Source organism: Mesorhizobium metallidurans STM 2683, from assembly GCF_000350085.1.
Lineage (GTDB): Bacteria > Pseudomonadota > Alphaproteobacteria > Rhizobiales > Rhizobiaceae > Mesorhizobium > Mesorhizobium metallidurans.
The window spans coordinates 56,691-172,033 of record NZ_CAUM01000134.1 but is presented as its reverse complement, the minus strand read 5'-3'; the positions used below and the strand labels follow the sequence as shown (position 1 = coordinate 172,033).

General features: G+C 63.3%; 98 protein-coding genes and 3 pseudogenes (2 of these 101 cut by a window edge). 65 read left to right on the top strand and 36 right to left on the bottom strand.

Going from position 1 to position 115,343, the window contains the following annotated elements:
* The 5 genes in view from MESS2_RS22705 to MESS2_RS22685 are tightly spaced (at most 53 nt apart) and all read left to right on the top strand, a layout consistent with a single transcriptional unit that may run on beyond the window.
* A protein-coding gene (locus MESS2_RS22705) for an FAD-dependent oxidoreductase (protein ID WP_008876814.1) crosses the window boundary here: on the top strand, positions 1-233 show its 3' portion. 1,402 nt of this gene lie to the left of the window's left edge; only the last 233 of its 1,635 coding nucleotides appear in the window; the start codon falls outside the window, past its left edge; the stop codon is at positions 231-233.
* Positions 230-556, top strand: a complete 327-nt coding sequence (locus MESS2_RS22700) for a 4Fe-4S dicluster domain-containing protein (protein ID WP_008876813.1) — start codon at positions 230-232, stop codon at positions 554-556. Before MESS2_RS22705 ends, MESS2_RS22700 begins: the two co-directional genes overlap by 4 nt.
* A gap of 17 nt (positions 557-573) precedes the next feature.
* Positions 574-1,410 carry an ABC transporter ATP-binding protein gene (locus MESS2_RS22695; RefSeq protein ID WP_008876812.1) on the top strand — a complete coding sequence of 279 codons (837 nt, stop codon included), beginning with the start codon at positions 574-576 and terminating at the stop codon, positions 1,408-1,410.
* 11 nt (positions 1,411-1,421) lie between these two features.
* On the top strand, positions 1,422-2,333 hold the full coding sequence (locus MESS2_RS22690; protein ID WP_008876811.1) for an ABC transporter permease: 912 nt from the start codon (positions 1,422-1,424) through the stop codon (positions 2,331-2,333).
* A gap of 53 nt (positions 2,334-2,386) precedes the next feature.
* Positions 2,387-3,406 (top strand): aliphatic sulfonate ABC transporter substrate-binding protein, encoded by a 1,020-nt coding sequence (locus tag MESS2_RS22685; protein WP_008876810.1) that lies wholly within the window; start codon positions 2,387-2,389, stop codon positions 3,404-3,406.
* A gap of 62 nt (positions 3,407-3,468) precedes the next feature.
* Here the strand turns inward: MESS2_RS22685 and MESS2_RS22680 are convergent, their stop codons facing one another.
* Positions 3,469-4,500, bottom strand: coding sequence for a LacI family DNA-binding transcriptional regulator (locus MESS2_RS22680; RefSeq protein ID WP_008876809.1), 1,032 nt, complete (start codon positions 4,498-4,500; stop codon positions 3,469-3,471).
* A 355-nt stretch (positions 4,501-4,855) separates the two neighbouring features.
* Here MESS2_RS22680 and MESS2_RS22675 point away from each other — a divergent pair, with 355 nt between their 5' ends.
* The 14 genes from MESS2_RS22675 (at position 4,856) to MESS2_RS22610 (ending at position 19,040) form a co-directional block, all read left to right on the top strand.
* Complete coding sequence (locus MESS2_RS22675) at positions 4,856-6,469, top strand: extracellular solute-binding protein (RefSeq protein WP_008876808.1); 1,614 nt, start codon at positions 4,856-4,858, stop codon at positions 6,467-6,469.
* A 79-nt stretch (positions 6,470-6,548) separates the two neighbouring features.
* A complete protein-coding gene (locus MESS2_RS22670) occupies positions 6,549-7,409 on the top strand; it encodes a carbohydrate ABC transporter permease (protein WP_008876807.1) in 861 nt (286 codons plus the stop codon).
* Positions 7,406-8,365, top strand: coding sequence for a carbohydrate ABC transporter permease (locus tag MESS2_RS22665; RefSeq protein WP_008876806.1), 960 nt, complete (start codon positions 7,406-7,408; stop codon positions 8,363-8,365). The genes MESS2_RS22670 and MESS2_RS22665 overlap by 4 nt, the downstream gene beginning before the upstream one ends.
* Entirely contained in the window at positions 8,362-9,453 is a 1,092-nt protein-coding gene (locus tag MESS2_RS22660; RefSeq protein ID WP_008876805.1) for an ABC transporter ATP-binding protein, read from the top strand. Before MESS2_RS22665 ends, MESS2_RS22660 begins: the two co-directional genes overlap by 4 nt.
* Positions 9,454-9,456: 3 nt before the next feature.
* Positions 9,457-10,533, top strand: a complete 1,077-nt coding sequence (locus MESS2_RS22655; RefSeq protein WP_008876804.1) for an ABC transporter ATP-binding protein — start codon at positions 9,457-9,459, stop codon at positions 10,531-10,533.
* A gap of 35 nt (positions 10,534-10,568) precedes the next feature.
* Positions 10,569-11,657 (top strand): Gfo/Idh/MocA family protein, encoded by a 1,089-nt coding sequence (locus tag MESS2_RS22650; protein ID WP_008876803.1) that lies wholly within the window; start codon positions 10,569-10,571, stop codon positions 11,655-11,657.
* A gap of 42 nt (positions 11,658-11,699) precedes the next feature.
* On the top strand, positions 11,700-12,614 hold the full coding sequence (locus tag MESS2_RS22645; protein WP_008876802.1) for a sugar phosphate isomerase/epimerase family protein: 915 nt from the start codon (positions 11,700-11,702) through the stop codon (positions 12,612-12,614).
* 69 nt (positions 12,615-12,683) lie between these two features.
* Complete coding sequence (locus tag MESS2_RS22640) at positions 12,684-13,625, top strand: sugar ABC transporter substrate-binding protein (RefSeq protein ID WP_008876801.1); 942 nt, start codon at positions 12,684-12,686, stop codon at positions 13,623-13,625.
* Between the two features lie 61 nt (positions 13,626-13,686).
* Positions 13,687-14,691: an ABC transporter permease gene (locus MESS2_RS22635; RefSeq protein WP_244440049.1), complete on the top strand. Its 1,005-nt coding sequence runs from the start codon at positions 13,687-13,689 to the stop codon at positions 14,689-14,691.
* A gap of 2 nt (positions 14,692-14,693) precedes the next feature.
* Positions 14,694-15,476: an ATP-binding cassette domain-containing protein gene (locus MESS2_RS22630; RefSeq protein ID WP_008876799.1), complete on the top strand. Its 783-nt coding sequence runs from the start codon at positions 14,694-14,696 to the stop codon at positions 15,474-15,476.
* 27 nt (positions 15,477-15,503) lie between these two features.
* Entirely contained in the window at positions 15,504-16,685 is a 1,182-nt protein-coding gene (locus MESS2_RS22625; RefSeq protein WP_008876798.1) for an aldose 1-epimerase family protein, read from the top strand.
* Between the two features lie 84 nt (positions 16,686-16,769).
* Positions 16,770-17,858 (top strand): fatty acid desaturase family protein, encoded by a 1,089-nt coding sequence (locus MESS2_RS22620; protein ID WP_008876797.1) that lies wholly within the window; start codon positions 16,770-16,772, stop codon positions 17,856-17,858.
* Between the two features lie 32 nt (positions 17,859-17,890).
* Complete coding sequence (locus tag MESS2_RS22615) at positions 17,891-18,205, top strand: MocE family 2Fe-2S type ferredoxin (RefSeq protein WP_008876796.1); 315 nt, start codon at positions 17,891-17,893, stop codon at positions 18,203-18,205.
* Positions 18,206-18,239: 34 nt separating this feature from the next.
* Positions 18,240-19,040 carry a 3-methyl-2-oxobutanoate hydroxymethyltransferase gene (locus tag MESS2_RS22610; RefSeq protein ID WP_008876795.1) on the top strand — a complete coding sequence of 267 codons (801 nt, stop codon included), beginning with the start codon at positions 18,240-18,242 and terminating at the stop codon, positions 19,038-19,040.
* Between the two features lie 37 nt (positions 19,041-19,077).
* On the opposite strand, the pseudogene MESS2_RS22605 reads toward MESS2_RS22610, so the two are convergent.
* Both MESS2_RS22605 and MESS2_RS22600 read right to left on the bottom strand, forming a co-directional pair.
* Positions 19,078-20,558 (bottom strand): annotated as a pseudogene (locus MESS2_RS22605) (HAL/PAL/TAL family ammonia-lyase).
* Positions 20,555-21,556, bottom strand: a complete 1,002-nt coding sequence (locus MESS2_RS22600) for an ornithine cyclodeaminase family protein (RefSeq protein WP_008876792.1) — start codon at positions 21,554-21,556, stop codon at positions 20,555-20,557. The pseudogene MESS2_RS22605 and the gene MESS2_RS22600 overlap by 4 nt, the downstream one beginning before the upstream one ends.
* Before the next feature lie 180 nt (positions 21,557-21,736).
* Between MESS2_RS22600 and MESS2_RS22595 the strand changes: the two genes are divergently transcribed.
* The 7 genes from MESS2_RS22595 (at position 21,737) to MESS2_RS22565 (ending at position 31,065) form a co-directional block, all read left to right on the top strand.
* A complete protein-coding gene (locus MESS2_RS22595; RefSeq protein WP_008876791.1) occupies positions 21,737-23,170 on the top strand; it encodes a DHA2 family efflux MFS transporter permease subunit in 1,434 nt (477 codons plus the stop codon).
* A gap of 290 nt (positions 23,171-23,460) precedes the next feature.
* Complete coding sequence (locus MESS2_RS22590) at positions 23,461-24,447, top strand: ABC transporter permease (protein ID WP_008876790.1); 987 nt, start codon at positions 23,461-23,463, stop codon at positions 24,445-24,447.
* A 58-nt stretch (positions 24,448-24,505) separates the two neighbouring features.
* Complete coding sequence (locus tag MESS2_RS22585; protein ID WP_008876789.1) at positions 24,506-25,528, top strand: sugar ABC transporter substrate-binding protein; 1,023 nt, start codon at positions 24,506-24,508, stop codon at positions 25,526-25,528.
* An 84-nt stretch (positions 25,529-25,612) separates the two neighbouring features.
* Positions 25,613-27,736 (top strand): ABC transporter permease, encoded by a 2,124-nt coding sequence (locus MESS2_RS22580; RefSeq protein ID WP_008876788.1) that lies wholly within the window; start codon positions 25,613-25,615, stop codon positions 27,734-27,736.
* Entirely contained in the window at positions 27,733-28,788 is a 1,056-nt protein-coding gene (locus tag MESS2_RS22575; RefSeq protein ID WP_008876787.1) for a WD40 repeat domain-containing protein, read from the top strand. The genes MESS2_RS22580 and MESS2_RS22575 overlap by 4 nt, the downstream gene beginning before the upstream one ends.
* A complete protein-coding gene (locus MESS2_RS22570; RefSeq protein ID WP_008876786.1) occupies positions 28,788-30,284 on the top strand; it encodes a sugar ABC transporter ATP-binding protein in 1,497 nt (498 codons plus the stop codon). The genes MESS2_RS22575 and MESS2_RS22570 overlap by 1 nt, the downstream gene beginning before the upstream one ends.
* 373 nt (positions 30,285-30,657) lie before the next feature.
* Entirely contained in the window at positions 30,658-31,065 is a 408-nt protein-coding gene (locus tag MESS2_RS22565) for a carboxymuconolactone decarboxylase family protein (RefSeq protein ID WP_008876785.1), read from the top strand.
* A 10-nt stretch (positions 31,066-31,075) separates the two neighbouring features.
* Here MESS2_RS22565 and MESS2_RS22560 read toward each other — a convergent pair whose 3' ends face one another.
* The 11 genes from MESS2_RS22560 to MESS2_RS22510 form a co-directional block, all read right to left on the bottom strand.
* Positions 31,076-31,963: an amidohydrolase family protein gene (locus tag MESS2_RS22560; RefSeq protein ID WP_040593785.1), complete on the bottom strand. Its 888-nt coding sequence runs from the start codon at positions 31,961-31,963 to the stop codon at positions 31,076-31,078.
* Positions 31,963-33,099 (bottom strand): vWA domain-containing protein, encoded by a 1,137-nt coding sequence (locus MESS2_RS22555; protein WP_008876783.1) that lies wholly within the window; start codon positions 33,097-33,099, stop codon positions 31,963-31,965. The genes MESS2_RS22560 and MESS2_RS22555 overlap by 1 nt, the downstream gene beginning before the upstream one ends.
* A 226-nt stretch (positions 33,100-33,325) precedes the next feature.
* Positions 33,326-34,207, bottom strand: a complete 882-nt coding sequence (locus tag MESS2_RS22550; RefSeq protein ID WP_008876782.1) for an AAA family ATPase — start codon at positions 34,205-34,207, stop codon at positions 33,326-33,328.
* Positions 34,208-34,216: 9 nt separating this feature from the next.
* A complete protein-coding gene (locus MESS2_RS33875) occupies positions 34,217-35,221 on the bottom strand; it encodes a xanthine dehydrogenase family protein molybdopterin-binding subunit (protein WP_008876781.1) in 1,005 nt (334 codons plus the stop codon).
* Position 35,222: 1 nt separating this feature from the next.
* Positions 35,223-36,590, bottom strand: a complete 1,368-nt coding sequence (locus MESS2_RS33870; protein ID WP_040593755.1) for a xanthine dehydrogenase family protein molybdopterin-binding subunit — start codon at positions 36,588-36,590, stop codon at positions 35,223-35,225.
* Between the two features lie 11 nt (positions 36,591-36,601).
* Positions 36,602-37,084, bottom strand: a complete 483-nt coding sequence (locus MESS2_RS22535) for a (2Fe-2S)-binding protein (RefSeq protein WP_008876779.1) — start codon at positions 37,082-37,084, stop codon at positions 36,602-36,604.
* 52 nt (positions 37,085-37,136) lie between these two features.
* Positions 37,137-37,958, bottom strand: a complete 822-nt coding sequence (locus MESS2_RS22530; protein ID WP_008876778.1) for an FAD binding domain-containing protein — start codon at positions 37,956-37,958, stop codon at positions 37,137-37,139.
* Positions 37,959-37,988: 30 nt separating this feature from the next.
* The gene (locus MESS2_RS22525; RefSeq protein WP_008876777.1) at positions 37,989-38,432 is read right to left on the bottom strand and encodes an SRPBCC family protein; all 444 of its coding nucleotides are present in this window, start codon (positions 38,430-38,432) and stop codon (positions 37,989-37,991) included.
* Positions 38,433-38,544: 112 nt separating this feature from the next.
* The gene (locus MESS2_RS22520; protein WP_008876776.1) at positions 38,545-39,372 is read right to left on the bottom strand and encodes an AraC family transcriptional regulator; all 828 of its coding nucleotides are present in this window, start codon (positions 39,370-39,372) and stop codon (positions 38,545-38,547) included.
* Positions 39,373-39,542: 170 nt separating this feature from the next.
* Positions 39,543-40,541 (bottom strand): ABC transporter permease, encoded by a 999-nt coding sequence (locus MESS2_RS22515; RefSeq protein ID WP_008876775.1) that lies wholly within the window; start codon positions 40,539-40,541, stop codon positions 39,543-39,545.
* Between the two features lie 72 nt (positions 40,542-40,613).
* Complete coding sequence (locus MESS2_RS22510) at positions 40,614-41,357, bottom strand: ATP-binding cassette domain-containing protein (protein WP_006336418.1); 744 nt, start codon at positions 41,355-41,357, stop codon at positions 40,614-40,616.
* 476 nt (positions 41,358-41,833) lie between these two features.
* Between MESS2_RS22510 and MESS2_RS22505 the strand changes: the two genes are divergently transcribed.
* Positions 41,834-42,823 carry a sugar-binding protein gene (locus MESS2_RS22505; protein WP_008876773.1) on the top strand — a complete coding sequence of 330 codons (990 nt, stop codon included), beginning with the start codon at positions 41,834-41,836 and terminating at the stop codon, positions 42,821-42,823.
* A gap of 219 nt (positions 42,824-43,042) precedes the next feature.
* Positions 43,043-43,825 carry a FadR/GntR family transcriptional regulator gene (locus tag MESS2_RS22500; RefSeq protein ID WP_008876772.1) on the top strand — a complete coding sequence of 261 codons (783 nt, stop codon included), beginning with the start codon at positions 43,043-43,045 and terminating at the stop codon, positions 43,823-43,825.
* Positions 43,826-43,923: 98 nt separating this feature from the next.
* On the opposite strand, the gene MESS2_RS22495 is transcribed toward MESS2_RS22500, so the two are convergent.
* The gene (locus MESS2_RS22495; protein WP_280113329.1) at positions 43,924-44,997 is read right to left on the bottom strand and encodes an NAD(P)-dependent oxidoreductase; all 1,074 of its coding nucleotides are present in this window, start codon (positions 44,995-44,997) and stop codon (positions 43,924-43,926) included.
* On the opposite strand from MESS2_RS22495, the gene MESS2_RS22490 reads away from it, so the two are divergent.
* On the top strand, positions 44,981-45,877 hold the full coding sequence (locus MESS2_RS22490; RefSeq protein ID WP_008876770.1) for an NAD-dependent epimerase/dehydratase family protein: 897 nt from the start codon (positions 44,981-44,983) through the stop codon (positions 45,875-45,877). The genes MESS2_RS22495 and MESS2_RS22490 overlap by 17 nt on opposite strands.
* A 91-nt stretch (positions 45,878-45,968) precedes the next feature.
* Entirely contained in the window at positions 45,969-46,745 is a 777-nt protein-coding gene (locus MESS2_RS22485; RefSeq protein ID WP_040593752.1) for a FadR/GntR family transcriptional regulator, read from the top strand.
* A 9-nt stretch (positions 46,746-46,754) separates the two neighbouring features.
* Here MESS2_RS22485 and MESS2_RS22480 read toward each other — a convergent pair whose 3' ends face one another.
* Positions 46,755-47,042, bottom strand: a complete 288-nt coding sequence (locus MESS2_RS22480) for a DUF3175 domain-containing protein (protein ID WP_008876768.1) — start codon at positions 47,040-47,042, stop codon at positions 46,755-46,757.
* 178 nt (positions 47,043-47,220) lie between these two features.
* Between MESS2_RS22480 and MESS2_RS32790 the strand changes: the two genes are divergently transcribed.
* Together MESS2_RS32790 and MESS2_RS31365 are read left to right on the top strand one after the other, a co-directional pair.
* Positions 47,221-47,421: a hypothetical protein gene (locus MESS2_RS32790; protein WP_040593750.1), complete on the top strand. Its 201-nt coding sequence runs from the start codon at positions 47,221-47,223 to the stop codon at positions 47,419-47,421.
* A pseudogene (locus MESS2_RS31365) lies at positions 47,388-47,591 on the top strand (MFS transporter); the annotation flags it as partial. The gene MESS2_RS32790 and the pseudogene MESS2_RS31365, both read left to right, overlap by 34 nt.
* A gap of 55 nt (positions 47,592-47,646) precedes the next feature.
* Here MESS2_RS31365 and MESS2_RS22470 read toward each other — a convergent pair.
* Entirely contained in the window at positions 47,647-48,213 is a 567-nt protein-coding gene (locus tag MESS2_RS22470; RefSeq protein ID WP_051069142.1) for a class I SAM-dependent methyltransferase, read from the bottom strand.
* 111 nt (positions 48,214-48,324) lie between these two features.
* Positions 48,325-48,825 (bottom strand): hypothetical protein, encoded by a 501-nt coding sequence (locus MESS2_RS22465; protein ID WP_008876765.1) that lies wholly within the window; start codon positions 48,823-48,825, stop codon positions 48,325-48,327.
* On the opposite strand from MESS2_RS22465, the gene MESS2_RS22460 reads away from it, so the two are divergent.
* The 7 genes and pseudogenes from MESS2_RS22460 to MESS2_RS22430 all read left to right on the top strand — a co-directional run bounded on the left by MESS2_RS22460 (position 48,824) and on the right by MESS2_RS22430 (position 55,584).
* Entirely contained in the window at positions 48,824-49,588 is a 765-nt protein-coding gene (locus MESS2_RS22460; RefSeq protein ID WP_083918663.1) for a TetR/AcrR family transcriptional regulator, read from the top strand. The two genes, MESS2_RS22465 and MESS2_RS22460, sit on opposite strands and share 2 nt — an antisense overlap.
* Before the next feature lie 148 nt (positions 49,589-49,736).
* Positions 49,737-50,090 (top strand): annotated as a pseudogene (locus tag MESS2_RS22455) (LacI family DNA-binding transcriptional regulator); the annotation flags it as partial.
* Positions 50,091-50,323: 233 nt separating this feature from the next.
* Positions 50,324-51,448 (top strand): sugar ABC transporter substrate-binding protein, encoded by a 1,125-nt coding sequence (locus MESS2_RS22450; RefSeq protein WP_008876762.1) that lies wholly within the window; start codon positions 50,324-50,326, stop codon positions 51,446-51,448.
* 71 nt (positions 51,449-51,519) lie between these two features.
* Positions 51,520-53,067 carry a sugar ABC transporter ATP-binding protein gene (locus tag MESS2_RS22445; protein WP_008876761.1) on the top strand — a complete coding sequence of 516 codons (1,548 nt, stop codon included), beginning with the start codon at positions 51,520-51,522 and terminating at the stop codon, positions 53,065-53,067.
* Positions 53,064-54,044 carry an ABC transporter permease gene (locus MESS2_RS22440; RefSeq protein WP_008876760.1) on the top strand — a complete coding sequence of 327 codons (981 nt, stop codon included), beginning with the start codon at positions 53,064-53,066 and terminating at the stop codon, positions 54,042-54,044. Before MESS2_RS22445 ends, MESS2_RS22440 begins: the two co-directional genes overlap by 4 nt.
* Positions 54,041-55,027, top strand: a complete 987-nt coding sequence (locus tag MESS2_RS22435) for an ABC transporter permease (RefSeq protein WP_008876759.1) — start codon at positions 54,041-54,043, stop codon at positions 55,025-55,027. The genes MESS2_RS22440 and MESS2_RS22435 overlap by 4 nt, the downstream gene beginning before the upstream one ends.
* A 44-nt stretch (positions 55,028-55,071) precedes the next feature.
* Positions 55,072-55,584, top strand: coding sequence for a gluconokinase (locus MESS2_RS22430; RefSeq protein ID WP_008876758.1), 513 nt, complete (start codon positions 55,072-55,074; stop codon positions 55,582-55,584).
* On the opposite strand, the gene MESS2_RS22425 is transcribed toward MESS2_RS22430, so the two are convergent.
* From MESS2_RS22425 to MESS2_RS22380, 9 genes are all read right to left on the bottom strand, one after another.
* Positions 55,579-56,739, bottom strand: coding sequence for a hypothetical protein (locus MESS2_RS22425; protein WP_008876757.1), 1,161 nt, complete (start codon positions 56,737-56,739; stop codon positions 55,579-55,581). The two genes, MESS2_RS22430 and MESS2_RS22425, sit on opposite strands and share 6 nt — an antisense overlap.
* A 5-nt stretch (positions 56,740-56,744) precedes the next feature.
* The gene (locus MESS2_RS22420; protein ID WP_006202816.1) at positions 56,745-57,194 is read right to left on the bottom strand and encodes an RrF2 family transcriptional regulator; all 450 of its coding nucleotides are present in this window, start codon (positions 57,192-57,194) and stop codon (positions 56,745-56,747) included.
* A 250-nt stretch (positions 57,195-57,444) separates the two neighbouring features.
* The gene (locus tag MESS2_RS22415; protein WP_008876755.1) at positions 57,445-58,431 is read right to left on the bottom strand and encodes a sulfate ABC transporter substrate-binding protein; all 987 of its coding nucleotides are present in this window, start codon (positions 58,429-58,431) and stop codon (positions 57,445-57,447) included.
* A 202-nt stretch (positions 58,432-58,633) separates the two neighbouring features.
* Complete coding sequence (locus tag MESS2_RS22410; RefSeq protein WP_008876754.1) at positions 58,634-59,674, bottom strand: sulfate/molybdate ABC transporter ATP-binding protein; 1,041 nt, start codon at positions 59,672-59,674, stop codon at positions 58,634-58,636.
* 68 nt (positions 59,675-59,742) lie between these two features.
* On the bottom strand, positions 59,743-60,627 hold the full coding sequence (gene cysW / locus MESS2_RS22405; RefSeq protein ID WP_008876753.1) for a sulfate ABC transporter permease subunit CysW: 885 nt from the start codon (positions 60,625-60,627) through the stop codon (positions 59,743-59,745).
* A complete protein-coding gene (cysT, locus tag MESS2_RS22400; RefSeq protein ID WP_008876752.1) occupies positions 60,620-61,471 on the bottom strand; it encodes a sulfate ABC transporter permease subunit CysT in 852 nt (283 codons plus the stop codon). The genes cysW and cysT overlap by 8 nt, the downstream gene beginning before the upstream one ends.
* A 23-nt stretch (positions 61,472-61,494) precedes the next feature.
* Complete coding sequence (locus MESS2_RS22395) at positions 61,495-62,523, bottom strand: sulfate ABC transporter substrate-binding protein (protein ID WP_008876751.1); 1,029 nt, start codon at positions 62,521-62,523, stop codon at positions 61,495-61,497.
* A 283-nt stretch (positions 62,524-62,806) separates the two neighbouring features.
* The gene (pbpC, locus tag MESS2_RS22390) at positions 62,807-64,897 is read right to left on the bottom strand and encodes a penicillin-binding protein 1C (RefSeq protein WP_209436126.1); all 2,091 of its coding nucleotides are present in this window, start codon (positions 64,895-64,897) and stop codon (positions 62,807-62,809) included.
* Between the two features lie 252 nt (positions 64,898-65,149).
* Positions 65,150-70,630, bottom strand: coding sequence for an alpha-2-macroglobulin family protein (locus tag MESS2_RS22380; protein ID WP_008876749.1), 5,481 nt, complete (start codon positions 70,628-70,630; stop codon positions 65,150-65,152).
* 376 nt (positions 70,631-71,006) lie between these two features.
* Between MESS2_RS22380 and MESS2_RS22375 the strand changes: the two genes are divergently transcribed.
* The 8 genes from MESS2_RS22375 to MESS2_RS22340 all read left to right on the top strand — a co-directional run bounded on the left by MESS2_RS22375 (position 71,007) and on the right by MESS2_RS22340 (position 86,415).
* A complete protein-coding gene (locus tag MESS2_RS22375) occupies positions 71,007-72,935 on the top strand; it encodes an autotransporter assembly complex protein TamA (protein WP_008876748.1) in 1,929 nt (642 codons plus the stop codon).
* A gap of 2 nt (positions 72,936-72,937) precedes the next feature.
* Positions 72,938-78,985 (top strand): translocation/assembly module TamB domain-containing protein, encoded by a 6,048-nt coding sequence (locus MESS2_RS22370; protein ID WP_008876747.1) that lies wholly within the window; start codon positions 72,938-72,940, stop codon positions 78,983-78,985.
* 302 nt (positions 78,986-79,287) lie between these two features.
* Positions 79,288-80,940, top strand: coding sequence for an ABC transporter substrate-binding protein (locus tag MESS2_RS22365; protein WP_008876746.1), 1,653 nt, complete (start codon positions 79,288-79,290; stop codon positions 80,938-80,940).
* A 167-nt stretch (positions 80,941-81,107) separates the two neighbouring features.
* Positions 81,108-82,142 (top strand): ABC transporter permease, encoded by a 1,035-nt coding sequence (locus MESS2_RS22360; RefSeq protein WP_083918662.1) that lies wholly within the window; start codon positions 81,108-81,110, stop codon positions 82,140-82,142.
* Positions 82,143-82,154: 12 nt separating this feature from the next.
* Positions 82,155-83,312, top strand: a complete 1,158-nt coding sequence (locus MESS2_RS22355; protein WP_008876744.1) for an ABC transporter permease — start codon at positions 82,155-82,157, stop codon at positions 83,310-83,312.
* Between the two features lie 82 nt (positions 83,313-83,394).
* Positions 83,395-85,587, top strand: coding sequence for a dipeptide ABC transporter ATP-binding protein (locus tag MESS2_RS22350; protein ID WP_008876743.1), 2,193 nt, complete (start codon positions 83,395-83,397; stop codon positions 85,585-85,587).
* Between the two features lie 166 nt (positions 85,588-85,753).
* Positions 85,754-85,981 (top strand): ribbon-helix-helix domain-containing protein, encoded by a 228-nt coding sequence (locus MESS2_RS33050; RefSeq protein ID WP_008876742.1) that lies wholly within the window; start codon positions 85,754-85,756, stop codon positions 85,979-85,981.
* The gene (locus MESS2_RS22340) at positions 85,978-86,415 is read left to right on the top strand and encodes a TA system VapC family ribonuclease toxin (RefSeq protein WP_008876741.1); all 438 of its coding nucleotides are present in this window, start codon (positions 85,978-85,980) and stop codon (positions 86,413-86,415) included. Before MESS2_RS33050 ends, MESS2_RS22340 begins: the two co-directional genes overlap by 4 nt.
* Positions 86,416-86,518: 103 nt before the next feature.
* On the opposite strand, the gene MESS2_RS22335 is transcribed toward MESS2_RS22340, so the two are convergent.
* The gene (locus MESS2_RS22335) at positions 86,519-87,109 is read right to left on the bottom strand and encodes a transglycosylase SLT domain-containing protein (protein WP_040593745.1); all 591 of its coding nucleotides are present in this window, start codon (positions 87,107-87,109) and stop codon (positions 86,519-86,521) included.
* Between the two features lie 217 nt (positions 87,110-87,326).
* Here MESS2_RS22335 and MESS2_RS22330 point away from each other — a divergent pair, with 217 nt between their 5' ends.
* On the top strand, positions 87,327-88,865 hold the full coding sequence (locus MESS2_RS22330) for a trimethylamine methyltransferase family protein (protein WP_040593778.1): 1,539 nt from the start codon (positions 87,327-87,329) through the stop codon (positions 88,863-88,865).
* 73 nt (positions 88,866-88,938) lie between these two features.
* The gene (locus MESS2_RS22325) at positions 88,939-91,365 is read left to right on the top strand and encodes a GcvT family protein (RefSeq protein ID WP_008876738.1); all 2,427 of its coding nucleotides are present in this window, start codon (positions 88,939-88,941) and stop codon (positions 91,363-91,365) included.
* Positions 91,366-91,380: 15 nt separating this feature from the next.
* On the opposite strand, the gene MESS2_RS22320 is transcribed toward MESS2_RS22325, so the two are convergent.
* A complete protein-coding gene (locus tag MESS2_RS22320) occupies positions 91,381-91,773 on the bottom strand; it encodes a DoxX family protein (protein WP_008876737.1) in 393 nt (130 codons plus the stop codon).
* 208 nt (positions 91,774-91,981) lie between these two features.
* Between MESS2_RS22320 and MESS2_RS22315 the strand changes: the two genes are divergently transcribed.
* Positions 91,982-92,485, top strand: coding sequence for a hypothetical protein (locus MESS2_RS22315; RefSeq protein WP_008876736.1), 504 nt, complete (start codon positions 91,982-91,984; stop codon positions 92,483-92,485).
* A 57-nt stretch (positions 92,486-92,542) separates the two neighbouring features.
* Here the strand turns inward: MESS2_RS22315 and MESS2_RS22310 are convergent, their stop codons facing one another.
* Positions 92,543-93,319 (bottom strand): VOC family protein, encoded by a 777-nt coding sequence (locus MESS2_RS22310; protein ID WP_008876735.1) that lies wholly within the window; start codon positions 93,317-93,319, stop codon positions 92,543-92,545.
* 191 nt (positions 93,320-93,510) lie between these two features.
* Here MESS2_RS22310 and MESS2_RS22305 point away from each other — a divergent pair, with 191 nt between their 5' ends.
* The 3 genes from MESS2_RS22305 (at position 93,511) to preA (ending at position 97,024) form a co-directional block, all read left to right on the top strand.
* The gene (locus tag MESS2_RS22305) at positions 93,511-94,230 is read left to right on the top strand and encodes a gamma-glutamylcyclotransferase (RefSeq protein WP_008876734.1); all 720 of its coding nucleotides are present in this window, start codon (positions 93,511-93,513) and stop codon (positions 94,228-94,230) included.
* Positions 94,231-94,343: 113 nt separating this feature from the next.
* Entirely contained in the window at positions 94,344-95,708 is a 1,365-nt protein-coding gene (locus tag MESS2_RS22300) for an NAD(P)-dependent oxidoreductase (protein ID WP_008876733.1), read from the top strand.
* A 2-nt stretch (positions 95,709-95,710) separates the two neighbouring features.
* Complete coding sequence (gene preA / locus MESS2_RS22295) at positions 95,711-97,024, top strand: NAD-dependent dihydropyrimidine dehydrogenase subunit PreA (RefSeq protein ID WP_040593776.1); 1,314 nt, start codon at positions 95,711-95,713, stop codon at positions 97,022-97,024.
* A gap of 113 nt (positions 97,025-97,137) precedes the next feature.
* Here preA and MESS2_RS22290 read toward each other — a convergent pair whose 3' ends face one another.
* The gene (locus tag MESS2_RS22290) at positions 97,138-97,767 is read right to left on the bottom strand and encodes a TetR family transcriptional regulator C-terminal domain-containing protein (RefSeq protein ID WP_008876730.1); all 630 of its coding nucleotides are present in this window, start codon (positions 97,765-97,767) and stop codon (positions 97,138-97,140) included.
* Between the two features lie 254 nt (positions 97,768-98,021).
* Here MESS2_RS22290 and aptA point away from each other — a divergent pair, with 254 nt between their 5' ends.
* The 5 genes from aptA (at position 98,022) to hydA (ending at position 103,314) form a co-directional block, all read left to right on the top strand.
* Positions 98,022-99,350, top strand: a complete 1,329-nt coding sequence (gene aptA, locus MESS2_RS22285; protein ID WP_040593744.1) for an omega-aminotransferase AptA — start codon at positions 98,022-98,024, stop codon at positions 99,348-99,350.
* A gap of 112 nt (positions 99,351-99,462) precedes the next feature.
* Positions 99,463-99,903 (top strand): endonuclease domain-containing protein, encoded by a 441-nt coding sequence (locus MESS2_RS22280; RefSeq protein ID WP_008876727.1) that lies wholly within the window; start codon positions 99,463-99,465, stop codon positions 99,901-99,903.
* Positions 99,904-101,154: a Zn-dependent hydrolase gene (locus MESS2_RS22275; protein WP_040593743.1), complete on the top strand. Its 1,251-nt coding sequence runs from the start codon at positions 99,904-99,906 to the stop codon at positions 101,152-101,154.
* A 259-nt stretch (positions 101,155-101,413) separates the two neighbouring features.
* Positions 101,414-101,779 (top strand): endonuclease domain-containing protein, encoded by a 366-nt coding sequence (locus tag MESS2_RS22270; RefSeq protein WP_008876724.1) that lies wholly within the window; start codon positions 101,414-101,416, stop codon positions 101,777-101,779.
* 83 nt (positions 101,780-101,862) lie between these two features.
* Positions 101,863-103,314, top strand: coding sequence for a dihydropyrimidinase (gene hydA, locus MESS2_RS22265; RefSeq protein WP_008876723.1), 1,452 nt, complete (start codon positions 101,863-101,865; stop codon positions 103,312-103,314).
* Between the two features lie 17 nt (positions 103,315-103,331).
* Here the strand turns inward: hydA and MESS2_RS22260 are convergent, their stop codons facing one another.
* Positions 103,332-103,736 carry a cupin domain-containing protein gene (locus tag MESS2_RS22260; protein ID WP_008876722.1) on the bottom strand — a complete coding sequence of 135 codons (405 nt, stop codon included), beginning with the start codon at positions 103,734-103,736 and terminating at the stop codon, positions 103,332-103,334.
* Between the two features lie 112 nt (positions 103,737-103,848).
* Here MESS2_RS22260 and MESS2_RS22255 point away from each other — a divergent pair, with 112 nt between their 5' ends.
* The 5 genes from MESS2_RS22255 to MESS2_RS22230 all read left to right on the top strand — a co-directional run bounded on the left by MESS2_RS22255 (position 103,849) and on the right by MESS2_RS22230 (position 108,689).
* Entirely contained in the window at positions 103,849-104,640 is a 792-nt protein-coding gene (locus MESS2_RS22255; protein ID WP_008876721.1) for an ABC transporter ATP-binding protein, read from the top strand.
* Positions 104,641-105,013: 373 nt separating this feature from the next.
* On the top strand, positions 105,014-105,892 hold the full coding sequence (locus tag MESS2_RS22245; RefSeq protein ID WP_008876719.1) for an ABC transporter permease: 879 nt from the start codon (positions 105,014-105,016) through the stop codon (positions 105,890-105,892).
* Positions 105,889-107,025 carry an ABC transporter permease gene (locus MESS2_RS22240; RefSeq protein WP_008876718.1) on the top strand — a complete coding sequence of 379 codons (1,137 nt, stop codon included), beginning with the start codon at positions 105,889-105,891 and terminating at the stop codon, positions 107,023-107,025. Before MESS2_RS22245 ends, MESS2_RS22240 begins: the two co-directional genes overlap by 4 nt.
* A gap of 39 nt (positions 107,026-107,064) precedes the next feature.
* Positions 107,065-108,036, top strand: coding sequence for an ABC transporter substrate-binding protein (locus tag MESS2_RS22235; RefSeq protein ID WP_008876717.1), 972 nt, complete (start codon positions 107,065-107,067; stop codon positions 108,034-108,036).
* Between the two features lie 209 nt (positions 108,037-108,245).
* On the top strand, positions 108,246-108,689 hold the full coding sequence (locus MESS2_RS22230; protein WP_008876716.1) for a CHRD domain-containing protein: 444 nt from the start codon (positions 108,246-108,248) through the stop codon (positions 108,687-108,689).
* Between the two features lie 27 nt (positions 108,690-108,716).
* Here MESS2_RS22230 and MESS2_RS22225 read toward each other — a convergent pair whose 3' ends face one another.
* The 3 genes from MESS2_RS22225 to MESS2_RS22215 all read right to left on the bottom strand — a co-directional run bounded on the left by MESS2_RS22225 (position 108,717) and on the right by MESS2_RS22215 (position 112,552).
* Positions 108,717-110,366: a thiamine pyrophosphate-binding protein gene (locus MESS2_RS22225; protein ID WP_008876715.1), complete on the bottom strand. Its 1,650-nt coding sequence runs from the start codon at positions 110,364-110,366 to the stop codon at positions 108,717-108,719.
* Positions 110,363-111,538 (bottom strand): CaiB/BaiF CoA transferase family protein, encoded by a 1,176-nt coding sequence (locus MESS2_RS22220; RefSeq protein WP_008876714.1) that lies wholly within the window; start codon positions 111,536-111,538, stop codon positions 110,363-110,365. The genes MESS2_RS22225 and MESS2_RS22220 overlap by 4 nt, the downstream gene beginning before the upstream one ends.
* Positions 111,539-111,619: 81 nt before the next feature.
* On the bottom strand, positions 111,620-112,552 hold the full coding sequence (locus MESS2_RS22215; protein WP_008876713.1) for an alpha/beta fold hydrolase: 933 nt from the start codon (positions 112,550-112,552) through the stop codon (positions 111,620-111,622).
* Between the two features lie 194 nt (positions 112,553-112,746).
* Between MESS2_RS22215 and MESS2_RS22210 the strand changes: the two genes are divergently transcribed.
* On the top strand, positions 112,747-113,766 hold the full coding sequence (locus tag MESS2_RS22210) for a ribonuclease T2 family protein (RefSeq protein WP_008876712.1): 1,020 nt from the start codon (positions 112,747-112,749) through the stop codon (positions 113,764-113,766).
* Positions 113,767-113,781: 15 nt separating this feature from the next.
* Here the strand turns inward: MESS2_RS22210 and MESS2_RS22205 are convergent, their stop codons facing one another.
* Positions 113,782-115,077, bottom strand: coding sequence for a GGDEF domain-containing protein (locus MESS2_RS22205; protein ID WP_008876711.1), 1,296 nt, complete (start codon positions 115,075-115,077; stop codon positions 113,782-113,784).
* Between the two features lie 255 nt (positions 115,078-115,332).
* On the opposite strand from MESS2_RS22205, the gene ettA reads away from it, so the two are divergent.
* Positions 115,333-115,343, top strand: partial view of an energy-dependent translational throttle protein EttA gene (gene ettA / locus MESS2_RS22200; protein WP_008876710.1) — the 5' portion only. The gene runs 1,639 nt beyond the window's last position; only the first 11 of its 1,650 coding nucleotides appear in the window; the start codon lies at positions 115,333-115,335; the stop codon falls past the right edge of the window.

The following is a 115,343-nucleotide window of genomic DNA, read 5'->3' as shown; positions in this document are numbered from 1 at the left end:
ATCTGCAGGGCGAGGGGTTGGAGCGGATCCGTACGCGCGAGGCCGCGTCGATTGCCGCCGCCGGGCGCTGGTCGGTGGCGGCAGCACTTCATCGCAGCGAGAGCCGCGGCATGCATCGCCGCACCGATCTGCCGGGCAAGAAACTGTCCCTGGCGCACCGGCTGGTGATCAACGGCGTCGACGACTTTCGCATTGCCGGAGCGTCCGAGCGGCTGGCGGAGTTGGCGTCATGATCGAGATCGTCTCGGCCACGCGCTGCATCGAATGCGACATCTGCGTCAAGGTATGCCCGGCCAACGTCTTCGACGCGACCAAGGACGGCGCGCCGGTAATCGCGCGCCAGGAAGACTGCCAGACCTGCTTCCTCTGCGAGATCTATTGCCCGACCGACGCGCTCTACGTGGCCGAAGTTGCCGAAGGGCCGACCGGCATCAGCGAGGCTGAAGTCGAAGCGCGTCATCTGTTCGGCGGCTATGCCCGTGCGCTCGGCTGGAAGCGCGGCAAGGCCGGGGGCTCTGAGTTCGACCCGACGCACCGCATCCGCGTGGCGCAATAAAGCGATCGGAGACTGGCATGGACCGCATTGTCGTCAACGACATCAAGAAGACCTTCCAGCTCAAGCCGGGACAGTTCGTCACCGTCGATGGCGAGGCGACCGACCGCGTCACCGTGCTTGACGGCGTCTACCTCGCCATCCGCAAGGGCGAGTTCATCACGCTGGTCGGGCCGAGCGGATCGGGCAAGTCGGTGCTGCTCGACATCATTGGCGGGCTGACGCAGGCGACCAGCGGCGGCGTCCAGCTTGACGGCAGGCGGATCAGCAAGCCCGATCCCAAGACCGGCTATGTCTTCCAGCAATATGCGCTGTTTCCCTGGCGCACGGCGCTGGCCAATATCGAATATGCGCAGGAAGTGCGCGGCGTCGCCAAATCGGAGCGCACCGCCACGGCTCGCCATCTTCTGTCGCTGTTCGGCCTTGCCGGTTTCGAGGACCGCTTTCCCAACCAGCTCTCCGGCGGCATGCAGCAGCGCGTGGCGATCGCCCGGGCGCTGGCCAGCAATCCGGAAGTGCTGTTGATGGACGAGCCGTTCGCCGCGCTCGACCAGCAGACGCGCGAGCTCCTTCAGGGCGAACTGCTCAGGATCTGGGGCGAAATCAAGACGACGGTGATCTTCGTCACCCATTCGATCGACGAGGCGATCTTCCTGGCCGACCGGGTGGTGGTGATGACCGCGCGTCCGGGCACGGTGAAGGAGATCATCGATATCGACCTGCCGCGGCCGCGCGAAGGCGACATCCGCGCCAGCGATGCCTTCAACAATCACCGCGCCCGCGTCTGGGACGTGCTGCGCGACGAAGTCAACAAGGCACAGAAAGACTGGACGCTGTCGCCGGCGTTCAGCCACTGAGGAGTTTTGGCATGGCCTATCTGACCGAAAAGTTTGGCCCGGCCGGCGGCTTTCATCCGTTTGCCGGAGCCGGTGAAGCGGTGGCTGCCGCCAGGGTCCCGGCAATCAAGGCCCGAGCCGCCGCCCCGCGCGCAAAGCCCAGCAGGCGAGGAGCCAGCTTCGGCACCTTCGTCTACGGCCTGCCTTTGCTCGGCCTGTTCTTCCTCACCTGGGAGATCGCGCCGCGGCTCGGTTGGCTGAACCGCATCTTCTTTCCGCCACTGAGCGAAGTGCTCGTCGCCTGGTGGGAGCTGCTCGCCTCGGGCGTGCTGGTCGAGCATGTCGGCATCAGCCTGCAACGCGCGGCGATCGGTTTCGCGCTCGGCGTGGTGGTGGCCATCCCGCTCGGCCTGTTGATGGGGCGCTATTCGCTGTTCGAAAAGGTCTCCGACCTCCTGGTGCAGACGCTACGCAACACCTCGCAATTCGCGCTGCTCCCGGTGTTCATCCTGCTGCTCGGCATCGGCGAGGAATCGAAGGTGGCGATCACCTTCTATTCCTCGGTGTTCTTCCTATTGGTCAACACGATCAGCGGCGTCAAGTCGGTCGATCCGCTGCTGATCAAGGCGGCACGTTCGATGGGCACGTCCGACTTCGACCTGTTCCGCAAAATCATCCTGCCGGCCAGCATTCCCTCGATCGTCGCAGGTGCGCGGCTCGGGGTGAAATCCTCGCTGTTCGCGGTGATCGGCGCCGAGATGCTGGCCGCCAAGTCCGGGCTCGGCTTCCTCATCCAGAACTCACAACTGATGATGGAAACGGCTGACATGTATGCCGGCATCCTGACGCTCACCGTCATCGGCCTCGTCGTCAACTATCTGCTCGTCTGGTTCGAGCGCTGGGCAACCGCCTGGAAGGGCCAGTCCGAGAGCTCACTCATTTAAGCCGGCCATTCATCCCAATCAGGCCAATCGTGCTATCAGGAAGGAAATTTCAGATGCCAAAGATACGGTTCGATGCAATTCGCAGGTTGCTCTTGCAAGGCGCCATCGCCGTGGTCGTCGGGCTCGGCGGCGTGCCGGCCTTTGCTCAGGACAAGCCCGACGTCATCCGCATCGGCAGCACAGCACCTGGCCATCTCAAATTCATCCTCGCCCAGCAGGATGGCTGGTGGGAGAAGGAATTCGCCAAGGACGGCATCAAGGTCGACCTGGTGACCTTCAACGGCGGCTCCGAGGCGACCACCGCGCTGGCGACCGGGGCGATCGAGTTCACCTACACCGGCAACAATCCGGCCCTGCGCGTCGCTGCTTCCGGCGCCGACGTCAAGCTGATCGGCCTGTCGAGCTATGTGAAGTCTGGCGGCTCCTACATCGTCGTCAAGGCCGACTCGCCGCTGAAGACGCTGCAGGATCTGAGGGGCAAAAAGGTCGCCTATCTCACCGGCACGGTGCGGCATTCGAATTTCAGCAAGGCGCTGAACAGCGTCGGCCTGACGACGGCCGATGTCGAAGGGCTGAATCTGCCCTTCGAGGCGTCGGGCCCGGCGCTGCTGCGCGGCGATATCGCCGCCATCGTCGAGACCGACTCGACGGCGGCCAAGCTTGTCGATACCGGCGAGGCCCGTGTGCTCTATGACACCGGCTCGCATCCGGAATGGAACGTGCCGAATGTCATCTCGGTCAATGGCGCCTTCGCGACGAAATATCCTGACCTAGTCAGGCGGCTGCTGAAGGTCGATATCGAGATTGCGCGCTGGGCCGACGCCCATCCCGACGAGACGATTAAGACCTTTGTCGAGGCGACCAAGTCTTCGGAGAAATCCGTCCGCAAGACCTACAGCCAAGGCCTGTTCTACCAGGATCCCAAACTCACCGACGACGCGATCGCCGCGCTCAAGGACGAAGAAAAGTTCATGGCCGGCGCGGGGCTTTTGAAGGGCTCAATCGACTATGGCAAATGGGTCGATAAGAGCTTTGTCGATGCCGCCTATACGGAAGTCGCTGCCGTTCAATAGCGTTTCGCGCAATCGAGGGCCGTGCCCATTGGCATGGCTCTTTTTCGTTCCGGAGAGTTGGGTCAGATCTCCGGAATGCTTTCCCTGAAGATCACCTGCAGCCGCGGCTGGTGCAATTCGTAGGGCAAGCCCCTGACCGCATGGCTCAGGATGTTGAGCGCCTCGCGCGCCTCGACGCGCGGGTTCTGGTCGATGACCGCATCGAGCGTGCCGTCGAGCAGAAGGTCCTTGGTACCTTCCGTCACCTCATGGCCGAGGAAGACCGTCGACAGCGCGCGGCCGCGCTCCTTGAGCGCCCTGGCGATGCCGGTGTTGCCGGCGCCCACATTGTAGATCGCGGCCAGATCCGGATGCCGGTCCAGCAAGGCGGAGGCCTCGGAATAGGCCTTCTCCCGGTCGTCGAGCATTTCGCGCATCTCGACGATCTCCAGATTGGGTGATTCCTCCGTCAGGATATGGCGGAAGCCCATCTCGCGCTCCTCATGGCCGCGATAGGACAGCGAGCCGGCGAACAGCGCGACCTTGCCCGGCCGTCCGGCGCCCATGAAGCGGTTGAGCAGGTAGCCGGCGAGCCGGCCGGCGGCGCGATTGTCGATGCCGATATAGGCGACCCTCGGCACATGCAGGATGTCGGAGGCGATGGTGACGACCTTGACCCCGCTGGCCGATAGCGAGCGGATTGCCTCGCGGACTGTCGGATGGTCGAGCGCGATGACGCCGACACCTTGCGTCTGGCCATGCAGATCGTGCAGCAGCCGGGCTAGCCGGTCCGGATTGAAGCCTTCGATCGTGGCGACGCGAACATCGAGATCGGGTCGCGCCTGCGCCTGCGCCTCGATATGCCGGTGCAGCATCTTGATGAAGGAGTTGGTGCCGGCGGGCAGGGCGAAGTCGAGCCGGATAACAGCGCCGGGCAAGGTGGGGCGCTGGGTCGGGCTGTTCGAATTCTCGGCGATGTAGCCAAGCCGCTGCGCCATTTCGAGCACGATTTCGCGTGTGCGCGCCCGGACGCCGGGGCGGTTGTTCAGCACACGGTCGACCGTGGCGGCGGAAACGCCAGCTTCGCGGGCTATGTCTGTCAGGGTGGACCGCACAGTCGACTACCTCATTGCCAGCATCAAAATCGCGCAAATTTCGATCGAACCCGGAGAACGGCTCGTCGCCGGCAGCGATTCTGATGGGAAATGATGTAACCGGCCTTGGCCGATGCGCAAGCCGCCGGGCTAAACCAAATAGCCGGGCAGCGCGGGAAAGGGCGAGATCGGTGCTGAATTCCCTCAAATTCAAGCAATGGGCGCGATGCGACAACCTTGGTGGACTGCATCTTCTCCCTCATTTGCGATGTTGTGACGTGTTTTGATTATTTATGATGTTGACAGGCTTCCTATCCTGCCGTCAATATCCATCATAAGGGCCGTGGAGGAACAGGGCCCTGAGGGAGGACTTCCAATGTCAAATTTGATCCGCATGTCGCGGCGCCGTTTGCTGGCGTCCGGTGGAAAGGCGGCCGTGTTCGTGGTCGCGGCAGGTATTGCCCCGCAATTCATCCGTCCAGGCCGCGCCTATGCCGCCGATGCGCTGGCGCCCGGCATGATCGGTGGCCCGACGGGCTTCGACGGCTCGGAGCGTTATCAGTATGGCCCGGACACGCCGGAAGGCCGCGCTATCGAGGCGGTCAAGGCGATGAAGGGAGCCGGCAAGGCGCCGGCCAAGATCGTGCTCGGCCTGTCCGACGGCTCGATCGGCCAGCTGACGCAGCCGTTCCCAGCCGGCGCGCCATCGATCAAGGATCTGTGGGAAAAGGAAACCGGCATTCCGCTAGAGATCGTCGGCGTGCCGAACGGCCAGGAATTCACCAAGACGATGCAGGACATCTCCACCAAGGGTGGGGCCTATGACATCTACGCCGTCGAGTGGAACCGCCTCGGCGATCTTGCCGAAACCGGCGGCATCCTCAAGCTCGACGACTTCGTCGCCCAGCACAAGCCGGAATGGGACGATCCCGAGCGCGGCTATGTCAACGGCGCCAAGGGCGTCTCGCTGCTCAACCAGTATCGCGGCTCGACCTATGGCGTGTCGCTGGACGGCGATTTCCAGACCTGGGTCTACCGCACCGATTTGTTCGGCGACGAGGCCGAGAAGAAGGCCTTCAAGGACAAATATGGCTACGAGCTTGCGCCGCCGAAGACCTGGAAGCAGCATGGCGACATCGCGGCCTTCTTCCAGCGTCCGGACAAGGGCCTGTTCGGCTCGACCGATCTGCGCAACCAGGGCTGGGGCTATACCAACTGGTATCAGCGCTACGTCTCGATGGCCTCGCCCAACCAGTTCCTGTTCGATGATAGCGGCAAGCCGCTGATCAATTCGGAACAGGGCATCGCGGCCACGACGGAATATGTCGAGTCGCTGGTCCATCATTCGCCGGATGCGATCTCGTGGGGCTGGCCGGAGCAGTATGGCAATTTCGCCAAGGGCGGTGCGGCCATGACCTGCGCCTTCTCCAACCTGCCGAAATTCCTCGACAATGCCGGCAATAAGGATTCCCAAGTCACCGGCAAGATCGGCTCGATGCTGCCGCCCGGCCGCGAGATCGACGGCAAGCTGATCAGCCGCTCGGTGCTGTGGCTCAATCTGTCGGCTTCGGTGTCCTCGCAGGCCAAGCATCCTGAGGCCTGCTACCTCTTCCTGCAGTGGCTGGGATCGAGCCGCATCTATGCCTGGATGACGGCCAATCCGGGCGGCTATTTCGATCCGTTCCGGCTGTCGGACTTTTCCGACCCGCTGGTCCGCCAGACCTACCACGCCTACCACATGGACGTGGTGCGCGAGACGGTCGCCCGCACCGTGCCGACCATCAACTATCCCGGCGCCACCGCCTTCCACAATGCGCTCGACGAAAACCTCGTCGCGGCACTGACCAAGGCCAAGACCGCCGAGCAGGCGATGGCCGACACCGAAGCGGAATGGAAGAAGATCGCCCGGCGCACCGGCGAGGACAAGCTCCTCGAAGCCATCAAGACCAACAAGGAGGCATGGCCGACCGTACTCGACCCGATCAGCTGATCCTCCTCCCGGGATCGCAATGGAGGGGAGGAGTGATTGCTCTTCCCCTCCGCAACGATGGTACCAGCAAAGCTGCAAGATGAAGCGTTCAATTCCCTTCGAGATATTCCGTTATGCCGCGATCTTCGCGGCCATGGCGGTGACGCTGGTGCCGATCCTGTGGATGGTGTCGATGGCGTTCAAGCCGATCGCGGAATGGTCGGCGACCGGCGCCGAGCTGACCTGGTGGCCGAAGAACCCGACGCTCAGCAATTTCCGCTTCGTCTTCGGTGAATCGACCAACAACCTCATTGTCGCGCTCGACCGCACCGCGATGAAGCCGATCGTCTCGTCGCTGTTGTCGGCGGTGTTCGGAACGGCGATCGCCATGTCGGCCGGCACGGCAGCCGCCTATGGGCTGTCGCGCTTCGGCTCGGGCCAGAACCTGCCGCTGGCGCTGATCCAGCTTCGCCTGTTTCCGCCGATGGCGGTGATGATCCCGGTCATGATCATGTGGGCCTTCCTCAATTTCACCGACAGCTGGTGGGGGCTGTCGCTGATCTACGGCATCGTCACGCTGCCCTTCGCCTTCTGGCTGATGAAGACCTTCTTCGACGACATGCCGCGCGAGATCGAGGAGGCGGCACTGGTCGAAGGCTGTTCGCGATGGCGCGTCTTCACCCGCATCACGCTGCCGATGATGCGTGCACCGCTGGCAAGTGCGGCACTTTTCGTCTTCATCCTCAACTGGTCGGACTATCTGATCGCGCTGCTGCTGACGACGCGCGAATGGGTGACGATCCCGGTCTACATGGCCTCGCTGTCCTCCTCCATGACCGGGCAGCTCTATGGCGCCAAGGCAGCACTGGGCCTCATCGCCGCGGTGCCGCCGGTCATCATGGGCATCGCCATCCAGCGCCATCTGGTGCGCGGTCTGACTTTCGGGGCGCTCAAGCAATGAGCGCGGTGACCGCGACGATTTCGGAGGACGTGATGAAGACCGTCCAGGCAAAGCCGGCCTTGCGGGACGAAGGCGCAAAGCTCGGCTTCCGGCTGACGCTGCCGGCGCAGATACTGGTGCTGTTCATCGCCGTCTTCCCGCTGCTAATGCAGCTCTACATCAGCCTGACCGACTGGTCGCCGCTTTCGGGCACCGGCTGGTGGAATGCCTGGTCGATGTGGAACAATTTCGCCAATTACACCGACCTTGCCGTCGATGCGCGCTTCTGGAGCGCGCTGAAGCGCACGGCCATCGTCATGATTGTCTGCGTGCCCGTCGAGTTCCTGCTCGGGCTGGCGCTGGCGACGCTGTTTGCCGACGAGTTTCCGGGAAAGCGCATCTTCTACTCGATCCTGCTTATGCCGATGATGGTCGTGCCGGCTGTGGCCGGCTACATGTTCTTCATGCTGTTCCAGTCGGGCGGTCCGGTGAACGACCTTTTGTCGGCGATATCGGGCATGCCGGTCACCATCGCCTGGCTGTCCGACCCGACGCTGGCGCTGATCGCGGTGATGGTCGCCGACATCTGGCAATGGACGCCATTGATGTTCCTCATCCTGCTTGCCGGCCTGGTCGGCGTGCCCGAGGACCAGATCAAGGCAGCGACGCTGCTCGGCGCCAATCCCTGGCAGCGCTTCGTCACCATCGTGCTGCCGAAGATGAAGACGATCATCATCATCGCGCTGGCGATAAGGGTGATCGAGAATTTCAAGATCTTCGACACGCTCTACATCATGACCGGCGGTGGCCCCGGCGTCGCCACCGAGACGATCTCCGTCTACATCTATAAGCTTACCACGCAGGACCTGATCTGGGGCTATGTCGCGGCGATCGCGCTGGCCATATTGATCGTGCTGTCCATTGCCGCTGTCTTTGCGATGAAGCGCATGGCCCGGGCACGGGAGGTGCTGGCATGAGCGCCATCCATCTGCAGAACCTGGTCAAGAAATTCGGCGACTTCACCGCGCTGAAGACGATGGATCTGGCCATCGCCGATGGCGAGTTCATGGCGCTGCTGGGGCCGTCTGGCTGCGGCAAGTCGACGACGATGAACATGATCGCCGGCATGGAAGAGCCGACCAGTGGCAAGATCCTGTTTGGCCAGCGCGACATGGAAGGCGTGCCGATGGGGCGGCGCGGCGTCGGCTTCGTCTTCCAGAACTATGCGATCTTCACCCATATGACGGTGCGCCAGAACCTCGCCTATGGCCCGAGGATGCGAGGCGCCGCGAAAGCCGAGATCGACCGCCGCGTCGGCGCCATTGCCGAAATGCTGCAACTGACGCCATTGCTCGACCGCAAGGCCGACCGGCTGTCGGTCAACATCTTGCAGCGCGTGGCGATCGGCCGTTCGGCGATCATGGAGCCGGCGATCTTCCTGCTGGACGAGCCGCTATCGAATGTCGACGCGGCCTTCCGGGCCGTCATGCGGACCGAATTGAAGCAGTTGCAGCGCCAGTTCAAGCAGACCATGGTCTATGTCACCCACGACCAGCTTGAAGCCATGACCATGGCCGACCGCATCGCGGTGATGGACCATGGTGTGCTGCAGCAGGTCGGCACGCCGCTCGAGGTCTACAACAATCCGGCCAATGTCTTCGTCGCGCGCTTCATCGGGTCGCCGGGCATGAACCTGCTCAAGGGCAAGCCAGCGGAAAGCGATCGTGGCCTGGTTGTCGACCTTGGCCCGCTTGGCGCCACACCGCCGCTGCCGGTCGAAATCGCTGCTGCCGTGCGGGGCGCGCAGGGCGATGTGCTTTACGGCTTCCGTCCGGAACAGGCGGCGCTGGTCAAACGCGGCCAGGGTCTTTCCTTGCCAGTGACTTTCGTCGAGCGCATCGGCGCGCGCACCATCGTCCATCTCGGCCAGGGCGAGACCGCGGTGAAGGCGGTGTTCGACAATGATGTCGGGCTGGCGATCGGACAGACAGCAATCGTCGCGCCGGCCGAGGCGTCCGTGCGGGTGTTCGACGCTGCCACCGGCCTTGCCTTGAGAACGGGTTGAGACATGGCCAACATCGTCTTCAGCAATGTGACGAAACGCTATGGCAGCACGCTCGCCGTCGACGATGCCTCGTTCACCGTCAACGACAATGAGTTCTTCTGCTTCTTCGGACCGCCGCTGTCCGGCAAGTCGACGCTGCTGCGCCTGATACTCGGGCTGGAGGTTCCTGATACGGGCGAGATCCTGATCGGCGGCAGACCGGTCAATGCGGTGTCGCCGGCCGAGCGCAACGTCGCCATGGTGTTCCAGAACCTGGCGCTGTTCCCGCATATGAGCGCGCTGGAGAATGTGCGCTTTCCCTTGGTCGAACGCAGGATCGCCGAGGCCGAGATCGAAAAGCGCGTCGCCGATGTCGCGGCAAAGCTGCATATCGGCCATATATTGCATAAGCCGCCGGCGCAGCTTTCGGGCGGCGAGCGACAGCGCGTGGCAATCGCGCGTGCGCTGGTGCGCGACCCGGCTGCCTATCTGATGGATGATCCGATTTCGGCGCTCGACGCCAGGCTGCGCGAGGAGACGCGCGTCGAGCTGAAGCGCATCCAGCGCGAGCTCGGCAAGACGCTGGTCTACGTCACGCATGACCAGGAGGAAGCGATGTCGGTCGCCGATCGCATCGCCATACTGGAGAACGGCAGGATCAGGCAGATCGGCGCGCCGGCCGAGATCTATGACCGGCCTGCCAGTACCTACGTGGCGCGCATGCTCGGTTCGCCGATGATGAATATCTTGGCTTCGGTGCGAGGTGAGGGTGGCGTCGAGGCGGCGGACGGCACGATCCGAATCGCCGACAAGGCCGCTCCGGCCGATGCCGTGGAGATCGGGCTGAGGCCCGAGGACATCAAGGTCCGACCCTGGTCGGACGATGGACGCGCGGTTGCGGGTGCGGGCCGCCCGGCGCGGGTGTTCGAGGTCGAGCCGCTTGGCGGCTACACCGTGGTGACGCTCGCCGCCGGGCAGGCACGCCTGAGGGCGCTGCTGCGTGGCCAGCCTGACATCAGACCGGACGCGATGGTGGCGATATCCTGCGAGCCGGCCAGAGTGCATTATTTCGGCCAAGGCGGGGGAGCGCTGGCACGATGACGGCGGCCGCAAGGAACGAGCTTCGGGAGGAACACATGGTGAGCAAAGGTTTCGAGCCGGACGTGAAGGTCCGCACGAAGGAGTACAGGATCGGCTGCGTCGGCGCCGGCATGATCATGGCTGAGTGTCATCTGGCTGCCTACAAGGAGGCTGGCTTTCCGGTGGTGGCAATCGCCTCGCGCACCAAGGCCAGCGCCGAAAAGGTGGCGAAGCGCTGGGGCATCCCGACCGTCCATGACACGCCCGAGCAATTGATCGAGGACAAAAATGTCGAGATCATCGACCTGGCCTTCCCGCCGGACCAGCAACCGGCGCTGATCCGCCATGCGCTGAAGCAGAAGCACATCAAGGCGATCCTGGCGCAGAAGCCGCTGGCGCTGTCGCTCAAGGACGCGATCGAGCTGCGCGACGAGGCGGCCAAGGCCGGCAAGATCCTCTCGGTCAACCAGAACATGCGCTACGACCAGTCGATGCGCGTGCTGAAACAGATCATGGACAGCGGTGCGCTGGGTGACATCGTCTTCGCGCAGATCGACATGCATGCGATCCCGCATTGGCAGACCTTCCTCGAGGACTACGACCGGCTGACGCTGGCCAATATGAGCGTGCACCATCTTGACGTGCTGCGCTTCCTGTTTGGCGATCCGGACGAAATCACCACGCTGACCCGCAAGGATCCGCGTACGAAGTTCGACCACTCCGACGGCATCACCGTGTCGACGATGCGGTTCCCGTCAGGCGTGCTTGCCGTGTCGCTGGAGGATGTCTGGTCGGGTCCGCGCCGGGACGGCTACAAGGACGACCAGCACATCAACTGGCGTGTTGATGGCACGAAGGGAGTCGCCAAGGGCACGATCGGCTGGCCGACAGGCTCCGCTTCGACGCTGACCTATGCCTCGACCGAGACAACGGACGGGAAATGGGTGACGCCGAGCTGGGACACGATGTGGTTCCCGCATGCCTTTATCGGCGTCATGGAACAACTCCAGCACGCGGTGAAGACGGGTGAGCCGCCGGCGCTCTCCGTCGCCGACAATGTCAAGACCATGGCGCTGATCGAAGCGGGCTACCGTTCGATAGAGAAGGGCCGCACGGTCAGGCTTTCCGAAATCTCGATCACCTGAATCACCAGCAACTCGAATCGCTTACAGGGAGGAATTCACATCATGATGCAGGCAGGTATCTTCACGGGCTATTTCCCGTACGGCCTCAAGGAAACCGCGGAAAAGATCCGCGCGCTCGATTTCAACACGGTGCAGCTCGATTTACACTTCAAGGACGTTGACCTGTCCGCTGGGCAGATCACCAAGGACAAGGCGAGACAAGTTCGCGACGTCTTCCGCGACCACAATCTGCCGGTGTGCTGCGTGTCGGGCTACACCAACATCATCCACCCCGACAAGGCAGAGCGCGAGAAGCGCGTCGGCTATCTCAAGGAGATCATCCGCAACGCCCGTCATTTCGGCTCGCCTTACGTGATCTCGGAAACCGGCACCTACAACACCGAATCCGACTGGGTGCACCACCCCAAGAACAAGACCGAGGAAGGCTTCGAGGAATGCCGCAAGGTGATCGCCGACCTTGCGCAGACGGCCTATGACCACGGCGCGGTGTTCCTGCTCGAAACCTATGTCAACAATGTCGTCGGCTCGGTCGAGGAGACGGTGAAGATGTTCGCACAGGTCGACCATCCCGGTCTCGGTCTGTTGATGGACCCGACCAACTATTTCGAGACACACAACATCGACAGGATGGACCAGATCCTGAACCAGGTGTTCGACACGCTGACCGACAAGATCAAGATCGCCCACGCCAAGGACGTCAAGCGTTCGGGTGGCGACAAGTCGGAAAAGCATGCCGACATTGGCGACGAGGACGCGCTGGAGAGCCATACTTTCCGTGGCGTCGGCGAGATTGAGTTGCCGGCGCCCGGTCTTGGTTCGCTGAATTACGACCTCTATCTCCAGCGGCTCGCCGAGAAGCACCCGAACATCCCGGTCATCATCGAGCATCTTTCGGAAGACGACGTGCCGCGCGCCAAGAAATTCCTCGACGGCAAGTTCCGCGCCAACGGCCTTTGACAGGAGTTCTGCGTCGCCGCTTTGCGGCGACGCTTTTGGCCCGAAGTACACAACAATGGAGGAAACGAAATGTTGAAAGTCGGATTGAAACTGGCGGCTGCCGCGACTTTGTTTGCAGGCATAGGGTTGGGTTCGCCGGCATTCGCACAGGACGGCCAGAAGACATTCTATCTGCTGTCGCATGGCGGCCCGTCGGATGCGTTCTGGCTGGACTGGAATGCCGGTGCGACCAAGGCCTGCGACCAGCTCAAGGTGACCTGCAAGATCTCCTTCAGTGGTGGCGACATGGCGGCGCAGAAGGAGGCCTTCAATTCGGCTCTTGCGGCCAAGCCCGATGGCATCGCCACCACTTCGGCGCAGCCCGGCCTGTGGACGGAAGAAGTCAAGGCGGCCAAGGCTGCCGGCATCCCGATCGTGTTCTTCAACACCGACGATCCGGCGACCGGGCGGCAGGCCTATGTCGGCGCTGACCTCAAGGAGGCCGGCGTTATCTGGGCCAAATATCTGGTCGACCACAAGATGGTGAAGCAGGGCGACAAGGTGTTCCTGCCGGTCGAAGTGCCGGGAGCCAGCTATCAGCAGCTCGAGACCGAAGGCATCGCCAGCGTGTTCGATCCGCTCGGCATCAAATACGACGTCGTCGATTGCGGCACCGATCCGGCCGGCATCATCGCCAAGATGACCGACTATATAGTGGCCAACAATCCGCCGGCGATCATTGCGCTAGGCGATTCCGTGGCGGCCAGCGTCAAGCGCGTGTTCGACGGCGCCGGCGTGCCTGCCGGCAAGATCCCCGTGGTCGGCTGGGGCAACTCCAAGGAAACCGCGGAAGCCGTCAAGGCCGGCTTCGTCAACGCGGCCGCCTGGCAGTTCCCGTCGGCGCAAGGCTTCATGCCGGTGGCGCTGCTCGGGCTCGCCGCATCGGGTGAACCGATCGGTTACGACATACAGACGTTCAGCCTCTACGACGCGACAAGCGTCGAACCGATCCTGAAACTCTACAACAAGTGATTGAAGCTGACGCCCGCCGCGCAGGCGGCGGGTGTCACTCTGAAGTATGGTTCAAGCAGTCATGACAATTGCCGCTGAAGAGGAAATGCCCGGAGCCAAGCGCGGGTCGAGCCTGATCCGCTCGCCGCAATTCTCCTCGCTCATCATCCTCATCGTGCTGCTGACGGTGTTCGCCGTCGCCGACGCCAATTTCCTGTCGCCGCTCAACATCTCCAACATGATGGCGTTCCTGCCGGAACTCGGCATCATCGCGCTCGGGATGACGCTGCTTCTCACGGCGGGCGAATTCGATCTGTCGGTCGGCGCCGTTTTCGGCCTGGCGCCGGTTGTGGTCATGCTGCTGGTGCAGAATGGCGAGGCCAGCATCGGCGTGGCGCTGCTCGCCGGGCTCATCCTGTGCGTGGCGATAGGGGCCATCAACGGGCTGATCGTCACCAAGATCGGTATTTCTTCCTTCCTCGTCACGCTGTCGATGCTGCTCGTCGTGCGAGGCGCCGCGCTCTACATCACTCAAGGGTTTCCGCTGAAATCCTGGGACCAGCCCGGCTTCTTCGTGACGCTGCTCGCCGGCAGTTTCAACATCGGTTCGTTCCGCTTCTACACCTCGCTGTGGTGGTTCGTCGGCCTGTCGCTGCTGGCCATCTACATCCTGCGCTACGCCAAGCTCGGCAACTGGATCAGCGCCATCGGCTCCAATCGCAACGCGGCGGTGGCGCGCGGCGTGCCTGCCGATGCGGTCAAGATCTGGCTGTTCATCCTGACCTCGGTGCTGGCGGGTCTGGCCGGCATGATCAGCGCCTTCCGCATCTCGGCTGCCTCGCCGGTGGCCGGCACCGGCTACGAGCTCGAAGTGATCGCCATGGTGGTGGTCGGCGGCACGGCGCTGACCGGCGGGCGAGGCACCATCCTGGGCACCATCGTCGGCGCGCTGATGCTGCGCGCCATCCGCAACGGCATCGTGCTGATCGGCGTGCCCGGGCTTGCCTATAACATCTTCGTCGGCGTCATCATCCTCGCCATGCTCATCCTGCACGCTTTGCTGCAGAAAAACGCCGCAAGAGGTTGAAGATGGCGCAGGAAGTGCTCAGGCTGCAAAATCTGCAAAAGTCCTTTGGCAGCGTGCGTGCGCTGAAGAACGCGTCCTTCACGCTTGGCGAAGGCGAGGTGGTGGCCTTGCTCGGCGACAATGGCGCCGGCAAATCCACGCTGATCAAGGCGATCTCCGGTGTGTTTCCCGTCGACAGAGGCGAGATCTATGTGCGGGGACAGAAGGTGTCGATCCGTTCGACGCGCGACGCGATGGACCTCGGCATCGAGACCATCCACCAGGACACTTCGCTGGCGCCGGATCTCAGCATCGCGCGCAATCTGTTTCTCGGCCGCGAGCCGGTCAATCTGAAATGGCTGGGCGTGTTCGCGCCGCTCGACCTCGCCAAGCTGCGCGATGCCGCATCGGCGCTTCTGAAGCGCGTCGGCATTTCGAAAAAACTCGATGCCGATGCGCTGGTCAGCACGCTTTCGGGCGGCGAGCGCCAGTCGATCGCCATTTCGCGGGCAATGCAGTTCGCCGCCAAGGTGATCATCCTCGACGAGCCGACCAACAATCTCGGCGTCGAGGAAACGCATGGCGTGCTGCGCTTCGTCAAGGAGGTGCGCGATGCCGGCCATTCGGTGCTGCTGATCACCCACAATATTCACCATGTCTTCCAGGTCGCCGACCGCATCATCGTGATGCGGCGCGGCGAGATCGTCGCCGAGCAGACCGTCGCCGACACCGACCTCTTGACCGTGGAAAGCATCATCACCGGCGCCGACATGTCGGCCCTGCTGCGAGAGGCTCGGGCAAAATGAAGGCGGGAACTAAGTGATGGCCGTCGCATGGTAGAGCTTTACGGCAAGACGCTGTCGCGCCGGCAGGTTTCGGAGCGGTCCGGCATGCTGTCGCAATTCGCCGGCGTGCGGCTGATGACGCTTGGCGACGGCGTCGAGCGCGGCATCCGCATGCTCGAATTTCGCACCGGCTCGGGATTGCGCTTCACGGCACTCGTCGACCGGGCGCTCGACATCGCCGATTGCGACTTCAGGGGCCAGGCGATCGGCTGGCATTCGCCGAGCGGCTTTCGCCATCCCGGCCTGCACGAGTATGAGGGCGAGGAGGGCCTGGCCTGGGCGCGGTCGTTTTCCGGCCTGCTGCTCACTTGCGGCCTCGACCACATCCTGTTCATGAACGAGGTGCCTGCCGACAGCTACAACTATCCGCCGAAGAAGACGGTGCGCCATTCGCTGCATGGCCGCATCAGCACCATTCCGGCGCGGCTGACCGGCTATGGCGAGGCCTGGGACGGCGACCGCTGCGTACTGTGGGCCGAAGCCGTCGTCCAGCAGTCGACGGTGTTCGGCGAGGATTTGCACCTGCTGCGCCGGATCGAGGCGGATGTCGGCGGCAATGAGATCCGGCTGTCGGACCGTGTCGTCAATCACGGCTTCAACCGCACGCCGCATATGTATTTCTACCACATCAATGTCAGCCATCCCGTGCTCGACGAGGGTTCACGCTATCTGGCGCCGATCCGGGATGTTGTGTGGGCAGGACACGCCGGTGAGCGCTACGAGGCGCAGAAGGTCGGCTACCGCACAATGCCGGCGCCGCAACTGGGTTTCCAGGAGCAGGTCTGGCAGCATGAGCTCGGCGCCGACGCCAAGGGTGAGGTGCCGGTGGCGGTGGTGAACGACCGCCTCGGCCTCGGCCTTGAAGTCGTCACCCGCAAGGACCAGTTGCCTTGTGCCTATGAATGGCAGAATTTCCAAGCGGGGCAGTATGCGCTTGGCATAGAGCCCTCGACGCATCATGTGCTTGGCAATCTGGCCGCCCGCGAACGCGGCGAGATGATCTGGCTGGAGCACGGCGAGAGCCGCTCCTACGATGCGGTGTTCCGCGTTCTCGATGGCGCCGACGAGATTGCCGCGGCGGAGCGCCGGATCGCCGGCATTGCCAGGCAGCCGCAGCAGGACTATCCGCAGCCGTCAGGCAAATTTCCGGTTCTCGCAGGCAGGTCATGATGGTGACGAGGGCGATGCAAAACACCAGTTTCGAGGTTGGCCGGAGCGGGGAGGGCTCGCGGCCATCAGGATTTGGAGGCCACAATGGCTGACAGGATGAAGCGCGACTACAGCCTGGTCGGCGAAAGCACGCGCAGGGCAATCGAAACCGGGTTGGCCTCGGCCGAATGGTATCACACCGACGTCTCCCGCAAGGCGATGAAGGAATTGATGCAGCGATCGGACGGTCCGGCGATCCGCGATACGATCATCTGGATTGTCGCCATCCTGGGCTCGGCCGCCGGCGGCATCTGGTTCTGGGGCAACTGGTGGTGCGTGCCGTTCTTCTTCGTCTACGGCGTGCTTTACGGTTCCTCCAGCGACTCGCGCTGGCACGAATGCGGCCATGGCACGGCCTTCCGTACGCGCTGGATGAACGATGTGGTCTACCAGATCGCCAGCTTCATGCTGATGCGGAACCCGGTGACATGGCGCTGGAGCCACGCCCGCCACCACACAGACACGATCATCGTCGGGCGCGATGCCGAGATCGCGGTGATGCGGCCGCCGGACCTGTTGCGCGCAGCACTTGCCTTCACCGGCATCCTCGATTTCCGCTATTCGCTGCCGACATTGGTGCGCAACGCGTTCGGCAAGATCTCGCCCGACGAGAGGAGCTTCATTCCGGAGATGGAACTGCCGAAGGTCGTCACCGCCGCGCGCTGGCATGTCGCCATCTACGTCGCGACGATAGCACTCGCCCTCTATACATGGTCGTTCCTGCCGCTTGTGCTGATCGGTCTGCCGCGCCTCTACGGCAGCTGGCACATGGTGATGACCGGTTTGCTGCAGCACATTGGTCTCGCCGACAATGTCGTCGACCACCGACTCAACACCCGCACCGTATACATGAATCCAATCAGCCGGTTCATCTACTGGAACATGAACTATCACGTTGAGCATCACATGTTCCCGATGGTGCCCTATCACGCGCTGCCCAGGCTGCATGAGCTGATCAAGCACGATCTGCCCCTGCCGAACCCTTCGATCTGGCATGCCTATCGCGAGGTCTGGCCGGTCTTGCTGAAGCAGCTCAGATATGAGGACTATTTCCTCAAGCGCGAGCTGCCGCCGACGGCGCGGCCCTATCGTGGCGAGTTCCACGAGGTGAACATGTCGGCGGCCGCGGAATAAGTTGCGCGGACCAGGGATTTCAGGAGATAGAGATGGCCGATTGGGTGGAGGCTTGCGCTGTGGACGATATCGAGGAAGAGGACGTCATCCGCTTCGACCACGGCGGCCGCACCTTCGCGGTCTATCGTTCGCCGGATGACGAGTTCTTCGCCACGGACGGGTTTTGCACCCATGAGAAGGCGCATCTGGCCGACGGGCTGGTCATGGACGACATCATCGAATGCCCGAAGCACAATGGCCGCTTCAACTACAAGACCGGCCAGGCCAAGGGGGCTCCCGTCTGCGTCAATCTCGTGACTTACCCGGTGAAGGTCGAGGCCGGTAAGGTGCTGATCCAGATCGGCTGAGCCACTGCACAGCAATCACAAGGGGATAAAATCGATGAGCCGGAAAAGACCCACTATCGCTGACCTGCGCGCCATGAAGGGCAAGCGGCAATTGACGATGCTGCGCGTGCTGACGATGGACGAGGCCGAGGCGGCCGAGCGGGCCGGCGTCGATATCGTCTCGGTGCCGCCGGAGTTGGTGCTCAACCCACAATACCGCGATGCCGCACCCAGCCTGTTCACCATGCCGGGCGACAATTTCTACGAGATCGGCACCGCCGACGATTTCGTGCGCTGGGCGTTCCGGCTCTACAAGGCCGGCGCCGATGCCGTCTATTGCAGCGCCGGCTACGCCACGATCAAGCGGATGGCGGACGATGCCATTCCGGTGATCGGCCATGTCGGCCTGATCCCGTCGCGCGCCACCTGGACCGGCGGCTTCAAGGCCGTCGGCAAGACCGCCGACACCGCCATGCAGGTCTTCGAGGCGGTCAAGCAGCTGGAGGCCGCCGGGGCTGTCGGCGCCGAGATCGAAGTGGTGCCGGTCGAGGTGGCAAAGGCAATCTCGGAACGCACCTCGCTGATCATGCTGTCGATGGGGGCGGGCACCGGCTGCGACGCGCAGTATCTGTTCGCCGACGACATACTCGGCCAGAACCGCGACCACATGCCCCGCCATTCGAAGGTCTATCGCAATTTCGCCGCCGAATATGACCGCCTGCAGGCGGAACGCGTCGCCGCCTTCTCGGAATACGTCGCCGACGTCAACAGCGGCGCCTACCCGGAAGACAGGCACATCGTGCACATGGACCCCAACGAACTCAGCCTGTTCATGAAGAAGGTCGGCGCGGCCTGAGCGCGCCGCAGCGTTGGTTTTGCCTCGTCGGCCGCTGCTACGCCCGCCAGGCGCCGCTGGCGAGCGCGGCGTAAAGCGGTTCGGCATCCGCTCCGAGCGGTCTGTCTTCCCTAAGGCTTGATACGTGCGCGCGCACAGCTGCATGGATCACACCTGTCGCTGGCGCCAGCGTCAGGCCTTCGCGCAGGTCGACCGCCTGCGCGGCCGCCATCAGCTCGAACGCGATCAGCCGCCGCCACAGCACGATCATCTCGGCGCATTTCGAGACGGCCAGCGGCGTCTGCGTGGCATGATCCTCGACGCCTTCCGAGACGGGCAGGAAGTCGAGCATCACCGGATTGGCCTTGTGGCGGATGCTGGCGAGGATCGCCGCCACCGTCTTTTGCAAGGGCACGAAGCCGGCCGAGGCGCCGCCGACCGGCGACAGATATTTGGGCAGGCCGTTGCGGGTTGATCCGGTGAGCTGGATGAAACGGGCGGCCGAGGCCGCCGCACATTGTGCGATGGCGAGGCCGAGCGTCTCGAAGGCGAGCGCCAGCGACGCGGTGTGGAAATTGCCGGTCGACAACACCATGCCGTCGTCGCCCAGCACCAGCGGATTGTCGGCGGCGGCGTTGAGCTCGATCTCGACGGCACACTTTGCCTGACCGATCGCCTCGATCAGCGCGCCGTGGATCGACGGCATACAGCGAATCGATAGCGGGTCCTGCAAGGTCGTCGGCGTCTGCTTTTCGTCGCTGGCCAGAAGATCGCGCAAGCCTTTCGCGGCTTGTTGGTGGCCGGCGGCAGGTCTTGCCGCCTGCAGGCGCGGATCGAGGATCGTTCGGTTGGCGCGGAGGGCTTCCATGGTCAGCGCGCCGGCCTGCTGTTGCTGCGCGAGGGCGGATAGTACGTCGGCCACTGCCAGCGCGCCGCTGCCGGTGGAGACAGCCGAGGCGTTGATCAGCGACAGCCCGTCCTTGGGCGCGAGGCTTACGGGCACCAGCCGCGCCATCATCAGCGCTTGGCGGCAGGCATGCGCCGGCCCTGGTATTCGGCTTCGCCTTCGCCGATCAGCAAGCGGGCAAGAGCTGTCATCAGCACCAGATCGCCGGCGCCGATCGAGCCGAGCGACGGCATCACCGGATGGACGCCGGCATTGAGCGCCTGGACCAGCGCGACATAAATGGCAGGCGACAGGCCTGAGCCGCCGGCCGACAGCATCGCTGCCCGAGCAAACATCGTTGACCGCACAGTCTCAACCGGCAGCGTTTCGCCGACCGCGCCGCTGCGCCCCTCCAGGAGCTGGCGCTGGAAGGCGCTGGCGTCGTCCTCCACCGTGGTGCCAAGATTGGCGCCGAGCCCGGTGTTGAGGCCGTAGATTTGCTGCCCGGATGCGGCAGCCTGGTCGAGGGTTTTTCGCGCTCTGTCGAGCCGCTCCATGACATCGGGTGCGACATCCACCTTCCGGGCGTCGCGGGCAACCGACGCGACATCCTCGATGCTGACACCGGCGCCCGCCAGGACGAGCGCGCTCATGCGAAGCGCAGCCTCTGGCCGATGCCTTGCGTCTGCGCCTTAGCCAGCATCGCCTTGCCCAGCGCGATATCGGACAGCGACAGGCCGCGATGCCAGAACAGGATGGTCTCGTCGTCGCTTTGGCGCCCGGTCTTGAGGCCGGCGGCGATCTGGCCAAGCTCGGCGTGCAGCGTCTGTTCGCTCAGCCGTCCGGTCTCGACATGGGCGCGCAGCGAGCCGAACTTGCCGCCCTTGCACTGGCCCCAGTCGTCGACGACGATCTTCTGCATGATGTCGGTCAGCGACAGCTCCACCGCGCTCATCGTGCCATAGGGCACCACCAGCGCGCCGGGCTTGATCCATTCGGTCTTAAGCAGCGGCTGCGGCTCTGGCAGTCGCGAGGCCTCGACGACGATGTCGGCGCCCTCGACGCAGCTTTTCCAGTCGGCAACCGCCGTGACCTTCTTGCCAAGGTCGGCGGCAAGCTTCGCGGCAAAGCCGTCGCGGCTTTCCGGCCGGCGCGAATGGACGCGGATCTCGTCGAAGTCGAAGAGATGGTCAAGCAGGCGCACGTTCCAGTAGGCGGTGCCGCGCGCGCCGATATGGCCCAGCACCTTCGAGGTCTTTTTCGCCAGATGTTTCGCGCCGATGGCGGTGACGGCGCCGGTGCGCATGTCGGTGATGACGGTGGCGTCGAGTACGGCGCGTGGCGTGCCGGTGCGCGGATCGAACAGGTTGAGGATGCCGAATTCCGAAGGCAGGCCGTGCAAATAGTTGTCGACATAGTCGCCAACGATCTTGACGCCGGCCGCATCGAGCGGCGCAACGTAGCCGCGCAGAACGTTGAAATGGCCGTGGAAGGACGGGTCCGGCTCAAGATGGACGCGCGGTTCGATCACCGTCTGGCCGTTGCCCTGCGCCACCAGGCCGGCCTCGACCGCATCGATGATCTCGGCATCGGTCATTGCGAGGGCTTCGATGTCGAGGGCGTTGAGATAGTCGATGTAGATTGGCTTCATGCGTGCGCGGTTTCCAAGGAGGCCCCGGCCATCCCATAACAGGCCGCGACGCGACACGAAAGTTTGTTGGTCCATCTCTGGACGGCGCCGCCCAAATGCTGTTCAAACCGTTGCATTATCGTTTTGCCGGACAATTTGTTGGTTCCCAGTGGCGCGGGAAGATTTCGTACAGTTCCGTTCATGACCGCCATTCCCGAGAACGAAGCCTTGCCTGAAAGCGCGACACAGGCGCGCCGCGTGGCGCTGATCGTCGCGGTTGCGTTCTTCATGCAGCTCCTGGATTCGACGATCATCTCGACATCGCTGCCGCAGATGGGCCACTCCTTCGGTGTGCCGGCAGTGGCGATGAGCATCGGCATCACCGTCTATATGCTGACCATGGCGGTGTTCGTGCCGCTGTCCGGCTGGCTCGCCGACCGTTTTGGCGCGCGCAACGTCTTCCTCATTGCCATCGCCCTGTTCACCCTGGCCTCGATCGCCTGCGGCGTCTCGCAGGATCTGACCCAGTTCGTCGTCGCGCGTGCTGTGCAAGGCTTGGGCAGCGCGCTGATGACGCCGGTCGGCCGTATCCTGGTGCTGCGCAACGCACCGAAGTCCGAGCTGCTCAACGCCACGGCGCTGATCACATGGCCGGCGCTGTTTGCGCCAGTGATCGGGCCAGTGCTTGGCGGCTTCATCACCACCTATCTGTCCTGGCACTGGAATTTCTTCATCAACATCCCGCTTGGCGTAGCCGGGCTGGCGCTGGTCGCCCGCTTCATTCCCGGCGACCGTGATACCGAAACCAGGCCGCTCGACTGGCCGGGCTTCTTCTTGACCTCGGTTGGGCTTGCTTGCCTGCTTTACGGCCTCGAACGCATCGCACATCCGGAGGACGGTGCCTTGCCGACCGTGGCGCTGCTTGCCGCAGGCATGCTCGTTGGCTGGCTGGCCGTGCGGCATCTCGCGCGTGCAAAAAATCCGCTGCTCGACCTCACAGCGTTCAAGGTGCAGACTTTCGCTATATCGACGCTGACAGCCGGCACGATTTTCCGGGTCGCCATCAACGCCACGCCGTTTCTGTTGCCGCTGCTGTTCCAGGTCGGCTTCGGGCTGAGCCCGGTCGATGCCGGCATGATGATCCTGGCCTATTTCCTTGGCAATCTCGGCATGAAGGCGGTGACGACGCCGACGCTTAGACGCTTCGGCTTCCGTCCGGTGCTGATCGTCAACGGGGTGATCGCGTCGCTGTCGATCATGGCCTGCGCGGCGATCTCGCCGCAGACGCCGCAAGCGCTGGTGGTGGCGCTGATGCTGATTGCCGGGCTGTCGCGCTCGATGCAGTTCACCGCGCTCAACACGCTGGCCTTCGCCGACGTGTCCGCAGCGCAGCGCAGTTCGGCCGCGACCTTGTCCAGCATGCTGCAGCAGGTGGCGATGCTGTTCGGCGTGGCGGTGGCGGCGGCGCTGCTCAACCTGTCGCAGATCGCCAGGGGCGGGCCGGCGCTCGGCCTCGTCGATTTCCGCATCGCCTTCCTGGCGATCGGCGCCGTCGGGCTGGTGGCGGCCTTGCGTTTCCTGGCATTGCCGGCGACTGCGGGCGCCGAGGTTTCGGGTCATTCCCCGCGGAATTGATATCGCGATTTTTCGCCATTTGCAGAGATAAATTCCGCCTGCTCCTTTCGTCTTGGAGCCGATGTTTCGCCGATGGCTCCGCCAGCGCAACGAACTGCCAAAAGTGCAGCAGTTTCTGTGTATTGCACCAGCTTCGGCAATCGGTATGTCCACTCGCCGAATATCATCGCCAGCCGGGATTCTGAACGCGGATTCATTTGACGAATTGGTCTTGAGCCGATTAGCTTTCGTTTCGGATGGCCGCAGAGGGAGCAGGGCGTAGCCATCTTGGGCGAGAGCGACACCGGGCAATGAATGCAATCGGCTGGCCGAACTGGAGGAGCCTGAACCAGGAAGGCATTGTTTTTGCCATTGCGGTCGTGCTGTTCGCCGCCGCCGCGATCGGCCTGCCGGGGTTCATCGACCCGAACAATCTCGTCGCCATCGTGCGCTCGGTGTCGGTGCTGGGCATCCTGGCGCTCGGCATGGCTATCGTCATCATCGGCAGGGGCATCGACCTGTCCGCCGTGGCGATTATGGCGATGTCGGTCGCCTGGTATCTGCAGTTGCTGAATTCGGGAACGCCAGACGGGCTGGCCTTCGCCTATGTGCTCGCCGGCGTTCTCGCCATCGGACTCCTGAACGGCTTTCTCGTCGCCTATGCCGACGTTCCGGCGATCTTCGTCACGCTCGCCACCGGCTCCTTCGTCTTCGGCTATGTACGCTCGCAGTTGATCTCGCAGGACGCCGTACCGGTGCCTCAGGGACATTGGGTCGAGCTTCTGGGCGGCCTGCGCTTCCTCGACATCCCGGTCGAGGTCTTCATCTTCGCCGGGCTGGCCTTCGTCTTCTTCCTGTTCCTGCGCTTCACCAAATGGGGCCGCTACATCTATTTCGCCGGCGACAACCCGGTCGCCGCGCGCAACATCGGCATTCCGGTGCGCCCGATGCTGGTGCTGCGCTACGTGCTTTCGGCGTTCGTTGCCCTGATCGCCGGCCTGCTGACCGCGGCCAGCCTGCATTCGATCAACACCCGCATCGTCAACTCCACGCTGCTCTACGACATCGTGCTGGTGGCGGTGATCGGCGGCATCGGGCTGTCCGGCGGACGGGGCGGGGTTCGCAATGTGCTGGTCGGCGCCGCGCTGATCGGCATCCTGCTCAACGCCATGACCATCATCGACATTCCGCTGCTCTACCAGAACCTGATCAAGGCGGCGATCCTGCTGGGAGCGATCATCGTCGACGGTTTCATCAATCCGCGCGACGAGCAGACTGCCCAGCAAGGCGACATCTAAACCAAACGCGGACGGTTGGGCCGGCCGCTGACAACCACGACCAACCAGAGGATGTGACATGAAAATCATCAGGACATTTATGGCTGCGGCGGCAGTATTCGCTGTCTCAGTCTTCTCGGCACCTTCCTTCGCCGCCGAGGATCCGGGTCCCGCCGCCTATTCGCAGGCGCTCAAGGGCAAGCGTGTCATGCTTATCCCGATGGCGATGGGCTTCGACCTGGCACAGGGTTGGACGCATTTCCTGAAGAAGGAGGTCGAAGCCTGGGGCGGCACCTTCGAAACGCGCGATCCGAACTGGGTGGTCGACGCCGGCGCGCAGGCGATCACCGACGCGATCTCGTCGGACACCAGGCCGGACGTGCTGATCATCCATTCGCCCGATCTCAACTCCTATGCAAAGCTGATGAAGAAGGCGCAGGCCGCCGGCACCTACGTGCTGCTGGTCGACAATCCGGCCAATTTCCCGGCCGACGCCTTTGTCGGCAGCGACTGGGATCGGCTCGGCCAACTCGAGGCCGAAGCTGCGATCAAGGGCTGCGGTCCGAATTCCTCGAAGAAGCTCGGGCTGGTGCAGGGCGACCAGGCCAATTCGTCGAGCCTTTACCAGTATGCCGGCATCATGAAGGTGCTGGAGAAGAACCCCGACTTCAAGGTCGTGGCCAAGCCGGATTCCAACTGGGATGCGACGACCTCGCGCAATGTGACGACGACGATGCTGCAGCAGAACCCCGATATCTGCGCCATCATCGACTTCTGGGACGGCGATGCCACCGGCGCGGCCGCCGCTATCCGCGACGCCAAGCTCGAGGGTAAGGTGTTTCTGGTCACCACCGGCGGCGGCGAGAAGACCGCCGACTGCGACAAGCTGCAGGACGGCACCTATGGCGCGGTTGTCATGACCGACCTTGCCCGTCAGTCGGGCGACATGAACGCCATCATCAAGTTCCTGCTGCAGAGCGGTCAGCCGGCCGGCACGTCGAAGACCTATATCTACACGCTGGAGAAGGCGACGACCAAAGCCGATCTCAAGCCTGACAGCTGTTGGGACCTGAAGGCGCTGCAGGCCGAAACGGCGAAGTAAATCGCCGGTCCAAGACAAGCCTCAACGAGGTGGCGGGAACAATCCAGCCACCTCGTCTCCTCATGCAATCACGGCAGTGGCCCGATGTCCTTTCGCGAACGCCTTCAGTCCTGGCGCTACAATCTCGTGCCCGACCATGTCGTCGGTGAGATCCTGACCAAGCGCTGGACCGACAACGCCATTCCGTTCCTGGCGCTGGTGGCGACGCTCGGCGTGTTCGGCTCGCTCATTCCGGGCTTCTTCAAGCTGACGGCGCTGCAGGATTCGACCCGCCAGCTCGGTGAATTCTCGCTGCTCGTCACCGGCATGACCGTGGTCATGCTGGGCGGCGGCATCGACCTTTCGGTCGGCTCGATCTTCGCACTCTCCTGCTTTTCCGCCGTCTATGTCTTCTTCATTCTCGAACAGTCGGTGTGGCTGGCGCTGGCCGCGTCGATCGCCACCGGGTTGTTGTTCGGGGCGATCAATGGCTACCTCATAGGCTATTTCAGGCTGCGCGCCTTCCTGACGACGCTGGTCACCTTCATCTTCGGGCGGGCGCTGTTTGACATACTGGTCACCACCTATGCCGCCGACGTGCAGCTTTCCAGCGCCACATCGGACGTGCTGGATTTCATCGGCGACGGTACCTTCTGGGGTCTTTCCGTTGCGGTGTGGGCGGCGATCATCCTGGCCATCGTCACCCATGTCGCGCTGACGCGTTCACGGCCCGGCTGGCATGTACTGGCGGTCGGCGGCTCCAGGCGATCAGCGCACAATGCCGGCATCCGCGTGCGCCGCACCGTGTTCATGACCTATGTGTTCTCCGGCTTCTGCGCTTCGCTTGGAGGCTTTCTCATCGCTTGCCGGCTGAGCGGGGCAGGGCCGGGGACCGGCCTCAACCTGGAGATCATGGCGCTGACGGCGGCGGTCGTCGGCGGCGTCAGCCTGGGTGGTGGCCGCGGCTCGGTGGTCAAGGGGCTGATGGGCGCGATCATCGTGCTGACCATGACCAACGGGCTGATCCGCATGGGCTACGGCACCGGCACCAACCAGATGGTGCTGGGCATCATGCTGGCCGTGGCCGTCACCATCGACATTCGCTGGCTGAAGAACCGCGACAAGGTACTGAACGAGGTCTATGTCGCGCCGGTCTATCTGAAGATGGGTGCGACGCAGTCGGCAGCGTCCGGCTCCGGCACGCCTTACGAACTCGACAACCGGCTGTCGGCCGCGGACCACATCGGACTTGGCGAACTGGAGGGTCCGGAAGACGTCATCCTCGACCGCGACGACCATCTCTATTGCGGCACCCGCCATGGCGAGATCGTCCGCTTCTTCGCGCCGGACTACATCCGCTCGGAGGTCTTTGCCCATATTGGCGGCTTTCCGCTGGGCCTGGCCTTTGACAAATCCGGTAATCTGATTTCGTGTGTCGGCGCCATGGGGCTCTATTCGGTGTCGCCGCAGCGCGAGGTCAGGAGGCTGTCGGCGGAGACGTCGCGCTCCTGGACCTCGGTCGTCGACGATGCGCGGCTGCGCGACCCCAACGATTGCGACATCGCGCCGGACGGGCGCATCTACTTCACCGACTCGACCAAGCGCTACGACGCCCATGACTGGGCGCTGGATTCGATCGAGAACCGCGCCACCGGGCGGCTGCTCGTCTACGATCCGAAGGACGGTTCGACGAAGACGTTGCTCGACGGTTACCGCTACACCAACGGCGTGTGCATGGCGCATGACGGCAAGTCGCTGTTCTTCGCCGAAAGCTGGGCCTGCCGCGTGCATCGCTACTGGCTGGAAGGGCCGAAGGCAGGCACCGCCGAATGCGTCATCCGCGACATGCCGGGTTACCCCGACAACATCAACCGCGCCTCCGACGGCAATTACTGGATGGCCTGGCTCGGCATGCGCACGCCGAGCTTCGATCTGTCGCTACGCCATCCCGACATGCGCAAGCGCATGACCCGCCGCCTGCCGCAGGACGAGTGGCTGTTTCCCAACATCAACACCGGCGGTGTGGTGAAGTTCAACGAGACGGGCGGCATCGTCGAGGCGATGGGCGACCTTTCCGGCGACGCACATCCGATGGTCACCTCGATGCGGGAGCACAAGGGCTATCTGTTCGTCGGCGGCATCCTCAACAACCGCATCGGTCGCTACAGGATCCCTGGCGCCGATCCGAACTGGACCAGCCCGGCCTCCTACTGGGGGACGAGATCATGATACTCGATCCGATCCTCGACATCTTTCGCGGCAAGGCGGTGACCATCCCGCCGCTCGACGGCGCCTTTCGGCCGAACACGGTTCTGGACGATGCCCCAGTCTTTTCCGTATTGATCGAGCCCGACAATCTGGCCGCCACGGGCGACCGCCTGCTGACCTCGAGCGGCAATGGCGTCTTTGCGATTGCCGGAGGTGCCGAGCCTGCCGTGGTCGAGACATTCCCGTCTCCCGTCACCGCGCTCGCTGTGTCGTCTTCCGGCGATCTTACGGTCGGCCTCGAAAGCGGCAAGTTGCTGATCGCCGGCAAGGAGACAGTGCTTCCCGCCGAAATCCGCTGCATCACGGCGCTCGCCTATGCGGCGGACGGAACGCTATGGCTGGCCAACGGCTCGGCCGACCATGCGCCGGCACAGTGGGCGGCGGACCTGATGAAGAAGGGCGCCTCCGGTTCGTTGTGGAAACGCGAACCCCAAGGCAGCGACTTCCGCAAGCTCGCTGGCGACATCGCCTTCCCCTATGGGTTGCATCCGGTCGGCAGGGATGTGCTGGTCAGCGAAAGCTGGCGCCATCAGATCCTCCGCTTCGATGGCACGACCGGCAGCGGCTCGACGGTGCTGGCGCATCTGCCCGGTTATCCCTCCCGGCTGTCGCCTTCCGCGGACGGCGGCGGCTGGCTGACGCTGTTTGCGCCGCGCAACCGGCTGATCGAATTCGTGCTGCAGGAAACGCATTATCGCGACGATATGATCGCCGAGGTGCCGCCCGAATTCTGGATCGCGCCGGCACTGGCCTCCAACCGCAGTTTCCTCGAGCCGCTGCAATGCGGCGGCATCCGCACCATGGGCATCCACAAGCCATGGTCGCCCAGCCGCTCCTACGGACTGGTGGTCAAGCTCGACCGGAACATGCGGCCGCAATTCAGCCTGCACAGCCGCGCCAACGGCACGCGCCACGGCATCACCAGTGTGGCGGAAAAGGACGGGCATCTGTTCATCGCCTCCCGAGGCGGCGACTGCGTACTGGCCATCGACCTTGCGCCGGGAGGCTTCTGATGGAGCCGATCATTCGCCTGGAGAACGTCACGAAGACTTATCGCGGGGTGCCCGCGGTGAAGAATGTAAGTTTCGAGTTGCGCAAGGGCGAAATCCACGCGCTGCTCGGCGAGAACGGTGCGGGAAAATCGACACTGACCAAGATCATCGCCGGTGTCGTCGACGCCACCTCTGGCAAGATGTTCCACAAGGGTGTGGAAATCGCCTATGCCTCGCCGCATGCCGCGCTTGAAGCCGGCATCGCCATGGTGTTCCAGGAGACCAGCCTGGTGCCGTCGATGACGGTGGCGCAGAACCTCTATCTCGGCACGGAAAGCTTCCTCAACCGGCTGCGCGGCACCTACATCTCGGCGCAGCAGTTCCTGCAGTCGCTGAACTTTCCCGTCGACCCCAACGCCATGGTGGCGACGCTGGGCGCGGCCAAGCGGCAAATGGTCGAGATCGCGCGCGCCGTCCACCACAATGCCGAGATCATCATCTTCGACGAGCCGACCGCGACGCTGACGCCGGAGGAGAAGCGGCACTTCTTCGCGCTGATCCGCCGGCTCAAAGCGAGGGGCGTGTCGATCGTCTTCATCAGCCACGCGCTGGAAGAGGCACTGTTGATCGCCGACCGTATCACCATACTGCGCGACGGCGAACTGGTGATCACCGACGACACCTCCGCTTTCGACCGCGACAGGATCGTCGCCGCCATGGTCGGGCGCACGCTGTCGGGGCAGATTTACCGCCAGCGCGACGAAACGAAGTTGCGCAAGGCCGGCAAGAAAGTGCTGTCGGTGCAGGACATTTCGATGAGCAATGTCGTGCGCAACACCTCCTTCTCGATCTTCGAGGGCCAGATCACCGGCGTCTTCGGGCTGATCGGCTCCGGCCGCACCGAAACCTTCAAGATCGTCTCCGGCATCTACAAGCGCGACTTCCTGCGCGGCGGCACGATCGAGCTGGACGATAAGCCGGTGCGCTATCTCGTGCCCAGCGAGGCGGTGGCGGACGGCATCGTCTATGTCACGGAGGACCGCAAGAGCGAAGGCATTTTCGAGACGATGGGCATCGCCGAGAACCTGTTCGGCGGGGTGCTGGCGGCAGGACGTGAAAAGGCGTGGGTGATCAACGCGCAGGAGGTGCGGGCGCTCTCGGCGAAGTGGACGAAGACACTGAACATCAAGGCGATCAACGACAATGCCCGCGTGGTCGAGCTTTCCGGCGGCAACCAGCAGAAGGTGGTGATCGGCAAGGGGCTGGTGCAGAAGCCGCGCATCGTCATCTTCGACGAGCCGACGCGTGGCGTCGATGTCGGCGCAATCGCCGAAATCCACCAGATCATCAACGGGTTGGCCGACGAGGGCCTCGCCGTCGTCGTCATCTCGTCCTATCTGCCGGAGATCATGAACCTGTCCGACCGCATCCTGGTCTGCCGGCAGGGCCGTATCGTCGAGGAATTCTCGCCGGCTGAGGCGACGGAGGAGAAAATCATGTACGCAGCCGTGCACTAGGTATGGCGTAGAGGGTCGACATGTCCGGTGGTCGTTGGCGCATGCTTTGGAGATTGGCAGAAACGTCCACCGCTTCGTCATCCTGGGGCGAAGCAAGGAGCGAAGCGACGCGGCGCAGACCCCAGGATCCATGCCGTGACTTCCAAGCGTTGCGGCGGTCCGGAATTCTGCTCCGTTGCACTCCTCGCGAGAGGTCACGGCATGGATCCCAGGGTCTTCGCGACGCCGCTTCGCGGCTGCTCCGCCCTGGGATGACGACGCTGAGGTGCTTCGGCCAACCTTCACGATTCTACGCTACTTCGCGGTAGAAACTGAATCGGCCGAACCGGTTAGCCGCCTTTGCTCAAAACCTGATTCAACGAAAGGAAACGCCATGGCCACAACGAAACTTCTGACCGACGCCGAGGTGGAAAAAATCCCTGCCGTGAAGGCCGTGTTCGACGACATCCGCGCGACGCGCAAATCCGATTTCGTCAACAATTTCTGGCGCGGGCTGGCCAATGATCCGGCTTCGTTGAAGCGGGTCTGGGAACAGCTCAAGGCGGTGATGGTCACCGAGAGCGCCATCGACCCGTTGACCAAGGAGATGATCTACATCGCCGTTTCGACCGCCAATGGCTGCACCTACTGCGTCCATTCGCACACTGCGGCAGCCCGCGCCAAGGGCATGACCGACGCGCAGCATGGCGAGCTGGTGTCGATCATCGGACTGGCCGGGCAGACCAATCAGATGGTCACGGCGATGCAGATTCCGGTCGATCCGCAGTTCGAGTTGAAGTAGGGCGCAGCCGCTAGGCAGGCTTGTAAACCTTCTCCGCCGTGTTCCAGAAAATATCCGCTTCGGCCGCCGCGCCATGCTTGGCCACCGCCTCCCGGTGCACCTTGATCAGTTCGGCGTGGCTGGTCCACAGTTTCTCGATCGGGAAGTTCGAGCCGAACATCAGCTGGTCGCTGCCCAGAATGTCGATCGCATTGTCGACGATATAGGCGATCAGCGCCGGGTCGTTGCGGTGGATGAACGTGCCGAGGCCGGACAGCTTGGCGTAGAAGTTGGGTGCCGCGGACAAAGTGCGCAGGCCGGCCTTCCAGGCCTGCGTGGTCTCAGGCTCCATGCCGGTCAGCATGCCGGCATGGGTGAGGATGAAATTGGTGTCGGGGTTTTCGCCGACCAGCGTCAGCCCGTCCTTCATCTGGGCGGGAAAGAGTTGCAGGTCGAAGGACAGGCCATAGTCCTTCAGCCGGGCGACATTGGCGCGCACTTTCGGGTCGATGACCTGATCGGCCGAGGCGGCGAAGCGAAAGGCCGGGGCCTCATGCCAGTGCAGCTGCATGCGCACGCCGCGCAGCAGCGGATATTTTTTCAAGCGGTCGATCTGGGGACGCACGTCGTCCACGGTCATGTCGGCATAGCCGACGATGGCATGTGGCCAGCCGGTCTCCTCGGCGGTCTTCTGCAGGAAGGCGACTTCCTTCTCGAAGTCCTCCTTGGCCCAGTTGGTCTGGACGTAGATCGCTTTCTCGACGTCCGAGTTGCGCTGGTCGGCGAGGAACTCCTCGATCGGATAGTCGCGCCGGATCGGCTCGTACGGGCCGAAGATGCGCGGCACCATCGGGCCGATCAGCCAGGGCTGGTCCTTTTGGCGCCAGATGTGGAAATGAGCGTCGATCGCCTTCTGCATCATGAAACCCTTTTCCATATTGCCTCGGCCGTCGGAGCAGGGCGGGCAAGCGACAGGATGAAATCGGTGAGGTTTTTCACCGACGAGCCGTCCACCAAATCGTCGAGCACCGGCAGGATGGCGCTGAGTGCTGCCGTTGCCGGGCGGAAGCGCGGATCGCCGGCCAGCGGCGTCGCCAGAGACAAGCGGTAGGCGCGCGCGCTCAGCCGGCGCATTGCGGTCTGCAACTCGGCATGGTCGCCGCGCTCCAGCGCGTCCGACAGGATGACGACCGCTGCACCCCGGGCGAAAGCGGAAAAGCGCGGCACCGAGAGGAAGGCGAGCAGTGTCGGACCCATGCGGGTGCCGCCGTCCCAGTCGTCGACCTGTGCGGCGGCGCGTGCCAGCGCCTGGTTGCAGTCGCGAATGCGCAACGCCCCGGTGATGCGGGTCAGTCTTGTGCCGAAGGTGAAGACCTCGGCGCGGTCCGCGCCTTGCACGGCGGCATGCGCCAGCCTGAGGTAATCCGACGTATGCAGCTTCATCGAGCCGGAGACATCGATCAGCAGCAACATTTTGCGCGGCACGGTCCGGCGACGGCGCAGAAACGGCGCGGGGACGTCGCCATCAGCGCTGACGATTTCGCGCAGCGAGCGGCGCAGGTCGAGCTTGCCGCGCGAATGGGTGCGGACCGTGCGGAACGAGCGGCGCGCAGGCAAGGCGGATGCCAGTTTGCGGCGGAAGGCGGTCAGCCTGTCGTTGTCGCGCCGGAATTCGCGGGCGCTCAACTGCTCCATGGCCGAGGACAGTTCGCCACCTTCTTCCTGCTGCTCGGCTGCGATCTGCTCGTCGTTGGCGCCGCTATCATCCTTGATGCGGGTTTCCTCATCCGCCTCGCCTTCGACCATGGCAGATGTGTTGCCGTAGAAATAGCTCTGGAAATGCGCCTCGAATTCGTCGCGGCGGTCGGGCGTCGGCGCCAGCGTGGCGAGCGCTGCTTCGCGGATGTCGGCCATGGAGCGTGGCCCGAGCAGCGTTACAGCCTGCATGAAGCCAGAGACTTGCTCTGGCGCGACGGCAAAGGCGTGGCGGCGCAGCAGGCGGGCGAAGCCGAGGAACGGCGTGGTCGCACGGGGCAAGTTCTCCGCACGCATCATTCCTTCGCGCCCCCCTCTGTCCTGCCGGACATCTCCCCCTCAAGGGGGGAGATTGGCAGCTTGGGCGCTCCGCTCAATTCTGCAATGTTGAAGATTGGCGAAAGCCGGCGTGACGTCTGATCTCCCCCCTTGAGGGGGAGATGTCCGGTAGGACAGAGGGGGGCGCTGTCCCGCCAGCGGCGCGCACTAGCCCTAGGGTATCGCGCTAGCGCGTTTCGGTCGCGCATCACGCCAGAGCCTCCTCGACGATGCGGCCAAGCTCCGGCGCGATATAGGAGAGGTCTTCCTCGTCCTTGATCAGCACGCCGATGGCGCGGCGAAAAGCCTCCGGCCACGGGCTGCCACCTTTTTCGAGAATGGTGGCGGCATTCGCCCATTCGACCGCTTCGGCGATGCCGGGCGGCTTGGCCAGCGGACGGGCGCGGATGCTCTGCACGGCTGCCGCCACGGCGCGCGCCGTCACTTCCGCAACGTCGCCAGCGCGCAGCATGATGATCTCGGCCTCGCGCCCGGCGTCGGGATAGGTGATCCAGTGGTAGACGCAGCGCCGGCGCAGTGCCTCAGCCAGTTCGCGGGTGCGGTTGGAGGTCAGGATGACGATCGGCTGTGCAGTCGCGCGAATAGTGCCTCTCTCTGGAATGCTGATCTGGAAATCAGAGAGGAATTCCAGCAGCAATGCTTCGAACTCATGGTCGGAGCGGTCGATTTCGTCGACCAGCAGCACGCGCTCTTCCGGCGCATTGAGCACCTGCAGCAGCGGCCGCGCGATCAGGAAGCGGTCGTCGTAGATGTCGATCTCATGCTCGCCGGCATGACGGATGGCCAGCAACTGGCGCTGATAGTTCCATTCGTAGAGCGCATGCGCGGCGTCGATGCCCTCGTAGCATTGCAGCCGCACCAGCTCACGGCCGAGCAATTCGGCGATCGCCTTCGCCGCCTCGGTCTTGCCGACGCCCGGCGCGCCTTCGAGCAGCAGCGGCTTGCCCAGCCTGATCGCCAGGAAGATCGCGGTCGCCAGGCTTTCGTCGGCCAGATAGCGCGAAGCGGCAAGACGCTCCGCCACCGCCTCCGGCGAGGCTGCTGATATCTCGGCGCTTGGCTTCGACATCTCCAGCACTCAGTTTGGGGTTTCCGCTTTCAGCGCCCGCAAGATGCGCTCCGGCGTGATCGGCAGCGTGTCGATGCGCACGCCGACGGCGTCGAAGACGGCGTTCGCCACGGCGGGAATCTGCGGGTTGGCGCACATCTCACCCGGTCCCTTGGCGCCGTAAGGGCCATCGGCCGACGGCCGCTCCAGCACGATGATCTCGGTCTGGGCGAGGTCGCCGGGACCCGGCATCAGATACTGGTTGAAGTCGGTGCCGCCATGGTCGCGGTTTGGGTAATAGGGCTCGGTCGTCTCGTAGAGCGCGTGGCTGATGCCCATCCAGGAACCGCCGACCAACTGCTGCTCGACCATCTTCGGGTTCAGCGCGCGACCGATCTCGAAGATGTTCTTCACCGTCAGCACCGTGACTTCGCCGGTCTCGTCATCGACCTCGACCTCGGCCACCGTGCAGGCATGGGCGTAGCAGGTCGACGGCTTCATCGCGCCAGTCTCCTTCTCGGGATAGGAGCGCGGGATCAGGAACATGCCGCGGCCGGAAATCGAGCGGCCGCGCTTGAAGTGCGCCGACAGCGCGACATCGAAGATCGAGATCGATTTCTGCGGCGCGCCCTTGACCAGGATGTTGCCCTCGCCGTCCGTCTCGAGATCGGAAGCGTTCACTTCCAGCTCCTCGGCCGCCACTTCCAGCATCACCTGGCGAGCTTCCCTGGCCGCCTGAATGACCGCGTTGCCGGCGCGATGCGTGCCGCGCGAGGCGAAGGTGCCCATGCAGTGCGGGCCGGTGTCGGTATCGGCGGTGTCGACGACGACACGGTCGGTCGGCACGCCAATCGTCTCGGCGCAAATCTGCGCCATGATCTGCTTCATGCCCTGGCCGAGATCGACTGATGACAGCGTGACCATGAAGTTGCCGGTCGGCGTCGAATGCACCAGCGCCTGGGTGGGATCGCCGCCGAGATTCATGCCGGTCGGATAGTTGATCGCGGCGACGCCGCGTCCGCGCCTGATCGCCATCTCAAGCTCCCTTCGCGTAGGAGGACATCGCCAGATATTTTTCCGCCACCGGCCAGTTGGCCGCGCGCGAGGCTTCCTGCATGCACTCGATGAGCGCGGCGCCCTCGGTCGGTTGGCGATGCGCCTTCATGTCGCCGTCGCGATAGGCGTTGATGAAGCGGAATTCGAGCGGGTCCAAGCCGATCAGCCGGGCGAGCTTGTCCATCTGCACCTCCAGCGCGAAATCGCCGATGGTAACGCCAAAGCCGCGCATGGCGGAGGAGGGGGTACGGTTGGTGTAGACGCAGTAGGTGTCGATCCAGACATTAGGGATCGTATAGGGGCCGGGATAGTGCCCCGCGCCCTTCTGCGCACCATAGGGCGAGTGACGTGAATAGGCGCCGGCATCGGTGTATCCGGTGACTTTTCGCGCGACGATGCGGCCATCCTTCATGACGCCATCCTTGATGACGACCTTTTCGGCCGCGCGGGGTGACGATATCTGCATCTCTTCCTCGCGGCTGTAGACGAAACAGACCGGTCGTCCGGTGAGCTTGGCGCCGAGGATAGCGATCGGCTCGACGATGACGTCGACCTTGCCGCCAAAGCCGCCACCGACGGTGCCGCCGACGAAATGCAGCTTGCTGCCCGGCATCTGCAGGATGATCGAAGTGTTGTCGAGGGTGAAGAACATCGCCTGCGTGTTGGTGTAGCATGTGAAGCGGTCATTGCCTTCGGGCGCCACGACACAGCCGGTCGTTTCGGTCGGTGCATGTTCGATCGGCGAGGACTGGTAGCTCTGTTCCAGCACGTGATCGGCGCTGGCGAAGCCCGCCTCGACATCGCCGAAGCGCACCTTGCGGCACTCGCCGCTGTCGTAGAGATAATGGTTCTGGCCGTGATATTCGTTGACGATGGGCGCGCCGGGCTTCAGCGCCTCCTCCATGTCGAAGACGGCCGGCAGCACCTCGTAGTCGACCTTGACCTTGGCGGCGGCTTCCTGAGCGGCACGCTCGCTCTCGGCAAGCACCGCCACCACGGCCTCACCCTTCCAGCGCACCTTGCCGTCGGCCAGCACCGTCTCGTCTTCCGGCCCGATCTGGATCAGGATCAGGATGGTGTAGACATTGTGCGGCACGTCCTTGGCCGTCAGGATTTTCACCACGCCCGGATGCTTCTCGGCCTCGGACGTGTCGATCGAACGGATGCGGGCATGGTGGTGCGGGCTGCGCACCATCTTCAGGTGCAGCATGCCGGGAAAATTGCGGTCGGCGAAATAGGCGGTCTTGCCGGTGACGTGGCCGGGCGAATCCGAGCGCGGCCGGGGCTGGCCGATCTCGTGCAGATCGTCCTTGCGCTGGTCGGCGAAATAATTCTTGCGCAGTTCCATCTTTGCTCCCCTCAAGCCGCGTGCTGCGAGTTCGATCGCGCGGCGGTCAGCACCGCCTGGATGATCGGCTCGTAGCCGGTGCAGCGGCAGATGTTGCCCGACAGCGCCTCGACCACCTCGTCGCGGCTGGGGTTGGGCGTATGGTCGAGCAGCACTCTGGCCGCCATGATCATGCCCGGCGTGCAGAAGCCGCATTGGGTGGCGAAGGCATCGAGGAAGGCGCGCTGCAGCGGATGCAGAACGCCGCCTTCCGAAAGCCCCGAAGTCGTGGTGATGGTAGCGCCGTTGCAGGTCTCGGCCAGCGTCAGGCAGGAGAGCCGGAGTTCGCCGTCGATGATGACCGAGCAGGCGCCGCAGGTGCCCTGGTGGCAGCCGCCTTTCGGCGAGGTGTCGCCGATCTTGTCGCGCAAGGCATGAAGCAGCGTCGTGCCGCTGTCGACGAATTCGGCCTTTTCCGCTCCGTTGAGGGTGAATTGAACCGGGACCTTTGCCATCGTTCCTCCTTGCGCGTCTGCCCCAAAGGACAGACGCGCGCGCCCAACGGGCTTAAGCTTTTGTTTCCATGCCCGCGACCTGGCCAAGCAGCAGCCGACCGAGATGGACCGGCAGGACTTGCGCGCGATACCAGGCGCTGGCGATCGGATCGGTGATGGGCGAGGTGCCTTCACCCACGGCGGCCAGCGCCGGCGCGATACCATCCTTGGTCAGCCTTCTGCCGAGCAGCGCCTTCTCGGCCGCCTTGGCGCGCATCGGCCGGTCGGCCATGCAGCCAAGCGCGATGCGTGCCGTGGACACAGTGCCGTCCGCCGCTTGTTCCAGCACCGCGGCTATGCTCAGCACCGAGACGCCCTTGGGCTTGACCCGCGAGACCTTCAGGAAGCAAAAACCGCCGCCTTTCGGCAACGTGAAATCAACCGAGGTAACGATGGCGCGGCTGTCGTCCCGTTTGGCCAGGAATGTTTCGAGTGGCTGATCACCGCCATCCGTGCTGACCGTCGCGTCGAGCGCCAGCAGCGCGACGGTGAAATCGCCATAGGGCGCCGGTGCGAACAGATTGCCGCCGACGGTCGCCATGTTGCGGATCGCCGGGCCGCCGACGGCGCGCGCGGCGGGAGACAGGGTGCTGAGATCCGGATGGCGGGCGATCGCCGCCATGGTCACCGAGGCGCCAAGACGGATCTTGCCGCCGGAGACGGCTATGGTCGACAGGGACGGCTCGGTCGAGCGCACGAAGCTTAAGAGCGACACGTCGCCTTCATTGGTGGCGCGAACGACCAGCGTGCCGCCGCCGAGATAGCGGGCGCCGTCCGCCTTCAGCGCCGCATCGGCATCCTTCACCGTCGAGAAAGTCTGGAGGGCAAGCGCCATGGCACGCTCCTTGTTTCAGCCCAGTTCAATTCAACTTTGACCGGCGAAGTGGCTCTTCAGGGCATTGAAGCCGCCCTGGAAGACGTTGGCGCCCATGCCTTCGGCCAGCTTATCGGCTTCCTCGGGGGCTGCGTCGAAGCTTGCGGTCCATTCGGCGTAGGTGCGGTCGCCATCGGTCACCCGCCGCAATTGCAGCGTTGCCTTGTGATTGGTCAGCGGCTGCGGCGTCTCCAGTATGGAATAGCTGACCAGGAAATTGTCATCGGAGAAATCGAGCAGCTTCTCCCGGATGCGAGCGCCGCTGGCGAGCTGGAAATTGCGCACGCAGCCGATCGTGCCGGCATCCTTGCCGTCCTCGATATGGCTTTCGACCATGCGCGGATGCCAGCCCGGCAGGCCGTTGAAGTCGCGTATGCGCGCCCATACCTTTTCGACCGGTGCGTCGATGACGCTGGAGATGGTGACTTTCGCCATATGGATGTTCCCTTGCAAATCAGATGCTTGGGAGGGTAGGGCAGTGTGCTCGGCAGCGCTTATCAATGCGTCTTGAGCACCTATCAAGGAGTCTGAAAATGAACCACGCGGTTCAGGCTATCGCTCGCGCCGCCTCGCGATAGAGTGTCGGCGGAACGCCGACATGGTCGCGGAAGAAGCGCGAGAAATTGCCCTGCGTGGTGAAGCCGAGATTGCAGGCGACCGAGATCAACGGCTCTTGCGACCACTGCAGCTGTCGCACCGCTTCTTCCATGCGCAGCGTGTTCCAGTAGACGTTGGGCGTCAGATTGGTCTGCTCCTTGAACAGCGCGAAGAAATGCGGCCGCGACAGGCCGACACTGCGCGCCACATCGTCGAAGCAGATGCGCTCGCAAACATTGGCCTTCATCAACTGGATCGCCTTGCGGACACGGAAGTCCTGCATGGTATTGACGCGGGCGCGCACCGCTTGCGGCGCCGAAGCGTCGGCGGCATCGAGCACGCTGTCGATGAAGCGCTCGATCTCGTAATTGGCGATGTCGTCGATGCTCTCATTGTCGCTCAAATGGTCGAGCAGGTTAGCTGCCGCCTGGTGCAGCCAGGGCTCGAGCGTGATCGCCGGGGTCGAAAACAGCGGTGCCGACGACGGCAGGTCGCGGCGCCGGCGGGCCCAGTCCGGATCGATGTAGAAGGCCAGGAACAGACCGGGCGTGCCGTCGCGCGACAGAGCGTGGCTGTGCGGCTGGAAGGAATTGATGCCGGCAGCGGTGCCTGGACCAAGCCGCACCGTCTCACGGCCAATGGTCATCTCGCCGGCCGTGCCTTCCAGCCAGATGATGATATGCGCCTCGACATGGGCATGGGTGACGAAGTCGCTGGCGACGTTCAGGACAGAAACATGTCCGAACCGGCCCCAGTAGAGCCTGATCGCTTCCGTCATGGGTATATCCTCCCGCAGACGACTGGCCTCCCTTCGCCTGCAGTGGGGATATTGCTGCCCAGTTCGGGCCTGCGTCAAGGCGCATGCGCGCATCCGCGCCCGCCATAGAACCCCGAGCCGCTGTTTTTCAGACTGAGCGATAGGAAAGAGAACGAATAGCGCTGGTGGCCTTAGTCGCTGCGCCTGAAGTTGCGTATCCGGTCGAACAGGACAGCCAGCAGAATCGCGCCACCAATGAACACGCCTTGCCAGAAGGCATTGATGCCGAGCAGGCCGAGGCTGTTGCGGATCACCTCGATCAGCGCCGCGCCGACGATGGCGCCGAAGGCGGTGCCGACGCCGCCGGCCAGGTTGGCGCCACCGATGACGGTGGCGGCGATCACCTGAAGCTCCATGCCGTTGCCGAGATTGGTGGTGACGGCGCCCAGCCAGCCGGTCTGGATGATGCCGGCAATGCCGGCGGCCAGCGCCGAGATCATGTAGACCGCGACCTTGATCTGGCGCACCGGAACGCCGGTCAGCGTCGCCGCATGCTCATTGCCGCCGATGGCGAAGATGTGCCGGCCGAATTTCGTCCAGCGCAGGACGAAGCCGGTGATGAGCGCCAGCAGGATCATATAGAGCACCGGATTGGCGATGCCGAACAGCCAGGCTCCGCCGCCCAGCGCCAGAAGCTTGTCGTGGTCCGGTCCGAACTGGAAGACGACGGTGTTGTTGGAGGCGACCATGGCGAGGCTGCGCGCGATCGACAGCATACCGAGCGTCACCACGAAGGGCGGAAAGCCAAGATAGGCGATCAGAACTCCGTTGAAGGCGCCGACGATCAGCGCCGTCGCGATCGCGGCGGCAATGCCGATCTCGATCGAGTAGCCGGCATGCATGGTGACGGCCAATATCATCGAACACAGGCAAAGCACCGAGCCGACCGACAGGTCGATACCGCCGGTGATGATGACGAAGGTCATGCCGAGCGCGACGATGGCAACGAAGGTGATGTTGCGGGTGATGTTGTAAAGGTTCTTCGGCGTAGCGAAGGAATCGGTGGCAAACGACAGGAACAGGCAGGCGAGGATGACCGCAATCACCACCCAGAAGGTCTGGGTGGCGAACACCCTGGACAGCAAGGTGTGCTGTTTCTGTGCAATCGTCTGGTCAAGGGTGGCTGCCATTATCGACCTCTCATGCCGGTGGCGAAGCGCGTCAGCACGGCGAATTCAAAGCTTCGAAATTCCGGACCACTTTCATGATACCTGCTCGATGGCGCCGGTGATCAGGCCCGTGACCTCCTCGGGCGAACTCGATGCGATCGTCTTGTCGGCGACCTTGCGGCCGCGCCGCATGACGATGACGCGGTCGGCAACGTCAAAGACGTCGGGCATGCGGTGACTGATCAGCACGACTGATATACCCTGGTCGCGCAGATGGCGGATCAAATTCAGCACCTCCGCCACCTGCCGCACCGAGATCGCCGCCGTCGGCTCGTCCATCAGGACGATCTTGGCCTGGGAAAGCATGGTGCGAGCGATCGCCACCGCTTGCCGCTGGCCGCCCGACATCTGCTTGACGAGGTCGCGCGGCCGGGTTTCGGACTTAAGCACCGCAAAGATCTGGCCGGCGCGCTTGTACATGGCGGCATAGTCGAGGATGCGAAACGGCCCGACGCCCCGGCGCAGCTCGCGGCCGAGATAGACATTCGCTGCGGCCGTCAGATTGTTGCATAGCGCCAGGTCCTGATGGACGATCTCGATGCCATGCTGGCGCGCCTCGACCGGCTTGTGCAGGATCAGGTCCTTGCCGTCCATCTGCATCGTGCCATGGCTCGGGCGGAAATTGCCGGCGATCATTTTGACCAGGGTCGACTTGCCCGCGCCATTGTCGCCCATCAGGCCGACGACCTGCCCGGGCTCGATCGACAGCGACACGTCGTTGACCGCCTGGATGGCGCCGAAATGTTTCGAGATATTGGTGAGTTCGAGAACCGCCACCAGCCTTCTTGCCTCCCCGTGCTTTTCCGGCCCGCGGTTCCGCCGCGGCCCCGCTCTCCCCAGCTCCTCCCGGAGACAGCGATTTTGAAGTCCATTATGCGAATGCCCGCACCGGCGTCAATTGTCGGACGAATAAGATCTGGCAATTGTCCGACGAATTGAGGGGAGGGCTCCTTAAAAATCAGTTTTGTAGGACAAATAGAGATTGACGTTGGCCGCGAGCCGATATTAGCTAAGCGTCGGAGGAGAATATGCCGACCCTGTTGCCGGTTTTCCGGGCGGGTCGGCGGAGGCTTATCGGTCGAGGGACTGCCGACAGCAGTGTTTGTTGGGCGGCTTCGAGACCGCATCTGGAAATGCTTATCGACCTGGCTTGGCGACACGAGCGCTCGTGCAACGATCCTCTGTCATTGCTTGATCCGGTCGGTCTGTGTGGCGGACACGCCGTGTCCGTCTGTTTTCAAGGGAGGACTGACATGAGGAAATCACTATTGCTCGCCGCTGCCGCCGTCATGGCACTCGGCGCCGGGCCGGCTTTGGCCAAGAAACAGCTCGTCATCGTCGTGAAGGGTCTCGACAATCCGTTCTTCGAGGCCATCAACCAGGGTTGCCAGAAATGGAACAAGGAAAATGCCAGCTCGGAGTATGAGTGCTTCTACACCGGTCCGGCTTCGACCTCCGACGAGGCCGGCGAGGCGCAGATCGTCGGCGACATGCTGAGCAAGTCCGATACCGTGGCGATGGCCATTTCGCCGTCCAACGCGCCGCTGATCGCGCAGACGATCAAGAGCGCCAATCCGTCGATCCCGATCATGACCATCGACGCCGACCTCGCCAAGGAAGATGCCGGCCTGCGCAAGACCTATCTCGGCACCGACAACTATCTGATGGGCAAGAAGATCGGCGAGTACATCAAGAAGGGCAAGCCGAATGGTGGCAAGATCTGCACCATCGAGGGCAATCCTGCCGCCGACAACATCCTGCGCCGTGCGCAGGGCATGCGTGATGCGCTCTCCGGCAAGGAGGGCCTTGCGGCGCTCGCCGGCGAAGGCGGCTGGACGGAAGTCGCCGGCTGCCCGGTGTTCACCAATGACGACGGCGCCAAGGGCGTGCAGGCGATGACCGATATCCTCGCCGCCAACCCCGATCTCGACGCCTTCGGTATCATGGGCGGCTGGCCGCTGTTTGGCGCGCCGCAGCCCTATCGCGACCTGTTCAAGCCGATGGCCGACAAGATCGCCAAGAACGAATTCGTCATCGGCGCCGCCGACACGATCGGCGACGAGGTGGCGATCGCCCGTGAAGGCCTTGTCACCGCACTCGTCGGCCAGCGGCCGTTCGAGATGGGTTACAAGGCGCCGTCGGTGATGATCGACCTGATCGAAGGCAAGACCGTTGCCGATCCGGTGTTCACCGGCCTCGACGAATGCACCAAGGACACGGTCGACACCTGCATCCAGAAGTAGGCCGCAATTTCGGGGCGCCGGAAGCTGTAGAGCGGGCGCCCCGCCACCCCGGATCATGGAATGTATCCGGTTCATGACAAGGGACGAAGCAGCGCGCCTGGGACGGAATGCCCCGGTTTCGACGCGCCCATAGTTCGCATTTCGGCGAAGGGCCATTCGGCAAGGAATCTGAACTCCCGACAATTGCCCGCGACAGACAGCCGACGCATTGGAACGTGGATGCCGGACGACGCAAAATCAAGGAAACGACCCGCCAAGGCCGAGGCGGCTGTCAGAGCCCCGGCTACCTTTCGGCGCGCCGACGCGGCACATTTTCCCGGATCGAGCGTCCATGCCTCGCTGGCAAGCGAGATCGGTCTTCGGATCGTGCGCGGCGACTATCCCCCCGGGGCCATCCTGCCCAACGAAGCCAAATGGTCGGAAACCTTCAACGTCAGCCGCTCGGCAGTGCGCGAGGCGATCAAGATGCTGATGGCCAAAAGCCTGTTGGCATCGCGCCCCAAGATCGGCAGCTGGGTCGAGCCGAAGGAGCGCTGGAACCTGCTCGACCGTGACGTGCTCGCCTGGTATGCGACCGCACCCGACCGCGAGGCGTTCCTGCGCACCGTGCAGGAATTTCGTCATATCATCGAACCGGAAGCCAGTGCCTTCGCTGCCACGCGACGCAGCGACGAGCAGATGGCCGAGATCAGCCAGGCCTGCCGGGAGATGGGCGATGCGGCAACGCTGCAGGAGCGCACCCGAGCCGATACGCGCTTCCATCTGGCCATCCTGAGGGCGTCGGGCAACGACCTGCTGGTGCCGCTCGGCGTGCTGATCGAATCGGCGCTCGACCACCTGTTCGTCTTCGTCACCCGCGAGCACAGCGACCAGCGACGGGCTCAGTCCCTGCACGAGGCGATCGAGAAGAACATCCGCCTGAGGCGGCCGGGCGCCGCCCGCAATGCGGTGCACAGACTGCTTGCCAACACCGATGACGTCATTGGGCGATCACGGCGATAAACGCCCCCTAAGCACGAGAAATCGCACTTGGAACAATAAGGTAGAGCTCGATCCTCATGGGATGAATCAGGTGGAATCCCGATGTCGGCCGGTCGCGCTCAGATCGTCTGCTTTTTCCCGTCCTTGGTCGGCATCAGGTCGACGCCGTTGACCTTGGCGACATGCGTTGCCAGCATCGGCACATATTGATCGGCGGGGCCGGCGGCGAAGGCGCCGGCGAAGGCGTTCTTGGTGGCATTGCCGAGCGGGTTGGCGATGCCGGCCGCACCCGCCATCGATTCGAGATAGGTGAGGTCCTTGAAGGCATTGGCGATGGTGAATTTATGGGCGTCGCGGTCGCCCTCCAGCGTCCAGCGCATGAAGGTCTGGTAGAAGCCGCAATCCATGCGGCCGTTGCGGATGACGCTGTCGAAACGCGGCGGCGAGATGCCGACCTTCTCGGCCAGCGCCAGCGCCTCGGAATAGATCGCCGCGTAGCCGAGCGAAATGAAATTGTTGAGCAGCTTCATGCGGTGGCCGTCGCCGGTGCCGCCGATATGGACGATGCGTCCGGCCCAGGTATCGAGCACCGGTTTCAGCCGGGCAAAGACCGCGTCGGAGGCGCCGACCATGGCGTCGAGCGTGCCTTCCCAGGCCTCCTTTGGCGTGCGGCTGAGCGGGGCATCGACATAGTCGACGCCGAGCGCCTTGAGTTCGGCGGCGAGCGCCATCGTCGAAACCGGATCGGAGGTCGAACAATCGACGACGACAGAGCCCTTCTTCAAACCGTCCTTGAGGCCGCCGGATCCGCGGACAATGGCTTCCACCTCGCGCGAGCCGGTGACGCAGATGAAGACGATATCGGATGCCGCCGCCACATCGCGCGAGGTGGCCGCTTCCTTGGCTCCGCGGCTAGCCAAGTCTTCCGCAGGCTTGCGGTTCTTACGGCCGAGAAACGTCAGCGCATAGCCCTTGTCGACGATGTTCTTGGCGATTCCATGCCCCATCAGGCCAAGGCCGATGAAGCCGATTTTTTCGCTCGCGGCGGTCGTGGTCATGTCGTTTTGTCCTGTCTGGAAATTATCGACAATAGCGCCGCCGTTCTTGCCGCAGGCGGTTGCAGAATGCAATATTGTCTGACAATACACATAATTCCCAAGCGATGTGGAGAGCAAAATGACGAAGCGGATCATGTTCACCGGTGGCAGCGGCAAGGCCGGGCGTCATGTCGTGCAATATCTGGTCGAGCATGGCTGTCAGGTGCTCAATATCGACACCAAGCCGCTCGACAATCCCAAGGTGCGCACGCTGATCACCGATATCACCGGCAGCGGGCAGGTGTTCAACGCATTCTCCAGCTATATGGGGCTGCACGAATTCGATCCGTCACTGCGCGCGCAGCCGGTCGATGCCGTGGTGCATTTCGCGGCCATCCCGCGCATCATGATCACGACCGACAACGAGGTGTTCCGCATCAATGCGCTCGGCACCTACAATGTCATCGAGGCAGCGGTGAAACTCGGCATCCCAAAGGTGGTGATCGCCTCCAGCGAGACGACCTACGGGCTGGTGTTCGCCAACGAGCCACGCGATCCCAAATATTTCCCGCTCGACGAGGACTACGACGTCGATCCGATGGACAGCTATGCGCTGTCCAAAGTCGTCAACGAAAAGACGGCGCGCGCCTTTGCGCAACGCAACGGCACCGACATCTACGCCTTGCGCATCGGCAACGTCATCGAGCCGCATGAATACCAGCTGTTTCCGAAATGGTTCGCCGATCCGGGTTTCCGCAAGCGCATCGCCTGGAGCTATATCGATGCGCGCGACCTTGGCCAGATCACGCTGCGGGCGATCGAAAAGGACGGGCTTGGCTATCAGGTGTTCAATGCCGCCAATGACGATTGTTCGTCCGATCTGCCGACGGCCGAGTTGCTGAAGCGGTTTTACCCCGACGTGCCGGTCAAGGCTGAACTCGGCGAATATGAGACGCTGCTCTCCAACCGCAAGGCGAGGGATGTGCTAGGCTTCCGGCCTGAGCATAGCTGGCGGCAATATGTCAAGAAGGCCTGATCACGTGATGATCCCGGGCTGATCTGTGCACAGAAGCAGGCTTTGCGGTCCTGTGCTTGACAGGCTTTGAAATCCGGACTTTCTGGGACAGATGCGGGACGCAAAGCCGAACAAGGAAAAAAAATTGGCCGGTGCGGCGCCCGCTGAACGTCCGGCCGCCGTTCGCCGGGCCGATGCGGCCCGCATTCCCGGGTCGAGCGTACATGCCTCGCTGGCCAACGAGATCGGCTTGAGGATCGTGCGCGGCGACTATCCGCCGGGAACCATCCTGCCCAACGAAGCCAAATGGTCGGAGACCTTCGATGTCAGCCGCTCGGCGGTGCGCGAGGCGATCAAGATGCTGATGGCGAAAAGCCTGCTGGCATCGCGCCCCAAGATCGGCAGCTGGGTCGAACCGAAGGAACGCTGGAACCTGCTCGACCGTGACGTGCTCGCCTGGTACGCAACATCGCCCGACCGCGAGGTCTTCCTGAAAACCGTGCAGGAATTCCGTCACATCATCGAGCCGGAGGCAAGCGCCTTCGCCGCCATGCGGCGCAGCGACGAGCAGATGGCCGAAATCAGCCAGGCCTGCCGGGAGATGGGCGAGGCGGCGACCCTGCAGGAGCGCACACGCGCCGACACGCGATTTCATCTGGCCATCCTGAGGGCGTCGGGCAACGATCTTCTGGTGCCGCTCGGGGTGCTGATCGAATCCGCGTTCGATCATCTGTTCGCCTATACGACGCGGGAACTGGACGATTTGCAGCATGCGCAAAAGCTGCATGAGGCGATTGAGAAGAACATCCGCCTGCAGCGACCGGATGCGGCGCGCAATGCCGTGCGCAAGCTGCTGGCCAATACCGACGTCGTCATCAGGTCGAGATAGCTCGATCTTCTAGTCTTCTTTCGGGCGTCCGAAGGCGACGCGCAGTTCGTCTTTTGCGTCCTCCAGCACTTTCTTTTGCCCGGCCGGCAGGTTCTTGCCGGCGCGGTTGATGTAGAAATTCAGCATCGACATGGCAGACTGGAACGGCTCGGCCTTGCGCCGGTCGCTATGTTCGGCCGAGCGCTTCAGCGAGGCTGCGATCTTCCTGGCGTCATGGGATTCGAAGACGTGCTCTTCGAGATCCATGGCATCGCTGTGCTCGGTCACGTCGGCCGACCATTTTCGTTTCGCGGTCATGGCAAACTCCCTCCATGGTGAGTTCATGGAGAACTCCGGACGATGGCCACTGTTCCATTGCCGCTTCAAATCCCTGGAGCCACGGAATTGCCCGATGTGGCGCTGCCCAGCGCCACGAATGCGCCGATTGTGGCGAAAGAACCGGTCGATTTCTAGAAAGACGCGGACAGGAAACGCCTTGACGACAACCGCCAGCCAGGCAAGCAGCCCCGGCATCGACATCGCCTACGCCTGGATGCGGCTCGCCATCTCGATGCTCTTGGCGACCATCGGCGGTGTCGGCATGTGGGCGGTGGTCGTCGTGCTGCCCGCCGTGCAGGCCGAATTCGGCGTCGATCGCGCGGCAGGGAGGCCGGCCAGCGCGTCGGCATCGTCATGATGGCGACCATCTTCGGCATGGCGGTCGGCGGCTGGATGTCGGGCTGGATCTATGACCTCACCGGCTCCTATGCGGCCGCGTTCATGAACGGCATCGCCTGGAACCTGGTGAATCTGGTGGCGATCGGGCTTCTGATGTGGAAGGCGCGGCGATCTTTGGCGGCGGCGTGAGTGTATCGGGTCTATTCACGAGCTTCCGCCCCGCCCAAGTTCCGTTCCATGAGGCCTACGCTCTGGTCGCGCGGAGGAAATGTAGGCTGAGCCATTCGAGCGGTCCGCCTTCGATATGCTTGAAACCTGCCTCTGCCAGTGGCCCATGCAGGTTGTGCAGGTCGAATTGGCCGTGCCGGCCGTGTTTCGCCGATAGATGCTTGCGCTCGTCGGGATTGCCGGCGTAGTCGATCAGCAATAGCCGGCCGCCAGGTCGCAGGATGCGTCCGGCTTCGCTCAAGCAAGGGCGGCGCCTGCTTTCCGGCACCATGTGCAGCACAGTCGTGATCATGACGACGTCGAAACCGCCGTCCTCGAACGGCAGTTCTGCCGCATCGGCATGGCGAAACGGAATGTCGAGGCCTGCGCGGCGGGCCTTGCGGCGTGCGGCGACGAGCATCTTTTCTGAAACGTCGACGCCGACTACCGAGCCGCCGGGTTGCACGCGGCGCCAGGCTGCGATCGCCTGGGTGCCGGTGCCGCATCCGACATCCAGAACCCGGTTGCCCGACGCCACGCCTGCCAGATCGAGCAGCTCTTCTCGATAAGTCCGGTCGCGCCCTCGCGTCAGGAACAGAAGCAAGAGGTCGTAGAGCCGCGGAAAGCCAATACCCTGGTTGGCTTTTGGGCCGTTCGTAGGTCGACTCCGGACAGCATGCGTCCCAGTTCGCAGATGATGCATGTCGTCGCTACCTCACTTCGGTCGCAATGCGGCCTGCCCGGCACGAAGGCGCCAGGCCGGCTTGAAGATTGCGAGCAACAGGGCACTCGCGAGTAAAATGCTGGCCCCGGTGGACGCCAGCAGGAGTGGCAGGCGCTGACTTGTCGAAAGCGCCCGAGGCGCCGCACCGCTTATCATGGCTGCTGTCTCGCCAAGCGACGGCACGAGCACGAAAACAACGACTCCCGACAGAATCACGACGATGATGAGCTTGATCGTGACCCACCAGTGCTTGAACAGACCCCATGGCGTCAGCAGTGCCAAGGCCACACCGGTGCCGAGTGCCACCAGGGCAAGTGGTGCGACGAGCGACGCACCTACCAGCCGCGCAGCCGGGTAGATAGTCAGCGGTTCCGCTCCGGCAACACCGGCAATGCCGAAAGTCAGCAGAACGAGATCCGCCCCCAAAACGCCAACGCTCGCCGCGACATGCAGGCTGAGCAGGAGATTCCGCCAGGTCTGAGAAAGCGTCATGACAACATCTCTTTTCCATGGCCGCTGTATCCGGGGTTTGGTAAAATTCCTAAACAGATCGTACGATAATGGACTCTCTGTTCGAAACTTGCGACAGACGATGCGGCCAGAGTGTCTATTACCGGACAATTCCGGCCGTCCGTCCGGGAAAAGTGAGGAATGGTCGATGCCGGAGGTGATTGATCGTCGCGCCGCGCGTACACGCAAGGCGCTTCACCACGCACTGTTGTCGCTCATGCTGCGCAAGAGCTACGAGGCCGTCTCGGTGCAAGACATCATCGACGAAGCTGACGTCGGCCGCTCGACTTTCTATGCCCACTATACCGGCAAGGAAGATCTCCTGCGGAACGGCTTTCAGATGCTTCGAGCGGAGCTCAGGGACGCGCAATCCGCGGCACGCACAAAGGACGACGGTTCGAAGCAAGGCCCCCTGAGTTTCAGTTCAGCCATGTTCGAGCATGCGGGGCGGTATGCCGACCACTACCGAATAATGGCGGGCGGACGAGGCGGCCTCGTTGCGGAGAATGAGATTCGCCAGGTCCTGTCCGAAATGGTGCGGGAGGATTTGTCCATGGCTCCGGATAGCAGCACCATCCCGCGCGAATTCGTCGTGCAATTCGTCGTCAGCGCATTCATCACGGCTCTGAACTGGTGGTTCGAGCGGAGGCCGAAACTGACACCGGCTCAGATCGACGGCATTTTCCGCGATCTGGCGCTTGGCGGTTTGTCCTCGTTGGTCGGTGGCGAGCGCCGGATCGCGTGAACTTCGCCCTTTTCGAAAGGCCGATCGACCACCCCCCAAATTCGAACGAAATGGTAGGCTGGCTTGACAACATCCGCCGGCTACGCAAGGCGAAGGTTGGCAGCAGGTATTTCAAAACAGGTGTCTTCTATCCAGATTCCGAGGGAGCATGTCGTTGACAAAACCGCGCTCGCGCCGTGGCGGCGGCCGCCCCACCATCGCCGATGTCGCGCGCAAGGCCGGCGTCGGCGCCATCACCGTGTCGCGCGCCTTGCGCGATCCGGAACGCGTCTCGGAGGATTTGCGATGCCAGATCCAGGCTGCCGTCGACGAACTCGGCTATGTGCCCGATCCGAATGCGCGCGCTCTGGCCTCGGCGCGCGCCGAGGTGTTCGGTGTTCTGGTGCCTTCGCTCGCCATCAACGTCTTCGCCGAAGTGGTGCGCGGCATCTATGACAGCCTGTCGGATGGCCCATTCCGCGTCCAACTCGGCAACACGCACTATTCCGGCCTTGAGGAAGAAAGCTGAGACAGGGATACAAAGGCTGTTTATTATATATAAGCGACAGATAATACTTGTTTATTATGTATAATATGATAGTTTTTGCTGCTGCTTGCGGGATCACAAGGAGGGGATGTCGGGCCGATAATCGGCCAAGCTCAAGAGCGCGAGGGCAAGGCGGGAGGTGCCTGGTCAGACGCGTGAACCGTCATGGCTGCTAACAACAATCAGAACTGCAACTGGGAGGAATATCGATGATCAAGTCACTCGTTGGTGGCATCGTTGCCGCCACTGCATTCGCTATGTTGAGCTCGTCGGCGATCGCCGATCCTGAAATCGTCAAGGGGCCGGCGGCCGAGCCAGACTGCTTCGCGCCATGGGCGGCCGACACGCAGTTCTTCAAGTTCCCCAGGAAGGAAGGCCCTTACCGCATCGCGCTCGCCAACGGCTACATCGCCAACACCTGGCGCATCCAGATGGTGCAGACGGCGAAGGCCTATGCCGCGCAGCCGGATGTCGCCGCGAAACTGAAGGAATTCAAAGTCGTCTCGACCGGTGAAGATGTGCCGGCACAGATTTCGGCGATCAACAACTTCATCGATTCCGGCTATGACGCGATCGTCGTCAACGCACAGAATCCAACGGCTTTCGGACCGGTCATCAAGCGCGCCAAGGAAGCCGGCGTCGTGCTGGTCGCCTTCGACAACATTCTCGACACCAAGGACGCCATCAACGTCAACGTCGACCAGAAGGGCCTTGGCGAGTTGTGGGCCAACTGGCTGATCAAGCATGTGCCCAATGGCGGCAAGATCCTCGAAGTGCGCGGCGTTGCCGGCACATCGGTCGATACCGACCGCCACAACGGCATCCATGAGGTTCTCGACGCTTCAGGCAAGAAGTGGGAGGTCACCGAAGTCGTCGGCAAATGGGACGACGGCGTGGCGCAAAAGGCCTCGGCCGATGCGATCGCCACCAACGGTCCCTTCGATGGCGTCACCGGGCAGGGCGGCGACACCGGCATCGTCCAGGCGATGATCGACGCCAAGCATCCGTTCGTGCCGTTTGGCGGCGAAACGGAGAATGGCTTCCGCAAATTCTGCGCCAAGTTTGCCGCAGACGGGCTGAAATGCTCGTCGGCCGGAACCGGCCCCGCCCAGGTGGCGGTCGCCATCAAGACGGCGATCGCCGCGCTCGAAGGCCAGGTCGTCCCGCAGGCGGTGAAGCTGCCGCTGGCGATCGTCGAGGATCCGAACTTCAAGGAGGGTCAGGACTACTTCCCCGACCAGTCCGACAATTTCTTCGTCGGCAATTCCTTCCCGACCTGCGGCATCAACTTCACCGCGCAGGAAATCATGGGTCAGAGCAAGGAAAACCAGTAGACTTATCGCTCGGCGTCGCGAGAACATCCCGCGGCGCCGGTCCCGAAGAACGAGCGCCTTGGGAGGGGCCGATGGACGGTGCGGTTCCGCTCTTCCGCATGGAGGGCATATCCAAGCGCTATGGCGGCGTGCGAGCGCTGGAAAAGGCCGAGCTTTCGGTCACATCAGGCAGCATCCACGCCATTCTCGGTGAAAACGGCGCCGGCAAATCGACGCTGATCAAGGTCATGGCGGGCGTTGTTGCGCCCGACGAGGGCCGCATGGAACTGGAAGGGAGCGAGGTTACCTTCGCTTCGCCGGCCGCCGCCAATCAGGCCGGCATCGTTTGCATCTTCCAGGAATTGTCGCTCATTCCCGAACTCAGCGTCGCCGACAATATCGTCATCTCCGATCCGCCCAAGCGCTTCGGCTTGATCGACCGCCAGGCGCAGCGCCGCATAGCCGAAGCAGCCCTTGCACGCGCGGGGGCCGCCGACATCCATCCGCTGGCGCTGGTCAAGGATCTGCCTCTTTCAAGGAGGCAGATGGTCGAGATCGCCAAGGCACTGGCCAGGAAGCCGCGCATCCTGATCCTCGACGAGGCGACCTCGGCGCTGGCCGCGGCCGATGTCGCCAAGATATTCGGCGTGCTGAAGCGGCTGCGTTCGGAGGGGCTGGCGCTGCTCTACATCTCACACCGCATGAACGAGATTGCCGAGCTCGCCGACCAGTGCACCGTGTTCCGCAACGGCCGTAATGTCGCGAGCTACAAGGCCGGGTCGAAGAGCGACAACGAGGTTGTCGAACTGATGATCGGGCGCGAATACAGCCATATTTTCCCGCCGAAGCCCGCACGGGTGCCGGCTATTGCCGCTCCCGTGCTGGAGGCTCGCAGCCTTTCCTGGACCGACCGGCTGGACGATGTTTCGCTCACGGTCGGGGCAGGCGAGGTCGTTGGCCTTGGCGGTCTCGACGGCCAGGGTCAGCGCGAATTGCTGCTTGCCTTCTTCGGCGTATTGCGCGGTCTGTCCGGCCAGATCTTGATCGATGGCAAGCCGGTGGCGATCGCCAGTCCGGCCGCCGCGCGCGATGACCGGATCGGCATGGCGCTGATCCCGGAGGACCGCAAGACGGAAGGCCTGATGCTGCCGATGACTGTGCGCGAAAACCTTTCCTTCGCGGCACTCGACCGGCTGTCCAGGGGTGGCATCATCGACCGCAGCGCCGAACAGCGGCTGATCGACGACATGGTGGCTCTTCTGGCGATCAAGACAGCGGGCCTCGACATTCCGGTCGGTGCGCTGTCCGGCGGCAACCAGCAGAAGGTCGTCATCGCCAAATGGCTGATGCGGCAGCCGCGCATCATCCTGCTCAACGATCCGACGCGCGGCATCGATGTCGGCACCAAGCAGGAACTCTACCAATTGATGCGCAAGCTTGCCGATCAGGGTGCGGCGATCCTCTTTTACTCCACCGACTATGATGAGCTGATCGGCTGCTGCGACCGGGTGCTGGTGCTCTATGACGGGGCTGTCAAGCGCGAACTGGTTGGCGCCGAGATCACCGAGCGGGCGCTGATCGCCAGCGCCCTCAACATCCATGGCGATGACACCCCCGTGAAGCAAGGAGCGGACGCGTGAAAGATTGGCGCTACTGGCTTGCCGAACAGCGCGGAACGCTGCTCGCGCTCGGCATCTTCTTCGTCATGTTCGTCATCTACACATCGAACCATCCGGCGGGCTTCACCGCCAATGTCGTGCAGACGGCGTCCAACAAGGGCGTGCTGCTCGCTTTCGTCGCCATGGCGCAGACGCTGGTGGTGATCACCGCTGGCATCGACCTTTCCGTCGGCATGATCTTCACGCTGACCAACTGCCTGGCCTCCTGGCTGGTCATCGGCACCGGCATCGAGACAGCGTTCGGGGTTGTCGCGGTGCTCGGCACCGGCCTGCTGTGCGGCGCCATCAATGGCGCCATCGTCATCTATGGACGATTGCAGCCGATCGTCGCCACCATCGCCACGGGCGCGGTCTTTTTCGGCATCGCGCTGCTGCTTCGGCCCTTTCCGGGCGGCTCGGTCAACGAGGATCTGGCCGACGCCTTGACCGGGCGCCTGTTCGGCGTGGTGCCGGCGAGCCTGGTGGTCCTGCTCGTCGTCGTGCTGGTCGTCTGGGTGCCATTCAGCCGCTCGGTTCTTGGCCGCGCGGCGTATGCGGCCGGATCGTCGGAGATGGCGGCCTACATGTCCGGCGTGCCGATCCGCCGCGGCAAGTTCGCCGCCTATGCGCTGGCCGGCCTGCTTGCCTCTATCGGCGGGCTGTTCCTGACCTTTTTCACCTATACCGGCGATGCCGCCTATGCCAGCGGCAATACCTACACGCTCTTCTCCATCGCCGCGGTGGTGCTTGGCGGCGTCTCGCTGTTCGGCGGCAAGGGCAGCGCTATCGGCGCGATCTTCGGCGCGCTCGCCTTCCGTACCATCGGCGACCTGCTCTTCGTCTTCGATTTCGATCCGCTCTGGCAGCCGCTGTTCCAGGGCGTCATCCTGCTGATCGCGGTCAGCCTCGGCGCCTTCGCCCTGTTCAGGGTCCGCAACCGGCTGGAGTGGTTCCTGTGAGCGAAACGACCATTGGCGGCATCGCCAACCGCATGCCGAAATTCATCCGCCGCGCCGACCCGGCGGTGTTGACCGCCTTTGCCTGCATCGTGCTGCTGCTGTTTGTCGGCAGTCTCTATTCGCGCAGCTTCCTGTCGCCCGAATATCTGCTGCAGCAGCTCAAGGTGGCCTCGTTTCTCGGCGTCATCGCAACCGGCATGATGCTGGTCATCCTGCTCGGCCAGATCGACCTGTCGGTGCCGTGGTCGGTGGCTGTCGGCGCCATGATGGCTTGCGCGGCGGCTGCCTATGGCCCGGCCGGGGTGGCGCTGGCCATTCCGTTCGGTATCTTCTGCGGTGTGCTGATCGGCATCGTCAACGGTATTGGCGTCGCCTATCTGCGCATTCCCTCGATGATCATAACGCTTGCCACCAATGCTGTCGCGCAAGGGCTGATGGTGGTCTACACGGGCGGGTTCTCGCCGCAGGACTCGGCAACCGGAGCGATGCGCTATCTGGCGACCGGCTTTGCCATTCCGGGCCTGCCGAACGCGGTCATCATCTGGGCGCTGATCGGTGCAGTGACGGTTTTCGCCCTGACCCGCACCGGCTTCGGCCGCGCCGTCTACGGCATCGGCAATCGCGAGCGCGCCGCCTACCTCTCAGGCGTCGATACGCGGCGGGTGGTGATGATCGCCTTTGCCGTGTCCGGCGGGCTCTCCGCTTTCGGCGGCGTGCTTCTGGCCGGCTATGCCTCCAAGGCGGCGCAGTCGATGGGCGATGCCTATCTCTTGCCGTCGATCGCAGCGGTGGTGCTTGGCGGCACCTCGATCCTTGGCGGCCGCGGCTCCTATCTCGGCACGGTCGCGGGCGTGATCCTGATCACACTGCTGCAATCCATCCTTTCCGTCATGCAGATGCCGGAGGCGGGGCGGCAGATCATCTACGGCGTCGTCATCGTCGCCATGCTGCTGCTCTACGGCCGTGCGCCGGCAAGCCGCTGATCCGCATCGTGGATGAAGAGGCGGAACAAGTGCCAAGGGACTCCATGCGGCCCGTACCGGCCATCGTGGTGATGGGGGTCGCCGGCTGCGGCAAGTCGGCCGTCGGCGAGGCGCTGGCAGTGAGATTGGACGCCGTCTTCATCGAGGGCGACAGGCTGCATCCGCCCGAGAACGTCGCGCGCATGGCACGCGGTGAGCCGCTCACTGATGCTCTACGCCAAGAGTGGCTCGACGCGATCGGCCAGCGCATTGCAGCGTCGGTCGCCAGCGGGCAGGGCGTCGTTGCCGCCTGCTCGGCATTGAAGCGCCGCTACCGCGAGCGCCTGCGCGGTTTTCACAAGGACATCGTTTTCCTCTATCTGGAAATCGATCCGGCGACCGCCAAACGGCGTGTCGCCTCCCGCCAGGGCCATTTCATGCCGGCAAGCCTGGTCGACAGCCAGTTCGCCACGCTTGAGGCGCCGGCAGCGGATGAACGGGCATTGACGCTCGACGCCACGCGCCCGATCGCCGACAGTGTCGCCTCTGCCATTAATCTACTCAGCAAAAGCTTATGAGCCGGCATCATTGTCGATTGCGACGACGCCGCCCGACCGCTCGGTGAACCTTTGGTGGCTGGCCCACACCATCATCTGCTCGGGATGATCTTTCAGAGCCTCCAGCAGCCGGTCGCGCTTGAGCAGGATGTAGTGCGCCTGCAATTCCATGTTCTTGGGAGCCATGTCCTTTGTCGCGGGCATAGCTGGCGCCGGCTGCGCTGGCGCGGGCCTCAGTTCGGGGCTGATGACGGCGCGGTATTCGCGGAACGGTGCCGTCTCGAAGGTCGACATGGCAAACAGCGCCGTCCCACCCCTTGCGGCGAAATTCGCGGGCGCCGAGGCGAGGTGGGTCCAGCCGCTTTCGCCGATGCCGGCCTCGGCGAAGGTCGAACCGGCATGGATGTTGTTGGTCATCAGGACGACGCCGTTGTCTTTCAGGATCTTCTGCATGCGGATCGTCACCTGATAGGCGTCGCTGCGTTCGAAAACGACCCGGCTTTTCAGGAAGCGGTTTTCGACAGCGATCAGTGGCGGGTTGAGGAATCGCAAACCGAATGTCGTATCGGAGATACCGTGAAAGTCGACGCTCACCTGATGGGTTTCGACACCGGCCTCATGCAGCGCCCGCTTGCCGATGATGGTCTGGGCGGTGAACTGATCGCACCAGATAATGGCGCCCCGGCCGCGCTCCAGTGCCGCTTGCAAGCCTTCCAGGCCTTCCAGCCGGATCGTCGGCGACCAGCGCGCGCGGACCACATGCGCCGCAAGCAGCAGACGCCGACGGTGGTTCGCGGCGAGCAGGGCCCTGAACAGCTTTTTTGCATCGATGCCTTTGCCAAGCACTGCCTGGGTCGCGGCGGCGTAGCGCGAAAAGTCCTTGCGCATGTGGCGCTTCAGCCGAAGCCCGGACACCGAGCCGCAGATCGGCGCCCACCAGGCGACCGGCAATATTGCCGCAACACCGAGATAAAAGCCGAACAACAGGCTTTCACGAAAATCCTTGTTGGAGAAACGGCGCAGCTTTGCCGGACTGACCAGCTTGCGGCTGAAGAACCGGACAGGTTCGGCGCGATCCGGCACGACGACGTCGGCGATGACTTCAGTGCGGTAGCTGGCGGCGGACGGTCTTTTCCGATCGGCTTTCCCTGATTTTGCGAACCACGGCAGCCTCATCCGATCTATATCTGCGACGTCAGTTCGACCGGAAAATCGTCATTGTCGGCGTCGCGCATGGCGGCGAGGCTGCGATTGTCCAGCACCTCGGCGATCGCCTGGCGCACTTCCAGCATCATATGCCGGACCTGGCATGTCGCCTCGTCGCAATCCTCGCAGCGCTGGTACTGGGTGCGGCTGGCGCAAGGGATGGGCGCCAGCGGTCCGTCGAGGACACGCACGACATGGCCGATCTTGATCTCGGAGGCCGGCCGGGCTAGGCGATAACCGCCTTCCTTGCCCTTGCGGCTCTGGACGAAGCCGGCATTGCGCAACTCGCCCAGGATGGCATCCAGGAATTTCTTCGGGATGTTGTTGGCGACGGCGATGTCATTGACGAATGCAAGCTGGCCGACCGGCAGGCCGGAAAGATGCACGAGGGCCTTGAGGCCGTATTTGCCTTTTTTGGTAAGCATGCCCGATTCAGTTCATGAAAACCCCAACCGCCCGCATCTGGCGGTTGTTTGTGTGCAAATCATGACATTTTGATCGCGCGGTGCGGTTTCGCGCAAAACAAGCCGTCGGATGGCAGGGTTAAACACAAACGCGTTGATTCTTTGTAACGTTTTGGACGGCAGGCGGCCTGGAAATTGCATTTCCAGGCGTAAAAGCAGAGAAATCCGGCAAACGGCCGGCTTTCTTTGCTTGGCTTAGGGATAGAAAAGCTTAGCGGCTGCCATAGGTCTGGTCGAGCAGCCCGCCGGCCGCAAAATGCTCGGCCTGGACCTTGTCCCAGCCGCCAAAGACATCCTCCACCGTCAGCAGGCGGACATCGGGAAACTCAGCCTTGTATTTGGCGGCGACCGCCGTGTCGCGGGCTCGCAGGCCGTTGAGGGCGGCGATGTCCTGGCCCTCCGGCGTATAGAGGAAATCGAGATAGGACTTGGCGAGATCGCGCGTGCCATGCTCGTCGGCGACGGTGTCGACGATCGCCACCGGAAATTCGGCCAACAGGCTGACCGAGGGCGTCACCTGCTGGAACTTGTCATCGCCATACTCCTTGCGGATGCCGCGCGTCTCCGATTCGAAGGTGATCAGCACGTCGCCGATCTCGCGCTGCACGAAGGTGGTGGTGGCAGCGCGCCCGCCGGTGTCGAAGATCGGCACGTTGTTGAACAGCTTGGTCACGAACTCCTTCACCTTGGCGTCGTCGCCCTTGAAGGCTTCCTTGGCGTAGGCGGTGGCGGCGAGATAGGTGTAGCGCGCATTGCCCGAGGTCTTCGGATTGGGGAAGATCACCTGGACGTCGTCGCGTACGAGATCGTTCCAGTCCCTGATCTGCTTGGGATTGCCGGTGCGCACCAGGAAGGACGGCAGCGAATAGAAGGGCGAGGCATTGTCGGGGAAATCCTTCTGCCAGTCGGCGGAGACAAGACCTTTCTTGACCAGGAAGTCGATGTCGGTGACCTGGTTGAAGGTGACGACATCGGCGCCGAGGCCCTCGGCGATGGCGCGCGCCTGCGCCGACGTTCCGGCATGCGACTGATCGATGCTCACGCCGGGATGACCGGCGATGAAGGCCTTGTTGACCTGCGCAAAGAGTTCGCGGCCGACATCATAGGAAGCGTTCAGCAATTTGTCGGCCGACCAGGCTTGGGAGGATGCAAGCAACAGGCCGGCCGCGGTGGCGACGCCAAGCAAAAGTCGCTTCATGAAAACAGGCTCCTTAAAAAATGCCGTTTATCGAATGCCCGAGAATAATCGGGCAATGCCTGACCGGACGAGGCATGCAGGCCGGAGCCTTGGCAAGGCCGTTAGAAAATACGTTGCCGAAACAGCCTGTTGGTAGGATTTTCTTCCAAACAGAGCCTTCTAGCCTCGGCACGCCGAGGCATTCCGCCGGGCAGCAAATCCTCTACGCGGCCGGAAATAGCTTCCAGCGCCGCGGCCGGAATGCCACGCGGCTTTTCTGCGCCGCCGGATGGTCGACGGGCAGTTCGATCTCGACGCGCTGGCGCTCGCCGCCGATTTCGAGTTCCACGCGCCTGGTGCCGGCGACACGGCGGCTGGCGGCGACCGTGCCGGCGATGCAGCCGCTGCAACCATCCACCAGTTCGACATCGTGCGGGCGGAAGAACAGCGTCGCTTGCCCTTCCTGAGCCTGCGGCGCCGATAGCCCGATCGGCCGGTCGGCGATCCAGACCTGGCCATCCTCGACCTTGACCGGGACCGAGCTCGATTCGCCGATGAAGCCGTAGACAAAGGGCGAGTTCGGCTTGTCGTAGATCTCGTCGGCGGTGCCGACCTGTTCGATGCGGCCCTGGCTCATCACCACGACCCGGTCGGCAAGCTCCAGCGCTTCTTCCTGGTCGTGGGTGACGAATACGGTGGTGTGGCCGGTCGTGTCATGGATTTCGCGCAGCCAGCGGCGCAGCTCACGGCGCACCTGGGCGTCGAGCGCGCCGAACGGCTCGTCGAGCAAAAGCACGCGCGGCTCGATCGCCATGGCGCGCGCCAGCGCCACGCGCTGGCGCTGGCCCCCGGAAAGCTGCGCCGGATAGCGCTTTTCCAGCCCCGAAAGCTGGACGAGGTCGAGAAGCTCGGAGGCGCGGCGACGGATTTCCTGCGCAGACGGGCGTGTCGGTCCATGCCGGACCTTGAGGCCGAAGCCGATATTGTCGGCAACCGTCATATGGCGAAACAGCGCATAATGCTGGAAGACGAAGCCGACATTGCGCTCCTGGATCGACTTGTGCGAGGCATCCTCCTCGCCGAAGAAGATCTTTCCCCGTGTCGGTCGCTCCAGCCCGGCGATCAGCCTGAGCAGCGTCGTCTTGCCGGAGCCTGAGGGGCCAAGCAGCGCGATCAGCTCGCCGGACTTGATGTCGAGCGAAACGTCGCGGAGAGCCGGAAACCGGTCAAACTCCTTGCGCACGTTGGCAACGCGAACTTCCATCAGCCGTCCCTTTTTTGTCGATGCATGTCGTTGTCCCAAAACCGGTTCCCACTTTTGGGCGACATGCATTAGTGCCCGCGCGTCGCGGCGATCTCGGCGCCGTAGCGCATCTCGAGAAGTGTTTTCAAGACCAGCGTCACCAGCGCCAGGCCGGCAAGCAGCGATGCGACGGCAAAGGCGCCGACGGCGTTGTATTCGTTATAGAGGATTTCGACATGCAACGGCATGGTGTTGGTCAACCCGCGTATGTGGCCCGACACCACCGATACCGCGCCGAACTCGCCCATGGCGCGGGCATTGCACAGGAGCACGCCGTAGAGCAATCCCCATTTGACGTTGGGCAGCGTCACGTACCAGAAGGTCTGCCAGCCATTGGCGCCGAGCGACAGTGCTGCCTCCTCGTCGCCATTGCCTTGCTCTTGCATCAGCGGGATCAGCTCGCGAGCGACGAAGGGGAAGGTGACGAAGATGGTGGCCAGGACGATGCCCGGCACGGCAAACAGGATGACGATGCCATGCGCCTTCAGCCAGCCGCCGAGCAGGCCTTGAGCGCCGAACAAAAGCACATAGACCAGGCCCGATATGACCGGCGAGACCGAAAAGGGCAAGTCGATGAGCGTGGTTAGAAAGGCCTTGCCCTTGAATTCGAACTTGGCGATCGCCCAGGCAGCCGAGATGCCGAAGACGACGTTGAGCGGCACCGAGATCGCCGCCACCAGCAGCGTCAGTCGGATCGCCGAGCGTGTATCGGGGTCGGATAGCGCCTCAGTGTAGGCGCCGACGCCCTTCGAAAAGGCCTCGTTGAAGACGATGATCAGCGGCAGCAGCAGGAAAACACCGAGGAATGCAAAAGCCACGATCATCAGCACGGCTCGTGCCGTGGGACTTTCCGTCACCGCCGCCGACTGGCTTTCGTGATGCGGCGCGTAGGATTTGATCTCGGGGTCAGCCATAGCGCTTGCGGCTCCACGTCTGCACCAGATTGATGACCAGCAGCATCACGAAGGACAGCGCCAGCATGATCGCCGCGATCGCGGTCGCCGCCGCGTAATTGTATTCCTCCAGCCGGATGACGATCAGCAGCGGCGCGATCTCGGATTTGTAAGGCAGATTGCCGGCGATGAAGATGACGGAACCGTATTCGCCGACGCCGCGCGCAAAGGCCAGCGCGAAGCCTGTGACAATGGCCGGCGCGAGGCCCGGAAGCAGCACCCGGGAGATGATCTGGAAGCGGTTGGCGCCAAGCGTGGCAGCCACTTCCTCCACCTCCTTGTCGATCTCCTCCATGATCGGCTGGACGGTGCGCACAACGAAGGGCAGACCGATGAAGATCAGCGCGATGATGATGCCGAGCGGCGTATAGGCTACCTTGATGCCGAGCGGCGCGAGCAGGCTGCCGACCCAGCCGTTTGGCGCATAGAGCGTGGTCAGCGCAATGCCGGCGACAGCCGTCGGCAGGGCGAAGGGCAGGTCGACCATGGCATCGACAATGCGGCGGCCGGGGAAATTATAGCGCACCAGCACCCAGGCCACGATCGTGCCGAAGACGAGGTTGACGGCGGCCGCGATGAAGGCGGTGCCGAAGCTGATCTCGAGCGCGTTGATCGTGCGGCGATCGGTGGCGATCGCCCAGAAATCGGCCCAGCCGAGCGCGGCCGAACGCCAGATCAGCCCCGACAAGGGGATGAGGATTATGAGCGTGAGGTAGGCAAGCGAGAAGCCGAGCGTCAATCCGAAACCCGGAATGACGCTCGGCTGTCTGAACCGCCACCCCGCCTTGGCGGGTGCTGTGGTCATGTCGTCCTGATCTAGAGTTTAGCTTACTGGGCCGGCTTGTAGATCTGGTCGAATATACCACCGTCGCCGAAATGGTAAGGCTGTGCCTTCTTCCAGCCGCCGAAAAGCGGATCGTCGATGGTGACCAGCTTGATCTCAGGCAGTTTGGCAAGATCCTCCGGCGGCACCAGATCGGGCTTCGAAGGGCGATAATGGTTCTTGGCGATCAGCGTCTGGCCCTCCTTGGAATAGAGATAGCTCAGATAGGCTTCGGCGACTTTCCTTGTGCCCTTGGCGTCGACATTGGCGTCGACCACGGCCACCGGCGGCTCCGCCAGGATCGAGGTCGGCGGATAGACGATGTCGAAATTGTCGGCGCCGAACTCGTCGAGCGCCAGATAGGCCTCGTTTTCCCAGGCCAGCAGCACGTCGCCCAGGCCCTTTTGCGCGAAGGTCACGGTCGAGCCGCGCGCACCGGTGTCGAGAACCGGGACATGGGCGTAGAGATTGCCGACGAATTCCTTGGTCTTGGCCTCGTCGCCGCCATCGTTGGCATTGGCATAGGCCCAGGCCGCGAGATAGTTCCAGCGCGCGCCGCCCGAGGTTTTCGGGTTCGGCGTGATCACCTGGACGCCGTCCTTGACCAGATCGCCCCAGTCACGGATGCCCTTCGGGTTGCCCTTGCGGACGAGGAAGATGATGGTAGATGTGTAGGGGGCCGAATTGTTCTCGAATTTGGTCCGCCAGTCGGGATTGATCTTCTGAGATTTCGAGACGATGGCGTTGATGTCGCCTTCGAGCGCCAGCGTCACCACGTCGGCGTCCAGACCGTCGATCACGGCACGAGCCTGCGCGCCCGATCCGCCATGCGACTGCTGGATGGTCACCGTCTCGCCGGTATCGGCTTTCCACTTCGCGGCGAAGGCCTCGTCGAATTGCTTGTAGAACTCACGCGTCGGGTCATAGGACACGTTGAGAATTGTGGTATCGGCAAACGCGAAACCGAGCGCGCCGAACTGGACAGATGTGGCGACCAGCGCGCCGAGCAGTTTCCTGAAATGAGGTTTGGTCATTTCCGCCTCCGTTGAACACCATCAATCTACCGAATTGATAGAATTAAGATGCATTCAATGTTGCCTTTTTTACCCTCTTGAAGCAATTTTTCGCCGATCTTTGGTCCCATGAAGAAATTTCTTCCTCGCGAGGCCGGTTGATGGAATCCGCGGCATCAGCCGATCTATCTAGAGACAGTCGATGCTTCGGCAAGCCGAGTCGGAGATTAGCGGCGCAGGTGGGGCAAGGCCAGCAGCCGACGTCAAAGCGCAAAACGCAATGCGCCGAACCGCTTGGCGCATTCTATTCAACGAAGACTTTCACGCTGGCGGCGCGGCCGGCCGCATCGATCACGGTGAGCGTCGAATAGCCGGCGCCGTCCGGCTGCCAGGTCGCGGTGCGGCGGCGGTCGATGCCGACAAGCGGTTTGCCGTTGGCCAGCCAGCGGAACGGCGCGCGGCCGCCTTGGAGTTTCAGCACCAGCGGCGAGGCGTTGGCCGAGGCGGTGCCGAGATCGACGCGGGCGCCATCGGGCGGAAAGATGATCGTCGGCGCGGGTTCGGTCGCGGTGGCCTGCACCAATCCGTCGGCGCCGGCGCCGAAGCGGGCCAGAGTCACCGGCAGGTCGTCGCGCTTCGGTCTGCTGACGCCGGCCGGCTGGCTGGGTAGCGGGACAGTGGCAAGGCCCGAGCGGACGAAGCCCTCGAACAGGATGGGTGCGGCCGAGACATAGCCGGACAGGCCCGGAACCGCGCCGGCGTCGGGCCGGCCGACCCAGACGCCCAGGACATAGCGCCCGTCGAAGCCGACCGACCAGGCGTCGCGGTAGCCGTAGGAGGTGCCGGTCTTGTAGGCGATGCCGCGTTGCATGGCCCCTTCGGGCGGCTTGACCCCGGACAGGATGTCGGTGATCTGCCAGTTAGCCTGGTCGTCGAGGATGGTGGCGGTCGAGCGTTCGGCATTCGCCGGTTCGGTGCCGTCATGCAGCGTGTTCGCCTTGCCGCCATTGGCAAGCCCTGTATAGAGCTGGACCAGGTCGCGCAGCGTCACGCCGACGCCGCCAAGGCCGATGGCCAGCCCCGGCGCGTCGTTGACGGGCAGGATCGGCATCACGCCGGCCTGGCGGAAGCGCGCCATCAGCCGCGCCGGCCCGACCGCATCGAGCACCCGGATCGCCGGCACATTGAGCGACAGTTGCAGCGCCTGCCGGATGCTGACGTCGCCCTGATAGGCCATGTCGAAATTCTTCGGCCGATAGCCACCGAAATCGGCGGGACTGTCCTCGATCAGAGTTTCCTGCGCCACCAGCCCCTGCTCGAAAGCAAGCCCGTAGATGAACGGTTTCAGCGTCGAGCCGGGTGAGCGGAGGGTCCTGGTCATGTCGATCCAGCCGGAACGGCTGGCGTCGAAATAATTGGCCGAGCCGACCTCGCCAAGAATGTCGCCGGTGCGGGAATCGGCCAGCACCATGGCGACGGAGAGGCGAGGGCCGAGCCTGATGGCTGCGTCCCTGGCCACCTGTTCCAGCCCTTCCTGGACACTTTTACGGATCGTCAGGCGCAAAGGTTGCCCGGGGATGGCCTTGGGCAGCATCGCATAGGCGGCATGGGCGGCGAGCGCCGGCAAGCTGCGCCGCAATTCCGAGACATCGTCGAGTGCGGCGCGTGCGGCCTCGCGTTCGCCGAGCAGGCCCGATGAAACCATGCGGGCCAGCACCCGGTCACGGGCGGTGAGGGCGATTTTGAGGTTGCGGTCGGGCCGCCGCTTTTCCGGCAGTTGCGGCAGCGCGACGAGGAGTGCGGCCTCCGAAACCGTCAGCCGTTTCGGTTCCTTGCCGAAATAGGCGAGCGAGGCGGCGCGCACGCCTTCGAGATTGCCGCCATAGGGCGCCAGCGTCAGATAGCGTTCGAGGATCTCGCGCTTGGAGAGCCGCCGCTCGATCTGGATGGCGCGCAGCATCTGCCTAAGCTTGGAGCCGAGGCTGCGGCTGTCGCGCGGCTCGATCAGCCGGGCAAGCTGCATCGACAGCGTCGAGCCGCCGGAGACGATATGGCCGCTGGTCGCGAACTGGCCGGCGGCCCGGGCCAGCGCCAGCACGTCGACGCCGTCATGGCCCCAGAAGCGCTTGTCCTCATAGGTCACCAGCATGTCGACCAACTGCTTGTCGACCTGGTCGAGGCGGGTTTCGAGCCGCCAGTAGCCGTCTGATGTGGCGAAGGCCCGCAGAAGCTGGCCGTCGCGGTCGAGCACTTCGGTGGAGACCGCGAGCTCGGCCGGCAGCGGCGGCGGAAAGGCGCGGTCGAGCTGCCAGAGAGCGGCTGCGGAAATGGCCACGAGGCCGGCGCAAGCGGCGGCAGGGATGGCGGTTCGGCGAAGGAATCTTCTGGAGAGCATGGCGCGGCCCATCATCCGCCTTGCGGCACCTTCTCCCCGTATAGTGACGGGGAGAAGGGGGTTGTCGCGTCCCCTGGCGCCTTTTCTGCGACGTCCGAGGTTGGCGAAAACTTCGGCGCGAGCCTCTTTCTCCCCGTCTCTAGACGAGGAGAAATGCTCGATCCACCCTCCGCAGCTGTAGCGCAGCTGCTGCGGAGGACGGGCAGGGCAATGAGCGCAATCGCCATGGTCATCTTCGCCACCATCGACGCCTTACGGCGCCTTGACCTCCATCATGCCGGTGGCGGTACGGGCCGAATATTGCGGCCGGTACATGTCCTCCACCGTTGCCGCCGGGTGGGCGTAAGTGCCTGGCGTCACTGCGCGTACGACATAGGCCAGCGTGATGTTGCGGTCGCCGTCGCCATCTTTCGGGTTGAAGGCCGCGACGAAACGGTCGTCGCGGAATTCGAGATGCGCGGCATCGGTCTGCGCCAGCCAGGAGAAGTTCGTCAACTGGGCGCTGGAGACCAGTCCCGGATTGTCGATCTCGAAGCCGGCCGGCAACAGGTCGGTGATCAGCAAGCGCGAAGGCCAGGTGTTCTGCTCGTAGATCTTGAGCACGACGACGTAGCGTTCGTTCTGCTTGACTGCGGTGACATTGGCCTCTGTGCCGTCGAGCTTGTAATAGGTGCGCCCGATGGTGAAGCCGTTGCCGCTGGCCGGCAGTGGCTGGACCGGCGAGGCCACCGTGGTGACGACCGCCTGCAGCGGGTTGCTGCCGGTGTTGGCGATGGTAAGCGGGCTGTCGGCCAGGTCGCTGCCGGCGATCTGGTCCGAATAGGCGCCATTGTGCGGCGCGCCGTTGATGGTCAGCGCGATCGCATCATTGCCGGTTCTCAGCGCGCGGGTCGCCAGCAGCATCCAGGACTCGTCCTGTGTGCTCGTCCAGCGGGCTTCGGCGCGTTCCTTCGTCACCAGCTTGATCAGCTCCGGCACGATCGTCGGCACCGGCTTCGAATCGGCGGCAAGCGCCAGCATCGCCGCGCCGTCACGCAGCGGCGAGCCGTAGTCGGACCTGTAATAGTCGTACTCCGTGGTCGACTTGGCGAGCTGCAGCGCCGTCTGGAACGTCGCCTCCGAACGCTGCGTGTCGCCGTAAAGCGCCAGGCCCGCCGCCAGCTGGGCCACGGCCATCGGGCTGGTGAAGGCTTCGAGCTGCGTGTCGGCATAGTAGCGCAGGTCGCCGACCGAGGCCTTCTTGTTGCGGGCCAGCACATAGAGCGCATAGGCGATCTCGCTGCCGCGGTCCTGCACGTCCTGATCGTAGCCGACCGCGTTCTGAAGATTGCTCAGCGCCTGGCTCATCGCCAGGACCGGCACATCGTATTTCTGCTCGCGCGCCCGGGTCAGGAAGTCGGTGACATAGGCGTCGAGCCACAGATCGCCGGAGCCCGGGCCCCACAGGCCGAAGCTGCCGGCAGAGGCCTGATAGCTCAGCACCTTGTAGATGGCGTCCTGGATGCGGCCGTGCAGCTCCGGGTCGCTGGCCATGCCGATACCCGACGCCATCTCGTTGACGTAGAGAAGCGGCATGGCGCGGCTGGTGGTCTGCTCGGCGCAGCCATAGGGGTAGCGGTCGAGCGTCATCAGAAGCGAAGGCACGTCGAAAGCGGCCGCCTGCGAAACGCCGACGCTGACCGAAGCGCCGTCGAGCAGGTTTGCCGCGAGAAGCTCCTTGTCGACGCGCAGCGACCCGCCATTGCCCTTGAGATCGACGACCATGCGGGTGGTCACCGGCAATTGCGCCGGGCGCACCGGAACATAGAGCGTCTGTTCGACAGCGGTGCCGTCGGCATTGGCAAGCTTGACGGTGATCGAGGCGTTGCCCGCGGTCTGTGCGATCAATGGCACGGTCAGCGTCTGCCGCTTGCCCTTGGCGAGCGTCAGCTTCTCGGGCAGGGCGGCATTGCCGGTCGACAGATCGCCTGTTGTGTCGATGGTCAGTGCATAGTCGCCGTCCGGACCGTCGGTGTCGGCGACATCGAGCCGCATCACTGCCGAATCGCCAGGCGCCAGGAAGCGCGGCAGGCCGGCGGTGATCACCACGGGATCACGCACGACGACATCGGACTGCGCGTGACCGACCGCATCCTTGGTCCAGGCGACGGCCATGACGCGCACGGTGCCGTTGAACTGCGGGATATCGAAGTCGATCCTTGCCTTGCCGTCGGCGTCGAGCTCGACCGGGCCTGAGAAGAAGGCGACCAGCTTTTCGGTCGGCGGACTGCCTTGCGCCTGCATGTTGGCGCCGTCGCCGCCGGTGCGCAGCTTGCCGGCGGTGCCGAGCGAGCCGTCGATCAGGCGGCCATAAAGGTCGCGCACTTCAAGCCCCAGCATGCGCTGGCCGAAGAACCAGTCCTCCGGATCCGGCGCCTTGTAATTGGTCAGGTTGAGGATGCCGACATCGACGGCCGCGACCATGACGTAGGCGTTGCTGCCCGGCTGCACGCCGGCCACGGAAACCGGGATCGACAGCTGCCGGCGCGGCATGGTCTTGTCCGGCGGCGTCAAGGTGACGGCGAGCTTCTTCGAGCCCGGATCGACCTTCAGCCATTTGACGCCGATGGCGCGCGCCGGCATGCGGGTTTCCTGCGCGTCGCCAGGTCTGAACAGGGTTGCCGTGACATAGGCGCCGGCGCCCCAGTCGTCGCCGACCGGGATGTCGATCGTGCTGCCGCCAGCCGGCACCGTGGCGGTGACGGTCTTCAACAGTTTGTCGGCGCCGACGGTGACGAGCAACTCGCCGGCAAAATGCGGCGAGACCTTGAGCTTGGCCACTTCGCCCGCCGCGTAGTTGTCCTTGTCGAGCGCGATCTCGAGCCCGTCGGGCGTTTCGGTGGTGGTGGAGGAGACATACCAGCCGGCGTCGAACTCATAGCTGGTCGCCGGGCCTTCCGGATCCGACGTCTCGATCTCCAGGCGGTAGCGGCCCCAGTCGACGGGCATCGAGACAGTGGCCTCGCCGTTGGCGCTCAGGTCGACCTGGCCGTTGGCCACCGACTTGGTGAAGGTGACCGGCTCATAGTTCCAGGAATTACTCGAGCGGTACCACTGATAATTGCGTTCGACCTTGACCAGCGACCATTGCGCGCCTTTCAGCGCCTCGCGCTTGCCGTCGGGATCGACGGCGATCAGGCTGAACTTCGCCGTGCCGCCTTGCGGCACCTCGTCGCCTTCGAAATCCGGACGGATGCCGATCATGTGGCCTTGCGGGCGGATGCCGATATTGAGCGAGCGCTCGACGGCGCGGCCGCCGGTCTCGCGCATCCTGACCGTGACCTTGGCGTCGACGAGCTTGGTGGTCGAGGGCAACTGGTCGACCGAAACCGGGAAGGTCGCCTTGCCATCCTCGCCGACCACAGGCAGGCCGGTGAAGGGCGTCACCGAGGGTTCGGCCGACTGCTCGTCGGCAAGGCCGAAGGAATAGCCCTTGAAGCGGTCCCAGTCGCGGGCGGTCGACAGCGTCAACTCGCCCTCAAGCGCCAGCCCCGCGGCCGGCGCGCCATAGAGGAAACGGCCGTCGACGGTGACGTTGGCGGTTTCGCCCTGGGCGATTTCCTGCTTGTCGGAGCTGAGGTCGAACTCGATGCGATCCGGCACGAAGTCCTCGACCAGGAACATCTGGCTGGCGACCGCCGGCTGCTTTGGATCGGTGTGGATCGCCACCGTCCAGGTGCCACGCATGGCGTTGGGTTCGAGCGGCAGGTCGACGGCATGGCCTCCGGCCGATGCGCCATCGCTGACGATGCGGCGGTTCTCGACACCGTCGGGACGCGTGAAGATGAAGATCAGCGGCAGGTTCTCGACCGCCTTGGCGGCGCTGTCGCGGGCAAGGGCGGCGACATGGACCTCCTCGCCGGCGCGGTAGATGCCGCGCTCGGTCCAGGCATAGACGTCGAGCGCGCCCGGCGCCGCGCGTCCGGTGACGCCTCGGTCCGACAAGTCGAAGCCGGCGCGGCCCATGTCGAGGAAGACGAAATCGCTGTCGCCCTGCCTGGCCATCAGCACGGCCGGCACCATGCCGCCGTCGCCGCGCGTCAGCCCGGGGTTGAAGACGGCGCGTCCCTCGGCGTCGGTGGTCGCCGTGCCAAGAATTTCGTTGTTCCTGGCCAGCAGCGTCAGTTCGGCGCCGGCGATCGGCTTGGCGCTTCCAAGCGAACGGGCAAAGACGTTGAGCCCGTCCTGCCCGGTATAGGTCGACAGGCCGATGTCGGAAACGACGAACCATTGCGTGGTGCGCGAATCGTAGTCGTCGGCCTTGTCGTCGACCGCTTGCGCGGTCAGCACGTAGACGCCGGGCTTGCGCTGCGGCAGCGCCTCGTCGACCGGGAAGGACGTGGTGACTTCCTTGTTGAGGTCGTTGGCGATGTCCAACTGGCCTTCCCAGACCGGCGAACCCATCTGGTCGGAAATGTTGGAGATGTCGTAGCCGTCGAGCTGGCGCAGGAACTGATAGCCGGACAGAAGCTGGGCCAGCGAGCGGTCGCCGATGCGGTAGAGCTTCATCTTGGCGGCGTTCATGTTGACGGTGACGACCGGAATGCCGCGGCGCGCGCCGGCCGGCAGCACGAAGCTGTCGCCGGTGAAGCGGGCGGACGGGGCGCGGTCCTGGACATAGATCGACAGCACCACAGGTGCTGCGATCGTCTCGCCGATGGCGGCCGGCAGGCCGGCGCGGAAGGTCACTTCGTAGTGCTGTCCGTGCTCCAGCCCTTCGACGCAGATCTGCTTGTCCTTGGCCTCGACGCCCTTGGGGGCGGCGTTGTCGACAGTGACGAACTGCGCATAGTCGACGCCGGTCTTGACCAGATCCTCGGAAAACTGCGCGCAGATGCGCGGTGCGCTGGTGTCGGCATCGACAGTATGGTCGATGACGCGGAAGCCCTTGCGCGCCTTGAGGTCCTGATAGGCGGCGCGGACCCCCGGCGAACTGACCAGCGCGAGGCTCGCTTCGTAGGATTGCAGGGCCGGCCGGTAGAGGTCGCGGCGATCAAGCCCGTCGCCGAGCAATGCCAGCGCATCGGCTCGTGTCTTGGTGGTGCGCAGGAGTTTGTAGGCATTGAAGCCGGCGGAGGTGGCGTTTGCCGGCAAGGTCGAGGCCTCGGATGTATTGGCGGCCGGCGGTACGGCAAGCGTTTCGCGCGCCAGCTCCAGCCAGAGTTGGCCGTCGTCGGGCATCACCGAGACCGCCGCTTCGTATTTCTGCATGGCCGAGCGATGGTCGCCGGTTAGCACCGACTGTTCGGCGGCGGCGCGCAATGCCGCCAGCCCTTCGGTCGGCTTGACATAGGCCGGACCGGTGAGCCTGTTGCGGTATTGCTGGGCCTGGTCGGCCATCCAGTTCGGGAAGAAGGCCAGCTCCGGCGGGGCGCCGATATCGGGGTCGCCATCGACGTTGACGACCTTGCCGGCGACGGCGCCGTTGAAGGGCTTCAGCTGGTTATAGTCGGATTTGAGAAAGCACCATTTGGCCTTGAGATTGTAGGTGAAGGCGCGGCAGGCAGGATCGCCGAGGCATGTGGTCTTGCACTGGTCGAGGCTGACATTCTGGTCGGACCGGAGGTCGAAACCGAAATAGTCGGAATTGTCCGTCGTTGCGATTCGGCGCGCTTCGGCCGCTTGCGCGATGCTGCCCCAGGCGAAAAAGAGAAGGATAAGGATAGACAGACCACGAGGCGCGCGCATTGCCATAACACCCTCCAGACAGTGCTTTCGCATCGGCCCGAAAATCGATTTTCGGAAAGCACGATGCGGACGCTTCAACACACTCTTAGAGCGTATTTTTTGCGCGTCCGAACGGACGCGCGTCGCTCTAATGTCCGCGTCATGTTCAGGCTTCACTGAAGCTTGTCAACACGAGGACGCGGCAGGGTCCGCCTGCCAACGGTTTCCTTTCCGGCCGATGACCGGTAGTACCTCCATAAGACAGGGATCACGCTTTCTTGCGGCGACGCAGAAGGTGTGAATTCCAAGCCCTGCCTATTTCAGACAATTGGATTGTGGCCCCTTTACGAGCAATTCAGAACTTCATTCCAATTTTAGTTTTGATCGCTAGGTTAGAGTCATAATGTTGGTGCGTAAAAGGCAGATGTCGGGAGGAGGAGCGTCACTGCGCGGGCTTTCGCGTACCCTGCTTTTCGCCCTGATATGCTCGGCCGCACTGCTTGCCGAAGGCCGAAATGCCACGGCTTTCGAGTTATTCGGCATCAAATTGTGGGGTTCTTCCAGCGACGAGGACGCCGATATTGTCGACCCGCTCCGCTATGCCGTCACCATCGATGCGCCCGACGCCGACAAGGATCTGGTCAAGAAGCTCGAAAACGCCTCGACGTTGAAAAACGACGAAGAGCTCCCGGTTTCCGGTTCGCTCGGGCTGCTGGCCAAGGCGCGCAGCGATCGCGAACAGCTTGTCGCCGCGCTTTATGCGGACGCCCGCTACGAGGGCGTCGTCACCATAACCATCGAGGGCAAGCCGCTCGACGAACTGCCGCCGGACGCCGAATTTTCGGGTCCGCAGCCGATCCCGGTGGTGATCGGCATTGCGACCGGGCCGAAGTTCACGCTTGGCAACATCCGGCTGAAGGGCGATGCGGCGGGGCTGGCCAGTGCCGATTTCGGTCTGATCGCCGGCGGCGACGCCGGGTCTGGCGCCGTGCTCAAGGCCGAGGCGTCGATCGTGCGGGCGCTGAAGGCGGAGGGCAGGCCGCTGGCCAAGGTGACAGGTCAGGAGATCGTTGCCGACCACGCCACCTCAACGCTCGATGTGACGCTCACCGTGGCGGCCGGGCCGGTCGCCGGCTACGGCGACACCACCGTCGAAGGCACCGAGAAGGTCGACCGCGACTTCACCGAATACATGACCGGCCTGAAGCGCGGCCGCCAATATTCGCCCGATGAAATCGACGAGGCGCGCGACCGGCTGCTCGGGCTGGAAGTGTTCAACAGCGTGACCCTGAAGGAGGCCGACAGTCTCAATGGCGACGGCAACATCCCGATCGGTGTCCAGGTCAGCGAACGCAAGCCCCGCTATTTCGGCGTTGGCGGCACGTTCTCGAACACCGAGGGGCTGGGTCTGGAAGGCTATTGGGGGCACCGTAACCTGTTCGGCCGGGCCGAGAAGCTGCGCATCGACGGCGCCATCAGCGGCATCGGCAGCAACAGCCTGACCGAACTCAACTACAATGCCGGCATCATGTTCGAAAAACCGGGCGTGGTCGGGCCGGCGTCGAAATTCTTCGCCAACGTCAAGACCGTGTTGGAGCATCCCGACGCCTACGACCATTTCTCGGTCAAGGGCAGCACCGGCCTGTCCTATGAGCTCGACAAGAAGCAGACGGTTTCGGCGGAAGTTGCGCTCGACTATTCGAAGATACGCGATGCTTTCGGCAAACACACCTACCTGATCGCCAGCATCCCGTTGCAATATGTCTATGACAACCGCGATAGCCGGCTCAATCCGACCAGGGGATTCCGGGTGCTGGCCTATGCCGAGCCAAGCTACGACATTCTGAACGGTGCCGCCTTCCTCAAACTGAAGGGCGAAGGATCGGCATACCAGTCGCTCGATACGGCCTCGAAATTCGTGCTTGCCGAACGCGTCGCCATCGGATCGATCGTCGGCGCCGGCCTTCAGGATGTTCCGGCCGACCGGCGCTTCTATTCCGGCGGCGGCGGTTCGGTGCGCGGCTACGCCTATCAGGGCATCGGTCCGAAGGACATTGACGGACAGCCTATCGGCGGGCTTTCCTTCTTCGAGACCTCGGTCGAGATGCGCATCGCCATCACCGACACGATCGGCGTCGTGCCATTCGTCGATGCCGGCACCGTCTCGACCAAATCATTCCCGGATTTCGCCGATATGAAGGTCGGAGCCGGCGTCGGCTTGCGCTATATTACACCGTTCGGGCCGCTCCGCATCGACGCTGCGTTGCCGCTCAACCGGGGTCCCGACGATCCCCGTTTCGGCATCTACGCCGGTATAGGCCAGGCGTTCTGACGATGAAAACGTTCAAACGCATCCTTCGCATTTTCCTTTACACGCTGCTCATCGTGGTGGCGGCGGTGGTGGGTGCGCTCGTCGTCCTGACCAAGACCGAGCGCGGCCGCGACAATCTCGCCGGCATCATCTCGACCATGGCCTCGAATGATGATCGCAAGGTCATGGTCAGCGGCATCGACGGCATCTGGTCGGGGGCGCTAACGGTCGACCACGTCGTGCTGGAGGATCGCGAGGGCGCCTGGCTGGTGGCTCGCAAACTGGCTGTCGACTGGTCGCCGCGGGCGCTTCTGTCGAAAAACTTCAGCGCCGACCGCATCGCCGCGGAGCGCATCGAACTGGCGCGATTGCCGGTGGCCAGCACGCAGCCGAGCCAGGGTGGTGCGACCACGCTGCCGGTTTCCGTCGACATCAAGCAGATCGAGCTTCCCGAGATCGCGCTCGGGCAGGCCCTGGCCGGCAGCGGCATCGCCGAACTCGCGGCCAAGGGCGCGCTGAAGGCCGATGCAGCGCCACTGGCGGTCGAAACGAACCTCAACATCACCCGCCATGACGGCAAGCAAGGCACGGTCGACGCAAAAATCAATTTCGCGCCCGCCGACAACAAGCTCGACCTCGATCTGAAGGCATCCGAGCCGGCCGGCGGCATCATCGCCAATCTGCTCAATCTGCCGGATGCGCCGCCGGTCGACATCGTCGTCTCGGGCACGGGACCGATCGCCAACTGGAGCGGCATCGGCACCTTCGTCGTCAACGGCCAGATCGTCACCCAGCTCACCGGCCGGCATCAACTCACCGACAGGGGCAGCTATGTCGAGGCCAAGGGCGACGGCGACTTCGCGCGCTTTGTGCCGGAGAATCTGAAACCCTTGTTTGCCGGCAAGACCAGCTTCGACCTTGCCGGGACCGCCATGGTCGCGGGCGGCGTCGATGTCGAGCGCGCCAATGTTGACAGCGATGCCGTGCATGGCACTGCCGCCGGTATCGTCGACCCCAATGGCGCCAGCGACCTTGCGGTGGAACTCGCCGCCAAGGGACCACCGATCGTGCTCAGCCTCGGCAGCGCGGCGCAGCCGGTGACCGTGGCGCTCACGGGCGCCACTGCTCGCGCCTTCGGTGGCGGCAAGGCGCCGATCGTCGATATCGGCGCGTCGCTGGTCTCGGTGGTGGCGGGCGGCACGCGGCTGGACAATCTCACGGCCGCGATCCATTCGGACGGCTTCGACATCCAGGATCGCAGCGGACCGGTCGCCATCAAGCTCGCGGCCGGCGGCCTCAACACAGATGTCGCGACGCTGGCGCCATTGGTGACCGGCAAGGTCGCCGCCGATCTCGCTGGTTCGGTCAGCAAGGACGAGATTTCCGTCGATCAGGGCACGTTGCGCAGCGATGCGCTCAACGCCTCGCTCACCGCCAAGGTGACGCTGGCCGACCTGGCGATGACGCTCAAGATGAATGCCGATGCCGTCTCGACGGCGCTGCCGCCGCAGATCCGCCCGGTGCTCGGCGAGCGCGTGACATTCTCCGCCACCGCAACCCGCGACCCACAAGGCTCGTTCGCCGCCAATTCACTGCAATTCACCTCCGGTGCGCTCAGCGCCAGCGGCACCGCCAGCGCGACCGGCACCGACATCCAGGCCGACGTCAAGGGCACGCTCGGCGATGTCTCGGTGCTGTCGCCCATGGTTGGTGTGCCGGTCGGCGGGGCCGTCAACTTCGCGCTGACGGCGAGCGGCGCGCGCTCGGCACCGGATTTCTCGGTGTCGGCCGACAGCGACAGCCTGACCGCATCGGGCCGCACGGTGAAGACGGTCAAGCTGAGTGCGAAGGGCAAGGCCGACATTGCCAGCCCGGCTGCCGATGTCTCACTGACCGGTTCCGTCGACGACCAACCGCTCGACCTCAAGGCATCGCTGGTCACGAGTGATGGCAAGCGGTCCATCAACGGGCTCAGCCTGGCGCTCGCCGACAACAAGGTCTCCGGCGACCTTGCGCTCGACGACAGCCTGTTGCCGCTGGGTACGCTGACGCTCGATGCGCCCGATATCGGCCCGCTGGCGGCACTTGCCGGGCAGACGGCGACTGGCGACGTGGAAGGCAGCATCCGTTTCTCCGGTGATGACGGCGCGCCGACGGTTGCGGTCGACATGACGAGCGCCTCGATTTCGCGTGGCGACCTGACGGCGAAGACCATCGCCGTCAACGCGCTGGTCGCCAACTATCTCAAGGGCCCGGCGATCTCCGGCACGATCAAGGCCGATACGGTCACCTCGGGAACAACCGTCATTAGCGGTATCGGTGTCGATCTGAAGCGCGAGGGCGACTGGACCGGCTTTACCGGCGGCGCCACCATATCCGGCATTCCGGCCACGGCCGCCGGGCGGGTGAAGATCGCGGACGGCACGACCAGCGTCGAGATCGCCTCGGGCGAAGCGACCGTTCGCGGCATCAAGGCGGCAATCGCGCAGCCGTCGACCCTGAGCGTCGCCAATGGTGCCGCCAGCGTCGAGAAGCTGGCGCTCGATCTCGGTGGCGGTTCGGTGACCGTCTCCGGCACCGCCGGCCAGACGCTCGATCTCGCCGCCGAATTTTCCGCGCTGCCGGCCGCCCTTGCCAATGATTTCTCGCCTGGCCTCGACGCGATCGGTACGTTGGGCGGCACGGCGCAAGTGACGGGACCGTCGGCCAGCCCAGATATTCGTTTCAATTTGCAGCTCGCCGGGGCCGAGACCAGCCAAACCCGCCAGGCGGCACTTGGTCCGCTCAACCTCGATGCGGCAGGCAGTTTCTCGACCGCCGGCGGCGTTGCGATCGAGGCGACGCTTGCCGGCGAAAAGGTCTCCGGCAAGGCGGCCGGTACGATCAATCCGAACGGCATCAGCGATTTCTCGCTCGACCTTGCCTCGACCGGTCCGAGCCTACCGCTGGCGCTTGGCAGCACTGAGAGTCCGATCAAGCTCGAGTTGCAGGCGCTGTCGGTGAAGGCAGCGGGGCAAGGCACGCAGCCGAAGCTCGATATTTCAGCCAATCTGCCTTCGGTGGCGACCAATCTGGCCAAGGTCGCGGGCATCACGCTGGCGCTGCACTCCGATGCTTTCGATGTGAAGAGCCGGAGCGGGCCGATTTCCGGCACGGTGACGGCGAACAAGCTCGGCCTCGACAATCCGACCATAGCGCCGCTGTTCGCCGGCAAAGTCACGGCCAAGGTCGCGGGTAGTCTTGCCACCGACACCATCGTCATCGACAGCGGCTCGGTGGTCGGCGACGCACTGAACAGCGCCTTCAACGGCAAGGTCTCGCTGGCCAACGGCGCCATCGACCTCAACCTGAGGGCGGATGCGGCTTCCGCAGCGTTGCCGGCGGCGGCGCGCGGCGTGCTCGGCGAGCGGACGGAAGTCAGCGCCGCGCTGAAGCGCGATGCCAACGGCAATGTCACCGCCGACGCGATCAAGCTGGTGTCCGGTGCACTGACCGCCGATGGAAAAGCCAGCCTTGCCGACAACAAACTCGCCGCCGACATCAAGGGCGCGCTGGCCGATATCTCGCTTCTGTCCAAGGATGCCACGGGTGCCATCGCTTTCGCGCTCAACGCACAAGGGCCAAGCACCGCGCCAGACCTATCGCTGACGGTGAACAGCGACCGGCTTTCGGTGGCCGAACGCGAAATTACCGGGCTGCAGCTCACCGCCACCGGCAAGGCCGATGCCGCCAATCCGGCGGCCAATGTGCAACTGACGGGAAATGTCGCCGGCCAGGCCCTGCAAGGCGGTGCCGTGCTGGCGACATCAGACGGCAAGCGCGCCATCAATGGCCTGTTGCTGTCGCTCGGCAAGAACCGGATCTCCGGCGATCTTGCGCTCGACAATGCCTTCGTGCCTGAAGGCACCGTGGCGCTCGATTTGCCCGACATCGGACCGCTTGCCGCGCTTGCGCTGGAAAAGGCGGAAGGCGACGTGCGCGGCACGATCGCCTTCTCGAAGACCGGCAACGGGCCCAACGTTGCCATTAAGGCGTCGACGGCTTCGATCTCACGCGGCGATCTTTCGGCAAAGACGGTCACCATCGACGCGTTGGTCGCCAATTACCTCGCTGCGCCGGTCATCTCCGGAAAAGTCCGCGCCGACAGCGTCACCTCGGGCGGTACCGTCATCCGCGGCATCGATGTCGACCTGAAGCGCGATGGCGACTGGACCGGCTTTTCCGGCGGGGCCACCGTCAAGGACATTCCCGCCAAGGCCGCCGGCCGCGTCAGGATCGCCAATGGCACGACGACGGTCGAGCTCAATTCCGGCCAGGCGACGGTTCAGGGCATCAAGGCGGCGATCGCCGGGGCCTCGACTATCACCATCGCCAACGGCACGACCAGCCTCGACAGGCTGGTGCTCAACCTCGGCGGCGGCACGGCGACGGTGACGGGCAAGGTCGGGCAGGCGCTCGATCTCAATGCGACGCTGGCGCGGGTGCCGGTCTCGCTCGCCAACAGTTTTTCGCCGGGCCTCGATGCCGCGGGCTCGATCTCGGGCACGGTCAAGGTGACAGGCGCGCCGGCCAATCCGGCCGTGGCCTTCAAGATCGACGCCGCAGGCGTCCAGACGTCGCAGACCCGTGGCGCCGGCTTTGGCGGTATGAGCGTGTCGTCCTCCGGCAGCTTCGCCGGCAACAGGCTGGCCTTCGACGCCAACATAAGCGACGGAGCCGGTCTCGGACTCAAGGGCGGCGGCACGGTGACGACTGCAGGCACGCCCGCGCTTGCGCTCGACTTTTCCGGCAAGGTGCCGTTCGCCTTCCTGACCCGGACACTCGCCGCGCAAGGCCTGTCACTGAGCGGCACGGCCAATGTCAACGTGCAGGTGCGCGGACCGGCGACGTCGCCGGTGATATCAGGCACGGTCAGCACATCAGGCGCCCGCCTGGTCGATGCGCGGTCGGGCCTTGCCATCAACGACATCACTGCCGATGTCGCAATCGGTAACGGCGTCGCCAGGATCAACCGCCTGACGGGCACGTTGTCGACGCGCGGCAGCCTGTCGGCCAGCGGCACTGTCGGCATCGATGCGGCACGGGGTTTTCCAGCCGATCTGTCGGTTAAGCTCGTCGACGGCCGCTACACCGATGGCAGGGTGGTCACCGCCAATCTCGGCGGCGACCTGACCATCAAGGGACCCCTTGCTTCGGCGCCGGTGATTTCGGGTACCATCAATCTGGCCAAGACCGTCATCACCGTTCCCGACAAGCTACCGGGCTCGCTGGCGGCGCTCGACGTCAAGCACAAGAACGCACCAGGCGCCGTGCGCGCGCAGGACAAGGCGCTGCGTCCGCCAACCGCGAGCAGCAGCAGCGGTGGCAGCGGCCTCAACCTCGACGTTACGGTCAACGCACCGAACCAGATCTTCATCCAGGGCAGGGGCGTCGACGCCGAGCTTGGCGGTTCGCTCAAGCTGACCGGCCCGGCCTCGTCGCCGCAAGCGGTCGGCACCTTCACCCTGCAGCGCGGGCGGCTGACGATCCTCGGCAAGCGGCTGACCTTCACCGAAGGCACGGTCGGTTTTTCGGGCTCGCTGGTGCCCTACCTCAACCTCACCGCAACATCGACGACGACCAGCGCCACTGTCACCATCGTCGTTTCGGGCGAGGCGACCAATCCGAAGTTCACCTTCTCCTCGGTGCCGGCGCTGCCGGAGGACGAGATTCTGGCGCAGTTGATCTTCGGCCGCTCGATGTCGAACCTGTCGCCGCTGCAGATCGCCCAGCTAGCCGAAGCCGCCGGGCAACTGGCCGGTATCGGCGGCTCGACCTCGCTGCTCGAAAACCTGCGCAGCGCGATCGGCGTCGACGATCTCGACGTGACGACGGACGACAAGGGCGGGACCGCCGTCTCGGCGGGCAAATATCTCAACGACCGTACCTATGTCACGATCCAGAAGGGCGACAAGCCGGGGTCAGGCAAGGCGACGATCGATCTCAATGTCGGACGCGGCGTCAAATTGCGCGGCGAGGCCAACGATGCCGGCGAAGCCAAGGGCGGCATTTTCTATGAACGCGAATATTGAAGCCAAGCCGACAGCAAAAGAGTCGGGCAAACTGACTATCTGGTCGGCATCACTCTTGGCACCACCTTCGGGATCGGCTGGTGCTGTCCAACTTTGATAAATGTCTCAATTTAGTTGGTGCCGGAGATTCGACGAAATCTGCCGGGCAGTAGCAATTTTGCGCCAAGACTGTCGTTATCACGCGAACTGCCTCGCTTCCAAAGTTGCACATTCCTTGGCATGTTCCAATTCCGTGTCGTCTTTGACATCATGGCCCGGATGCGGAATGTTAAATGGCAGAAAGCCAACAATGGGAGTCAGTCATGGCAATTTACAAAAGTAGTGGTGACCGCGTTCCGGATCACATCCTGGCAATGGCCGAAGAAGCCAAGGCAGGAAAGATGGACCGCCGGGAGTTCCTGGCGCTAGCCAGCGTTTTCGGCGCGTCCACGGCGATGGCCTACGGCCTGCTCGGCCTTGCCGATCCGACGCCGGCCAAGGCGGAAGAAGTACAGGGCAAGAAAGGCGGCACGCTGAAGGTCGCGCAGTGGATCAAGGATCCGAAGGATCCGCGCAAATCCGACTGGTCGGAAATCGCCAACGCCGAGCGTCAGGCGCTCGAGCCGCTGGTCAAATACACGACTGAATACACATTCCGCCCCTATCTGCTCGAGAGCTGGGAGGTCAACGACGACGCGACCGAATACACGCTGCATGTGCGCAAGGGCGTGACCTGGACGAATGGCGATGCATTCAACGCCGATGACGTCATCTTCAACCTCAAGCGCTGGGCCGACAAGAAAGCCGAAGGCAATTCCATGCCCGGCCGTCTCGGCTCGCTGGTCAAGGACGACAAGCTGGACGAAAGCGCCGTGACCAAGGTCGACGACATGACCGTCAAGCTGAAGCTCAGCTCGCCTGATATCGCGCTCATCCCGAACATGTGCGACTATCCCGGCCTCATCGTCCACAAGACGTTCGACGAGAAGGGCGGCGACTTCAAGGCTTGCCCGATCGGCACCGGCCCGTTCGAGCTCGTGTCCTACGATGTCGGCCAGAAGGTGGTCTACAAGCGTCGTGAAGACAACAAATGGTGGGACGGCGAGGTTTTCCTCGACGGTGTCGAATTCATCGACTACGGCACCGATCCCGCGGCCATGGTCAGCGCTTTCGAAGCGGGCGAAGTCCACACCAATTTCGAGACGTCGGCCGACTATGTGTCGATCCTCGACGGCATGGATCTGGTGAAGTCCGAGGTGGTCACCGCGGCGACCATCGTCTGCCGCACCAACGTCGCCAACAAGCCTTACGAGGACCAGAAGGTGCGCCAGGCGCTGCAACTCGGCGTCGACAACGCCGTCGTCCTCCAGCTCGGTTACGGCAATGCCGGCACCGTCGCAGAGAACCACCATGTCTGCGCGATTCATCCGGAATATTACGAGCTGCCGAAAATCGCCCGCGATCCCGCCAAGGCCAAGGCCCTGATGGCCGAAGCCGGCCAGGCCGATTTCGAGCATGAACTGATCACGGTCGACGAGGACTGGCACAAGAACACCGGCGATGCGATCGCCGCCCAGCTGCGTGACGCCGGCATCAAGGTGAAGCGCACGGTGCTGCCCGGCTCGACGTTCTGGAACGACTGGACCAAGTATCCGCTGTCCATGACCAACTGGAACATGCGGCCGCTCGGCGTCCAGGTGCTTGCAATCGGCTATCGTACCGGTGAAGCCTGGAACGAGACTGCCTGGTCCAACAAGGAGTGGGATGCCAAGCTCAATGCCGCGCTCGCCGTCGCCGACGCAGCCAAGCGCAAGGAGATGATGAAGGACATCGAGCAGATCCTGCAGGATTCCGGCATCATCATCCAGCCTTATTGGCGCAAGCTCTACAGTCACTCGGTTGCCGCGGTTAAGAACTACGCCATGCATCCGACATATGAGCGCGACTACGGCAAGGTCTGGCTCGAGCAGGCCTGATCGATAGAGGCCAAAGGGGAGGGAGGGCGTTTGTCCCTTCCTCCTGTTTCGAACATGATCGGCAAATGCGGGTCAGCGCAAAAAGGCTGCTGACTTTCCAAGCCGGCTCATGCGACAAATCAAGGGTTGACAGCGCCTGACCCCAACCCCACCGGCAGGGGGCCGCCATGCTTTCTTTCGTCCTTCGACGTCTCGGCACGATGGCATTGACGATGCTGTGCCTGACAATGATCGTCTTCTTCCTGATCAATCTCGAACCCAATCTGAAGAAGCTGGCGATCAGCCAGACCGAGATGCATACCTCGGCCGAGCAGCTCGAAAGCTGGCTGGTCAACCATGGCTATCGACAGAATTTCTTTGCCCGTTACGGCCAATGGCTCGGCATCGTGCCCAAGCAGCCGGTCACGGACCCAGCGACGGGCAAGCCCGCCCAACGTTTTTCCTTCTGCAACGATCCGGTCGTGCCGACATTCTCCGGCATACTTCAAGGCGATTTCGGCTGCTCGACAAAGTTCAAAACGACGGTCGCGTCGAAGCTCTTTCCGGCGCTTAGCGCCACCGGCATCCTGATGCTCTGTGTACTTTTGGTTATGGTGCCGGTCTCGCTTTTGATAGGCATCCTTGCCGGCATGCGCGAAGGCTCGCGAACCGACCGGACGCTGTCCGTCGCCTCGATCGCCTCGACGGCGACGCCCGAATATGTTTCGGGCGTCATCTTCACCGTCATTTTCGCCTCATGGCTCGGCATACTGAATGGTTCGGCGGCCTCGGCCAGCCAGGGCATCACCTTCTACAACTTCACACTGCCGGTCATGACGCTGGCGATCTACGGCATCGGCTACATCGCCCGCATGACCCGCGCCTCGATGGTCGAAGTGATGACGCAGCAATATATCCGTACTGCCCGGCTGAAGGGCCTCTCCTTCGGCAGCGTCGTGGTCAAACATGCGTTGCGCAACGCGCTGATCGCCCCGTTCACCGTCATCATGCTGCAATTTCCCTGGCTGCTCACCGGCGTCGTCATCGTCGAGGTGATGTTCCGCTACCAGGGCTTCGGCTACACGCTGGTCGAGGCGGCCGGCAACAACGATATCGACCTTTTGCTCGGCTGTTCGCTGGTCTCGGTGTTCATCGTGCTGATCACCCAGCTCATTTCCGATGTTGGCTACGCGTTTCTCAATCCGCGTATCAGAGTGCAGTAGGGGATCGGGCGGATGCAGGTCGAATATATCGGCGCCTTCAATATCGTGCTTGGCGTGCTAGCGCGTTTCTGGCCGGTCTGGGTCGGTCTTGCCATCGTCATGGGGGCGAGCTTCCTCTACAAGAAGAAGCTCGGCCTCTACGGCCAGCTCTTCGACAGCGGCGTCGGTATCGTCGGCGTCGGCATCTGCCTGTTCTGGCTGTTCACGGCGATCTTCGCGTCAACCGTCGCGCCCTTCGATCCGCTCTCCCAGGTGCCGATCATGAAGGACGCGCTGCCCGGCGCTATCGAGCCGAAATCGGGACTTATCTACCTCTTCGGCGGCGACAAGCTCGCCCGCGACGTGTTTTCCCGCATGGTCTATGGCAGCCAGATCGTGCTGATCATCGCGCCGGCAGCGACCGGATTTGCGCTGATGGTCGGCATCACGCTCGGCCTGCCGGCTGGCTATTACGGCGGCAAGATCGACACCGTGCTGTCCTTCCTCGCCAACCTTGTTCTGGCTTTCCCGGTGATCCTGCTGTTCTATCTCCTGGTGACGCCAGGCATCATGGAGACGCCGATCCCCTATGGGCTCGCAGGTATCTTCTTCCTGTTTCCGATCATCTTCTTCAGTGTGCTGTTCTGGACCCGCTACAAGAACCGGCCGGACCGCCTCTACATCCTGCTCGGGCTGACGTTGATTCTTGGCGGCTGGGTCTATGCCGGCCTTGTCTTCGACAAGGATCCGCTGAAGATCATCCATATCGACCCCAACCAGCTCAACATCTTCGTGGCGGTGGTGTTCGCGTCCAGCCCCGGCGTGTTCCGCATCGTGCGCGGCCTGGTCATGGACATCAAGACGCGCGACTATGTGGCGGCGGCACAGACGCGCGGTGAATCGCCCTGGTACATCATGCTGTGGGAAATCCTGCCCAATGCGCGCGGCCCGCTGATCGTCGATGCCTGCCTGCGCATCGGCTACACCACGATCCTGCTCGGCACGCTCGGTTATTTCGGGCTGGGGCTGGCGCCGGAAAGCCCGGACTGGGGCACCGCGATCAAGGACGCCAGCCGGCTGCTGCGCTCCTTCATCCACCCGGCGCTGCCACCGACGATCGCACTGATGTCATTCGTGCTGGGCCTTAATCTCCTGGCCGATTCGCTGCGCGAACAGTCGATGAAGGATTGATGGACGGACCTTCGGCCCTGCGTGGCCGAGAGAACGACTTGGCTGACAAATATGGCCTGACAGATAAGGATTGGAGCGACCCATGAATGAGGCAGTTCGAAATCCCGGAGAGCCGATCATCGAGATCGAGAACCTGTCGATCTCCTTCTTCACCCGCAAGGGCGAGATTCCGGCCGTCATGGACTTTTCCTGCACCGTCATGCCCGGCGAGGCGATGGGCATTGTCGGCGAGAGCGGCTGTGGCAAGTCGACCGTGTCGCTCGGCATCATGCGCGACCTTTCCAATATCGGAAAGATCGTCGGCGGACGGATCAAGTTCCAGGGCAAGGACATGGGCGAGCTGTCCGACGAGGAACTGCGCGCCATCCGCGGCAACAAGATCGCGATGATCTACCAGGAGCCGATGGCGAGCCTCAACCCAGCGATGAAGGTCGGCCAGCAGCTCATGGAAGTGCCGCTGATCCACGACAAGGTGTCGAAGGAAGAGGCCTACAGCCGAGCGCTCGAAATGGTGCGTTCGGTGAGGCTGCCCGATCCGGAGCGCATGATGCGTTCCTATCCGCACCAGCTTTCCGGCGGTCAGCAGCAGCGCATCGTCATTGCCATGGCGCTGCTGTCGAAGCCGGCGCTGCTTCTGCTCGACGAGCCGACGACAGCGCTCGACGTGACGGTGGAAGCGGGCATCGTCGATCTGGTCAAGGGCCTCGGCGAGAAGTTCGGCACCTCGATGATCTTCGTGTCGCACAATCTCGGCCTGATCCTGGAGACCTGCGACCGCATCACGGTGATGTATTCCGGCGAGGCGGTGGAGACCGGCAAGATCAAGGACGTCTTCGACCGGATGCGCCATCCCTACACGCAAGGCCTGTTCCGTTCGATCCCGCTGCCCGGCGCCGACAAGAATTCACGGCCGCTGATCTCCATCCCGGGACAATTGCCGCTGCCGCACGAGCGGCCGAAGGGCTGCAATTTCGGCCCGCGCTGCCACCATTTCGTCGAAGGCGTCTGCAATGCCGCCGAAATCCCGATGATCGCGGTCGAGGGCCATGAGGGCCATTTTTCGCGCTGCGTGCGCTTCAACGAGATCGATTGGGAAGCGCTGCCGCCCGGCGCCAAAAAGGTCAACGAGCGCGTCGTGCCCGGCGCGCCGGTGCTCAAGATCGAAGACCTCAGGAAATACTACAAGGTCGGCGGCAGCGAGGTGTTCGGTTCGAGCGAGGGCCGCGTCGTCAAGGCCAACGAGACGATTTCGTTCGTGGCGCGCGAGTCCGAGACCGTCGCCATCGTCGGCGAGTCCGGCTGCGGCAAGTCGACACTGGCCAAGGTGCTGCTCGGGCTGGAGACGGCAAGCTCCGGCAGCGTGACGCTCGGCAACGAGCAGATCCAGTCGACCGGGGTCGAGAAGCGCAGCGTCGACACCGTGTCGTCGATCCAGATGGTGTTCCAGAATCCCTTCGACACGCTCAATCCGAGCCACTCCGTCGGTTCGCAGATCATCCGCACGCTGGAAAAATTCAATGTCGGCAACAATGTCGCCGAGCGGCGCAAGCGCATGCTCGAGTTGCTCGACCTGGTGAAGCTGCCGAGAGCATTCGAAACCCGCAAGCCACGCCAGCTTTCAGGCGGCCAGAAACAGCGTATCGGCGTGGCGCGGGCCTTTGCCGGCGACGCCAAGGTGGTGGTGGCCGACGAGCCGGTCTCGGCGCTCGATGTGTCGGTGCAGGCGGCGGTGACCGAACTCCTGATGGACATCCAGCGCAAGAACAAGACGACGATGCTGTTCATCAGCCACGATCTGTCCGTCGTGCGCTACATCGCCGACCGCGTCGTCGTCATGTATCTCGGCTATATCGTCGAACAGGGCACGACAGACCAGATCTTCGCGCCGCCCTATCATCCCTACACCGAGGCGCTGCTCTCGGCGATCCCGATCGCCGACACCAGCGTGGTGAAAAAACACATCGTGCTGGAAGGCGACATCCCGTCGGCGATGAACCCGCCAACCGGATGTCCGTTCCAGACGCGCTGCGGCTACAAGAAATTGGTGCCGGACAATCTGTGCGAGACGAAAGTGCCGCCGGTGAAGAACCTGGGCGACGGCCATATGAGCCTGTGCTGGCTTGCCGACGACGTGCTGGCGAAAATGGAGCCGGTGATCAAGTTCGACAAGGAACACGCCGCGCATGAAGGCCTGCCGGAAGATGCGCCGCACGGCAATGGTCCGGGCTTCGTTGGTGCTCCGCCGAAGCGTCCAAGCGGCAAGAGGCCGAACTGACGGCGGCAGGGGCTCTAAATCCTCGGCGCGGTCAGTTGGCGCATTGCCTCCGAAGCGCCACGATATCTCGTATGTGCCAAGGAAGGGCATGCCACATCCCCTTGAGTATTTCTGTTTGTCGCCCTATGTGATGCGTGATGTCTGATGCGCAGAAAGGAGGTGCGTTGTGAGAACGACACTTGCGATCGACGACGATGTACTCCTTGCCGCCAAGGCCATGGCGCAACAGCAGGATCGCAGCGTTGGCGAGGTCATTTCCGACCTTGTCCGCCGTTCGCTGCGTCGGCCTCAGCCTGGCGGTGAGCGCAACGGCATTCCATTGCTTTCATCCCGGCCCGGCAGCCCGATGGTTGATCTCGAAACGGTCAATACGCTTCGCGACGAGTTGCCGTGACCTTTCTGCTCGACGTCAACGTCTTGATTGCGCTGATCGATCCCGGTCATGTTGCGCATGACGATGCCCATCGATGGTTCGAATCGACCGGACATTCCGCATGGGCCACGAGCCCCATCACTGAGAATGGTGTCATCAGGATCGTGGGCAGTCCCAAATACCCCAATTCTCCCGGTTCGCCCGCAGTCGTTGCGCAGATCGTCGAAAAATTGCACGCACTTGCCGGACATCAGTTCTGGCCTGACGACATCAGTCTGGTCGGTTCCGCCGACATCGATGCGGGCAAGATCCTGACCTCGGCGCAAGTCACAGATAGTTATCTGCTGGCGCTTGCCAGGACGCGTGACGGTAAGTTGGCGACCTTCGATCGAAAATTGTCTACGGCGGCGGTAAAGAGAGGGAAGTCGGTTCTTCACCTTATCCCCACCGCATGAATCGCTGAAATCTGTTCCCGATCCGGGTCTCAACGATCCTGGTCTCAACATGGCATCAACAATGCCAAGTGATTTCACCTGGCCGCAAAAAGCTCCGGCAGATTCAGTTGCCGCACTGCCTTAGCTGGTCAGCGTAATCCTTTGCCATCTTCTCGGTCGCCCGCGCATAGTTCTGGACGCCGGCATCGCCGCGGTTGCCGCGGCCATAGGCCGTCCAGCCGAGATAGTAGGCGAGATAGAGATTGTAGGTGTCGTTGCGGGCGACGCCATAAGTGTCTGACGTCTTGGAATGATACCAGCCGACGAAATCGACAGCGTCGGCGAATTTTGTCCGCCGCGCCGCCCAATTGCCGGTTTCGCTCTGATACTGCGACCATGTGCCGTCGAGCGCTTGCGAGAAACCGTGGGCGCTTGAGATACGTTTCCAGGGAATGAAACCGAGCAACTTTTTGCGCGGTGGCCTGGCATTGCTCTTGAAGCCGGATTCCTTGCGCACCGTCGCCATCAGCACGGGGACGGGTATGCCGTATTTCTGCTCGGCGCGCTCGGCCGCCGCCTGCCAATTGTCGAACCAGCCGTCATTCTGGCCGAACACGGCACAGACATCGTTGATATGGCTTGGCGGCGTCGCGCAGGCCGACAGCGCCAGCAACACGGAGACAGCTACAATTTTACTAAAACTCGACCTACGCATTGGAAGACGAATAGGCCGAAAATATAAAAGGAATCTTGCTGCGTTTCTTAATCGCTCATCGGCTGCCTTGGCCCAGGCGAACGGCAATCAATATTCCGACCTTTCCTGTCGCTTTTGTCGGGCGGAAATTGCCTGCGTGCCGCCTTGGCTAAAATCACGCCCGCGGACGGCGGATTTCTGACAGCCAGGTTTGAGCCACGGCGCTTTGATGCCGCGCATGACCGAACCAAGACGCAAGCGCGGCGCCGAGCGGACCAGCAACAGGGGACCGGCCGCCATTCCGCAACTGCCGTTGCGCCGCGTCACCAATCCCTATCCGCCGATGGCGATGCTTTCCGCCGATCAGATCGAGGCGATCCACCAGGCATCGATGCACATTCTGGAGAATTTCGGCATCGAGGTGATGAGCCCGCGGGCGCTGTCGCTGTTCGAGAAGGCAGGTGCTGCGGTCGATCCTGCGTCGGCGAATGTCCGCATCGACCGGGGCATGATCGAGGAAGTGCTGAAGACGACGCGGTCGAACTATACGCTGACGCCGCGCAACCCGGCCCACACGGTCCATCTCGGCGGCAACACGGTCAACTTCACCCTGGTCGCCGGGCCGCCCAACGTGCACGATATGGAGCGCGGCCGCCGCGCCGGAAACTTGCGCGACTATTCCGACCTCACCCGGCTGGCGCAGCATTTCAACTGCATCCATATGCTAGGCAACCAGGTCTGCGCACCGGTCGAACTGCCGGCCAATTCGCGCCATCTCGATACATATCTTGCCAATCTGACGCTGACCGACAAAAGCTTTCACGTCTCGGCCATCGGCCGGGGCAGGGCGCTGGACGGCATCGAGATGATGGCGATCTCGCGCGGGCTGACACTGGACCAGATGCGCGAAGATCCCGGCGTCACCACCATCATTTCGGTCAACTCGCCGCGCCGTTTCGACGAGATGATGGCGGAGGGGCTGATGACCATGGCCGAATTCGGCCAGTCGGTGGCGGTGACGCCGTTCACGCTGATGGGAGCGATGAGCCCTGTGACGCTTGCCGGCGCGTTGGCACAACAGAACGCCGAGGCGCTGTTCGGCGTGGTGCTGACGCAGCTTGTGCGTCCCGGCGCCCCGGTCATGTACGGCGCCTTCACCTCCAATGTCGACATGAAGTCGGGCGCGCCGGCCTTCGGCACGCCCGAGAACACCAAGGCCAACATAGCCTCCGGACAATTGGCGCGGCGCTACAATCTGCCCTACCGGACGACGCCGGGCTCGGCCTCCAACGCCGCCGACGCGCAGGGCGCCTATGAGACGCTGATGGCGCTCTGGGGTGCGGTGCTCGGCCATGGGAATCTCGTCTACCACGCCGCCGGCTGGCAGGAGGGCGGGCTTACCGCGTCGTTCGAGAAATTCATCATCGATGTCGAGATGATCCAGCACATGATGGAATTCCTGCGCCCGATCGAGGTCAACGAGGCCGAGCTTGCCGTCGAGGCGCTGGGGGCGGTGCCGACCGGCGGCCATTTCTTCGGCGAGCCGCATACGCTGGAGCGTTACGCCACCGCCTTCTACCAGCCGATGCTGTCCAACTGGCAGAACTACGAGGCCTGGCAGGAGGCCGGCGGGCTCGACACGACAGCGCGCGCGACACGGCTGTGGAAGAAGGCGCTGGAAGACTATGTCGAGCCGGTGATGGATATTGCCGTGCGCGAAGCCCTAGAAGCCTATGTTATCAAGCGCAAGGAAGCGATCGGGCAGGGCGAGCCGTGACCGCTGCTCTTGCCAATTCCTCCCATCTTGAATCCACTCAACCATCCAACTCCCTGAAATAACGAGAAAAACCATGAAATCGCATGCAAAGGTCGTGGTCATTGGCGGCGGTGTCGTCGGATGCTCCGTGCTGTTCCATCTTGCCCGCCACGGCTGGACCGATGTGGTTCTATTGGAGCGCGACGAGCTGACTTCCGGATCGACCTGGCACGCGGCCGGCGGCATGCATACGATCAATGGCGATCCCAACGTCGCCAAGCTGCAGAAATACACAATTTCGCTCTACAAGGAGATCGAGGAACTGTCCGGTCAGGCAACCGGCGTGCATCTGACAGGCGGCGTGCTGCTGGCCGCCACTGAGGCGCGGCTCGACTGGCTGCGTGGCGTCGTCGCCAAGGGCCGCTATCTCGGCATCGACCTGGAGGAGATCTCACCTGATGAGGCGGCCAAGTTGATGCCGCTCATCGATCCCAAGCAGTTCGTCGGCGCGGTGCGCAACAAGGAGGACGGCCATCTCGATCCATCGGGCGTCACCCACGCCTATGCCAAGGCCGCGCGCAAGCTCGGCGCCGAGGTCGAGCGCTTCACCAAGGTCGAGGACATCGTGCGGCGCGCCGACGGCTTGTGGCGCGTCATCACCAACAAGGGCGAGGTGGTGGCCGAGCATGTCGTCAATGCCGGCGGGTTGTGGGCGCGCGAGGTCGGCCGCATGGTCGGGTTGGAACTGCCGGTGCTGGCAATGGAGCACATGTACCTGATCACCGAGGACATGCCGGAGGTTGCCGCCTGGAACCAGAAGACCGGCACGGAGATCATCCACGCGGTCGATTTCGACGGCGAGCTCTATCTGCGCCAGGAACGCGGCGGCATGCTGATGGGCACCTATGAGAAGGCCAACAAGCCGTGGTCCGAGTTCCAGACGCCATGGAATTTCGGCCACGAATTGCTGGAGCCGGATATCGACCGCATCGCGCCTTCGCTGGAGGTCGGCTTCCGGCATTTCCCGGCTTTCCAGAACACCGGCATCAAGCAGATCATCAACGGGCCCTTCACCTTCGCGCCCGACGGCAACCCGCTGGTCGGGCCGGTGCGCGGCCTGCCGGGTTTCTGGGTCGCGTGCGGCGTCATGGCCGGCTTTTCGCAAGGCGGCGGCGTTGGTCTCGCGCTGTCGAACTGGATGATCGAGGGCGATCCAGGCGCCGACATCTGGGCCATGGACGTCTCGCGCTATGGCGACTGGGCGACGATGGCCTATACCAACGCGAAGGTGCGCGAGAATTATTCGCGGCGGTTTTCGATCCGCTTCCCTAATGAGGAACTGCCTGCCGGGCGGCCGCTGAAGACGACGCCGGTCTACGATTTGTTGTCGGCCAAGGGGGCGCAATGGGGTGTGGCCTATGGGCTGGAAGTGCCGCTGTGGTACGCGCCGGAAGGCGTCAGGGACGAGTTCTCGTGGCGGCGCTCGAGCGATTTTTCTCACGTCGCCAAAGAAGTCGCGGCCGTTCGCAATGGCGTCGGCCTGTCGGAGATTTCGAGCTTCGCCAAATACAAGGTGACGGGCGAGGGGGCCGCCGCATGGCTCGACCGTCTGCTTGCCTGCAAGTTGCCGAAGCCGGGCCGCATGACGCTGGCACCGATGCTGAAGGACGACGGCAGACTGATCGGCGACTTCTCGCTGGCCAATCTTGGCGATGAGAGCTGGTTCCTTGCCGGCTCCGGCGTCGCCGAGCAGTATCACATGCGCTGGTTCGAGAAACATTTGCCACCAGACGGCTCGGTCCGCATCGAAGCGCTCGGGCCGAAACTAACGGGCCTGTCGATCGCGGGACCGAAAGCACGGGAACTCCTGGCCAAGGTCACGCGGGCGGATGTCTCCAATGCGGCGTTTCCGTTCATGGCGATTGCCAGGATGGATATCGGCATGGCGCCGTGCCTGGTCGGGCGCGTCAGCTATACCGGCGATCTTGGCTACGAGATGTGGGTGGCGCCGGAATATCAGCGCGCCGCGTTCCAGGCCCTGATGGCGGCCGGCGAGGAGTTTTCGATCGGCTTGTTCGGTTCGCGCGCGCTCAACGCATTGCGGCTGGAAAAGAATTACGGCTCCTGGGGGCGCGAATACCGGCCGATCTACGGGCCGCTGGAGGCTGGGCTCGACCGTTTCGTCGCCTATGGGAAGGACGCCGATTTCATCGGCAAGGAGGCCGCACTTGCCGAGCGCAAGCAGGGCGGCAAGCTTCGGCTGCGCGCCTTTGTCGTCGATGCTGTTGATGCCGATGTCATCGGTGACGAGCCGATCTGGTATGACGGCGCCGTGCGCGGCTGGGTCACGTCAGGCGGCTATGCGCATCATTCGAGGAAATCCATCGCCATGGGCTATGTGCCGAAGGAGATCGCCGAGGAGACCGACGGTTTCGAGATCGAGCTCCTGGGCAGACGTCATGCCGCGCGCATGCAATCGGCGCCGCTGTTCGACGCCAATTTCGAGCGGATGCGTGGGTGAGGGCGCGCTGACGCCTCAAGCGTTGCGGCGATTGTCCAGCGCGAGGGCGCCCGGACCGGCAAACACCAGATAGAGGAAAATGAAGCAGAACGAGATTGCCGAATCGCCACCATTGTTGATGGGGAAGAAGCCCTGCGGCATGTGCGCCATGAAATAGGCGATCGCCATTTCGCCGGCCAGGAGGAAGGCGACGGGCCTGGTGAAGAGCCCAAGCGCCAAGAGGATGCCGCCGGCGAATTCGAGGATGGCGGCGGTCAGCGTCAGTCCGGTCAATGCGCCGGCATGGTCGCTGACGGGAAAATTGAACAGCTTTTGCGTGCCATGTTCGATGAATTGCAGCGCCGTCATGATGCGGAGCGCGGCCAAAGCCTGCGGCTGATATCTGGCAAGACCGTCAAAAAACTTCATCCAAAACTCCATTTTACCCCTGCCGACCGACCATAGATTATTGGCTTTGAAATGGACCATTCACTTCCCATCGCCTGCCCTCAACAATCTGTGATTGAAAACGTTCCGCAGGCGGGCCGCCTCGATTCTCTCAATGGTTGCTTTTTCTCCCTTTATGGTTGCATTTCGATCGCCATGGTTGTACTGCTATGCCGATACTCCAAACCATATGGGTCCCTTTGCCATGAAAAGAGTCGTCATCAGCCTATTCGCAATCCTTGCAGGCACCAGCTTCGCCATGGCCGCCGATGCCGGCTGCGCCGCCTTCAAATGGCCGGTGACACGGGAGCAGGCACTGTTTCCGGCAGCACCCGCCGCGCAGTCGGGTGCTGCGCTTTCGGTCGGCGAGGCTGCAGATGTGGCGTTGGCGCCGGTCGACACGATCAGCTTCACCGTTCCGCCGGAACGCGCGCCGAGAGCCGGCACGTTCGGCGCAACGGCAAGCGTTATTGTGCCGCCGGAAGGAGATCTGCAGATAAGCCTCTCCGGTGAAGCCTGGATCGATGTCATCCAAGACGACCGTGCGATGAAGTCGGTGGGCTATAGCGGAGTGAAAACCTGTCCCGGCATCCGCAAAAGCGTGCGCTTCAAGCTGGCGGCCGGACCGGCCACCATTCAGTTCAGCGGTGCCAAAGAACAGGGCATCAAGGTCGCGGTGCTGGTGCCGGAATGACTTCTTGACGCCCCGCTCTTCGCACCGGGCGGCGTGCGTTGACTGTATAGGACCGGATCAGCGCCCCGGCGCCATCAACGCAAAATGCGCGCCTTGCGGGTCCTGGCACTGCACAATCCAGCTGCCGCCGGGTACCTCCATCGGACCCATCAGGATCTTGCCGCCATTGTCGGTGACGCGCTTGGCCGCTGCATCGATGGCCGGCACGTTGAAATAGAACTGCCACACCGGCACCGGGATCTGCTCGGGCTTGTTCATCATGCCGCCGCCGGATTCGGGCCCGGCCCCAAATGTCTGGTAGGTGCCCATCGGCCCCATATCCATCGAATCGCCCTTGGTCCAGCCGAACTGGCCGGCATAGAAATCGAACGCTGCCTTCCAGTCCGACGTGTAGAGTTCGTGCCAGCCGATATGGCCTGGCGTGGTGGCCGGCACCGCTGGCTGATCGGGGCCGCTCGGCTGCATCAACATGAAGGTCGCACCTTGCGGATCGGCGACGACGGCGAAGCGGCCGACGCCCGGAATGTCGCCGGGTTCGCGGTGAACCGTGCCGCCGGCGGCCGTCAGCGACTTTGTCGAAGCATCGACGTCTTTCGTGTGAATATAGCCGAGCCAGGCCGGCGGCATGCCCATCTTGGCGGCGTCCTCAGGCAGCGTCATCAGCCCGGCGACGCCGCGCTCTCCGACATTCATGACGATGTAGCGCGGCATGCCTGGCCCGGCGTCGAAGGGCTGCGCTGTCCAGCCGACCACAGCCGTATAGAAGGCCTCGGCGGCGTCGAGGTCGGTGGTCATCAACTCGTACCAGAAGAAGGGCATGGGGGACTCCGGCATTGTCGTGCTCCTCTCGTTTTCCAGTTGTGGGCGTTTCCAGTTGTGAATTGCGGTTCGATCCATCCTAGGACGATCTTGGCGACGGAAATCCGACATCTGGGCCAGAAATCGATGGCGGCAAGGTGCCCTCATTCGCAATCTTGCGCATGTCGCGGTTTTCGACTTTGTTTACCTCCAACGAGGGTCGATCCATGCGCCTGATGTCGCTCACGCCGGAGCTTGTCGCACTGTGCCATCGCGAGGAGGCCGATCCCGGTCCCGATGGCAGCTGGACGCAACTGACCGACGAGGATTTCCGGGCGCTTGCCTCGCGGCTGTCGGGCGAGGCAGATGAGGGTCCGCTGTGGGTGTTCGCCTATGGCTCGCTGATCTGGAAGCCGGCCTTCGAATCCGTCGAACAGCAGCGCGCCACCGCGTATGGCTGGCACCGCTCCTTCTGCCTCGACATCGCCCGCTGGCGCGGCAGCGCCGCGCAGCGGGGGTTGATGATGGCGCTGGAGCGAGGTGGGCGATGTGACGGCGTGATCTATCGCTTGCCAGACGGCGAGAAGCCCCTGCAGATCGAGAGGCTGTTGCGGCGCGAGATCGACGACCAGGAAAGCGTCAGCTCGGTCAGGTGGGTGCCGGTGCGTACCGAGCAAGGATCACTGCGGGCATTGGGCTTCTGGGTTGGCATGACCGGGAGAGGCACGTCGCTCGGGCAGCCGCTGGAGACAGTGGCTCAAGTGCTGGCCAGGGCGTGCGGGCATGTCGGATCGGGTGCGGAATATCTCTACAACACGGTCAGTCACCTCGAAGCGTTCGGTATTCGCGATCGCAATCTGTGGCGGCTGCAGGGACTGGTCGCGGACGAGATCAGGTCGATCCATGGCAGCACCCCTGAGATCTGCACGCAGCACTCGATAACATGAGTAAAAATATCATGTTTTTATCGAGCATTTCAGTGTCTTGCCAGAAAATTGACCAATTGATAAAAAAATAAAACGTGCTAGCCTTCCCCAAAACGAAAACAAGGGGAAGAGGAATGGCGACTGGTCATTTCAAGGAAGGTATTGCCGGCGGCCGGCTAGCGGCCGAGCAGTACGCCGACAATTTTTCCGATCTGCATCCGCCGCTCGATCATCACGAGGCGCTGGTCGAATCCGACCGCTGCTATTTCTGCTACGATGCCCCATGCATGAATGCATGCCCGACCTCGATCGACATTCCTCTTTTCATCCGCCAGATATCGACGGGCAATCCGATCGGCTCGGCCAAGACGATTTTCGACCAGAACATCTTGGGTGGCATGTGCGCCCGCGTCTGCCCGACCGAGACGCTGTGCGAAGAGGTCTGCGTGCGCGAGGTCGCCGAAGGCAAGCCGGTGCAGATCGGCCGGCTGCAGCGCTACGCCACCGATGTCGCGATGTCTGAGAACAAGCAGTTCTACCAGCGCGCCGAGCCGACCGGAAGGACGATCGCTGTGGTCGGCGCCGGGCCGGCGGGGCTGGCGGCTGCGCACAGGCTCGCCCGCCACGGTCACGACGTGACCATACTGGAAGCGCGCCCGAAGGCCGGGGGCCTCAACGAATACGGTATCGCCGCCTATAAGAGCGTCGACAATTTCGCCCAGGCCGAAGTCGACTATGTCACCTCGATCGGCGGCATCGACATCCAGAACGGCAAGGCGCTCGGCCGCGACTACCAGCTGTCGGACCTGATCCGGAATTACGACGCGGTGTTTCTCGGCATGGGGCTTGGCGGCGTCAACGCGCTGCGCGCCGATGGCGAGGACGCCGCAGGGGTGACCAACGCCGTCGAATTCATTGCGGAGCTCCGTCAGGCCAGCGATCTCTCGGGTCTGCCGGTCGGCCGGCGCGTCGTCGTCATCGGCGGCGGCATGACGGCGATTGACGCGGCGGTGCAGTCGAAGCTGCTCGGCGCCGAGGAGGTGACGATCTGCTACCGGCGCGGCCAGGAGCATATGAACGCCTCCGAATTCGAGCAGGATCTGGCCGCCGCCAACGGCGTCATCATCCGCCACTGGCTGCAGCCGAAGCGGGTCATTGCCGAAGGCGGCAAGGTCAGCGCCATCGAGCTCGAATACACGGCGATGAAGGGTGAAAAGCTCATCGGCACCGGCGAGCGGCTGACGCTTACCGCCGACCAGGTGTTCAAGGCGATCGGCCAGAGCTTTATTCCCTCGGCGCTCAACGGCGGCGGTGCGGCGCTCGAACTGGAAGGCGGCCGCATCAAGGTCGACACTGAGGGCCGCACCTCGCTCGCCAATGTCTGGGCCGGCGGCGACTGCATCTTTGGCGGCGACGACCTGACCGTGTCGGCCGTGGCGCAAGGCCGCGACGCGGCGGAATCGATCCACCGGGCACTGACCTCAAACGGGAGGGCATGAGCATGGCAGATATCAGAAACAATTTCGTCGGCATCAAATCGCCGAATCCGTTCTGGCTGGCTTCGGCGCCGCCGACCGACAAGGCCTACAACGTCATCCGCGCCTTCAGGGCAGGCTGGGGCGGCGTGGTGTGGAAGACGCTCGGCGAAGAAGGGCCGCCGGTGGTCAACGTCAACGGTCCGCGCTATGGCGCGATCTGGGGCGCCGACCGCCGCCTGCTCGGCCTCAACAATATCGAGCTGATCACCGACCGCGACCTGCAGGTCAATCTGCGCGAGATCAAGCAGGTCAAGAAGGACTGGCCCGACCGCGCCATCGTGGTCTCGCTGATGGTCCCCTGCGAGGAACACGCGTGGAAGGCGATCCTGCCGGTGGTCGAGGAGACCGGGGCCGACGGCATCGAGCTCAATTTCGGCTGTCCGCACGGGATGTCGGAACGCGGCATGGGTGCGGCGGTCGGCCAGGTGCCGGAATATATCGAAATGGTGGTGCGCTGGTGCAAGGCCAACACCCGCATGCCGGTCATCACCAAGCTGACGCCCAACATCACCGATATCCGCAAGCCGGCGCGGGCAGCTCACGCCGGCGGCACCGACGCGGTGTCGCTGATCAACACGATCAATTCGATCACCGGCGTCGATCTCGACAGTTTCGCGCCAGAGCCGACCATCGACGGCAAGGGCTCGCATGGCGGCTATTGCGGCCCGGCGGTGAAGCCGATCGCCATGAACATGGTGGCCGAGATCGCGCGCGATCCGGAAACGCAGGGCCTGCCGATCTCAGGCATTGGCGGCATCACCACCTGGCGCGACGCCGCCGAATTCATGGCGCTCGGCGCCGGCAATGTGCAGGTCTGCACGGCGGCGATGACCTACGGCTTCAAGATCGTGCAGGAGATGATCGCCGGCCTGGAAAACTGGATGGACGAGAAGGGCCACGCCTCGCTCGACGACATCGTCGGCCGGGCCACGCCCAACGTCACCGACTGGCAGTATCTCAACCTCAACTACATCGCCAAGGCGCATATCGACCAGGAGGCCTGCATCAAATGCGGCCGCTGCCACATCGCCTGCGAGGACACGTCGCACCAGGCGATCACCAACATGGTCGACGGCGTCAGGCATTTCGAGGTGATCGAGGCCGAATGCGTCGGCTGCAATCTTTGCGTCAATGTCTGCCCGGTGGAGAATTGCATCACCATGGAGCCGCTGGCGGTGGGCGTGATGGACCAGCGCACCGGCAAGCCGGTATCGCCGGTCTACGCCAACTGGACGACGCACCCGAACAACCCGATGGCCAAGGTGGCGGCGGAGTAGGGGCGGGGCGCTATCCCAATCGCAGGCACGGCTCATGCTATGGCTCGGCGTCGTCCTGCAGGTCGTTGCCGGCGCAATGGTAGTGGCCGGGTTCGGGACCGCGGTCGCCCGCCTCAGCCTTTCGGCTTCAGTCCGTCGATGAACAAGTGCTCGAGGAACCGCGCGGCGTCCTCGAAGCGGCCGTCGCCGCCGCGGTTGGGCCCGAGCACGGCGCGGACCTGGACATCGAAATCGGCATAGTGCTGCGTCGTTGCCCAGATCGAGAAGATCAGGTGCCAGGGGTCAGTGCGGGCGATCTTGCCGGCCCGCATCCAACCCCTGATGACGGTGGCCTTCTCGTCGACCAGCGTCTTCAACTCGCCTTCCAGCAGCGGCATGATGCGCGGCGCGCCCTGCAGGATCTCGTTGGCGAACAGCCGGCTCTCGCGCGGGAAGTCGCGCGCCATTTCGAGCTTGCGCCTGATGTAGCTGCGCAATTCGGTCAAGGGATCGCCGATATCGTCGAGTTCCCTGAGCGGCGCCAGCCAGGTCGCGAGCAGCCGCTCCATCAGCGTTTCGTGGATGTCTTCCTTGCGGCGGAAATAGTAGAGCAGGTTCGGCTTCGACATGCCCGCGGCTTCGGCGATCTGGTCGATGGTGGAGCCGCGAAAGCCGTTGGTGGAGAAGACTTCGAGCGCGGCTTCCAGGATGAGTTCGCGCTTTTCCTGCTGGATGCGGGTGCGGCGAGGAGCTGAGCCTTCCATGGCGTCCGTCACCCTTGCGCGCCGCCGCGCCGAGGCCCATCTGGACCAATTCTCTGGACCAGTTTTTCCCCGGCCTGTGGAGCGCGCTTCCGATGCCGCATTTCCGCTAGTAGTCCCTTGACCGCCGACACGGCGGTGCTAACGTTTGTCCAATCGGTCAAAATTTGCGTAGCACGAAAACGCAGCGAAGACCAAGTGTCGGGAAGACCAAGCGTTAGCCGCACCGAAACAGGTTACAAGGGGAAGTCTTGGTCATGTCCAACCGGCTGAAAGTCACGCCGAACGATCTCAGCGCATTCTGGATGCCGTTCACGGCAAACCGGCAGTTCAAGCAGGCGCCACGCATGTTCGTGTCCGCCAAGGACATGCACTACACGACGAGCGACGGCCGCAAGGTACTCGACGGCACCGCAGGCCTGTGGTGCGTCAATGCCGGCCACTGCCGGCCGAAGATCACCGAGGCGATCCAGAACCAGGCAGCCGAACTCGACTATGCGCCGGCCTTCCAGATGGGCCACCCGATCGTATTCGAACTGGCCAACCGCCTGGTCGACATCGCGCCGAAAGGCATGGACCACGTGTTCTTCACCAATTCCGGTTCGGAATCGGTCGACACCGCGCTCAAGATGGCGATCGCCTATCACCGCGTCAAAGGCGAGGGTTCGCGCACCCGCCTGATCGGCCGCGAGCGCGGCTATCACGGCGTCAATTTCGGCGGCATTTCGGTCGGCGGCATCGTCACCAACCGCAAGATGTTCGGCACGCTGCTCGGCGGCGTCGACCACATGCCGCACACGCATTTGCCGGAGAAGAATGCTTTCTCCAAGGGCGTGCCGGAGCATGGCGCGGAGCTGGCCAACGAGCTGGAGCGCATCGTCGCCTTGCACGACGCCTCGACCATCGCGGCCGTCATCGTCGAGCCGGTGGCCGGCTCCACCGGCGTCATCCTGCCGCCGAAGGGCTATTTGCAGAAGCTGCGCGAGATCTGCACCAAACACGGCATCCTGTTGATCTTCGATGAGGTTATCACTGGTTTCGGCAGGCTCGGCACGCCGTTCGCGGCCGACTATTTCGGCGTCACGCCCGACATCATGACGACGGCCAAGGGCGTCTCCAACGGCGTCATCCCGATGGGCGCGGTGTTCGTCAAGAAGGAGATCCACGACGCCTTCATGACCGGCCCCGAGCACATGATCGAGTTCTTCCACGGCTACACCTATTCGGGCAATCCGATCGCCTGCGCGGCCGCACTCGGCACGCTCGACACCTACAAGGAAGAGGGCTTGCTCACCCGCGGCAAGGAGCTGGCGCCCTATTGGGAAGATGCGCTGCATTCGCTGAAGGGCGAGCCGAACGTCATCGATATCCGGAACATAGGCCTGATCGGCGCGATCGAGCTAGCGCCGATCGCCGGGCAGCCGACCAAGCGGGCCTTCTCGGCCTTCGTCAAGGCGTTCGAGCGCGGCGCGCTGATCCGCACCACTGGCGACATTATCGCGCTGTCGCCGCCGCTGATCATCACCAAGGGCCAGATCAACGAATTGATCGACCATGTGCGTGATGTGCTGAGGTCTATCGATTGAAGAACTGGGCGCGGATATCCCTCCCCCTCGAGGGGAGGGTGGCCGCGAAGCGGTCGGGTGGGGTCGGTGCGGCAGTGCGCCGACCTGGTCTTTTGCCGCGAGGTCTCTGCTGATGCCCCGTACCCGCGTGAGCTTCGAAATGCGCCAAAAGGCGCGCGCACTTCGAGTTCATGCGACCAAGGGCGAATCCCTGATGTGGTATGAACTGCGCGAGTTGAAATCGGCCGGCATAAAGTTCCGCCGCCAGTGCCCGATCGGACCCTATATCGTCGACTTTGCTTGCTTCGCTGTAAAGCTGGTGGTGGAAGTGGATGGCGACTTGCACGAACAGGAAAGGGGCAAACGGCACGACGCTGTCCGTGATGCCTATCTGCGATCGCTCGGGTTCGATATCTTTCGCGTCGATGAGCCCGATGTCATAAACAACGCTTGGCATGTCGCGCAGGTGGTCAAGGAGAAGGTCGCGCGCATGTTCGGCGACCCCACCCGACCGCTTCGCGGCCACCCTCCCCTCGAGGGGGAGGGGGACGCCGCGCAAACGACGAGGTTTTAAATGGCCGCCCCCGGCGAGAATCTGCGAGTGAATTCAGACCGTTTGTGGGATTCGATAATGGAGATGGCGAAGATCGGCCCCGGCATTGCCGGCGGCAACAATCGCCAGACCGTGACCGATGAAGACGGCGAAGGCCGGCATCTGTTCAAGCGCTGGTGCGAGGCGGCCGGGCTCGAAATGGGCCTTGACGAAATGGGCACCATGTTTGCCCGCCGCGAGGGCACCGACCCCGACCTGCCGCCGGTCTATGTCGGCAGCCATCTCGACACCCAGCCGACCGGCGGCAAATATGACGGCGTGCTCGGCGTGCTTGGCGGGCTGGAGGTCGTGCGTTCGCTCAACGATCTCGGCATCAAGACCAAGCATCCGATCGTCGTCACCAACTGGACCAACGAGGAAGGCGCGCGCTTTGCGCCTGCCATGATGGCATCAGGCGTCTTCGCCGGCGTGCTCGACCAGGCCGATGTCTATGAGCATGTCGACAAGAACGGTAAAAAATTCGGCGAGGAACTCGAACGCATCGGCTGGAAAGGGACGGAGAAGGTTGGCGAGCGCAAGATCCACGCCTTCTTCGAATTGCATATCGAGCAGGGGCCAATCCTTGAGGACGAAGGCATCGATATCGGCGTCGTCACCCACGGCCAGGGGTTGAAATGGCTACAGGTGACGCTGGCCGGCAAGGAAGCGCATACCGGCTCGACGCCGATGCCCAAGCGCCGCAATGCCGGGCTCGGCATGGCGCGGGTGATCGAGCTGGTGCACGAGATCGCCATGGACTACCAGCCGGACGCCGTCGGCGCGGTCGGCCATATGGAGGTCTATCCCAACTCGCGCAACATCATCGCCGGCCGCACCGTCTTCACCATCGACATCCGCTCGCCGGAAAAGGAAGTGCTGGACGCGATGGACGGTCGTATCCGCGAAGGCATCGACACGATCTGCGATGCGCTCGACATCAAGTACAAGATCGAGCAGGTCGGCCATTTCGATCCGGTCACCTTCGACAAGGGCTGCGTCAAGGCTGTGCGGGATGCCGCGGAGCGCCTGGGTTATACGCACCGCAACATCGTTTCCGGCGCCGGCCATGATGCCTGCTGGATCAACCGCGTCGCGCCAACCGCCATGGTGATGTGCCCCTGCGTCGATGGGTTGAGCCACAACGAGGCCGAGGAGATCACCAAGGAATGGGCGGCTGCCGGCGCCGATGTGCTGTTCCATGCTGTGGTGGAGACGGCGGAGATCGTGGGGTGAGAGGTTTGGGCTGGACCAGACGGATTCTTGCGAAGAGGGACCCCCACCCTAACCCTCCCCACAAGGAGGAGGGAACTCCTGTCAGCGCCGATCTGCGGCAAATTACCAACATTTCGAACGCCAAGGTCGTAAGTCTGATTGCGCGGCAGCATTCCCTCCCCCTTGTGGGGAGGGTTAGGGTGGGGGGCCCTCTTCGCAAAAAATTCATATGCGATTTCTCTGCTTTTGCGGGAAGAGATTGAGGGTGGGGGTACTCGTCTTGGCACCGACCGCGATCGATCCAGCCGCCATAAAGCGCGCAAGGTTGCTGCGACGGAATATGACGGACGGCGAGCGCAAACTCTGGTCTGAATTGAAAGAGTTCCGCCGCCTCTACGGACTGCACGCCAGGAAGCAGGCGCCGATCGGACCTTACGTCGCGGACTTCGTTCTGCATGAGAAGAAGCTCGTCATCGAAGCGGACGGAGAGCATCACTTCACGCCTGAGCAAATGGAGAAGGATCGAATACGCGGTGCATGGTTTGGCCGACAGGGCTATCGTGTGCTGCGGTTTTCGACAGGAGACCTGGCAAATTCCTTCGATGGTTGTGTCGAGGAGATATTGCGGGAAGTTGGAGTCATGTAGAGGCCGTTCAGGGGTTTCTCGATCCTGAACCGACCCAAGCAAGGCGCTCACAAGAAGCGCGAAGAGAACAAGGGAACAAGAAAATGACCAAAGTCATCCGAAACGGCACCATCGTCACCGCCGACCGCACCTGGAAGGCCGATTTGCTGATGCAGCATGGCAGGATCGTCGCCATCGGCTCGAACCTGCACGGCGACCATGAGTTCGACGCCACCGGCTGCTACGTCATGCCCGGCGGCATCGACCCGCACACCCATCTCGAAATGCCGTTCATGGGCACTTATTCGGCCGACGATTTCGAGAGCGGCACGCGCGCGGCCTTGTCTGGCGGCACGACGATGGTGGTCGACTTCTGCCTGCCTTCGCCGCAGCAGTCGCTGCTGGAGGCCCTGCAGATGTGGGACAACAAAACCTCGAAGGCGTCCTGCGACTACTCCTTCCACATGGCGATCACCTGGTGGGGCAAGCAGGTGTTCGACGAGATGGCCACCGTCGTCGACAAGGGCATCACCTCGTTCAAGCATTTCATGGCCTACAAGGGCGCGCTGATGGTCGATGACGACGAGATGTATGCGTCGTTCCAGCGCTGCGCCGATCTCGGCGCGCTGCCGCTGGTCCATGCTGAGAACGGCGACGTGGTTGCCGCCCTGTCGCAGAAGCTGCTCGCCGCCGGCAACAATGGCCCTGAAGGACACGCCTATTCGCGCCCGCCGGAAGTGGAAGGCGAGGCAACCAACCGCGCCATCATGATCGCCGACATGGCCGGCGTGCCGCTCTATGTCGTGCATGTCTCGTGCGAGCAGAGCCACGAAGCCATTCGCCGCGCGCGGCAAAAGGGCATGCGGGTGTTCGGCGAGCCGCTGATCCAGCATCTGACGCTCGACGAAAGCGAATATTTCAACAAGGACTGGGATCATGCGGCGCGCCGCGTGATGAGCCCGCCCTTCCGCAACAAACTGCACCAGGACTCGCTGTGGGCCGGCCTGCAAGCCGGATCGCTGCAAGTGGTGGCGACCGACCATTGCGCCTTCACCACAAAGCAGAAACGCAATGGCGTCGGCGATTTCACCAAGATCCCGAACGGCACTGGCGGGCTCGAGGACCGTTTGCCGATGCTATGGACGACAGGCGTCAACACCGGCCGGCTGACGATGAACGAGTTCGTCGCCGTGACCTCGACCAACATCGCCAAGATCCTCAACATGTATCCGAAAAAGGGCGCCATCGTCGAAGGCGCGGATGCCGACATCGTCGTCTGGGACCCGAAGCGCAAGAAGAAGATCACGGCCAAGAAGCAGCAATCGGTGATCGACTACAACGTCTTCGAAGGTTTTGAGGTGACCGGCCTGCCGCGCTTCGTGTTCTCGCGCGGCGAATTGTCGATCGAGGAAGCCGAGGTCAAGGCAAAGCCAGGCCATGGCGAGTTCGTCGGCCGCGAGCCGAACGCGGCGGTCAACCGGGCGCTGTCGACGTGGAAGGAGATTTCCGCGCCGCGCAAGGTGGAACGCACGGGCATTCCGGCGACCGGGGTTTGAGCTGCTTGATTTTCGCCTCAGGCGACCAGCGCATCCAGTTCCGGCAGCAGGACGACGCTTTCCTGCTCGTTAGGATCGGTGCGGGCGATGACCGCCGAAGAGGGGCTGTCGCTCAGATTGGCGGACAGATGCGGCACGCCGGCCGGGATGTAGAAGAGGTCACCTGCCTTGACGACGATATGCTGTTCGAGCCGGTCGCCATACCAGGTATGCACCTCGCCGGAGAGCATGTAGATCGCCGTTTCATGGCTTTCATGCATATGCGCCTTGGCGCGGGCGCCGGGCGGCATGGTGAGAATGTGCATGCAGATGCCGGCAGAGCCGACGGTCTCAGTAGCAATGCCGGCAAAATAGGTCAGTCCCTGCTTGCCTTCATAAGTGCTTTCGGGACGGATAAGATGACAAGTGGGTTTGGACGACATCGGAGACCTTCCGTTTGACGGTCAATTGGGCGAGACGAATGGACATCAACGCAAACGCAAAAACAACCGCATTTCATCCGGCGTATCGGTGCGTCAAGGCAGGCCGCAGCCGATGACGGGAGCATCGCCAGCCGTCGTTTCGGCAAGCAAGCTTGGCCTCACCTTCAGCACCAATGATGGCCCGGTGCAAGCGCTGACAGATGTCGACCTGACCATCGGCAAGGGCGAATTCGTCTCCTTCATTGGGCCGTCCGGCTGCGGCAAGACGACCTTGCTCAGGGTGATCGCCGATCTGGAGAAACCGACTTCGGGAACCATTTCCGTCAACGGCATGACGCCGGAGCAGGCGCGCGAAAAGCGCGCTTATGGCTATGTCTTCCAGGCGGCGGCGCTTTTTCCCTGGCGCACGATCGAGCGCAATGTGGGACTGCCCTTGGAGGTCATCGGTCTCTCCAAGGCTGAGCAGGCGGAACGCATCAAGCGCACGCTCGACCTCGTCAATCTCTCCGGCTTCGAGAAGAAATATCCCTGGCAGCTTTCGGGCGGCATGCAGCAGCGCGCCTCGATCGCGCGGGCGCTCGCCTTCGATGCCGATCTGCTGTTGATGGACGAGCCGTTCGGCGCGCTGGACGAGATCGTGCGCGACCATCTCAACAAACAGCTTCTGGAGCTGTGGGAGCGCACCAACAAGACCATCTGCTTCGTCACCCACTCGATTCCCGAGGCGGTCTATCTGTCGACCCGGATCGTCGTCATGTCGCCGCGGCCGGGCCGCGTCAGCGACGTCATCTCCTCGACGCTGCCCAGGCAGCGGCCGCTGCATATCCGCGAGACGCCGGAGTTCCTGGCGATCGCGGCGCGCGTCCGCGACGGCCTTCACGCCGGGCATAGCTATGAGGATTGAGCGGGATAAGATTCCTCCTCTCCCCGACGGGGAGAGGGTGGCCGGAGCGAAGCGGAGGTCGGGTGAGGGGGCGGCTAACCACGCCTTCGTCATCCTAGGGCGAAGCAAGGAGCGAAGCGACGCGGCGCAGACCCTAGGATCCATGCCGTTACCTCTCCACTTTGCGACGGTGCGGAACAGTGATCCGAAGGCAACATCGACCGTTGGGACTCGAGTCGCAGACATTCTGAACCGTCTGGGCTTTTCGGCCAACGTCACGGCATGGATCCTAGGGTCTACGCACGCCGCTTCGCGGGTGCTTCGCCCTAGGATGACGAAAGCGTGGTTGCCGCTCCCGTCGCACAGAGCGTGCCGAACTGGCGAGGCCTGCTAGATGGACTCCTTCCGCGACAAGCTTATCCCGGTGACCTCGATTCTCGTGGGCATCGTGGTGGTCTGGTATGTCTTTGCCGTCATCCTCAACACGCCGTTCCAGCGTGATCTCGACCGGCGCGCCAACGAGACGCCAGGCGTTGTCGAATTCATCGGCAAGACGCTGGCGCAGCCGAAGCCGACATTGCCGGCGCCGCATCAGGTGGCGGTGAACTTCTTCGAGAACACCTTCCTGCGGCCTGTCACCTCAAGCCGCAGCCTGATCTACAATGCCTGGGTGACGCTGTCCTCGACGCTGCTCGGCTTCGCCTTCGGCACGGCGCTCGGCATCGTCATCGCTGTCGGCATCGTGCATGTGGCGACGCTCGACCGCAGCCTGATGCCGTGGATCATCGCCTCGCAGACCATCCCGATCCTGGCGGTGGCGCCGATGATCATCGTCGTGCTGGCGGCGATCGGTATCACCGGCCTTATCCCGAAGGCACTGATCTCGACCTATCTGTCGTTCTTCCCGGTGGCTGTCGGCATGGTGAAGGGGCTGCGTTCGCCGGAGATCATGCATCTCGACCTGATGCACACCTATAATGCCAGCCGCGCGCAGACCTTCTGGAAATTGCGCGTGCCGGCTTCGGTGCCGTTCCTGTTCACCTCAATGAAGGTGGCGGTGGCCGCCAGCCTGGTCGGCGCCATCGTCGGTGAGTTGCCGACGGGTGCGGTCGCCGGCATCGGCGCCAAGCTGCTTGCCGGCGCCTATTACAGCCAGACCATCGATATCTGGTCGGCTCTGGTCGCCGGCTCGGTGGTGGCGGCGTTGCTGGTCATGGTCGTCGGCATTGCCGGGCGCCTCGTCGACCGTGCCATGGGCGGGAGGCCGGCATGAGTTCACTTCTGAGCCTGTCGTCGATCACGCCTCGTTCCTGGCAGGGGTTTGCCGCGCTTGCACTCCTTGCGGGCGCTGTTTTTTCGGGGCCGCTTGCCGCAGTCACGCCTGGCTATGGCATCGCCACGGTGGCTTTGATCTTCATCCTGCTGTTGTTGGCGATCCAGATGGATCGATTTCCACCCGCAATCGCGGCGACCTGTCTGTTCATTGGGGCGCATGGCGCTGTCTGGGCGCTGCTGCATGGGCTGGCAGGGAACGAGGGAACCGCCCGCATATCGTTCTTCCTGCTGCTTGCCGCGGCCTGGCTGCTCGCCTGGCGTTGCGTGGCGTTGCTGTCCTCATTGCGCCCCACCGAGAAGTGGGCACGGACGGCACTGCGCCTGATCATCCCGGCGATCTTCGGCGCCTGGATACTGATCCTCTGGGAAGCGATCACCAGGGGCGCCGGCATCCCGTTCATCCTGCTGCCGCCGCCAAGCGCCGTCGGTGCGCGCATCGCCAATTCTTTGCCGATCCTGGCGGCCGATGTGCGCCAGACCATCTTCAAGGCGGTGATTTTTGGCTATGTCGTCGGCAGCGGCGCCGGGTTTCTCACCGCCATCCTTGCCGACCGCGTGCCGTTCTTCCGCCGTGGCCTGCTGCCGATCGGAAACATGGTCTCGGCGCTGCCGATCATCGGCGTGGCGCCGATCATGGTCATGTGGTTCGGCTTCGACTGGCAGTCCAAGGCGGCGGTGGTCATAATCATGACCTTCTTCCCGATGCTGGTGAACACCGTCGCCGGGCTCGCCGCTTCCGGGCATATGGAGCGCGACCTGATGCGCACCTATGCCTCGGGCTACTGGCAGACGCTGTTCAAGCTCCGGCTGCCGGCGGCGGCCCCCTTCATCTTCAACGCGCTGAAGATCAATTCGACGCTGGCGCTGATCGGCGCCATCGTCGCCGAGTTCTTCGGCACGCCTGTCGTCGGCATGGGATTCCGCATTTCGACCGAGGTGGGGCGGATGAACATCGACATGGTCTGGGCCGAAATCGCAGTTGCAGCACTTGCGGGTTCGGTCTTTTATGGCGTGGTCGCTCTTTTCGAGAGAGCCGTCACGTTTTGGCACCCTTCTGTCCGTGGTGGATAGGGCGGTGGGTTAAGGGCACTAACTTCAGAGGGTAAAAACATGAAAAGACTTGTTATTCCTGTACTGGCCGGCGCGATGTCGCTGGCCGCTTTCCAGGCGATGGCGGCCGACAAGGTGACGCTGCAGCTGAAATGGGTGACGCAGGCCCAGTTCGCCGGCTATTATGTCGCCAAGGCCAAGGGCTTCTACGATGCCGAGGGTCTCGACGTCGACATCAAGCCCGGCGGTCCCGATATCGCGCCGGAGCAGGTGATCGCCGGCGGCGGCGCCGACGTCATCGTCGACTGGATGGGCGGCGCGCTGGCCGCCCGCGAAAAGGGCGTGCCGCTGGTCAACATCGCCCAGCCGTTCAAGAAGGCCGGCATGGAGCTGGTCTGCCCGAAGGACGGTCCGATCAAGACCGAAGCGGACTTCAAGGGCCGTACGCTCGGCGTCTGGTTCTTCGGCAACGAATATCCGTTCTACGCCTGGATGAACAAGCTCGGCCTGAAGACCGAGGGCGGCCCGGACGGCGTCACCGTGCTGAAGCAGAGTTTTGACGTGCAGCCGCTGATCCAGAAGCAGGCGGATTGCATCTCGGTGATGACCTACAACGAATACTGGCAGCTCATCGATGCCGGCTACAAGCCGGAGGAACTGACCGTGTTCAACTATTCGGCCATGGGCAACGACTTGCTCGAGGACGGGCTTTATGCCTCCGAGGACAAGCTCAAGGATCCGGCCTTCGAGGACAAGATGGTGCGCTTCGTGCGTGCTTCGATGAAGGGCTGGAAGTATGCGGTCGACAATTCGGACGAGGCGGCCGGCATCGTCATGGACAATGGCGGTCAGGATGAGAACCACCAGAAGCGCATGATGGGCGAAGTCGCCAAGCTGATCGACAATGCCGACGGCAAGCTCGATCCGACGACCTACGAGCGCACCGCCAAGGCGCTGCTCGACCAGAAGATCATCACCAAGGTGCCGACCGGCGCCTACACGACCGCCATCACCGACAAGGCGATCAAATAGGGGCGATCAAATAGGGACGATCAAATAGGGACGATTCAAATAGGACCGATCAACAAGCTTTGGGGTCAGCAATTCGAAAAGGGGGCGGGCGACCGCCCCTTTTTGCTGCGACGTAAAATAGGCGTTACCCCAAGGAAACATCCGTTTCGTGCAGGCGTTATGGCGGTAGTATCCAGCTTGGCGGATGCTACCGGACAATGGAGATTTCCATGCGCATGCAATCCTTTTCGCCGATGCTTTCGGCGCTGGCCCTCTCGGCTTCCATCCTGTGTGCTTCACCGGCCCTGGCCGACATGGTGAAGATGAAGGCCACGCTCGATGGCGCTCAGCAGAGCCCGCCTGTCACCACGAAAGGCGAGGGTTCGGCCGCGCTCGTCTTCGACACCGCCACGAAGCGGCTCAGCTGGGCGGTAAAATATGCCGGCCTCAGCGGGCCGGCGACGGCCGAACATATTCACGGCCCGGCGGCAAAGGGTGAGAATGCCAACGTTGTCATCCCGTTCAAGGGGGCCCCGAAAAGCCCGTTCAAAGGTTCAGCGGAACTGACGGACGCGCAGGCAGCCGACCTGATGGCCGGCAAATATTACATCAACATCCACACCGCCGCTAACAAGGACGGCGAGATCCGCGGACAGATCGAGAAGGCCGAATAGCAACAAACAGGGCAACCGTCTTGTTTGTCAGGTTTTGTCGCGAATCTGGGTCATCGTGCGGGTCGGCGTGATGGCCTCTGGGTCGAGCTTGATCTCGACGATCGACGGCTTGCCGCTGGCTCGCGCACGCTCGAAGGCGGGCGCGAAATCCGCCGTCTTGTCGACCGTCTCGCCATGGCCGCCATAGGCGCGGGCCAAGGCGGCAAAGTCGGGATTTTTCAAATCGGTGGCGACGACGCGGCCGGGATACTCCCGCTCCTGATGCATGCGGATGGTGCCGTAAATGCCGTTGTTGACGACGATGACGACGATCGGGAGATTGTATTGCACGGCGGTGGCGAATTCCTGACCGTTCATCAGGAAGCAGCCGTCGCCGGCAAAGGCGATCACATCGCGATCGGGGAACAGCTCCTTGGCGGCGACCGCCGCCGGCGTGCCATAGCCCATCGAGCCGGAGGTCGGTGCCGCCTGCGTGGCAAAGCGGCGGGAACGGTGGAAGCGGTGAACCCAGGTGGCGTAATTGCCGGCGCCATTGGTGAGGATGGCGTCGTCGGGCAGCACCGTTTCGAGATAGTTCATGATCGGCCCCATCTGTACCGGACCCGGGCCGGTTTCCGGTGGTGTCGACCAGTCGAGATAGGCTGCGTGCAGGCGCCTGGTTTCGTCGGCCCAGTTCGGCGCCGCCGGTCCTTTTCTCCTGGCGAAGGACCGCACGAAGGCGGAAGGCGAGGCGTTGATCGCCAGCGTCGGCCGGTAGACGCGGCCGAGTTCGCCGGCGTCGGCGTGGACATGGACCAGCGTCTGGTCGGGATAGGGGCTCTTGAGCAGCGTGTAGTCGGAGGACGGCATTTCGCCCATGCGGCCACCGATCAGCAGCACCAGATCGGCGTTTTTGATCGCCGTGGCGAGCTTCGGGTTGATGCCGATGCCGACATCGCCGGCGTAGTTCGGGTGCAGGTGATCAAACAGCATCTGGCGGCGGAAGGAGCAGCCGACCGGCAGCGACCAGGCCTCGGCGATGCGCTGCATTTCCTGAACGGCATTGGCATCCCAACGCGTGCCGCCCAGAATTGCCACGGGCCGTTTCGCGGCATTGAGCAGCGCCTCGAGCCGGTCGAGCTCGGCTTCACCGGGAGAGGTTTCGACGCGCGTGTAGTGCTGGGCTGCAGGCGCCTCGGCCAGGCTGGTCAGCATGTCTTCGGGCAGCGAGACCACCACCGGGCCGGGCCGGCCGGATGTCGCCACCGCAAAGGCGCGGGTGACAAATTCGGGAATGCGCGACGCATCGTCGATTTCGACCACCCATTTGGCGATTTCGCCAAAGAACCTGACGTAATCCACTTCCTGGAAAGCCTCGCGCTGCTTGGCGTGGCTGGCGACCTGGCCGATGAACAGGATGACGGGAACCGAATCCTGCATGGCGATGTGAATGCCGGCCGAGGCGTTGGTGGCGCCGGGGCCGCGGGTGACGAAGCAGATGCCGGGCTTGCCGGTCAGGCGGCCATGGCAGTCGGCCATCATTGCCGCACCGCCCTCCTGGCGGCAGACGATGGTGCGGATCGGCGAATCGTGCAGCGCATCGAGCACCGCCAGATAGGATTCTCCAGGCACGCAATAGATGCGGTCGGTGCCATTGGCTTCGAGCGCATCGACGATCAATTGTCCGCCGGTCTTCATTTTCCTGATCTCTCCAGCTCGGCAAGAATTTCTTCGGTGTGTTCGCCCAGACGCGGCGAGGGCCGCTCATAGACGAGCGGCGTGCCCGACATGACCATCGGCGCGCGCACCGAAGGCAGAAGATTGCCGTGGCCGTCGTCGAGGTCGAGCCGCATGCCGCGCGCAATCGTCTGCGGATCGGCAAACATCTGGCCGATATTGTTGATCGGGCTCGCCGGCACGCCTGCTGCTTCCAGTTTGGCCAGCAACGGATCGCGATCGAACGCCTTCAGCGTGTCGATCATGCGCTCGCGCAGCTTCACCCGGTTGGCGACGCGAGCGGGATTGGTGGCGAAATCGGGGTTCGCCGGCAGTTCATCGAGACCGACAGTGGCGCAGAGTTTGGCGAATTGTCCGTCATTGCCGACGGCCAGGATGATGTGGCCATCCCTGACCGGCAGCACCTCATAGGGCGCGATGTTCATATGCGCATTGCCCATCTGCACCGGCGATTTTCCCGAGACCAGATAATTGAGGTTCTGGTTACCGAGCGCCGAGATCTGGCTGTCAAACAGCGCCATGTCGATGTGCTGGCCTTCGCCGGTCTTCTCGGCATGGCGAAGGGCGGCCTGGATGGCGATTACCGAATAAAGGCCGGTGAAGATATCGGAGATGGCGACGCCGGCCTTTTGCGGTTCGCGCCCGGCCTCGCCGGTGATCGACATCATGCCGGCCATGCCCTGGATGATAAAATCGTAGCCGGCGCGTGGCGCATAGGGTCCGTCCTGGCCGAAGCCGGTGATCGAACAATAGATCAGGCGCGGGTTTATTTCGCGCAGACTGTCATGGTCGAGCCCGTATTTCCTGAGGCCGCCGAGCTTGAAATTCTCGATCAGCACATCCGATGTCGCGACCAGCCGGCGTATCGTCTCGGCGCCTTCCGGCGTCGAGAAGTCGACTGATATGGAGCGCTTGCCGCGATTGCAGGAATGGTAATAGGCGGCCGAGAGGTTCTCGCCGTCATGGCTCATGACGAAGGGCGGCCCCCACTTGCGGGTGTCGTCGCCGCCGTCGGGGCTCTCGACCTTGATGACGTCGGCGCCGAGATCGGCCAGCAATTGCCCGGCCCACGGCCCGGCCAGGATGCGGGCGAGTTCGATGACGCGCACGCCTTTCAGTGGAGGCTCAGTCATGGATCACCACAGATTGATCGAAAGCGCAGCCTCTATCAATCCCGCGTGCCGCTGTCACGGTCCTTGCGATGGGCCAACCCATCAGGCTTTCAGCGTGCCGCCAGCCCATGTGGCGAAATCGTTCATGATGATATCCCGGTTCACCTCGTTCAGGCTTTCGTGGCGGGTCTCGGCGTAAACTTTTGAAACGAGATTCGAAAAGCCCATCCTGTGCATGCGTCCGGCAAGGTGACTGACCGCCTTGCCGCCGTCGGTAGCCGGATCCTTTTCGCCGCCGACCAGAAGGATCGGCAGCGTCTTGCGGATATCGGAAAAATTGGCATCGACGGCGCCGTGGAAGATGAAGCCGAACACGTCGCGCCACATCGAAACCGAGGCGTCCCAGCCGCAGAGCGGATCGGCGACATATTTGTCGACTTCGGCCGCGTCGCGCGACAGCCAGTCGAACGGTGTGCGGCGGTCGGGCACGGCCTTGCCCCAGGCCTGGAAGGTCAGCCTCGGCAGCAGGCGCGACGGCACGTCGGAGCCCAGCCGGAATTTTTCCCAGGCAAGAATGGCCAGGGCGGCATGGCCGGCGAGCCCGGTGGAAAAATTGGCGTTCCAGATGGCGGCGGCGTGCAGCCGGTTCGAAAGAGAAAGCATGAAATTCAGTGCCACGAGGCCGCCCATGGAATGGCCGAAGAGGATGACCGGAAGACCGGGATGTTCGCTGGCGATCAGATCGTGCACGGCCGCGACATCGGCGATAACCTTGGCGCCGCCATCTGTTTGAGCGAACCTGCCGAGGGGGGCATCGGGCGCCCTGGTCGCACCATGGCCGCGATGGTCATGGGCGTAGACGTGGAAGCCGCGCTCGCCCAGAAAGGTGGCGAAGCGGACATAGCGCGCGGCGTGCTCGGCCAGGCCGTGATTGATCTGGACCACGGCGCGCGGGCGGCCCTCGGCGCGTTTCACATAGAGGTTGAGCTCGGCCCCGGTCGGCGAACGCAGCATGCGCTGTTGGCTGAATGACATTTCTCGCTTCGTTCCCGCCGCGTTTTCCACGCCTTTAAAGCGTTGTGTGCCGGCGCCTATCCTGCGTCAATCCGACAGCGGCGTTTTCCGCACCGTTCTTGCTTCGCAGTATCGCAATTCTGACATGGAGAATCCTGATATCGGGAAGAGGGCGGCAGTCTGCTGTCGCAGTATTTTCAGATCGGGGAACTCTTATGCGGACAGGTCTTGCTTTCGGATTGGCGCTTTTGGCCGTGTCACTGACGGGTGCCGCGCGCGCCGAGGTGAAGCTGAGCGGCACTTTCGTGGCCGATGCCGCCTGTCCGGCCACACAGGCCATCAAGAGCGGCAAGAACCCCGGCGATATCTCGACCGGTGCCGGACAGAGCTACGACCTGCTGGCCGGCAACAAGGATGCGCCGACGCATTATCTGATCCGCGTGCCGGGCGCCGATCCGGAGCGCCGCTGGGTGAAGGTCAGTTGCGGCCATGTTTCGGGCGGCAGCGCGTCAACCGTGCCGGCAGCGCCGGCGCCGGCCGATCAGAACAAGCCTTCAGCGCCGGCCTCTGGAAAACCCGAATATGTCTTCGCGTTGAGCTGGCAGCCGGCGTTTTGCGAGACCAAGTCCGGCAAGACCGAGTGCAAGGCGCAGACGGCGGCAGGCTTTGACGCGACGCATTTCACCCTGCATGGATTGTGGCCGCAGCCGAACGGGAATTTCTACTGCCAGGTGGCAGCGGCCGACAAGGCCAACGATAATCCGGCCCATTGGCAGGATCTGCCGCCGGTCGAGCTCGAGGCGAATACGCGCTCGGAACTCGACCAGGTGATGCCGGGCACCGCATCGGACCTGGAAAGGCATGAGTGGATCAAGCACGGCACCTGCTACGGCAAGAGCCAACAGGACTATTTCTCCGATGCGCTGAAGCTGATGCGCGCGGTGAATGCTTCGCCGGTGCGCGATCTGTTCGCTAAGAACGTCGGCAAGCAGCTGACGTCCAATCAGATTCGTACCGCCTTCGACAGCGCCTTTGGCGCGGGGGCAGGCGCGCGGGTCCGCGTCTCCTGCCTGGTCGATCCGTCGGACGGCAGGCGGCTGATCGGTGAGCTGACGCTTGGCCTGACCGGCCCGATCGGTCCGAACAGTACGCTTGGCGACCTGATGCAGGCTGCCGCACCGACGAACAATGCCGGTTGTCCGAAGGGCGTCATCGATTCCGTAGGGTTCCAATAACAGGCAAACCGGACGCTATGCGCCGGCGCCGCGCCCTGACCTGGTCCACGCCTTGAGGCTGTCGGCCTCATGGCCGCCCGGTTCGCCGATGGTGCGGTCGCGCCCGGTCGATTTGGCCTTGTAGAGACGCTGGTCGGCCAGCGCAAAAAGGTCGGCGAGGCAGCGGGTCGTCTCGCTGACGGTGGAGATGCCGGCGCTGACGGTGATGTCGAACCGGCTGGCGCCCGCGGATGCCTTGACCGCATGGCGGATGCTTTCGCCAAGCAGCCTGGCGAGCGGATGCGGACGTGAACACAGGATGGCGAATTCCTCGCCGCCGATCCGGAACACCTGGTCCTCGGGGCTGGCGATCCCGCCGAGCAGGGCAGCGATGGATTTCAGCACCTTGTCGCCTTCGGCGTGGCCGAAGCGGTCGTTGATCGATTTGAAATGGTCGACATCGATGATCAGGAGGCTGAGCGGCTTTGCCGTCCGCAGGCTGGCGGCAACGGCGGCTTCGCCGTCGCTGTCGAAACGGCCCCTGTGCAGCAGGCCGGTAAGGCCGTCGCGGCCGACATGCTGGACCAGCGCCTCATAGCGCTCGCGATAGGTCAGCGTGTCGAAAATGTCGGAGAGGCCGCGCGGCGCCGGAATCTGCCGCGCCTCGAACCATCTGAGATAGGCGACAAGCATGGTGGCGTAGGCAAGGGCGGCCGCCATCTTGGCGAACCAGCCGCCGAAGAAAACCGCGACCGGCGCGCCGGTGACGAAATGCAGCGCGGTGAAGAATCCCGCCTGGTCGAATGTCAGCACGCAAGCGACCGAGACCAGAATACGGGTAAACAGCGCCTTGCGGAGGTAACGCCCGAGCTTTTCATAAAGCAGGATGATTAGGATGGCGTCGACGAACAGCAGCGTCGTGCCCCACACCATCAGCCAGCCCATCTGGTCGATGAAGCCGACGTCGGGAAGCTTGCCGCTGGGAAGCGGCGAAATCGCGTGCATGCGCAGGATCAGCACAAGGCCGATCATCAGGGCATTGCCGAGCAACAGACCATAGATCGGCTGACGGACGGTCGCCGCGTCCTCCTTGATGTAGAGCAGGAGAAGCATCACCAGCTTGCCGGAGAACAGCACTGCCGAACCCGGCGAAACCATGCCGAAGGGCAGCGCGACGTAGAACACGCTGGCGAGATAGGTTTCCAGAAAATGCATGACGCCGAGCGCGCAGACGAACACGCCGAGGCCGATGCGGTGCCTGAACCGGAAAAGCGTGGTCATGGCGCCGAAATAAAGCGCCGCTTCGGCAAGGAGCAGGAAACTGTTCAGCAATGCCTTCGACCCGATCCCTCTGCGGAAATCGCGGCTCGCCGACGATTTCCCCACCCGACTCCGTTTTGACGCGGAATGGTTAACCAGTACTTGCGCGGGGCTGTGCGACGAACCGAAAACGTCGCCCCTTCGATGAATGCTTGCGGGCCGAGCGCTGGATTGACGCGCCAAAACCGTTTGCCGTTCGGCGCCGCATCGCCTACATAGCGCGCAACTCAATCCGACATTCCAGTCGACTTTTCAGGGAAAGCGCGCGTGGCACGCCA

What these genes read in the sequence shown, in the direction of transcription:
- MESS2_RS22520 (WP_008876776.1), bottom strand. Translation starts at nt 39,372, where the DNA reads ATGACGGAAGCGATCAGGCTCTACTGGGGCCGGTTCGGACATGTTTCT.
- MESS2_RS22480 (WP_008876768.1), bottom strand. Translation starts at nt 47,042, where the DNA reads ATGACCGCGAAACGAAAATGGTCGGCCGACGTGACCGAGCACAGCGAT.
- MESS2_RS22555 (WP_008876783.1), bottom strand. Translation starts at nt 33,099, where the DNA reads ATGATGCGTGCGGAGAACTTGCCCCGTGCGACCACGCCGTTCCTCGGC.
- MESS2_RS22355 (WP_008876744.1), top strand. Translation starts at nt 82,155, where the DNA reads ATGCAGGTCGAATATATCGGCGCCTTCAATATCGTGCTTGGCGTGCTA.
- MESS2_RS22515 (WP_008876775.1), bottom strand. Translation starts at nt 40,541, where the DNA reads ATGGCAGCCACCCTTGACCAGACGATTGCACAGAAACAGCACACCTTG.
- MESS2_RS22410 (WP_008876754.1), bottom strand. Translation starts at nt 59,674, where the DNA reads ATGGAAGTTCGCGTTGCCAACGTGCGCAAGGAGTTTGACCGGTTTCCG.
- MESS2_RS22580 (WP_008876788.1), top strand. Translation starts at nt 25,613, where the DNA reads ATGTCCTTTCGCGAACGCCTTCAGTCCTGGCGCTACAATCTCGTGCCC.
- MESS2_RS22490 (WP_008876770.1), top strand. Translation starts at nt 44,981, where the DNA reads ATGACGAAGCGGATCATGTTCACCGGTGGCAGCGGCAAGGCCGGGCGT.
- MESS2_RS22630 (WP_008876799.1), top strand. Translation starts at nt 14,694, where the DNA reads ATGGCGCAGGAAGTGCTCAGGCTGCAAAATCTGCAAAAGTCCTTTGGC.
- MESS2_RS22645 (WP_008876802.1), top strand. Translation starts at nt 11,700, where the DNA reads ATGATGCAGGCAGGTATCTTCACGGGCTATTTCCCGTACGGCCTCAAG.
- MESS2_RS22700 (WP_008876813.1), top strand. Translation starts at nt 230, where the DNA reads ATGATCGAGATCGTCTCGGCCACGCGCTGCATCGAATGCGACATCTGC.
- MESS2_RS22245 (WP_008876719.1), top strand. Translation starts at nt 105,014, where the DNA reads ATGGACTCCTTCCGCGACAAGCTTATCCCGGTGACCTCGATTCTCGTG.
- MESS2_RS22425 (WP_008876757.1), bottom strand. Translation starts at nt 56,739, where the DNA reads ATGAGGCTGCCGTGGTTCGCAAAATCAGGGAAAGCCGATCGGAAAAGA.
- MESS2_RS22350 (WP_008876743.1), top strand. Translation starts at nt 83,395, where the DNA reads ATGAATGAGGCAGTTCGAAATCCCGGAGAGCCGATCATCGAGATCGAG.
- MESS2_RS22240 (WP_008876718.1), top strand. Translation starts at nt 105,889, where the DNA reads ATGAGTTCACTTCTGAGCCTGTCGTCGATCACGCCTCGTTCCTGGCAG.
- MESS2_RS22280 (WP_008876727.1), top strand. Translation starts at nt 99,463, where the DNA reads ATGCCCCGTACCCGCGTGAGCTTCGAAATGCGCCAAAAGGCGCGCGCA.
- MESS2_RS22665 (WP_008876806.1), top strand. Translation starts at nt 7,406, where the DNA reads ATGAGCGCGGTGACCGCGACGATTTCGGAGGACGTGATGAAGACCGTC.
- MESS2_RS22305 (WP_008876734.1), top strand. Translation starts at nt 93,511, where the DNA reads ATGCGCCTGATGTCGCTCACGCCGGAGCTTGTCGCACTGTGCCATCGC.
- MESS2_RS22690 (WP_008876811.1), top strand. Translation starts at nt 1,422, where the DNA reads ATGGCCTATCTGACCGAAAAGTTTGGCCCGGCCGGCGGCTTTCATCCG.
- MESS2_RS22590 (WP_008876790.1), top strand. Translation starts at nt 23,461, where the DNA reads ATGAATGCAATCGGCTGGCCGAACTGGAGGAGCCTGAACCAGGAAGGC.
- MESS2_RS22360 (WP_083918662.1), top strand. Translation starts at nt 81,108, where the DNA reads ATGCTTTCTTTCGTCCTTCGACGTCTCGGCACGATGGCATTGACGATG.
- MESS2_RS22420 (WP_006202816.1), bottom strand. Translation starts at nt 57,194, where the DNA reads ATGCTTACCAAAAAAGGCAAATACGGCCTCAAGGCCCTCGTGCATCTT.
- MESS2_RS22640 (WP_008876801.1), top strand. Translation starts at nt 12,684, where the DNA reads ATGTTGAAAGTCGGATTGAAACTGGCGGCTGCCGCGACTTTGTTTGCA.
- MESS2_RS22485 (WP_040593752.1), top strand. Translation starts at nt 45,969, where the DNA reads ATGCGGGACGCAAAGCCGAACAAGGAAAAAAAATTGGCCGGTGCGGCG.
- cysT (WP_008876752.1), bottom strand. Translation starts at nt 61,471, where the DNA reads ATGACCACAGCACCCGCCAAGGCGGGGTGGCGGTTCAGACAGCCGAGC.
- MESS2_RS22315 (WP_008876736.1), top strand. Translation starts at nt 91,982, where the DNA reads ATGGGTCCCTTTGCCATGAAAAGAGTCGTCATCAGCCTATTCGCAATC.
- MESS2_RS22370 (WP_008876747.1), top strand. Translation starts at nt 72,938, where the DNA reads ATGAAAACGTTCAAACGCATCCTTCGCATTTTCCTTTACACGCTGCTC.
- MESS2_RS22650 (WP_008876803.1), top strand. Translation starts at nt 10,569, where the DNA reads ATGGTGAGCAAAGGTTTCGAGCCGGACGTGAAGGTCCGCACGAAGGAG.
- MESS2_RS22230 (WP_008876716.1), top strand. Translation starts at nt 108,246, where the DNA reads ATGCGCATGCAATCCTTTTCGCCGATGCTTTCGGCGCTGGCCCTCTCG.
- MESS2_RS22625 (WP_008876798.1), top strand. Translation starts at nt 15,504, where the DNA reads ATGGTAGAGCTTTACGGCAAGACGCTGTCGCGCCGGCAGGTTTCGGAG.
- MESS2_RS22255 (WP_008876721.1), top strand. Translation starts at nt 103,849, where the DNA reads ATGACGGGAGCATCGCCAGCCGTCGTTTCGGCAAGCAAGCTTGGCCTC.
- pbpC (WP_209436126.1), bottom strand. Translation starts at nt 64,897, where the DNA reads ATGCTCTCCAGAAGATTCCTTCGCCGAACCGCCATCCCTGCCGCCGCT.
- MESS2_RS22500 (WP_008876772.1), top strand. Translation starts at nt 43,043, where the DNA reads ATGCCGGACGACGCAAAATCAAGGAAACGACCCGCCAAGGCCGAGGCG.
- MESS2_RS22585 (WP_008876789.1), top strand. Translation starts at nt 24,506, where the DNA reads ATGAAAATCATCAGGACATTTATGGCTGCGGCGGCAGTATTCGCTGTC.
- MESS2_RS22210 (WP_008876712.1), top strand. Translation starts at nt 112,747, where the DNA reads ATGCGGACAGGTCTTGCTTTCGGATTGGCGCTTTTGGCCGTGTCACTG.
- MESS2_RS22290 (WP_008876730.1), bottom strand. Translation starts at nt 97,767, where the DNA reads ATGGAAGGCTCAGCTCCTCGCCGCACCCGCATCCAGCAGGAAAAGCGC.
- MESS2_RS22395 (WP_008876751.1), bottom strand. Translation starts at nt 62,523, where the DNA reads ATGACCAAACCTCATTTCAGGAAACTGCTCGGCGCGCTGGTCGCCACA.
- MESS2_RS22275 (WP_040593743.1), top strand. Translation starts at nt 99,904, where the DNA reads ATGGCCGCCCCCGGCGAGAATCTGCGAGTGAATTCAGACCGTTTGTGG.
- MESS2_RS22600 (WP_008876792.1), bottom strand. Translation starts at nt 21,556, where the DNA reads ATGAAGCCAATCTACATCGACTATCTCAACGCCCTCGACATCGAAGCC.
- MESS2_RS22610 (WP_008876795.1), top strand. Translation starts at nt 18,240, where the DNA reads ATGAGCCGGAAAAGACCCACTATCGCTGACCTGCGCGCCATGAAGGGC.
- hydA (WP_008876723.1), top strand. Translation starts at nt 101,863, where the DNA reads ATGACCAAAGTCATCCGAAACGGCACCATCGTCACCGCCGACCGCACC.
- MESS2_RS22450 (WP_008876762.1), top strand. Translation starts at nt 50,324, where the DNA reads ATGATCAAGTCACTCGTTGGTGGCATCGTTGCCGCCACTGCATTCGCT.
- MESS2_RS22460 (WP_083918663.1), top strand. Translation starts at nt 48,824, where the DNA reads ATGACAACATCTCTTTTCCATGGCCGCTGTATCCGGGGTTTGGTAAAA.
- MESS2_RS22325 (WP_008876738.1), top strand. Translation starts at nt 88,939, where the DNA reads ATGAAATCGCATGCAAAGGTCGTGGTCATTGGCGGCGGTGTCGTCGGA.
- MESS2_RS22310 (WP_008876735.1), bottom strand. Translation starts at nt 93,319, where the DNA reads ATGCCGGAGTCCCCCATGCCCTTCTTCTGGTACGAGTTGATGACCACC.
- MESS2_RS33875 (WP_008876781.1), bottom strand. Translation starts at nt 35,221, where the DNA reads ATGGCGATCAGGCGCGGACGCGGCGTCGCCGCGATCAACTATCCGACC.
- MESS2_RS22330 (WP_040593778.1), top strand. Translation starts at nt 87,327, where the DNA reads ATGACCGAACCAAGACGCAAGCGCGGCGCCGAGCGGACCAGCAACAGG.
- MESS2_RS22335 (WP_040593745.1), bottom strand. Translation starts at nt 87,109, where the DNA reads ATGCGTAGGTCGAGTTTTAGTAAAATTGTAGCTGTCTCCGTGTTGCTG.
- MESS2_RS22445 (WP_008876761.1), top strand. Translation starts at nt 51,520, where the DNA reads ATGGACGGTGCGGTTCCGCTCTTCCGCATGGAGGGCATATCCAAGCGC.
- MESS2_RS22675 (WP_008876808.1), top strand. Translation starts at nt 4,856, where the DNA reads ATGTCAAATTTGATCCGCATGTCGCGGCGCCGTTTGCTGGCGTCCGGT.
- MESS2_RS22530 (WP_008876778.1), bottom strand. Translation starts at nt 37,958, where the DNA reads ATGGCGCTTGCCCTCCAGACTTTCTCGACGGTGAAGGATGCCGATGCG.
- MESS2_RS22635 (WP_244440049.1), top strand. Translation starts at nt 13,687, where the DNA reads ATGACAATTGCCGCTGAAGAGGAAATGCCCGGAGCCAAGCGCGGGTCG.
- MESS2_RS22565 (WP_008876785.1), top strand. Translation starts at nt 30,658, where the DNA reads ATGGCCACAACGAAACTTCTGACCGACGCCGAGGTGGAAAAAATCCCT.
- MESS2_RS22430 (WP_008876758.1), top strand. Translation starts at nt 55,072, where the DNA reads ATGCGGCCCGTACCGGCCATCGTGGTGATGGGGGTCGCCGGCTGCGGC.
- MESS2_RS22695 (WP_008876812.1), top strand. Translation starts at nt 574, where the DNA reads ATGGACCGCATTGTCGTCAACGACATCAAGAAGACCTTCCAGCTCAAG.
- MESS2_RS22365 (WP_008876746.1), top strand. Translation starts at nt 79,288, where the DNA reads ATGGCAATTTACAAAAGTAGTGGTGACCGCGTTCCGGATCACATCCTG.
- MESS2_RS22495 (WP_280113329.1), bottom strand. Translation starts at nt 44,997, where the DNA reads ATGATCCGCTTCGTCATTTTGCTCTCCACATCGCTTGGGAATTATGTG.
- MESS2_RS22575 (WP_008876787.1), top strand. Translation starts at nt 27,733, where the DNA reads ATGATACTCGATCCGATCCTCGACATCTTTCGCGGCAAGGCGGTGACC.
- MESS2_RS22660 (WP_008876805.1), top strand. Translation starts at nt 8,362, where the DNA reads ATGAGCGCCATCCATCTGCAGAACCTGGTCAAGAAATTCGGCGACTTC.
- preA (WP_040593776.1), top strand. Translation starts at nt 95,711, where the DNA reads ATGGCAGATATCAGAAACAATTTCGTCGGCATCAAATCGCCGAATCCG.
- MESS2_RS22320 (WP_008876737.1), bottom strand. Translation starts at nt 91,773, where the DNA reads ATGAAGTTTTTTGACGGTCTTGCCAGATATCAGCCGCAGGCTTTGGCC.
- MESS2_RS33870 (WP_040593755.1), bottom strand. Translation starts at nt 36,590, where the DNA reads ATGGAACTGCGCAAGAATTATTTCGCCGACCAGCGCAAGGACGATCTG.
- MESS2_RS22415 (WP_008876755.1), bottom strand. Translation starts at nt 58,431, where the DNA reads ATGAAGCGACTTTTGCTTGGCGTCGCCACCGCGGCCGGCCTGTTGCTT.
- cysW (WP_008876753.1), bottom strand. Translation starts at nt 60,627, where the DNA reads ATGGCTGACCCCGAGATCAAATCCTACGCGCCGCATCACGAAAGCCAG.
- aptA (WP_040593744.1), top strand. Translation starts at nt 98,022, where the DNA reads ATGTCCAACCGGCTGAAAGTCACGCCGAACGATCTCAGCGCATTCTGG.
- MESS2_RS22215 (WP_008876713.1), bottom strand. Translation starts at nt 112,552, where the DNA reads ATGTCATTCAGCCAACAGCGCATGCTGCGTTCGCCGACCGGGGCCGAG.
- MESS2_RS22560 (WP_040593785.1), bottom strand. Translation starts at nt 31,963, where the DNA reads ATGCAGAAGGCGATCGACGCTCATTTCCACATCTGGCGCCAAAAGGAC.
- MESS2_RS22620 (WP_008876797.1), top strand. Translation starts at nt 16,770, where the DNA reads ATGGCTGACAGGATGAAGCGCGACTACAGCCTGGTCGGCGAAAGCACG.
- MESS2_RS22225 (WP_008876715.1), bottom strand. Translation starts at nt 110,366, where the DNA reads ATGAAGACCGGCGGACAATTGATCGTCGATGCGCTCGAAGCCAATGGC.
- MESS2_RS22220 (WP_008876714.1), bottom strand. Translation starts at nt 111,538, where the DNA reads ATGACTGAGCCTCCACTGAAAGGCGTGCGCGTCATCGAACTCGCCCGC.
- MESS2_RS22595 (WP_008876791.1), top strand. Translation starts at nt 21,737, where the DNA reads ATGACCGCCATTCCCGAGAACGAAGCCTTGCCTGAAAGCGCGACACAG.
- MESS2_RS22615 (WP_008876796.1), top strand. Translation starts at nt 17,891, where the DNA reads ATGGCCGATTGGGTGGAGGCTTGCGCTGTGGACGATATCGAGGAAGAG.
- MESS2_RS22570 (WP_008876786.1), top strand. Translation starts at nt 28,788, where the DNA reads ATGGAGCCGATCATTCGCCTGGAGAACGTCACGAAGACTTATCGCGGG.
- MESS2_RS22235 (WP_008876717.1), top strand. Translation starts at nt 107,065, where the DNA reads ATGAAAAGACTTGTTATTCCTGTACTGGCCGGCGCGATGTCGCTGGCC.
- MESS2_RS22655 (WP_008876804.1), top strand. Translation starts at nt 9,457, where the DNA reads ATGGCCAACATCGTCTTCAGCAATGTGACGAAACGCTATGGCAGCACG.
- MESS2_RS22375 (WP_008876748.1), top strand. Translation starts at nt 71,007, where the DNA reads ATGTTGGTGCGTAAAAGGCAGATGTCGGGAGGAGGAGCGTCACTGCGC.
- MESS2_RS22505 (WP_008876773.1), top strand. Translation starts at nt 41,834, where the DNA reads ATGAGGAAATCACTATTGCTCGCCGCTGCCGCCGTCATGGCACTCGGC.
- MESS2_RS22535 (WP_008876779.1), bottom strand. Translation starts at nt 37,084, where the DNA reads ATGGCAAAGGTCCCGGTTCAATTCACCCTCAACGGAGCGGAAAAGGCC.
- MESS2_RS22670 (WP_008876807.1), top strand. Translation starts at nt 6,549, where the DNA reads ATGAAGCGTTCAATTCCCTTCGAGATATTCCGTTATGCCGCGATCTTC.
- MESS2_RS22260 (WP_008876722.1), bottom strand. Translation starts at nt 103,736, where the DNA reads ATGTCGTCCAAACCCACTTGTCATCTTATCCGTCCCGAAAGCACTTAT.
- MESS2_RS22380 (WP_008876749.1), bottom strand. Translation starts at nt 70,630, where the DNA reads ATGGCAATGCGCGCGCCTCGTGGTCTGTCTATCCTTATCCTTCTCTTT.
- MESS2_RS22525 (WP_008876777.1), bottom strand. Translation starts at nt 38,432, where the DNA reads ATGGCGAAAGTCACCATCTCCAGCGTCATCGACGCACCGGTCGAAAAG.
- MESS2_RS22685 (WP_008876810.1), top strand. Translation starts at nt 2,387, where the DNA reads ATGCCAAAGATACGGTTCGATGCAATTCGCAGGTTGCTCTTGCAAGGC.
- MESS2_RS22550 (WP_008876782.1), bottom strand. Translation starts at nt 34,207, where the DNA reads ATGTCGAAGCCAAGCGCCGAGATATCAGCAGCCTCGCCGGAGGCGGTG.
- MESS2_RS22300 (WP_008876733.1), top strand. Translation starts at nt 94,344, where the DNA reads ATGGCGACTGGTCATTTCAAGGAAGGTATTGCCGGCGGCCGGCTAGCG.
- MESS2_RS22465 (WP_008876765.1), bottom strand. Translation starts at nt 48,825, where the DNA reads ATGACGCTTTCTCAGACCTGGCGGAATCTCCTGCTCAGCCTGCATGTC.